The organism is Streptomyces sp. NPDC005408 (assembly GCF_040606445.1).
Taxonomy (GTDB): domain Bacteria; phylum Actinomycetota; class Actinomycetes; order Streptomycetales; family Streptomycetaceae; genus Streptomyces.
This window is the reverse complement of record NZ_JBEXEX010000002.1, coordinates 157806-271225: the sequence shown is the minus strand read 5'-3', so window position 1 is coordinate 271225 and position 113420 is coordinate 157806. Positions and strand designations below refer to the sequence as shown.

Here is a 113420-nt window from a genome sequence, read left to right as displayed (position 1 = left end):
GTTCACCGCGGGCATGGCCGTCTTCGCGCTCGCCTCGCTCGCCTCCGGACTCGCCCCGTCCGCACCCGTGCTCATCGCGGCGCGCGCCGTCCAGGGCGCGGGCGCCGCTCTCCTTGCGCCCGCCGCGCTCGCGCTCGTACTGACCGTCTTCCCGCCGGGACCCGGCCGGGGCAGGGCGCTCGGTGTGTGGGGCGCGGTCTCCGGCGCGGGCGGTGCGGCCGGGGTGCTGCTCAGCGGGGTGCTCACCGAGCTGTACGGCTGGCCCGCGGTGTTCCTCGTCTCCGTGCCGGTCGCCGCCGTCTCGCTCGCCGCGACGCTCGTCCTGGTCCCCGCCGACGAGCCCGCGGGTGGCGGGGTCGACATCCTGGGCGCCGTCACGTCGACCGCCGGCCTGACCGCGCTCGTCTACGCACTCACCGCCAAGAACCCCGTCGCGGCCGCCGCGGGCCTGGCCCTCCTTGCCGTCTTCGCCCTACGGCAGCGGAGTGCCAGGACCCCTCTCGTGCCGCCGCGGCTGCTGCGTACGGGCAAGGTCACCGTCGCCAATGCAGCCATGACACTGCTCGGCGCGGTCTGGGTCGGCTTGTTCTACTTCCTGCCGCTCTACCAGCAACAGGTGCTCGGATACGGGCCGTTGGCGGCGGGCCTCACCCAACTCCCGCTCGCGCTCAGCGTCGTCGCCGGTTCCGTGCTCGCACCCCGGCTGCCCGCCCTCGCCGGGACGCCCGCGGCCCTCGCCGTACTCACCCTCGGACTCGTATGGCTGTCGTGGGCGCCCGACGACGCAGCGTTCGCCCTCGATCTGCTCGGGCCCTCGCTCCTCATCGGCGCGGGACTCGGAGCCGCGTTCGTACGGCTCACATCCCTGTCCACCGACGGCGTGCCGCCCGCCGACTCCGGTCTCGCCGGGGGCCTGATCAACACCACCCGCCAGCTCGGCGGAGCGCTCGGTCTGGCCCTGATGACGGCCATAGCTCCGACGGCGGCCGGCCACAGCGCCGCATTCGTCACCGCGGCGGTCCTCGCCGCGCTCACCACCTGCACCGCCTTCACCTTCACCATCACCAGGAGGAAGCAGTCATGACCACCAAGCCGTACGTCTCCGGGCACTACACGCCCGTCGTGGACGAGATCACAGCACACGAGCTGACCGTCCACGGAACCATCCCGCCCGAGCTCAGCGGCCGCTACTTCCGCAACGGCCACAACCCCAAGCCCGGCCACACGCCCACCCACTGGTTCAAGGGCAGCGGCATGATCCATGGGCTGCGGCTGCGGGACGGCCGCGCCGAGTGGTACCGCAACCGCTGGGTCCACACCCCCGCACTGGACGGCGTCCCCTACATGGGCGCCGACGGCATACCCAACCTGAGGGCCAGCGACGCCGCCACGCATGTCATCGAGCACGCGGGCCGCATCCTGGCGCTCCAGGAGGTGAACCTGCCGTACGAGATGACGCCCGAGCTCGACACCGTCGGCGCGTACGACTTCGGCGGGAAGCTCAAGACCGCGATGACCGCGCACCCCAAGACCGACCCGCTCACCGGCGAGCTGCACTTCTTCGGCTACGGGCCCTTGCCGCCGTATCTGACGTACTACGTCGCCGACGCCAAAGGCGACATCGTGCGCTCGGAGGCCGTCGACGGCGCGGGCCCGTCCCTGATGCACGACTTCGGCATCACGGCACGGCATGTCATCTGGCTGGACCTGCCTGTCGTCTTCAACCCGGCCGAGCAGTCCGGCATCCCGTACCGCTGGAGCGACACCTACACGCCGCGCATCGGTGTCATGCCGCGTTCCGGGCCCGCGAAGGTGCGGTGGTTCGAGGTGGAGCCCGGCGCGCTGCTGCATGTGGCGAACGCGTACGAGGACGAACGCGGCCGGATCGTGCTGAGCGGGCCGCGCTACGACCGCGGGGCCTGGGAGCAGACCTGGAAGTGGTGGATCGGCGCGCCCGGATACGCGCCCCAGCCGATGGTCGGCGCAACCGGACACCGCTGGATCCTCGACCCGGCGACCGGCACCGCGAGCGAGGAGGCGGTGGACGACCTGGTGACCGAATTCCCCACCATCAACGAGGACCTGACCGGCCTCCCGAACCGCTTCAGCTACTCCGTCGCGTTCCCCGGGCCGGATCTGAGCGAGTACGCCATCGCCAAGCACGACCACACCACCGGCGCCCGGGAACTGGTGCCCATGGGCCGCGGACGGATGCCGGGCGAAGCCGTGTTCGTGCCGGCCGAAGGCGGCACCCGTGAGGACGACGGCTATCTGCTCACTGTCGTGAGCGATCGGGACCAGGACGCCTCGCAGCTGCTGATCCTCGACGCGTCCGCGCCCGCGGGACAGCCCGTCGCCACGGTTGAACTGCCGCGTCGGGTGCCGTCCGGGATCCACGGCTCCTGGATCCCCGACACCCGGAGCAGCATCGGAACCGACACCGAGGACGGTGCACTGTGATCACCACGCGTCACGAGATCCGGATCGCGGCGCCCGTCGAGACCGTCTGGCGGCTGCACACCGACGTCGCCGCGTGGCCCGGCTGGAACACCGGCATCGACCTGGCCGCGCTCGAAGGCGAGCTGAAGGTGGGCGCGAGCTTCCGCTGGCTCACCCACGGGCTGGACATCACCTCGACGGTGACGGAGATGGAGCCGGGCCGGTCGATCGCCTGGGGCGGACCTGCCGCGGGAATCGACGGAATCCACCACTGGACGTTCGAGTCGTGCGGCGACGGTGAGACGCTCGTCATCACGGAGGAGTCCTGGGCGGGGGCGCCGGTGGACGCGGACCCGGACGGGATGCTCGCCGCTCTCGAACAGTCCCTGGTCGCCTGGCTGGACGACCTCAAACGCACGGCAGAGCAGGACAGTTAGACACCCGTCGGCCGGCACCGGAGAGATCCGGTGCCGGCCGAAGCGATGCGTCTGCTGCGCCGCCTGACGGCGAACGTGACCAGCGGGGGCTGAGCGGGTTCCCGACACCCCGGCTCGTTGGCAAATACACCGACCTTGACGCCGTGAGTGCGGCGGCATAGCGTCGCGCACGTACTGAGCAAGCGCTTGGAGAGGGTCGACCGTGCCGAACCCCGATTCCCCCGCAGGCCCCGACGCGATCCTCGCCGCCCCCGGCGCGCCCTTCGCCGTCGTACGGGGTGAGGACGGCGGGCTGCTGTACGCCGACGGGCCGCGGACCCTGCGGGAGTTCGTCGAGGCCACATGGTCGTACGGATGCCGGCCGTTTCTCGTGGCGGAGAGCCGGACCCTGACGTACGGGGAGTTCTTCGCCGAGGCGTGCGCGCTCGCGCGGCGGTTCGTCGATGTGTACGGGCTGCGTCGCGGCGACCGGGCCGTCGTCGCCATGCGGAATCACCCCGAGTGGCAAGTCGCCTTCTGGGCCGCCCAGTTGGCGGGCCTCGTGACCGTGCCGCTCAATGCCTGGTGGACCGAGGACGAGTTCACCTACGCACTCGACGACTGCACACCGAAGGTGCTCCTCGTCGACGGCGAGCGGCTGCCGCGGGTGCGGACGTGGGCACTGCGCAACCGCGTGCCCGGGGTGGTCTTCCACGGTGCGGCCGACGGGGGGTCTAAGGCGGCTGAAGAAGGGTTCGAGGCGTACGAGCCGGTCACCGACCCCACTCTCGCGCCGCCCGACATCGAGGTGCGGGCCGAGGACGACGCCACCGTCATCTACACGTCCGGGACCACCGGGCGGCCCAAGGGCGCCGTCGCCACCCAGCTCGCGCAGGCCGGGGCCGCGCTCAATCCGCGCTTCCACGCCGTCTCTTCGAGCCTCGCGCGCGGGCTGATGCCGGGGCAGGGGCCCGCGCCGGTGGCGCTGATGACGTTCCCGTTCTTCCATGTGGCCGCGTTCACCACGCTGTACTCGACGATGGCGGTCGGCGGGACCCTTGTACTGATGAGGAAGTGGGACGCCGAGCAGGCCCTCGCGCTCATCGAGCGGCACCGTGTCACGCACTACTCCGGGGTACCGACCACCGCGCTCCAGCTGCTGGAGGCAGCCGAGCGGGCCGGGTCCGAGCTGGAGACGCTCACGCATCTCAGCACCGGCGGTGCCGCCGCACCGCCCGACCTCGTGGCCCGGCTGACGGCCCGCTACGGGCAGCGGATCGAGCCGCGCAACGGCTACGGGCTCACCGAGACCAGCGGCGGCGTGCTCGCCAACTTCGGTGCCGGATACCGCGAGAACCCGGGAAGCGTGGGGCGGCCGACGCCCGCCACCGAGGTGCGCATCGCCGGGCCCGGCGGCGAGCCGCTGCCCGATGGCGAGGTCGGCGAGCTGTGGCTGCGCGGCCAGTCGCTGGTGCGCGGGTACTGGAACAATGCGGCCGCGACCGCCGCCGCGTTCCAGGGCGGCTGGTTCAGGACCGGCGACCTCGCGACCGTGCGCGACGGGCGGGTCAGCATCGTCGACCGGCTCAAGGACATGGTCATCCGCGGCGGCGAGAACGTGTACTGCGTCGAGGTCGAGGCGGTCCTGCACGACCACCCGGATGTCGCCGACGCCGCGGTGCTCGGCGTCCCGCATCCCGTGCTCGGCGAGGAGGTGGCGGCCGTCGTGCAGCTGCGCCCCCGGGCCGCTGTCACGGTCGACGAGCTGCGGGCCCATGTCGGCAGGACGCTCGCCGCCTTCAAGGTGCCGGCGCATGTCTTCGTACGGGACGAGCCGATGCCCCGGAATCCGACGGGGAAGATCCTCAAGCGCGAGCTGCGGGGGTTCCTGGGAGAGCAGCAGCTCAGGAACGGGTGACGCGCACCCGGTAGGTGCCGCGCTCCTCACCGACCACGGCGATACGGACGCGGTTCTTCCGGTCGACGAAGGTCTGGCCCGGCCGGTACGGCGCGTCCGACAGCTCCGCGTGCACATTGGGGCGACGTGTACAGCCTCCGCTGTTCTGTTTGCTGTCCGCGACCGCCACCGGTCCCTGTCCGGTGTCCACGTCGGACTTCACGCGGTAGATCAGGACGCCCGGCTCGCACACGGCCTCGTCGTTGCCCGCCCGGGTGCGCACCTCCACCGCGTATCCGGAGTCCTCGCTCAGCGGCACGATCGCCATCTTCGCGCCGCCCGATGTGGCCAGCGGCGTCAGCTTGTACTCCGTGGTGCCGGGCGCGGACGCGCAGCCGATCTGGTCGGCGTCCAGCCAGCCCAGCTTCCATTTGTGCCAGCCCAGCAGGTCGTTATTGGCTCCCCAGTCCTCGGACATGATGTCCCAGTGGCCGACCGCGCCCCCGCCCTCGGCGGTGTAGAGGTCGGGCAGGCCGAACACATGGCCGTTCTCATGGGGCAGGACGCGATAGCCCGTCTCGGTGTACGACCCGGAGCCGTCGTCCTGACGGCTGTAGACGAAAGACGTGTTGGCCAGCGGCACGCCGTCCGCCGTCGGTGCGTCGTCGTTGCCGGAGAAGGTCACGGACAGCACGGTGTCCAGCGCGGACGGCCCGGCGTTCGGCGTCATCAGTATGTTGACCAGGTCGTACGCGCTGAAGTCCACCTTCGGGTCGGCGGCGGCCACGATGTCCTGGACGAGCTGGCGGTAGCCCGGCTCATAGGGGGAACCGCGCTCTATCCCGTACGCGGCGAAGGGCATCGGCATCCGCAGCCAGTCGGTGATCGGGGCCTGCGGGCGGTATCTGAGGCGTCCGTACGAACTGGTCCGGAACCAGTCCGAGGTCTGCGGGAAGAACTCCGCCAGCCGGTCCAGCGCCGGCCCGGGCCCCTCCGCGTCCGGGAAGTCGACCATCAGGTTGAGGGCACGGAGCTCGCCGGTCGAGCGCGAATAGCCGGGCGGGGTCGGCATGCCCTCCGACATCTGGACCCCCAGCGTGGAGGCGATGCGGCACGGCCCGAGCCCCGACTCGTCGGCGGCGGCCACCGGTCCCGCGGAGGCGCGGTTGGGGACGGGAAGCGTGGCGCTCGCCGTGGTGAGGGCGGCGAGCGCGAGAGCGGCGAGGGCGCCGAGGGCGCCGAGACGGTGGGATCTGCCTGCTGTGCCTGCTCTGCGTGTCCTGCGTGTTCTCCTTCTGCCGGTCCTGCTGGTCCTGCGTATCCGGTGGCGCGTCGGCTGCATGCAAACGCCCTTCGGGTCCGCGGCAGCAGGCCGGGCCCTGGCTGCGCTCTGTGCGATCAGCCTGTGACGGGCAGTGGCGGGCCGCGCGCCGGGGTGGGCCGATCGTGCGAATTTCGCGCAGAGGGTATGTGTGACGCAGGTCACACCCTGCCTGGGAAATAACCGGGGATCGTTTCCCCGTTTGACCTCGTGTCCCCGCGAAACGGGGAAGCGATCCCCGCTTACGTAGAGATGCGAAGCAGACACGAGAGGAAGTGGAGCCTTGAGCCCCGCCGCCGACACCGAAACGCGCCGCGTCACCCGGCCGCGGGCAGACGCCCTGCGCAACCGGGAGCGGATCGTGACGGCAGCGCGCGAGACCTTCGTGGAGTTCGGACCCGACGTCCCGCTCGACGAGATCGCCCGCCGCGCCGGCGTCGGCAACGCCACGCTCTACCGCCACTTCCCCGACCGCGACACCCTCATCCACGAGGTGGTCCTCTCCGTACTCTCCCGCACGACGCAACGGGCGCAGGAGGCGGCGGCAGAGGAGACGGACGCGTTCGAGGCGCTGCGGCGCTTCACCCACGCGGCCGCCGATGAGCGGATCGGGGCGCTGTGCCCGCTGCTCTCGGGTGCCTTCGACAAGAACCATCCCCATCTGACCAATGAGCGCGTACGTCTGGAAGAGGCGGTCGAGGGCCTCTTCTCGCGCGCCCATGAGCAGGGCCGTCTCCGCGCCGATGTCGCCGTCGGAGATTTGCTCGTCGGTCTCTCCCAGCTCACCCGGCCCTTGCCGGGCACCGCATGCGTGAACCTCGACCGGTTCGTCCACCGCCATCTGCAGCTGTTCCTCGACGGCCTCGAAGCGCCCGCGCGCTCCGAACTGCCGGGCACGGCCGCGACCTTGGAGGACCTGCGCGACGCCGATTAATTCAGTTGGCTTCGCCGGTCCTACCTACAACTCTTTGACCACACACCCGTTTTGACCTCTCCGCACCCTTAGGTGGCTAAAGCCATGTCAAAAACAGCCGGTATCCCGGATATATCGCTTCCGGACCCCAGCCGCTGGAAAGCGCTGGTGTTCATCGCCCTGGCCCAGCTGATGGTGGTGCTCGACGCGACGATCGTGAACATCGCGCTCCCCACCGCCCAGCAGGACCTGGGTATTTCCGACGGCAACCGTCAGTGGGTCATCACCGCCTACGCCCTGGCCTTCGGCGGACTGCTGCTCTTCGGCGGCCGTATTGCCGACCTGTGGGGCCGCAAGCGCACCTTCGTCGTCGGTCTGCTCGGCTTCGCCGCTGCTTCCGCGCTCGGTGGCGCGGCCACCAGTGAGGCCATGCTGCTCGGCTCGCGCGCACTTCAGGGTGCGTTCGGCGCACTGCTCGCGCCCGCCGCGCTCTCTCTGCTCGCGGTGATGTTCACCGACGCCAAGGAGCGTGCCAAGGCCTTCGGTATCTACGGTGCGATCGCCGGTGGTGGTGGCGCCGTCGGCCTGATCCTCGGCGGCTTCCTCACCGAGTACCTGAACTGGCGCTGGACCTTCTTCGTCAACATCCCCTTCGCGATCGTCGCCGCCGTCGGTGCGTACTTCGTGATCCGTGAGCCGGCCGGCACGCGCAACCGTTCCTCGCTCGACATCCCCGGTGTCGTCCTGTCCACCCTGGGCCTGGTGGCGCTGGTGTACGGCTTCACCCGCGCCGAGTCGGCCGGCTGGTCCGACAGCCTGACCGTCGGCATGTTCATCGCGTCCGCGGCGCTGCTTGCCGCGTTCGTCGTCACCGAGGCGAAGGTCAAGTCCCCGCTGCTCCCGCTGCGCGTCCTGACCGAGCGCAACCGCGGTGGTGTCTACCTCTCGCTGGGTCTCGCGATCATCGCGATCTTCGGGCTGTTCCTCTTCCTGACCTTCTACCTCCAGGTCGTGAAGGACTTCTCGCCGGTCAAGACCGGCTTCGCCTTCCTGCCGATGATCTCGGGCATGATCGTGGGCTCGACCCAGATCGGCGCCCGTCTGATGACCAGGGTTCCGCCGCGGCTGCTGATGGGCCCCGGCTTCCTGGTCGCCTCGGTCGGCATGCTGATGCTGACCCAGCTGGAGATCGGCAGTTCGTACGCAGGTCTGATCCTGCCGGCGCAGGTGCTGCTGGGTCTGGGCATGGGTACGGCGTTCATGCCGGCGATGTCGCTGGCCACGCACGGCGTGCGTCCGGAGGACGCCGGTGTGGCGTCCGCGATGGTGAACACCTCGCAGCAGGTCGGTGGCGCCATCGGTACGGCGCTGCTGAACACGATCGCGGCCTCGGCCACGACCGCGTACATCACCTCGCACGCCGCGGGGGCGGCCGACCCGAAGCTCCTCCAGCTCCAGGGCATGGTGCACGGCTACGCGAACGCCATCTGGTGGGCGGTCGGGATCCTGGTGGCCTCGGCCGCCATCGCCTTCACGCTGATCAACACCGGGCGTCCGGGGGCCGGTTCGGTCACCGCGGCCTCGGGTGACGGTGTCGAGGACGAGGTCAAGGTTCCCGTCGTCGCGCACTGACGGGGGCTGAGAGGTCATAGAGCGGACAGGGCCCTGCCCGGGGTGAACCCGGGCAGGGCCCTTCGCGTGCTGTCGGAGGCGGTACGTGTGCGGTCAGCGCAGCCAGGGCAGGTCGGCGCCCGAGTCCTGCGGCTGCAGCCCCTCTGCCAGGATCCGCATGATCTCGCCCAGCTGGTCCACCTGCTCCGGTGTGAGCCGGTCGAACATCGCCTGCCGTACAGCCTCGACATGTCCGGGCGCGGTCTCCTGAAGGATCTTGAAGCCCTCGTCCGTCAGTGCCGCGTTCTGCCCGCGCTTGTCGGAGGGGCAGTCCTCGCGGCGGACCCAGCCGTTCTTCTCCAGGCGCGCTATCGCGTGCGAGAGCCGGGAGCGGGTGATCTTGGCGTCGATGGCCAGCTCGGTCATCCGCTTGCGGCGGTGCGGGGCCCGGGAGAGCTGGACGAGCAGGCCGTAGTAGATGTGCGGCATGCCCGCGTCGCGCTGCAGCTGGCGGTCGAGGTGGTCTTCGAAGAGGGTGGTGGCATGCATATAGGCGCGCCAGACGCGCTGTTCGTCCTCGGTGAGCCAGCGCGGTTCGAGGCCGCCCCCGCCAGTGGATGCCGTGTTCATACATCCCACTCTACGACCCATTCTTGAAAGTTTAACTAAATCGGGTTAAAGTCTGGCTAGCTTGAAAGTTCAAGTAGGCCGGAAGAGGCCGGAAGACATCCGGGAGCCGCTGTCATGAATGCCACCTCAGCCGCGGAGCGCATGCCCGCCCTCTATCTCTCCCACGGCGCCCCGCCGCTCGCCGACGACGCCCTCTGGCCGGGCCAGCTCGCCGCCTGGTCGGCGTCCCTGCCGCGCCCGAGGGCGATCCTGATGGTCTCCGCCCACTGGGAAGAGGCCCCGCTCGCGCTCGGCGCGGTCGAGACCGTGCCGCTGGTGTACGACTTCTGGGGCTTCCCCGAGCACTACTACCAGGTGCGCTACGAAGCGCCCGGCGCGCCGGAACTCGCCGACTCCGTACGGAAGTTGCTGCGTGGCGCCGGTACGCCGGTGCAGGACATCCCGGACCGCGGGCTCGATCACGGTGCGTATGTCCCGCTGGTGGAGATGTTCCCGGACGCCGACATCCCCGTACTTCAGATCTCCATGCCCACGCTCGACCCGCAGAAGCTGATGGAGATCGGCCGCAGGCTGGCGCCGCTGCGGGACGAGGGTGTGCTGATCGTCGGCAGCGGCTTCTTCACCCACAACCTGGCGGCGCTGCGGCACGGCGGGACTCCCGGCTGGTCGGTCGAGTTCGACGACTGGGGGCGGCGGGCACTCGCTGGGGCCGATGTGGACGCGCTGCTGGACTTCGAGAACAAGGCGCCGGCCGGGCGGCTGGCCCATCCGCGGACGGAGCACTTCGCGCCGCTGTTCGTCACGCTGGGAGCGTCCCAGGACGAGCTGGAGAGAGGGCGGAGCGTGATCGACGGCTTCTGGATGGGGCTGGCGAAGCGCTCCGTGCAGTTCGGCTGAGCCGGGTTCAGCTCCCGCTCAGCTCCCGCTCAGCTCCCGCTCAGCTCCCGCTCAGCTCCCGCTCAGCTCCCGCTCAGCTCCCGCTCAGCTCCCGCTCAGCTCCCGCTCAGCTTCTTCTCGTACCAGGCCACATCCCAGTACCGGCCGAACTTCCTGCCGACCTCTTCGTACGTGCCGATGTGCCGGAATCCGAAGCGTGCGTGCAGCCGGGCCGACGCCTCGTTCGGCTGGGCGATCCCGGCGTAGGCGCGATGGATGTCCTCGCCGTCCAGGGCCTCGAACAGCGTCTTGTAGAGGAGCGTGCCAATGCCCCTGCCTGCAGCCTCGGGGGTGCAGTAGACGCTGACCTCCACGGAAGTGGAGTACGCGGGCTTGGGGCGGAAAGGGCTGCTCGTCGCGTATCCAAGAAGTAGGGCAGAACGGACATCCCGAGCAACCAAAAGGCGGTACGGGCCGTCTTCAGGGTGGGAGTGCAGCCACGGGCGGCGCCCCTCGGGGGTGAAGGCGGACGTGTCGAATGTGACGGCCGTCTCACGCACGTAGTGGTTGTAGAGCTCCGTGAGGGCCTCGAGATCGGCCTCGGTGCCTGCCCTGACCTGCACCTCTGCGTGTTCCTGCGGCACACTTCCTCCCTCGTGGCGGGACAGGGTACTGCAAGATCACGAAAATCTATCCATGGTGTGGGAATTCTGTCCGGATTCCAGTCGTTGTTTCCATCGGATGCAGGGCACCCGGAAGGGTGTCGCGACCTACTCAGCAAGGGAGCTCGCATGGCAACCCGTGCCGTCGCCCGTCGTCAGTCCGACTCCAGTGGGACCGGCCGGGCAAGCAGCGTTCGCGCCGTGGGCGGGGAGATCGCCGACCGCGACCTGGTCGGCATGTACCTCGATGAGATCGCGCGTACGCCGCTGCTCGACGCCGCCAAGGAAGTCGAGCTGTCCCAGACCATCGAGGCGGGCGTGTATGCCCAGCAGATCCTCGACGGAGAGGTGGACAGCGATGCGGGCGGAGCCACGCGCGAGGAGCTCGAGGCGCTGGTCGCCGACGGCGAGCGCGCCAAGGACGTCTTCATCCGCTCCAACCTCCGGCTCGTGGTGGCCGTGGCGCGGCGCTATCCGCGCAGCGGGCTGCCCCTCCTCGACCTGATCCAGGAGGGCAATGCGGGCCTGGTGCGCGCGGTCGAGAAGTTCGACTACGCCAAGGGCTTCAAGTTCTCGACGTATGCCACGTGGTGGATCCGCCAGGCGATCACCCGCTCCATAGCCGACCAGTCCCGCACCATCCGGCTCCCCGTCCACCTGGTGGAGGAGCTCGGTCGTATCCGCCGTGTCCAGCGCGAGTTCAACAGGGAGAACGGCCGCGAGCCGGAGGCGGCCGAGGTCGCCAAGGAGCTCGGCTCGACGCCCGAGCGGGTCACGGACGTGCTCGACTGGGCACGTGACCCGGTCAGCCTGAACATGGCGGTGGACGACGCGGGCGAGACGCAGTTCGGCGATCTGCTCGAGGACACCTCGGCGATCTCGCCGGAGCAGTCGGTGCTTACGCTGCTGCGCAGCGAGGAACTCGAGGACCTGATCGGCAAGCTCGACCACCGTACGGCTTCGATCATCCGCATGCGGTACGGCATCGAGGACGGCCGGGAGCGCACGCTGACGGAGGTCGGCAAGCAGCACGGCCTGACGCGCGAGCGGATCCGCCAGATCGAGAAGCACGCGCTGCTCGAGCTGAAGCGGATGGCGCGGGACACGGGCTTCGACGCGGCCGCGTAAGCGCCGCCAGCCCCCAAGAGCGGACCCCGGCACCCTCCCCCCCGGTGCTGGGGTCCTTCCCTGTCCGGACCGACTGCCATCGGGTACCGACTGGCATCGGGTTCCGTCCGGACCGACTGTCACCGGGCGGGAACCGAGCCCCCGGTCGACCGGGTCAGGCGCGCGCCCAGGTCCGTCATGTACTCCACCAGCGGGCGTGGGCCGTGGACCGTGAACTCGCAGTCCACCAGGGCCAGTCGGAGCGCCAGCCACTCCAGCGAGTCCGCCGCCTTCGCCCGCAGCCGGCAGGTCGCCTCGCCCGTGGGGGCGGGCGCGCCCAGCGTGTCCGGGAGGCGCGCGGCGACGAACTCCGCCGGGGCCTCGAAGCTCACATCGAGGTCGAACTCAGGCTGCCGGGACATCGTGTGCCCGAGGAGCTCCGCCGCGCTCCCCGTCGGCAGCTCCCGCGGCACGAAGCGTGCTCCCGTGGCGAAGGGCTCGGAGACCCGGTCGACACGGAACGTACGCCAGTCCTCGCGCCCGATGTCGTACGCGACGAGATACCACCGGCGGCCCGTCGACACGAGGCGGTACGGCTCGGCCTGCCGCTTGGTCTCCGTCCCGTCGCCCGCGCGGTAGCCGAAGCGGAGGCGTTCGCGCCCGGTCGCGGCGCCCGCGATGACCGTCAGCGTGTGCGGGTCGATCGTCGCACCGTCGCCGCGGGTCAACGGGATCGTCGCCGCCTGGAGGGTGGTGACCCGGTGCCGCAGCCGGGACGGCAGCACCTGTTCCAACTTGGCGAGGGCGCGTACGGCGGCCTCCTCGATGCCCTCGATGGCATGGCCCGCGCCCGCGCGCAGACCGACCGCGATCGCGACGGCCTCCTCGTCGTCGAGGAGCAGCGGCGGCATGGCGGCGCCCGCGACCAGGCGGTAGCCGCCGATCGCGCCCTTCGTGGCCTCGACCGGATAGCCGAGGTCCCGCAGCCGGTCGATGTCCCGCCGGATGGTGCGCGGGCTCACGTCGAGGCGCTCGGCGAGCTCGCTGCCCGGCCACTCGCGCGGAGTCTGGAGGAGGGAGAGCAGATTGAGGAGTCGTGCCGGAGTGTCCGTCATGTTTTCCAGGATGCCCGTCATCTAGGACATGGGCTGACCTATATCCGCTCTATGTTCTTCCCATGAGTTCACAGCCCGCCGTAACGGATACGGCTTCCGACCGGCGCCGATGGATCGCACTCGCCATCGTCATGACCGCGGCTTTCATGGATCTGGTCGACGTCACCATCGTCAATATCGCGATCCCGAGCATCGAGCGGGACCTGGGGGCGTCGTTCGGCGCCATCCAGTGGATCACCGCCGGATACGCGCTCGCCTTCGCCGCCGGTCTGATCACGGGCGGACGGCTCGGTGACATCTACGGCCGCAAGAGGCTCTTCCTCATCGGCATCACCGGCTTCACGCTCGCCTCCGCGCTCTGCGGCTTCGCGGCGAACGAGAACATGCTGGTCGCCTCCCGGCTGCTCCAGGGCGCGACCGCAGCGATGATGGTGCCGCAGGTGCTCGCGATCATCCACGTCACCTTCCCGGCGCACGAACGCGGCAAGGTCTTCGGCATGTTCGGCGCGATCATCGGGCTCGGCGCGGTGTCCGGACCGCTGCTCGGCGCCCTGCTGACCCAGTGGAACCTCTTCGGCCTCGAATGGCGGCCGATCTTCCTGATCAACCTGCCCGTCGGCATCGCCGGGCTGATCCTGGGCCGGAAGTTCATCACCGAGTCCCGCGCCCCGAAGGCGCTCAGGCTCGACCTCGTCGGCGTCGCGCTGGTCACGGCGGGCCTGCTGATGCTGATCTACCCGCTGACGCGCGGCCGTGAGCTCGGCTGGCCGCTGTGGGGTCATCTGTGCATGGCCGGCAGCCTGGTCGTCTTCGCCGTCTTCGTGGCGTACGAGAAGAGGAAGACCCGCAAGGACGGTTCGCCGCTGGTGGAGCTGTCGCTGTTCAAGGTGAAGAGCTTCGCCGCGGGCATCGCCGTACAGCTCACGTTCGGCATCGCCTGCGGGATCTTCTTCCTGGTCTGGACGCTGTACATGCAGATAGGCCTTGGCTGGTCGCCGCTGCGGGCGGGGCTGACCGGAGTGCCGTTCTCCATCGCCGTCTCCACGGCGGCGGGGATGTCCGTCCAGAAGCTGGTGCCGCGCTTCGGCCGGAAGGTGCTCCAGGCGGGCGCGCTGACGATGGCCGCGGGCCTGCTCCTCTATATCTGGGAGGCCGGGCGGTACGGCACCGCGATCCACTCCTGGCAGATGGTGCTCCCGCTGGTGGTCATGGGCGTCGGGATGGGGCTGATCGTGGCGCCGCTGACGGACGCGGTGCTCTCCGACGTACCGCGCGAGCACTCGGGCTCGGCGTCCGGGCTGATCAACACGACGCAGCAGATGGGCAATGCGCTCGGACTCGGTCTGGTGTCGGTGGTCTTCTTCGGGTCGATCGACGACCGGATCGCGCCGAGCGCTGTCGGGAAGGCGTTCGGGGACGCGTTCCAGAGCTCGCTGTGGTGGGTGGTGGCGGTGCTGGCCGTGATCTTCGTGGTGATGTTCGCGCTGCCGTCGCGGCCGAAGCAGCATGTGGAAGGGGCGGAGGCAGAGGTTCTGGACGAGCAGGAGCCGGAGCCTGTGCTCGCGCACTGAGGCGGTCGAAGGACTCGGATACGAGGCCCGGCCCGGGATGCGTCCCGGGCCGGGCCTCGTTGTTGTTCCGCGCCCGGCGCTGGTGTTTCGCGCCATGTCCGTTCCATGTCCGCTCTATGCCCGGGTCTGTTTACTTCGCGGAAATCGGAGCGTAGTCTGCTGCCGAAACAACGGGTTCGGGCATGGAACGGATGTAAACCCACATGTACGCACCGGAGCGCCAGCAGGAGATCCTGCGCCTCGCCCGCGACGGCGGCCGTGTCGATGTGCTCTCCCTCGCCGAGGAGTTCCAGGTCACCGCCGAGACCATCCGGCGCGACCTCAAGGCCCTGGACCGGGCCGGGCTCGTCCGGCGCGTGCACGGTGGCGCCATCCCGGCCGGGCGCCTCGACTTCGAGCCCGATCTCGCCGAGCGCGAGTCCACCGCCGCGGACGAGAAGGACCGCATCGCGCACGCCGCGCTCGCCGAACTGCCCATGGACGGCAGCGTGATCCTCGACGCCGGGTCCACCGTGGGCCGCCTCGCCGCCGCCTTCCCGCTGGAGTGCTCGCTCACCGTCGTCACGCACGCCCTGCCCGTCGCGGCCCGCCTCGCCGACCACCCCGGTATCGACCTCCATCTGGTGGGCGGCCGGGTCAGGCACCGCACACGCGCCGCCGTCGACGCGTGGGCGCTTCGGGCGTACGGAGAGATCCACGCGGACGTCGTCTTCCTCGGCGCCAACGGCTTCTCGGCGGCCGGCGGCCTCACCACGCCCGACCTCGCCGAGGCCGCCGTCAAGCGCGCGATCGTCTCGGCGGCGCGGCGCGTGGTGCTGCTCGCCGACTCGGCCAAGCACGGGCAGTCGCACTTCGCCCGCTTCGGCGACCTCGCCGACGTCGACCTGCTCATCACCGACAGCGGGCTCAGCCCCGAGGACGCCGCGGCGATCGAGGCCGCGGGAACGGAAGTCGTACGCGCATGATCCTGACCGTCACCCCGAACCCGTCGCTGGACCGTACGTACGAGGTCCCGGCGCTGGACCGCGGCGAGGTGCTGCGGGCCACGGCCGAGCGGATGGATCCCGGCGGCAAGGGCGTCAACGTCTCGCGGGCCGTAGCGGCCGCGGGACACCGCACAGTCGCCGTCATGCCGCTGGGCGGGGCGCCGGGCGCGCTCGTCGCGGAACTCCTCGCGGGGCAGGGCATCGAGGTCGAGCCGGTCCCCGTGGCGGGCGCGACGCGCTCGAACATCGCGCTGGCGGAGCCGGACGGCACACTGACGAAGATCAACGCGCCAGGTCCCGAACTGAGCGCCGCGGAAGCCGAGTTGCTTTTGTCCGCGGTCAGGGACCACTCTGGGTCCGCCGCGTGGATCGCGTGCTGCGGCAGCCTGCCTCGTGGCCTCGCGCCCGAGTGGTACGCGGAGTTGGTGGTACGGGCGCACGCCGCGGGCGCGCGGGTCGCCCTCGACACCTCGGGCCCGTCCCTGCCGGCGGCCCTCGGCTCGCACCCCGACGTCGTCAAGCCGAACGCCGACGAACTCGCCCAGGCGGTGGGCCGCCCGCTCGCCACGGTCGGCGACGCGGTCAAGGCGGCGGAGGAACTGCGGGAGCTGGGTGCGCGGGCGGTACTGGCGAGCCTGGGCGCGGACGGCCAGCTGCTGGTCTCCGGCGCGGGCGTGTTCTTCGGATCAGCCGTCGTCTCGTCCGTCCGCAGCAATGTCGGGGCGGGCGACGCGTCACTGGCCGGATTCCTGGCCGCGGGCGGCGAGGGTGCGGACGCCCTGGCCGCCGCGGTCGCACACGGTGCGGCGGCGGTGCAGCTGCCGGGCAGCGTGATGCCGACCCCGGCCGACCTCGACCCGTCCGCGGTCACCGTGACCGCAGACATCCCCCTGGACCGAGTACTCACCGAGCAAGGGAGCCCGCGATGAGCGACATGATCACCGCGGACCTGGTCGACCTCGACCTGGCCGCGACGACGAAGGAGGCCGCGGCCCGTTCGCTGGCCGAACGGATGGTGAGGCTGGGCCGGGTCACCGACCTGGACGGCTTCCTGGCGGACGTGGCGGCGCGCGAGGCCCAGATGCCGACGGGCCTGGACGGCGGGATCGGCATCCCGCACTGCCGCAGCGAGCATGTCACTGAACCGACCCTGGCCCTCGGCCGCTCCTCCCGGGGCATCGACTTCGGCGCCCCGGACGGCCCGGCTGATCTGATCTTCCTGATAGCGGCTCCGGCGGGCGCGGACGACGCGCATCTGACGATCCTGTCGAGCCTGGCCCGCCACTTGATGGACGAGGCCTTCACGGGAGCGCTGCGGTCGGCGACCGACGCGGGTGAGGTGGCGGCACTCCTGCGCGGCGACGAGCCCGCGCCGCCCGCCCCGGCCGGTGGCGCGGGGGAGACCCCTGGTTCGGAGGACCGCCGTACCCCGTTCCGTATCGTCGCCGTCACCTCCTGCCCCACCGGCATCGCCCACACCTACATGGCCGCCGAATCCCTCGAAAAGGCCGCCGAGGCCGCCGGTGTCGAACTCACCGTCGAGACCCAGGGCTCCGCCGGGTTCACCCGGATCGCCCCCGAGCTCATCGCAGCCGCCGACGCCGTGATCTTCGCTCACGACGTCCCCGTACGGGACAAGGAGCGCTTCGCCGGGAAGCCCACCGTCGACATCGGCGTCAAGGCAGGGATCAACCGGCCCGCCGAACTCATCGCGGAGGTGCGCGGGAAGGCCGAGCGCGGTGAGGTCACCGCGCAGGCCCGCCGCACCGCGCCGGTCGACGCCGCCGGCGAGCCCGGCGAGGGCTACGGCACAAAGCTCCGCAAGTGGTTGATGTCCGGCGTCAGTTACATGGTTCCGTTCGTCGCCGCCGGAGGCCTTCTCATCGCCCTCGGCTTCGCCCTCGGCGGCTACGAGATCTCCGACGCCAAGTCCGTCGCCGAGCACTTCGTCTGGGCCGACCACACCAGCTGGGCCGCCCTCCTCTTCCAGGTCGGCGGGCTCGCCTTCAGCTTCCTCGTGCCCGTACTCGCCGGGTACATCGCCTACGGAATGGCCGACCGCCCCGGTCTCGTCCCCGGCTTCGTCGGCGGCGCGATCGCGCTGACCATCAACGCCGGATTCCTCGGCGGCCTGATCGCCGGTCTGCTCGCGGGCGCCACCGTCATGGCGATCCAACGCCTCAAAGTTCCCAAGCCGCTTCGCGGCATCATGCCCGTCGTCGTGATCCCGCTGCTCTCGTCGATCGTCGTCGGATTCCTGATGTTCCTGGTGGTCGGCAAGCCCATCGCCGAACTCCAGAAGGCGCTCACCGACTGGCTGTCCAGCCTCTCCGGTGCCAACGCGGTCATCCTGGGCGTCGTACTCGGCCTGATGATGTGCTTCGACCTCGGCGGCCCGCTCAACAAGGTCGCGTACACCTTCGCGGTCGGCGGTCTCGCCAACCCCAACGACGGCTCCCTCAAGGTCATGGCCGCCGTGATGGCCGCAGGCATGGTCCCGCCGCTGGCGATGGCGCTGGCCACCGTCGTACGCGGCAGGCTCTTCACCAGGACCGAGCGTGAGAACGGCAAGGCGGCCTGGGTGCTCGGGGCCTCGTTCATCACCGAGGGCGCGATCCCCTTCGCCGCGGCCGACCCGCTCCGGGTGATCCCGGCGGCGATGGCGGGCGGCGCGGTCACCGGCGGGCTTTCGATGGCCTTCGAGTGCACCCTGCGCGCTCCGCACGGCGGCATCTTCGTGGTGCCGCTGATCGGCAACCCGTTCCTCTACCTCGTCGCGATCGTCGCGGGCACGGTCGTGAGCGCGGGCGTCGTCATCCTCCTCAAGGGGGCACGCAAGCAGCAGCCCGAGCAGGCCCTCGCCACGGCCGACGAGGAGCCTAAGGTGCTGGCGGCCGCCTGAGCCGCCGCGGCAACCTCAGCGCACCCGCGCGCGCAGCTCCATCGCTTCGCGCGCGGTGTGCTCCTCGGCGTACACCTCGCACATGTGGCGGCCGTCCGGAGTCGCCGTGTGCTCCACCTCCCACAGGCTCGTCTCGGTGCCGTCGAGCAGCAGGAACGCGTGCTCGTACAGCGTGAAGCCCGCGTCCTTGCCCTCCACCTGGCACTGGCGGCCGAAGACCTGCGTGATGTGGTGGGCGAACGCCGCCTGCAGCAGGCTCGCGGTCTCCTCGCCCGGCTGGTCGGCGTTCTCGGCGCGGCGCAGCACGCGGCGCGCGTGGTCCGGGGAGTCGTCCGGGACGTACATCCTGGGGAGCGGAGCCGCGGGCGTCGCCATCAGGCTGGACAGGAGCTCCCAGTCGGCCTCCAGATCCGCGTCGAGCCCCGCGTCCGCACCGTCCGGGTCGTCGCCCACGAGCCCGGCGAAGCCCGGGAAACCGGCGGGCAGCCGCGAGGCGGCGAGACGGGCCTCCGACTCCTCGGTGTAGAGCTCGTGCTGCTCGGCGCCGTCGCGCCCGGTGTTGTGCACCAGCTCCCACAGGACGAGGGAGCTTCCGTCGCTGAGGAGGTAGGCGTGCCGGTACGTCGCGCGGTGCAGCGCGGCGCTGTGGTGCGAGGAGTGCAGCGAACTGGCATGGGCCAGCGCCGAATCGAGCCGTTCGATCGTCGAGTCGGGCAGGTCGAACGAGTTGAGCGCCCGCCCCAGGAGTCGCTCGAGGTGCGTCTCGGTTGTCTCGTACGGATCGTTCAAGATGGGTCTCCAGGCCGTCGCCGCAAGTCACTTGGTGATTGCTAAACGTAGCCCCTGGGTCTGACAACGCGTCCGGGGTTCGGGAAAACGAAGGGCGTCCGGGGGAAGTTCCCGTGCTCCGGGGCAACCGGGTTGTCCCGTACGTCAGTCGATGTCGTACAGGTCCCGGTACGAAGGGAAGACCCCGCCCGGACCCTCGACGCCGCGGGCCGCGAGGACCGCGTGGACGATCGCCCGGGTCACCACGTCGGCGCCCGCCGCCAGCACCTCGTTGAGGGCGAGCGGATTGGCCTCGTCGAGCGCTACGGCGCCGGTGGCGAGGGCGAAGACCGTGTCCCCGTCGTTGAGGAGATGCACCGGGCGTACGGCGCGTGCGATGCCGTCGTGCGCCGTGCCCGCGAGCTTCTGCGCCTGCGCACGGGTGAGAACGGCGTCGGTGGCGACGACTGCCAGGGTGGTGTTGAGCGGGGGAGGGCCGTTCTTCTCGCGGGCCTCGGCGAGGCGGAGCTGGGCCGCGGCGTGGACGTCGGGGGAGGGGTGGGCGACGCGGCCCGTGAAGTACGACCCGTACAGCGCACCCGTCCGCGGATCGACTGCCGAGCCAGCGGCGTTGGCCACGACCAGCGCGGCGACGGTGATCCCGGAGTCCAGGACGGCGCTCGCGGTACCGACCCCGCCCTTGAACTGCCCGACGACCGCCCCGGTGCCCGCGCCGACGCCGCCCTCCTCGACCGGCGCGCCCTCGTCCGTACGGGCTGCCGCCTCGACCGCGGCCCGTCCGGTCGCGGCGTCCGGCCTGGCCCGCCAGTCGCCGCCGCGCCCGAGGTCGAAGACACAGGCCGCGGGGACGACCGGCACGACGTGGGACGGGTCGGGGCCGACGCGGACGCCGCGGCCCTGCTCCTCCAGCCACGCCATCACACCGGCCGCTGATTCGAGGCCGTACGCGCTGCCGCCGGTCAGGACGACCGCCTCGACGCGCTGGACGAGATTGCGGGGGTCGAGGGCGTCGGTCTCACGGGTGCCGGGGCCGCCGCCCCGTACATCCACGGCGGCGATCGCGCCGCCCGCGGGGGCGAGGACGACGGTGGTGCCGCTGAGCGCGCGGTCGCCGGGCACGCGCGCGTGGCCGACGCGCAGCCCCGCCACGTCGGTCAGCCCGCCCCGCGCTCCACGCGGCTCCCGGTCCGTCGGTCCGCCCGTCGGTGCGTCATGTGCTGCCATGAGGCCCATGCGTACCACGGGACTTGGCGCAACGCCCGGGGGCGGGACGCGTCTCGGCCGTGGCGTCGGTCACGCCGTGGCCGGCGTCCGGGCGGTGAGCGTGACGCCGACCGCCACCGCTGCCGCCGCCACAAGCCCGGCTGCCAGAACCGCCCAGTCCCCGGCGAACGTGCAGAGCAGGATCGCCACCGCGGTAAGGGGAAGGATCAGCTGCTGGGCGGCGCCCACCTTGAAGTAACGCGAGTGCAGGCCCCACACCAGCAGCATGAAGACGGCCGAGGGGACGGTGACGGCAGCCGATGCGGCGGTGGTGGAGATATGTGCCTTGCCCGCGGCCTGCTCGACGGCCACCTCGATGCCCGCTCCGATCGCCGCGGCCGAGGCGAAGATCCCGTAGTGGCCGTAACCCCACAGGAATCCCTGCCTGTTGGACGCGAGACGGTCGTGGACAGGGACGACGAAGTAGATCCACCAGGCGGCGAAGACGATGAGGAGTCCGCCTGCGGCGATCGGGAGCAGGTCGCCGAGCGCCTCCTTCTCGTCGACGCCGGACTTCACGGCGACGGTGGCCGCGGCGATGGTCTCGCCGAGCACGATGATGGTGAACAGGCCGTAGCGTTCGGCGATGTGGCGCGCGTGCCAGTCGGTGTGGAAGTCCTTCTCGGCGTACACCGGCACGCACATCTCGGCGATCGCCATCACCAGGAAGATCCAGCCACGGGCCGACTCGGGCGCGAACAGCAGGGCGCTCCAGCCGATCTGGCAGAGGATCACGCCGCCCGCGTACCGCAGGGCCATGGTCCGCTCGGGGCCCGACGCGGCCCGCGCGGCTCTCAGCCACTGCGCTGTCAGCGCGACGCGCATCACGAGGTAGCCGAACCAGACGGCCAGGAACTCGTGGTCCTGGAAGGCGCGGGAGACACCGGCGGCGAGGATGAGGACGCCGGCGATCTGGACGAGGGTGACCACACGGTAGAGGGCGTCGTCGTTGTCGTACGCCGACGCGAACCAGGTGAAGTTCATCCACGCCCACCAGATGGCGAAGAACACCATCACGTAATTGAGAACGCCGTCCCCCGCATGGTCCTCGGCCACGGCATGCACCAGCTGAACACCGGCCTGGGCGATCGCGACCACGAAGCAGAGGTCGAAGAAGAGCTCAAGAGGCGTGGCCGCGCGGTGCTCCTCGTCGCGCCGACGGGCGACGAGGGGCCGCAGGGGCCACAACGGACTCGACGAGCTCAACGGCTTCGACGACTTCGGTGGGCGGCCGGCGCTGGGCGTGTGAGTCATGCGCCAAGCACAGCAGAGGGTGAGCGAGCGGACCGCTAGACGCGCGAAGGAGCGATTCGGGCCAGTGGGGCGGCGGGGCCCCGGGCCGGTGCGCCACCGGGGCCGTGGCGTCGTGGGGACACCCCAGCCGCGGGGCCGCGGGGTGGCAGGCGCTGGGCAGGCGACGGTTCTTCTTCCCGGACCGGAGCCTGAACGCCGTCCGACCGACTGCCTGCTGATCGCCGGATCCAACGTGGGCGAATGCTTCCCCGTGATGACGCAGTATCTGTGGGGAGCGCGGGACCGCGGCGCCAGTCTCATCGTCGTCGACCCGCGCGAGACGGCCATCGCCCGCACCGCCGACATCCATGTCGCCCTCAAACCCGGCACCGACGCGGCCTTCTTCAACGCCGTACTGCATGTGATCGTCGAGGAGGGCCTCACCGACGAGGCCTACCTCGCCGCGCACACCACCGGCTGGGACGACGTACGCGCCAAGGCCGCCGAATACCCGCCCTTCCGCGCCGCCGAGATCTGCGGCATCCCCGCCGAACAGGTCGTGCAGGTCGCCCGCACCTTCGCCGCCGCGGACAAGGCCATGGCCTGGCACGCCCGCGGCATCGAGCACCACTCCCAGGGCGTCGAGAACTGCCTCACCGTCATCAACCTCTGTGCAGCCACCGGCAATATCGGCCGGCCGGGCGCCGGCTACGGAACCATCACCGGCCAGGGCAACGGCCAGGGCGGCCGCGAACACGGCCAGAAGTCCGACCTCCTTCCCGGCGGCCGCTCGATCATGAACGAGGAGCACCGCAGACAGATCTGCGAGATCTGGGGCATCGAGGAGTCCGAACTCCCGCCCGCCGGCACCTCGATGATGGAAATGGTCTGGCAGATGCAGCGCGGCGAGATCCGCGGACTGATCGGCATCTGCAACAACCCCTTTGTCTCCCTCCCCAACTACCACGTCGTCAAGGACGGTTACAACGCCATCGAGTTCCACGCCCAATTCGACTTCTTCCTTTCCGAGACCGCGGCCAACGCCCATGTCGTCTTCCCCGTCACCACCTGGGCCGAGGACGAGGGCGTGATGGCCAACGCCGAAGCCCGCGTCGTCAAGCACAACAAGGCCCAGGAGCCCCCGGCCGGTGTACGCACCGACACCTGGGTGATCTGCCAGCTCGCCCAGCGCCTGGGCGCGGGGGCCAAGTTCGCCTTCGCCGGATCGCGCGAGGTCTTCGAGGAGCTGCGCGTCGCCTCCGCCGGAACGGTCAACGACTACTACGGCATCACCTACGAACGCCTGGAGGAGACCGGCGGTATCGCCTGGCCCTGCCCGTCCACCGACCACCCGGGCACCGCCCGGCTCTTCGAGGACGGCAAGACCTACCACCCCGACGGCAAGATCCATATGCAGGTCGTCGACTGGCACCGCCCTATGGACCCGTACAGCGACGAGTACCCCATCTCGCTCACCACCGGCCGCACCGTCGCCCACTTCCTCTCCGGCAACCAGACCCGCAGGCTGGGCGCCCTCGTCGAACAGACCCCGCGCCCCTGGGTCGAGGTCCACCCCTCGCTCGGTTTCCGCTCCGGCGACCCGGTCCGCGTCGTCACCCGCCGCGGCAGCGAGGTCTTCCCCGCCCTGGTCACCGAGGCCATCCGCCCCGACACCGTCTTCGTCCCGTACCACTGGCCGGTTCCCACGGCCGCCAACGCGCTCACCATTGATGCCCTCGACCCCCGTTCCAAGATTCCCGAGTACAAGGTCTGTGCCTGCCGTGTCGAGCCGGCCGAGCGCATCGACGAAGTGCCCGCGCCGCCCGTCGCACCCGGCCAGTTGGCCTACCCGGAGACCCAGGTCTCCCGCACCGACCCCCTGCCGCCCACCTCGCCGCAGGGCCGCGGCACCTCGGAGAGGAGCTGACGCCCGCCATGATGGGCAGAACGATCTTCATCGACCCGGGCCGTTGCATCGGCTGCCAGGCCTGTGTCTCCGCCTGCCGCGAATGCGACTCGCACCGCGGCAAGTCCATGATCCATCTCGACTATCCCGACGAGGGGCACTCGGTCGCCTCCCTTCCCACGGTCTGCATGCACTGCGAGGACCCGGTCGCCCCGTGCGCCGAGGTCTGCCCCGCCGACGCGATCCTGGTCACCTCCGACGGTGTGGTGCAGCAGGCGGACACCACCCGCTGCATCGGCTGCGCCAACTGCGTCAACGCCTGCCCCTTCGGCGTACCGAAGATCGACCTCCAGGCGAAGCTGCAGATGAAGTGCAACCTCTGCTACGACCGCACCGCCTACGGCCTCGCCCCCATGTGCGCCACGGTCTGCCCCACCGGGGCGCTGTTCTACGGAACGCTCGAGGAGCTCCAGGCCGAGCGCCCCGGCGTCCAGGTCGCCGACTCCTTCACCTTCGGCGCGACGACGGTCAGCACCGGCGTGGCGATGGTCGTCCCGGCGGACAAGGTCCAGTGGCCGGTACCCGGCGGCCTCCCGGTCGTCGAGGTGAACGGAAGGGACGTCCGATGAGCGTCACCGAACAGCCCCCGGCCGGCGACCCTTCCCGCGGACCGGCCGGCGACCCCGCCGCGGAGTCCGCCCGGCAAGCACTGAACGACCGGATCGCCGCCGACTCGCTCACCACCCGCCGCGACTACCTCCGTATCGTCGCCACCGTCTCCGGCGGGCTCGCCGTCGGCGGCATCGGTGTGGCCGCCGGCGTGCTTCACCGGCACGGCGACAACGACGGCGTCCCCGAGCCCAAGAAGATCGCCAACGCGCTGGCCCCCGGTGAGTCCCTCGCCTTCCGCTACCCCGGCGACGAGGACCGCGCCGTGGCCGTACGGCTGAGGGACGGCACCCTCGTCGGCTACTCGGCGGTCTGCACCCACCTCGCCTGCGCCGTGCTCTGGCGCGAGGACCGCGGTATGGAGGGCGAGCTGCTCTGCCCCTGCCACGAAGGCGTCTTCGACGTCCGCACCGGCGAGGTGACGGCAGGACCGCCGCCCCGCCCACTGCCCCGGGTCATCCTCAACGAGGACACCGACGGCAGCGTCTGGGCCGTCGCTACCGCCCGCTCGGGCGAGAACGACAAGGACGCCTGGTGCCGCCAGTTCGCCGACGAGGCCCCCGACCGGGCTGCGCTGCTCGAATGTCCCGGTTCGCGTATCCAGGGGAGTCCGGCATGAGCGACCCGCAGCAGCCGCCGCGCCCCGGCTATCACCCGGGCAGTGCGCAGCCCCGGCTGAACAGGCCGGTCCATGAGCGCTATCCGCAGATCCGCTCCACCAGCGGTTACGGCGACCCGCGGATCCGGCACACCGGCCCCGGACCCGGCGCGGGCACCGAGCAGGAGCCCGAGCGCTCCTCGAAACTCACCGCCCGCCTCGCCCTGGCGATCAGCGTGGTCATCGGCCAGCTCTGGGGCCTGACCGTCGTGGTCAATCAGTGGATGCAGGGCGAGACCGGCACGGCCTGGTGGGGTGCGGGCTTCCTCTGCCTGTCGTTCCTGGTGGTCCTGGGCCTGTGGCGGCTCGACCCCAAGGACCGCTGACGCGGGCGCCCCACGGTATGGACGCGGCCACCTGCCCCGGATCCGCTCCAGGGCGACGCCGCCCGGACCGGCCCCGCCCCCTTCGCCGTACCCTGGATGTATGAGCACCGCCCCCGCCCCCGGACCGCGTGATGCGGAGCAGCCGCGGCAGCAGTCCCCAAGACCGCAACTGATCTTCGACGATCCGCTGGACCAGCAATCCTCGGACGATACGGACCGTGGGTGGGGCGAGCGGCCTCTCGCGGCCGGCGAGAGCGCAGCAGACTTGGCGCGCTTCCTCGACGAGAAGCCGCCCCACCACATCTGAGCCTTCGCTACTGCCGGTCGTGCCCCGAGCCCCGCTGGGCCACCACGGCGTCCCGGATCTCCTTCAGGACCTCGAGCTCGGTCAGCTCGATCACTTCCTTCGCGCCTTCCTTTGCCGCGTCCCGGGCGGCCCGCCTGGCCAAGTACTTGGCCATGGGCAGCACCATCAGGAAGTAGACGACAGCCGCTGTGATCACAAAGGTCAGCGTGGCGCTGAGCACCGAGCCCCAAAGGATCTTGATGCCGTCGACCTCGCCGTTCACCACCTTGCAGGTGCCCTTCAGGCAGGAGCTGTAGGAGTCGAGCTCCTTCGTCCCGAACGCTCCGACCACCGGGTTGATGACGCCCTTCACCACGGAGTTCACGATCTGGGTGAACGCCGCGCCGATGACCACGGCGACGGCCAGATCGATCACATTGCCGCGCATCAGGAAGGCCTTGAAGCCCTCCAGGACGCTGACCTTCTTCTCGCTCACCACTGAGCCTCTCTTCGCATGTGCAGGTCATGGAGTCAAACGCTCCGCAACCTACGGCACCGCGTGACCGCGCTGTCCAATCCGCGCATGCGAACAGGTGACTTGACGATACGTCAGTACGAGTCCCGGTTCGGAGAGTCAGCACACCGTCACCGCCAGCTTCGATGTCGCGCCCGCGCCGGCCAGCGCCGCGGCGGTGGCACGCGGAACGGTCAGGACCACCAGCGCGCCGCCGTCCCCGACGGCCTCCGGCGCCCGCGGAACGTCGGTCACCCGGGCCCCCGATGCCACCACCCGTGCCTCGGAGGCTTCCCCCGCAGGGGAGTTGGCGGCAGCGATCACATCCACCCGGTCTCCCGGGCGCAGCAGCCGCACCGTCGCGGCATCCGCGATACGCACCGGAGCGGAGACCATCTCGGCGGCGGGCCGTCGTTCGCGATGCGCGGCCGTCGGCGCACCGGCTCCCGGAGCGACCTGCCCAGGACCGTCCGCCCCACGCGCACCCGAAGCGGCAAGCGCCGCCGCCGTCATGGCGAGACCGGCCGCCAGCGCACGCCGTCGCCGCCGCATCGCCCGCCGCAGCCGGTGCGCCCCGCCGCGCACCCGCAGCGGCGCGAACGGCGGTACGCCGACGGGCCCCGGAGCCGAAGAAGGAGGAAGGAGCGACATGACACACACCGCCTGCCGTGAGAAGGGGAGTTGGACTGACCGCTCCTCACGATCCACCGTCCGCTCGCATCCCGCAGACGCCTGTGGACGACCGCGGCGCTGTGGACAACTCCCTCACCCACGCGGGGCTTACCGAATCCGCGCGATGGCTTACCGAACCCACGCGGGGCTTTTACGGCAGCTGGATCCCCGGGTCGAGGCCGTCCAGCGCCCGCGTGCACAGGCAGTCCCGCTCCCCGTCCACCGGCAGCCCCGCCACCGCGTCGAAGAGCACCGTCCGCAGCCGTTCCACATTGGCGGCGAACACCTTCAGCACCTCCGCGTGGGAGACACCCTCGCCCGACTCGGCCCCCGCGTCCAGGTCCGTCACCAGCGTCATCGACGTGTAGCAGAGCGCCAGTTCACGGGCGAGCACCGCCTCCGGATGCCCGGTCATGCCGATCACCGACCAGCCCATCGACCGGTACCAGAGCGACTCGGCCCGGGTCGAGAACCGCGGCCCCTCGACCACCACCAGCGCCCCGCCGTCCACCGGCTCCCAGTCCCGCCCGCGTGCCGCAGCCAGTGCGGCCTTGCGTCCCTCGGGGCAGTACGGGTCGGCCGTCGACACATGCACCACGTTCGGCACGGATCCGTCCGGCAGCGGGTAGCCGTCGTAGAAGGTCTGCACGCGCGCCTGCGTACGGTCCACGAACTGATCCGGCACGAGCAGCGTCCCCGGCCCGTACTCCGGCCGCAGCCCGCCCACCGCGCACGGCCCGAGCACCTGTCGTACGCCCACCGAGCGCAGCGCCCACAGATTGGCGCGGTAGTTGATGCGGTTCGGCGGCAGATGGTGGCCGCGCCCGTGCCGCGGCAGGAAAGCGACCTTCCGCCCTGCGATCTCGCCGAAGAACAGGGAGTCGCTCGGGCTGCCGTACGGAGTGTCCACCTGGACCTCCGTCACGTCCTCCAGGAAGGAGTAGAACCCCGAGCCGCCGATGACACCGATCTCCGCGGACGGAGTGCTGGAGAGTTCGCTCGCGTTGGTCGCCATGGCGGCCACAGTATCCGGACGCCAAAACGCCGAGGACCCCGCCGTACGCAACGGCGGGGCCCTCGGAAAGCAGACGTTGAAGCAGAGGTCGAGGCAGATGTCAGGCGGCGGAGCTGCCGCTGGTGCTCGACGAAGAGGAGGACGAGCTCGAAGACGACCCGGAGCCGTTCGACGACGTGGAGGCCGCGGGCTTCGAGTCCGACGACTTCGCACCCGTGGACGGCGTGGACGTGGACGACGCGGGCGAGCTGCTCGACGACGAACCACGGCTGTCGTTCCGGTAGAACCCGGAACCCTTGAAGACAATGCCCACGGCCGAGAACACCTTCTTCAGGCGTCCGTCGCAGCTGGGGCACACGGTCAGGGCGTCATCGGTGAACTTCTGCACCGCCTCGAGGCCCTCGCCGCATTCGGTGCACTGGTACTGGTAGGTCGGCACTTGTCTTCCTCCTGGCACTCTCACTCAATGAGTGCTAACGACGGTCCATAGTGACGTATTCCGCTGGATCAGTCCACCGTCACCGGCACTCGGTGACCCATCCCACGCGCCGCGATCCGCCCCGAGGACCTCGGCGAGAGCCGCGAGCGCAGGGCCAGGAGGGTGACCAGGGCCAGTGCGGTGCCCACCAGCGGGACCACGAATCCGGCGCTCGCGCCGTTCTCGTCGGCCAGCCGGCCGGCCACCGTCACGGCCGCCGCCTGACCGAGCGCGACAGCGCCCGTCAGCCAGGTGAAGGCCTCCGTACGGGCCGATGCGGGCACCAGCGACTCGACCAGCGTGTAGCCGCTGATGAGGGCCGGAGCGATGCAGAGGCCGACCAGCAGGCCGAGCCCGGCCAGCAGTGCCACGGAGTGCGTGGCCCAGAGCGCGGAGGCAGTCAGCGTCAGCCCGGCGTAGCCGAGCACCATCAGGCGCCGCGGGCCGCTCTTCCAGGCGATCGCGCCGCACGCGATGCCCGCGAGCATGTTGCCGGCCGCGAAGATCCCGTAGAGCAGACCGTTGACCCCGGGGTTGCCGATCTCCTCGGAGAAGGCGGTCAGCGAGACCTGCATTCCGCCGAATACCGAGCCGATGCCGAGGAAGGCCACGGCCAGGACGCGTACGCCGGGGATGGACAGGGCGGAGGCGTGCTCCACGCGCGCGTGCCCCGCGGCACGGCTCGGCTGGGGCTGGGTACGGCTCTGGGCCGCGAAGAACAGACCGCCGGCGAGCGTCAGCGTCGCCTCCGCGATCAGCCCGGCCGCCGGGTGCACACCCGTGCTGAGCGCGGTCGCGAGCACCGGTCCGACGACGAAGGTGAACTCGTCCGTCACGGATTCGAAGGCGGCCGCCGTCGTCATCAGCGGCGAGCCCTCCAGCTTGGCGGCCCAGCGGGCCCGCACCATCGGGCCGATCTGCGGTACGGAGGCACCCGTTGGGACGGCTGCGACGAACAGCGCCCACAGGGGAGCGCCCGACAGGGCGAGCACGGTGAGCGCGGAGACGGATGCGGCGTGCACCAGGACGCCGGGCAGCAGGACGGCCCGCTGTCCGAAGCGGTCGGCGAGCTTGCCGCTCTGCGGTGCGAACAGCGCCATGGAGACGCCGGTGAAGGCGGCGACCGCGCCGGCGCTGCCGTACGAACCGGTGGTGTGCTGCACCAGAAGGACGATGCCAATGGTGAGCATCGCGAAGGGCTGGCGTGCCAGGAAGCCGGGGAGCAGGAATGTCCAGGCGCCGGGTGTGCGCAGGAGCTGCCCGTATCCAGGACGGTTCTTGACCGTGGATGCCACGGTCCGTGCCTTTCTGCCGCCTGGTAGCGCTCCTCCAGTACGCGTCGTACTTGTGGTACGAGACGCACCTGAGCCGCCGAGAGCTGTCCTCTTGCGCATAACTGCGGTAGATACCGGGGCCTACTGCGAGGGCTCCGCGGCCGCCATACGGTCGCGCCAGCTCTGCGTCAGGCAGAGTTGGTCGATCAGTGTGCCTTCATGGTACAGGGAATCTCGGGGTTGTGCCTGGGAAATGGCACACATACCCAGAGGTACGCCTGTGATTAACCGGATCTTCCTTCGGCGTTTCCACCCGTCCCCAGCCAGTCGGCCAGCTTTCCGCCCTGTCCGACCGCCCGCAGCCGCCGCTCAGCGGCGTCCCGCACCGGATCCGTCGCCACCACCAGCAGCTCGTCACCCCGCCGCAGCACGGTGGACGGCAGCGGTACGAAGCTCTTGCCGTCGCGTACAACAAGAGTGACCGCCGCCCCGGCGGGCAGCCGCAGCTCCGCGACCTCCACGCCGTGCATCCGCGACTCCTCCGGGATCGCGACCGACAGCAGATGCCCGCGCAGCCGCTCAAGGGGCGCCGACTCGATGCCCAGGTCGGCAGCGTCGGCCGAGCGGAGGTGCAGCGCCTTCGCGAGCCAGGGCAGTGTCGGTCCCTGGACCAGGGTGTAGACGACGACCAGGACGAAGACGATGTTGAAGATCCGGTCGCTGCCCTCGATACCGGCGACCGTCGGGATGGTCGCGAGAATAATCGGCACGGCTCCGCGCAGCCCCGCCCAGGACATCAGCACCTGTTCCCGCCATGGAATGGGGACGGGCAGCAGGCTGACGAAGACCGAAAGCGGCCGCGCCACCATGGTCAGCACCAGGCCCACGACCACCGCGGTCCAGAAGTCCTCGGTCAGTTCGTGCGGGGTCACCAGCAGGCCGAGCAGGACGAACATGCCGATCTGCGCGATCCAGCCGAGTCCCTCGGCGAAGCCCCGGTTCGCGGGCGCGTGCGGCAGCCGGGAGTTCCCGAGCACCATCGAGGCGAGATAGACGGCGAGGAAGCCACTGCCGTGCGCCATGGCGCCGGCGGCGTACGCCACCACCGCGATCGCCATCACGGCGATCGGATACAGACCGGACGCGGGCAGTGCCACATGCCGCAGCCCGTAGGCGCCCAGCCAGCCCGCGGCGATTCCGATGCTCGCGCCGATCGCGAGCTCCAGCGCGATCTTCCCCACCAGTACGTACCAGTCGTCGACCGGTCCGGCCGTGGAGAAGGCCACCACCAGGATCACCACAGGGGCGTCATTGAAGCCCGACTCGGCCTCCAGTACACCGGTCACCCGGGACGGCAGCGGCACCTTCCGCAGTACGGAGAAGACCGCAGCAGCGTCCGTCGACGATACGACCGCACCGACGATGAGCGCCTGCCGCCACTCGAGCCCGACCAGATAGTGAGCCCCCGCGGCCGTGATGCCCACGCTCACCGCGACGCCGACGGTCGACAGCACGACCGCAGCGGGCAACGCGGGTTTGATCTCCTTCCACTTGGTGCCCAGGCCACCCTCGGCCAGGATCACCACAAGCGCGGCATAGCCGATCACCTGCGTCAGTCGGGCGTCGTCGAACTTGACGTCGAAGATGCCGTCCTGCCCTATGGCGATCCCTATCCCGAGATACAGGAGCAGGCTGGGGAGCCCGCTGCGGGAGGAGATGCGCACTGCCGCGACGGCGATGAGCAGAACGAGCGAGCAGATGAGCAGGAGTTCGTTGAGCTGGTGGACAGTCAGTGGCCGATCCTTCCCCTCGCGCCTACGCGCCGGATCGTTCCTCCGGCGGGCGACACTTCGTTACCTTACCTAATCTTTAACGTTTCCTTGACGTGGGAGATCATTTGTTCGGGGGCCGGGTAGTGCCTTTCGGATACCGCGTCCGGGCCGGTCGGGCGCTGCGCCTATGGTTGCTCCAGCACTCCAGGACCAGCCTGCGCCTCGAAGGACAGCGATGCCCGCCAACACAACCGCCTCTTCCCCCAAGAAGAAGAAGGGGCGACGCGCCCGCCTGCTCGTGATCGTCCTGGTGCTGGCGCTTGTCGCGGGTGTCGGGTACGGCACGTGGTGGAGCATCAGCACGGTGCGCGCCTCGTTCCCGCAGACCACCGGGACCATCAAGCTCGAAGGCCTCAAGAGCCAGGTCGAGGTCAAGCGCGACGACTACGGGATCCCGCAGATCTACGCGGACAGCGACGAAGACCTGTTCCGCGCCCAGGGGTTCGTCCAGGCGCAGGACCGCTTCTGGGAGATGGACGTACGCCGCCATATGACGGCAGGTCGGCTCTCCGAGATGTTCGGTTCGGGCCAGGTCGAGACGGACTCGTTCCTGCGGACCCTCGGCTGGCGCCGGGTGGCGCAGGAGGAGTACGACAAGAAGCTCTCGCCGGACACCAAGAAGTACCTCCAGGCGTATGCGGACGGCGTCAACGCCTACCTCAAGGGCCGCGAGGGCCGGGACCTTTCCGTCGAGTACGCCGCGCTCGAATTCGAGAACGACTACAAGCCCGAGAAGTGGACGCCCGTCGACTCGGTGGCCTGGCTCAAGGCGATGGCCTGGGACCTGCGCGGCAACATGCAGGAGGAGATCGACCGCTCGCTGCTGACCAGCAGGCTCAGCGAGAAGCAGATCAAGGAGCTGTATCCGGCCTATCCGTACGACCGGAACAAGCCGATCGTCGACAAGGGCGGAATCGACCCCACCACCGGGAAGTTCGACCCTGACGCCAAGTCGTCGGACATTTCCGGCAATGGCGGCACCAGTGCGCAGGGCGCCGCCCAGGGCCTCAACTCCCAGCTCGCGGCTCTGTCCAAGACCCTGGACACGATCCCGGCGCTGCTGGGCCCCAGCGGCAACGGCATCGGCTCCAACTCCTGGGTCGTCTCCGGCCAGTACACGACGACCAACAAGCCGATGCTCGCCAACGACCCGCATCTCGCGCCACAGCTGCCCTCCCTCTGGTACCAGATGGGCCTGCACTGCCGTACGGTCTCGGCCTCCTGCACGTTCGACACCGCGGGCTACACCTTCTCCGGCACTCCAGGCGTGATCATCGGTCACAACCAGGACATGGCCTGGGGCTTCACCAACCTCGGCGCGGACGTCACCGACCTGTACCTCGAGAAGCTCACCGGCGACCGCTACCTGGTGGGCGACGAGGAGAGGCAGCTGACCACGCGCCAGGAGGTCATCAAGGTCGCGGGCGGCCCCGACAGGAAGATCACGGTCCGCTCCACCGGGCATGGCCCGCTGGTCTCCGACCGCAGCGACGAGCTGGAGAAGGTCGGCCAGAAGGCCCCGGTCTCCACGGCCCCGGACCGCGGTGCCGGTTACGCGGTGGCGCTGCAGTGGACCGCTCTGCAGGCCGGCAGGTCCATGGACGCGGTCTTCGAGCTCAACCGCGCCAAGGACTTCAGCACGTTCCGCGCGGCCGCGAAGAACTTCGAGGTCCCCTCGCAGAACCTCGTCTACGCCGACTCCAAGGGCAATATCGGCTACCAGGCACCCGGCAGGATCCCGATCCGCGCGGAGGGCGACGGCACGACGCCCGCGCCCGGCTGGAACCCCAAGTACAAGTGGAAGGGCTACATCCCCTTCGACGAGCTGCCGTACGAACTGAACCCCAAGCGCGGCTACATCGTCACCGCCAACCAGGCCGTGATCGACGCCAAGAAGTACCCGCACCTGATCACCAAGGACTACGGCTACGGCACCCGCAGCCAGCGGATCAGCGACCTCATCGAGTCGAAGATCCAGGGCGGCGGAAGGATCTCGACCGAAGACATGCGCACCATGCAGATGGACAACAGCAGCGAGATCGCCAAGCTGCTGACGCCGTATCTGCTGAAGATCGACATCTCGGACTCGTACGTCCGTGAGGCGCAGAAGCTGCTGGAGGGCTGGGACTACACCCAGGAGCCGGACTCCGGTGCCGCCGCCTACTTCAACGCGGTCTGGCGCAATGTGCTCAAGCTCGCCTTCGGCAACAAGCTGCCCAAGGAGGTGCGGGTCGAGGACGAGTGCCTCAACGTCCGCCCGGCCGACAGCACGGCCCCGGACGACGAGCTGAGCAGGCGGGTGCGCGAGTGCGGCCAGCGCGACACCGATTCGGCGCAGCCGGACGGCGGCGACCGCTGGTTCGAGGTTGTACGCAGGATCCTCAAGGACGAGAAGAACGAGTGGTGGCACTCCCCGGCCAGCCGTACGGACGCCGCCACCACCACCCGTGACCAGCTGCTGGCCCGGGCCATGGAGGACGCCCGCTGGGAGCTGACCGCCAAGCTCGGCAAGGACGCGACCAGCTGGAGCTGGGGCAGGCTGCACCAGCTGACGCTGAAGAACCAGACGCTCGGCACCGAGGGCCCCGGCTTCCTGCAGTTCGTGCTCAACCGCGGCCCGTGGAATCTGGGCGGCGGAGAGGCCGCGGTCGATGCCACCGGCTGGAACGCGGCGGGCGGCTACGGCGTCATCTGGGTGCCGTCGATGCGGATGGTCGTCAACGTCGGCGACTGGGACAAGTCCCGCTGGATCAACCTCACCGGTGCGTCGGGGCACGCGTACAGCGCGCACTACACCGACCAGACCGACAAGTGGGCGAACGGCGAACTCCTCGACTGGGCCTACGGCGAGCAGGCGGTCCAGGCGAAGACCGTCGACACCCTCAAGCTCACTCCGTAGCGCTCACTGCCCGGGCTGTCCGAAGCGGATGACGGCCTCGGGGGTGACCACCGCGTGCACGGGGTGGTCGTGCGGTTCCTCCGGGACCCGTGCGACCACCTCGTTCGCGTACAGCAGCACCACCAGCGCCGGGTCGGCGCCGGCCGCCGAGAGGCGGGCGAGGACCCGGTCGTACGAGCCGCCACCACGGCCGAGCCGCATACCGCGGGCGTCCACGGCCAGTCCGGGAAGGAGCACGGCATCCGCATCGAGAACGGCGTCCACGCCGAGCCGGTCCCCGTCCGGCTCGAGCAGCCCGCGCCCGGCGCGCACCAGATGCTCCGAGCCCTCGTACAAGCCCCAGTCCAGGTCGTTGTCCGCCTTGAGGACCGGGAGCAGGACGCGTACGCCCCGCGCGCGCAGCGCGTCGAGCAGCGCCCGCGTGCCGGGCTCGCGCCCGACGGAGACATATGCGCCGATCGTGTGTGCTGCGGCCAATTCCGGGAGATCCAGGGCCTGTCGCGCGAGAACCGCGGCGGCCCGGTCGACGTCTTCAGTGGACAGAAGGCGCCGGGCGTCGAGGAGTTCACGTCGTACCGCACTCTTTCCGGACAAGTCACTGCTCATTAGGACTTCGCAAACCTCTCGTATGCTCCTCTATGAGGAGGAAGTTAACCGGAGGCTCATCTTCAGCACATACGTACCGGATATGGTGCTCCGCATGACTCAGTCGCACCCCAGGATCAGCAAGGCTGTCATCCCGGCCGCAGGCCTCGGAACCCGGTTCCTGCCTGCCACGAAAGCCACTCCCAAAGAGATGCTGCCTGTCGTCGACAAGCCCGCGATCCAGTACGTCGTCGAAGAGGCGGTCTCGGCCGGTCTTTCCGACGTACTCATGATCACCGGCCGCAACAAGCGTCCCCTCGAGGATCACTTCGACCGCAATTACGAGCTGGAAGAGGCGCTCAAGACGAAGGGCGACGCCGGCCGTCTCGCCAAGGTCCAGGAGCCGAGCGACCTCGCCACCATGCACTATGTGCGTCAGGGCGACCCGCGCGGCCTCGGTCACGCCGTCCTGTGCGCCGCTCCGCACGTCGGCAACCAGCCCTTCGCGGTCCTTCTCGGCGACGACCTGATCGACCCCCGCGACCCGCTGCTCGCCCGCATGGTCGAGATCCAGGAACGCGAGGGCGGCAGCGTCATCGCGCTGATGGAGGTCGACCCCTCGCAGATCCACCTGTACGGCTGCGCGGCCGTCGAGCCGACCGGCGACGGCGACGTCGTCAAGGTCACCAAGCTGGTCGAGAAGCCGGATCCGTCCGAGGCCCCGAGCAATCTCGCCATCATCGGCCGCTATGTCCTCGACCCGGCCGTCTTCGGCATACTGCGGGAGACCGAGCCGGGCCGCGGCAACGAGATCCAGCTCACCGACGCCCTGGAGAAGCTCGCCGAGGACGAGAAGATCGGCGGCCCGGTGTACGGCGTGGTCTTCAAGGGCCGCCGCTATGACACCGGGGACCGCGGGGACTATCTGCGGGCGATTGTCAGACTGGCGTGCGAACGTGAAGACCTGGGCCCGGAGTTCCGGTCCTGGCTTCGCAGTTACGTGACCCAGGAGATGATGTAACACCGTGAGCAGCACGATCTGGTCGGTCGACGACCACCTGGAGGACATCCTCGGCGCGATCCGGCCGCTCGACCCGATCGAGCTGCAGCTGCCGGACGCCCAGGGCTGTGTCCTGGTGGAGGACGTCACCGTGCCGGTCGCGCTGCCGCCCTTCGACAACAGTTCCATGGACGGGTACGCGGTCCGCACGGCCGATGTCTCGGGCGCGAGCGAGGAGTTCCCCGCGGTCCTCACAGTCATCGGCGATGTGGCGGCCGGCAGCGGCATACTGCCCACCGTCGGGCCCGGCGAGGCCGCCAGGATCATGACCGGCGCCCCGCTGCCGCCCGGCGCCGAGGCGGTTGTCCCGGTCGAGTGGACCGACGGCGGTACGGGCGGGGGAGCGGCCACCACGATGCGCCCGGCGGGCGAGGCCCCCGAGGGTGCGAGCGGCGAGGTCCGCGTCCACCGTCCGGCCGAGGCCGGCGCCCATGTCCGCTCGCGCGGCAGTGACGTCCAGGCGGGCGATCTGGCGCTGGAGGCGGGCACGGTCCTGGGGCCGCCGCAGATCGGTCTGCTCGCCGCGATCGGCCGCGGCACCGTGCGCGTACGACCCCGCCCGCGCGTGGTCGTGCTCTCCACCGGCAGCGAACTGGTCCAGCCCGGCGAGGAGTTGGGCGAGGGCCAGATCTACGACTCCAACAGCTTCGCCCTCTGCGCCGCCGCACGCGACGCGGGCGCCCTCTCCTACCGCGTGGGCGCGGTCACCGACGACGCGGAGACCCTGCGCGCCACCATCGAGGACCAGCTGATCCGCGCCGATCTGCTGGTCACCACGGGCGGCGTCAGCGTCGGTGCGTACGACGTGGTGAAGGAGGCCCTGTCCTCGGTGGGCGACGCGGACGTTCCGGGCAGCGGCGTCGACTTCCGCAAGCTCGCCATGCAGCCGGGCAAGCCGCAGGGTTTCGGCTCGATCGGCCCCGAGCACACCCCGCTGCTGGCGCTGCCCGGCAATCCCGTCTCCTCGTACGTCTCCTTCGAGCTGTTCGTGCGACCCGCGATCCGGGCGCTGATGGGCCTGAAGGACGTGGAGCGCCCGAAGGTGCGTGCCGTACTGACGTCCGACAAGGCGCTGAGCTCGCCCGAGGGCAAGCGGCAGTTCCTGCGTGGCCGGTACGACGCCGAGTCGGGCACCGTCGCCCCGGTCGGCGGTTCCGGCTCGCATCTGATCGCGGCGCTCGCCCATGCCGACTGCCTGATCGTCGTCCCGGAGCCGGACACCTCGGTGGGGCCCGGCGCGGATGTGGAAGTGGTCCTCATCGGCTGACCTGCTTACGGTGGCGGTACCGTGTCTGCCCACACAGGCCCCGAAGGGCCCTGACCGGGAGCGCCGCACCAGATGAGTACGCAAGGCAGGCTGACGCACATCGACGAGGCGGGGGCGGCCCGTATGGTCGACGTCTCCGGAAAGGACGTCACCGCACGCACCGCCCGCGCCAGTGGCCGGGTCCTGGTCTCACCGCAGGTCGTGGAGCTGCTGCGCGGTGAGGGCGTGCCCAAGGGCGACGCCCTGGCCACGGCCCGTATCGCGGGCATCATGGGCGCCAAGCGCACCCCGGACCTGATCCCGCTCTGTCACCCGCTGGCCGTCTCCGGCGTCACGCTGGATCTGGCGGTCGCCGACGACGCGGTGGAGATCACCGCCACAGTGAGGACCACCGACCGTACGGGTGTCGAGATGGAGGCGCTGACCGCGGTCTCGGTCGCCGCGCTGACCGTCATCGACATGGTCAAGGCCGTCGACAAGGGCGCCGTGATCACCGACGTCCGGGTCGAGGAGAAGACGGGCGGCAAGTCCGGCGACTGGAGCCGGTCATGAGCCCGCGCGGCGGAGAGGTCTACAGCCACAGCCACGGCCCGGAGGCCGGGGCGGTCCGGCGGGCCCTGGTCGTCACGGCCTCCAACCGTGCCGCTGCCGGTGTGTACGAGGACAAGGGCGGCCCGGTCCTCGCCGAGGGGCTGGCGAAACTGGGCTTCCAGGTCGACGGCCCGAGGGTCGTCCCCGACGGCGACCCGGTCGAGCAGGCCCTGCGGGAGGGGGTGGCCGCCGCGTACGACGTCATCCTCACCACCGGCGGCACCGGTATCTCGCCGACCGACCGGACCCCCGAGGTCACCCGCCGCGTCCTCGACCACGAGATCCCCGGCATCCCCGAGTCGATCCGTGCGTACGGACGCGAGAAGGTGCCCACCGCGGCGCTGTCCCGCGGGCTCGCCGGGGTCGCGGGCCACACCCTGATCGTCAACCTCCCCGGCTCGACCGGCGGGGTGCGCGACGGTATGGCCGTACTGGAGCAGCTGCTGATCCATGCCGTGGACCAGATCCGCGGCGGCGACCACCCCAGACCTGCCGGGAGCTCAAGCTGAACGCCCACTCCTGGCCGGTGATCCTGGCGGACGGCGATGTGGTCCTCCGCCCGATAAAGGTGCGCGACCAGCGGTACTGGCGCGAGGTCAACCGCCGCAACCGCGACTGGCTGCGGCCCTGGGAAGCGACGATTCCGCCGCCCGCCCCCGGTGCCCCGCACGCCCAGCGCCCCACCTACCGGCAGATGGTCCGCCATCTGCGCGCCGAGGCCAACGCGGGCCGGATGCTCCCCTTCGTCATCGAGTACCAGGGGCGTCTGGTGGGCCAGTTGACGGTCGCCGGGATCACCTGGGGCTCGATGTGCTCGGGCCATGTCGGCTACTGGGTGGACCGGGACGTGGCCGGCCGCGGGGTGATGCCGACCGCCGTCGCGCTCGCGGTCGACCACTGTTTCCGTGCGGTCGGACTGCACCGCATGGAAGTCTGCATTCGCCCGGAGAACGGCCCCAGTCGCCGGGTGGTGGAGAAACTCGGATTCCGCGAAGAGGGACTGCGCCCGCGTTATCTCCACATCGACGGTGCGTGGCGGGACCATCTGGTGTTCGCACTCACGGCCGAAGAGGTGCCCGAGGGACTGCTCCGCCGCTGGCACCAGGCACGACCCGGAGCGCCACGGGAAATAAAATAAACGTTCGAAATTGATCGCTGCTGACCATGATGTGATCTGAACAATCACAAAAAAAGTCCGTGATATCAGCCAGATCGTGCGACACACCGGGCCAATTGGCGGATGCCCTTGCGAAAACCCCTCTACGGTGTGATGCGTGAGCAGCAGCGGCCTCATCTATGCAGTCATCGTCGGGGCCTGGGCCGCCTACTTGGTGCCTATGTGGCTCCGCAGGCAGGACGAGCTCAATGAAGCCCGTCCGACGGAACGCTTCTCCACCGCAATCCGGCTGCTGTCCGGACGCGGGGCGATGGAGCGCCGATACGCCAAGGAGCTGCAGGAGCGCGACGCGGAGCAGGCCGTTCCCGACGTGGACCCGGATGGCGCCACGGACCGTTTGAGTTCCGTGGACGTCCGGGCCTTCGCCGCGCCTCCGGCCCGTACCGAAGCCCGGATGGACGTCCCGGCGTCCCGCAAGGCGCCCGAGCCGGCGGCCAAGTCTCAGGCCGCTCCGGCCCAGGCTCAGGCCCCGGCCCAGCGGCGTCCGCGCCCGCGGCCGAGCGGATCAGCGGCCGAGCGCGCCCGCCGCACCAGGGTCCTGGCCCGCCGCAGACGTACGACCGTGGTCCTCTTCCTCGCCTTCACCCTCGGCGCGATCGTCGCGGCGGTCGGCGGGCTCGGCTTCCTGTGGGCCCCTGCGGTCCCGGCCGTCCTTCTCAGTGCATACATCGTGCATCTGCGCACCCAGGAGCGCCGCCGCTTCGCGTTCACCATGGACCGGCGCCGGGCCGAGGCCGCGGCGCAGCGACTGCGGGAGAACCGTCCGCGGCGGCACCAGGCAGCGGCGGCGTCGGCCGCCGAGCCGGACGAGGAGCCCGAGGGACGCCCCGAGCCCGCGTCCGCCGCCACGCTCTCCCCGCAGGAGGCGGGGCGTCGTGCGCTCGTCGAGCAGACCGACCACGCGGAGTGGGTCGACCAGCAGCGCGAGCGCGGCCCGGCCCGCGGTGACAGCTGGGAGCCGGTCCCGGTCCCGCTGCCGACGTATGTCACCGCGCCGGTGGCCCCGAGGGCCACGAGCGGCGTCGACGTCAGCGATCCGGAGACCTGGAGCGCGGCCCGCTCCTCGACGGCCGAGCCGACTCCGGCGCCGCCCGCGCAGGAGGCGGAGCCGCCGCCCGGTCGGCGCACTCCGCAGCCCCGGCGTTCTCGCGACCGCGGCCGCACCCCGCTCTTCGATCAGTACGCGGATGAGGACCGGCCCCGCGCCGCCAACGAGTGAGCCTGCGACCAGGGCGTGACCAGCGCGGGAACGGATTTCCAAGCACCCGGATGAGGATGCTAGAGTTTCACTCGTTGCAAGGGCCTGTGGCGCAGTCTGGTAGCGCACCTCGTTCGCATCGAGGGGGTCTGGGGTTCAAATCCCCACAGGTCCACAACAACTGACGAAGTCCCGTCCGGTCATCACGACCGGGCGGGACTTCGTCGTTTGCGCATGCCGCCCCGACCGAACGGCCTTTTAATGCTGAATATCCGATTCGGCTTCCCGTCGGGAGAGACGCATGTCGATGGCCGAGCCACCCGCGCAGGCCACGAGCGCGTCCGAACCCGCGCACCGCAAGGGGCTGCTGCGCAGGCTCGGTGAATGGTGCGCCCGCCACTGCGTGATCGTCATCGTTCTCTGGCTGGTCGCCCTTGCCGGTCTTCAGGTGCTGCATCGCACATATGGCGGCGAGTACTCCGACAACTTCTCGCTGTCCGACGTGCAGTCGACGGAGGGTCTTGACGTACTGAAGGAGCACCAGCCGTCCGCGGGCGGCTACAGCAGCCAGATCGTGCTGCACGACACCGCAAAGCCGCTCACCGATCTCAGCTCGCAGATGTCAACGGTGGTCGGGAACCTGCAGAAGCTGCCGAATGTGATCTCGGTGCAGAATCCGCTGCCTCCGCCCGGATCCACGCCACCGGCCCAGCCGTCCGGACAGGACGTCGGTCCACTGTCCTCGGACGGCTCGACCGCGTACATCACCATCAGCTTCAACAAGCAGCCCTCCCTCCTGGAGGAGTCGTATCTCGACGGTGTGGACACGGCGGTCCAGCCGCTGCGGTCGGCCGGGGTGGACGTGGAGTACGGCGGTGCGCTGGGTGAGCTGGCCCGTCCCGAGGCGGACGACCGGGTCAGTGAGCTGATCGGGTTCGCAGTGGCGATCGTGGTGCTGCTGATCGGCTTCGGCAGTGTGATCGCCGCCGGCATGCCGCTGCTGACCGCGCTGACCAGCGTGATCTGCGGGCTTGCCGTCCTCGGGCTGATCGCCGCCGCTTCCACCTTCGCCACGGTCTCGCCGACTCTGGCCACCATGATCGGCCTCGGCGTGGGTATCGACTACGCGCTGTTCCTGATCACCCGGCACCGGCAGAACCTCATCGACCGCGCCGATCCGGTGAGCGCGGCAGGCCGGGCGGTGGCCACCAGCGGCCGGGCGGTGCTCGTCTCCGGCTGCACGGTCATCATCGCCCTGTGCGGCCTCTGGGTCTCCGGGATCAGTTTCATCGGCAAACTCGGCGTGGCCGCCGCCGTCACCGTGGTCACGGCGGTCATCGGCGCGCTCACGCTGGTGCCCGCCATGCTGGGGCTGGTCGGCCGGCGGATCGACAAGTACCACGTGCGCAAGCCGATCGCGGAGACGGACGCGGAGCCCGGCGCCGAGGCGCACGGAACCTGGCACCGGTACGCGATGCGCGTCGAGCGGCGGCCATGGCACTTCCTGGTCAGCGGGTTGATCGTCGTAGGCGTGCTCGCCATCCCGCTCTTCTCCATCCAGCTCGGCCACATCGGGGACGGCGCCGACCCGAAGTCCTTCACGGACCGGGTCGCCTTCGACCTGATGTCCGATGCTTTCGGGCCCGGATCCAACGGCCCGTTGACACTCGTCATCGACCAGACCTCGGTGCCGTCGGCCGACCGGGCGGCGCTCTCCTCGCAGGCGCAGAAGGCGCTCACCGATGTGCCGGGTGCCGCGACCATCACGCCGCTGCAGCCGACCCAGGACGGCGACGTCCTGGTCGCGACCGCGTACTCGAAGCAGGCGCCGCAGGACGAGGACACCACGCAGCTCGTCAACCGGATGGTGGACGACGTACTGCCCGAGGCAGTCGCCGGCACCGCGGCGAGGGGCTATGCCACGGGTACGACCGCCGCGCAGGTCGACTTCCTGGACATCGTCTCCAAGCGGCTGCCCGTGATCATCCTGGTCGTGGTCGGCCTCGCCTTCATCATCATCCTGATCGTCTTCCGCGGGCTGCTGGTCGCCGTCAAGGCGGCCGTGCTGAACGTCCTTTCCATCGCGGCCTCGTACGGAGTCGTGGTCGCCGTCTTCCAGTGGGGCTGGGGAGGTCCGGCGCTGGGAGTGTCGGGGGACGTGCCCATCGAGAGCTATGTGCCGATGATGATGTTCGCGATCGTCTTCGGTCTGAGCATGGACTACGAGATCTTCCTGCTCTCCCGCGTCCATGAGGCGTGGCTGCGCACCGGCGACTCCAAGGCGAGCGTCGCGCACGCGCTGGAGATCACCGCGCGGGTCATCACCTGCGCCGCGCTGATCATGGTCAGCGTCTTCGCCGCCTTCATCGTCAGCGACAACATCGTCGTGAAGATGCTGGGTCTGGGCCTCGCCGTGAGCGTGCTGATCGACGCGACCGTGGTGCGACTGCTCCTGGTCCCGGCGGTGATGACTCTGCTCGGGCCGGCGGCGTGGTGGCTGCCACGGTGGCTGGACCGGATCCTGCCGCATGTGGACGCGGAGGGCGAACACGAGGAGTCGACAGCGGGCGGTGGGACCGGCGGGAGCTGAGCGCGCCCCCGCCGGCCGCCCTGCTCAGGACACCTGGGCCTTGTCGTACACGGACTTGGCGTCATTGCCGAAGTACGGACCGAACATCCGGTTCGGCAGGAAGGTGTAGCCGAAGCTGTTCACCGAGGCCTGCAGGCCGGTGCCGGTGGCCTCGCTGAACGAGGTGAACCAGGGGCCGCCGCTGGAGCCGCCCGTCATGTTGCAGCCCAGGCTGTGGTCCTGGGAGAAGAGGAAGTCCTTGGAGGAGTTCCCGCTGCAGTAGATGAGCTTGGTGCCGTCGTACGGAGCGGCCGCGGGGAAGCCGAAGGCGTACATCGGCTTGTTGTAGCCGCCGTTGAAGCTCAGGCCCTGTGCGCCGACCGTCGCGGCGAGCGTCTTGCCGCCCAGCGGGGCGACGACCGCCAGGCCCACGTCGTAGTTGATGTCCTCGCTCGCCACCCACTGGGTGGTCGAGAAGGTCTTGGTGGCGGACCATTGGCCGTACGGTGCCTGGCCGTTGTTGTAGCCGGGCACGAAGACCCAGTTGGTGTGCCAGGCGCCCTGGTACTTCACGCAGTGGCCCGCGGTGATCACGGTGTTGCCGTTCTGGCTGGTGACCGAGTCACCGGAACAGGAAGCCGTACGTCCCTGGAAGGTGAAGAACACCCGGCCGGAGGTTTTGACCACGGCACCGCTGCCCGTCCAGGGGCCGCCTGCCTGCGGAAAGGCCGTCGGCCCTAAGGCAGTTGAGGATGCCGCGGTCGGGGATATGACCGTCTCCCTGCCGCCCGGCCGCGGGGCCTTGACGGCGCCGGGGGAGACCCGGATCACGTCGAGGGGGGTGGCGCTGCGCATCCGTTCGGCGGTCCAGAAGCCCTTCGTCTGCTGCTGCTTGAAGACCGTCGGGGTGGGTGACGGGGCGGGGGCGGCGCCGGCGGCGGTGGCCGACAGGGCGCCGATGAGCAGGGTGCCGACGGCCAACAGGATCCCGGCGGCGGTGCGATGGCGTCTCACGCATGTCTCCTTCTGCCGTGCCCGCGCGTGGTGTCGAGCGGGCAGGGTGGGGGATGAGGCGGTGCGGATCGGCGTGCGCGTGCGTGAGGCAGAGTGCCACGGGAATCTTGGTTATGTCAGGGGCGCGACAAAGACTTGGCGAAGCAGCGGCTGTCCTCGAACTCGCGGTAGTGACCGAATTTCTGCGCGCAGAGCTCGTAACCGCTGGAGATGTAGAGGGCGATCGCCTCGGGCTGCTTGGTGCCGGTCTCCAGAACCATCCGGGTCCGGCCGGCCGCGCGGGCATCGTCCTCAAGGGCGGCGAGGATGCGCCGGGCGAGACCCTGGCCGCGCGCCTCGCGGATCACGTACATGCGCTTGAGCTCGGCGTCTCCGTCGCTGTAGCCCTCGTCGTTCTCCTCATGCGCACGCCAGCCGCCGGAGGCGACGGGGTGGCCCTGGTCGTCGTACACGAGGAGGTAGAGACCGTTCGGCGGCTGGAACATCGAGGCGTCGAGCGGTGTGATGTCGCCGTCGTCTTCGTACCGCTCGGCGTACTCGAGCTGGACCTGGTCATTGAGTTTGACGGCATCGGGGTGGTCGAAGGGCATGGGTCTCACATCCATGCGCACGAGCGTACGTGTAAGGCGCACGGGGCTGTCGGCACGGTGGTCGGTAGGGTGCCGGGATGCTCACCGTGACAAGCGTGAATGTGAATGGGCTCCGTGCCGCAGCCAAGAAGGGCTTCGTGGAGTGGCTGGCCGGTACCTCCGCCGACGCCATCTGCCTCCAGGAGGTGCGGGCCGAGGCGCACCAGCTCCCGGACGAGGTGCGCGAGCCCGATGGCTGGCACACGGTGCACGCCCCGGCCGAGGCGAAGGGCCGCGCGGGCGTCTCCCTCTATACGCGGCGCGAACCGGACCGGGTGCGGATCGGCTTCGGGTCGGGCGAGTTCGACGCGAGCGGGCGGTACATCGAGGCGGACCTGCCGGGTGTCACGGTCGCCAGCCTGTATCTGCCGTCGGGGGAGGTCGGCACGGAGAAGCAGGACGAGAAGATGCGGTTCATGGCCGAGTTCCTGCCGTACTTGCGTGAACTGAAGGCGCGCTCGGCGGCGGACGGGCGCGAGGTGGTGGTGTGCGGCGACTGGAACATCGCGCACCGCGAGGCGGACCTCAAGAACTGGAAGGGCAACAAGAAGAACTCCGGCTTCCTGCCGGAGGAGCGGGAGTGGATGTCCCGCGTCTTCGACGAGGCGGAGTACGTGGATGTGATGCGGTCGCTGCACCCGGACGCGGAGGGACCGTACTCGTGGTGGTCGTACCGCGGACGGGCCTTCGACAACGACGCGGGCTGGCGCATCGACTACCAGGTGGCGACGGCGGGTCTTGCGCGGCGCGCGGTGAAGGCGTGGGTGGAGCGGGCGGCGACGCACGGGGAGCGGTGGAGCGACCATGCGCCGGTGACGGCGGTCTACGAGCTGTAGCGCGTCTCCGCCGGGGGCTCCTTCCGCACGAGTCTGCGGTCGAGCGCCATCGAGAGTTCCGCCTCGACCACGCTCTTGGCCAGCGGGCGCAGCCTCTCCACCTCGCCCTCGGGGGCGTGGGCGCTCAGCACCTCGACGAACAGGTCTGCCAGCGCGTCCGCGTGGGAGCGGACGCGGCGGGCCGCGTCCAGGACTGCCGCGAGCGGGACTCCCTCGCGTACGAGCGCGGCCGAGACATCGAGCAGGCGGCGGCTGATGTGGACGATCTCGTCGCCGTCCGTCGCCAGATAGCCGAGGTCCAGTGCCGCCGCCAGATTCTCGGCGGTGACCTCGCCCTCGAAGTAGTCGGCCAGTTCCTCCGGGCTGAGCCGGACCGGGGTCTCCTCGGTGGGCTCACCGAGGCCCAGCACTTCGCCGACGTCGCGGCCGCTCTCGAACGCCGTGGCCAGGTCCGCGATGCCGTTCAGTGTGTGGCCGCGCTCCAGCAGCGCGGCGATCGTGCGGAGCCTGGCCAGGTGGTGGTCGTCGTACCAGGCGATACGGCCCTCGCGGCGGGGTGGTGGTATCAGCCCGCGTTCGCGGTAGTAGCGCAACGTGCGCAGCGTGATGCCGGCCTCCTTGGCCAGTTCCTCCATGCGGTACTCGCGTACGTCTGCCACAGGGGAAGCCTATGTTGTACCGCCGGTAACTTGTCGGGTCCTACCCCTACCGCGAGATATGCCGCTGCCTTACCCTCCCAACTGTGCCAGTGATTGCTGGCAGGGTTGTGACGTTCAGCGGGAGGCGGCGGCATGGGCCAGCACGAGCACGTACGGGTGGCGTTGATCGGATCCGGATTCGGCGGCCTGGGGGCCGCGGTCCGGCTGCGCCGCGAAGGGATCACCGACTTCGTCGTCCTGGAACGGGCCGGCTCGGTCGGCGGGACCTGGCGCGACAACAGCTATCCCGGGTGCGCCTGCGATGTGCCCTCCCATCTGTACTCCTTCTCCTTCGCGCCCAACCCCGACTGGCCGCGCACCTTCTCCGGGCAGGAGCACATCCGCGCGTATCTGGAGCATGTCGCCGACACCTTCCGGCTGCGCTCCCACATCCGCTTCAACCATGAAGTGCTGAACATGCGCTGGCTGGGCGACCAGCTGCGCTGGGAGATCGAGACCTCCAAGGGGACGATCACCGCCGATGTGGTCGTCTCCGCGACCGGGCCGCTGTCGGATCCGAAGATCCCTGAGATTCCGGGCCTTGCCGACTTCCCCGGCAAGGTCTTCCACTCCTCGCGCTGGGACCACGACTACGACCTGCGCGGCAAGCGCGTCGCGATGATCGGGACCGGGGCGTCCGCGATCCAGATCGTGCCCGCGATCCAGCCGCAGGCCGGGAAGCTGACGCTGTTCCAGCGGACGCCGCCGTGGGTGATGCGGCGGATGGACCGCAGGATCACCGGGGTGGAGCGCTGGCTGCACCGGCAGCTGCCGTTCACCGGGACCGCGCGCCGCGGGCTGCTGTGGGGGATCAGGGAGCTGCAGGTCAGCGCCTTCACCAAGCGGCCGAACGAGCTCGGGCTCATCGAGTCCCTCGCCAAGGCCAATATTGCGAAGTCCATCAAGGACCCTGCGCTGCGGGCCCGGTTGACGCCCTCGTACCGCATCGGCTGCAAGCGGATCCTGCTGTCCAGCGACTACTACCCGGCGCTCGCGAAGTCCAATGTGGACGTCGTCGCCTCGGGGCTGAGCGAGGTGCGCGGGTCGACTCTCGTCGCGGCCGACGGTACGGAGACCGAGGTCGACGCGATCATCTTCGGTACGGGGTTCCATGTGACCGACCTGCCGATCGCCGAGCGGGTGGTCGGTGCCGAGGGGATCACGCTGGCGGAGTCATGGAAGGACGGGATGCAGTCGCTGCGCGGAGCCACCGCGGCAGGATTCCCCAACTGGATGACGATCATCGGCCCCAACACCGGTCTCGGGAACTCCTCGATGATCCTGATGATCGAGTCCCAGCTGAACTACATGGCCGACTACATGCGGCAGCTCAATGTGCTGGGCGGGCGCGCGGCGCTGGCGGTGCGGCCGTCCGCGGTGGGTGCGTGGAACCGGCTGGTGCAGGAGCGCATGGAGCGGACGGTGTGGAAGTCCGGCGGCTGCAACAGCTGGTACCTGGACGCGAACGGGCGTAACACCACGCTGTGGCCGGGGACGACAGGGGAGTTCCGGCGGGAGACGCGCGAGGTGGATCTCGCGGAGTACGAGGTCGTACGGATGCCGGTCGCAACGGCCAAGTCTGCGCCGGCCGAGTCGGCACCGGTTGCCGCCGAGGCCGCGGAGGTCGCGCGATGAGCCGCACACTGACCGCCGTCTCCGCCGACGGATCGCCGATCCATGTCGAGGTGCACGGCCCGGACGACGCACCCGCCGTCGTGCTGGCGCACGGCTGGACCTGCTCCACGGAGTTCTGGGCCGCGCAGATAGCGGACTTGGCGGTCGACCACCGGGTCGTCGCCTACGACCAGCGCGGTCACGGCCGAACGGCGGCTGCCGCCGTCGGTACGGACGCGCTCGCCGACGACCTCGAAGCGGTGCTCCGGGCCGTACTGGCTCCGGGCGAGAAGGCCTTGCTCGCCGGGCACTCCATGGGCGGGATGACGCTGTTGGCCGCGTCCGGGCGGGCCGCCTTCGCGGAGCACGCCGCCGCGGTGCTGCTGTGCAGCACGGGCAGTTCGCGGCTGGTCGACGAATCGCTGGTGCTGCCGATGCGCGCCGGGCGGCTGCGGACCCGGCTCACGCGCTCGGTGCTGGGGGCGCGGGCGCCGCTCGGACCGGTGACGCCGATCTCCAGGCGGATCCTCAAGTACGCGACGATGGGCCCCGGTTCGGCGCCGGAGCGGGTCGCGGAGTGCGCCCGTATCGTGCATGCCTGCCCGAGGGCGTCCCGGGTGGCCTGGGCTCGGGTGCTCGCCGAGCTCGATCTCGACGCGGGTGTACGGGAGTTGAGGGTGCCCACGGTCGTGGTGGCGGGCACGGCGGACCGGCTCACCCCCATGGTGCACGCCCGGCGCCTCGCCGATGCCCTGCCCCAGTGCCAGGAGTTCGTGGAGCTCTCCGGGATGGGCCATATGACACCGGTGGAGGCCCCGGAGGCCGTCACCGCGAAGATCCGTGAACTGGTGGACACGTTCGTCAACGCGAAGGAGGAGGCCGCATGAGCAGGACCAGCCTGGAGGGACAGGTCTCGGTCGTCACCGGCGCGGCGCGGGGTGTGGGCGAGCTGCTGGCCCGCAAGCTCTCGGCGCGCGGCGCGAAGGTGGCGCTCGTCGGCCTGGAGCCGGACGAGCTGAAGAAGGTCTCGGAGCGGCTGCACACCGAGAGTGACCACTGGTACGCGGACGTCACCGACCACGAGGCGATGGCGCGGGTCGCTCAGGAGGTCAAGGAGCGCTTCGGCAAGGTCGACATCGTCGTCGCGAACGCGGGCGTCGCGTCGGGCGGTCCGTTCATGGACTCGGATCCGGTGTCGTGGCGCCGCGTGATCGAGGTCAACCTGATCGGGAGCGCGGTGACCGGGCGGGCGTTCCTGCCGCTGCTGGTGGAGAGCCGCGGGTACTTCCTGCAGATCGCGTCGCTGGCGGCGATCACACCGGCGCCGATGATGACCGCGTACTGCGCGTCGAAGTCGGGGGTCGAGGCCTTCGCGCACAGCCTGCGGGCCGAGGTCGGATACCGGGGTGTGGGGGTCGGTGTCGGCTATCTGTCCTGGACGGACACGGATCTGGTGCGCGGCGCGGACCAGGACGACGTGATGCGCGAGCTGCGGCAGCGGCTGCCGTGGCCGTCGAACAAGACCTATCCGCTCGGCCCGGCGGTGGACCGGATCGTGGCCGGGATCGAGCGGCGGTCCTCGCATGTGTACGGGCAGTGGTGGCTGCGCGGGATGCAGTCGGTGCGCGGGTATCTGCCGTCGCTCATCGGGATCGTGGGACAGCGGGAGATGCGGCGCTTCGAGCCGCGTCTCGAAGGGGTCGCGAAGGGGCTCGTGGGGGCGGGTGGAGCGGCGGACGAGGCCGCGCGAGAGTCGGGTACACAGCGTCGTTGATCGAAATGCGAGGTATGTCGGTGCGTGCCAGGCTGGTCGAGGCCTAGGGGGTGTCTTTTGGATCAGGCCGGATCAGGGAGAGGTGCCGTGCCAGGGCACGCGAGCCCGGCAAGTTCCGAAAGACACCCCCTATACCCCCACACCCCGCTAGGAGTGAACGACATGGGCATGAAGGACCAGTTCAACGACAAGGCGCAGGAGCTCAAGGAGAAGGCGCAGAAGGCCGCGGGCAGCGCGAAGGACGAGTCGTCGGAGCGGGCGTCCGAGGCGCGGAAGCCGGGTCAGGAGCCGCACGAGAAGACCACCGAAGAAGCCATGCAAGAGGCGCAGGACAGGTTCGACCAGGACTACGACGCCTGACGCTGCGCCCTGCGTGGGCGTGAGAGGCGCACCCGGGACGCCGGGTGCGCCTCTCTTCTGTGCCTGCGGGATCGCCCCGCGCCCCGGACAGGTCCTCAGTCGCCGGACGGGCCCGATGTCCGCGGCGGCAGCTTCGGGCGGCGCAGGTCCGGCGCCCCGGAGTAGTCCGGAGGCATCGCCGCCGGGTGGGTTTTCAGCAGGTCCAGGGCCAGTTGGATCGCGTCGTCCAGCTGGACATGCCGGCCCTCCGCCCAGTCCAGGGGCGTGCGCAGGGCGTCCAGGTCCGGGTCCACGCCGTGGTTCTCGACGGACCAGCCGTACGCGTCGAACCAGGCCGCGTTCATCGGGACCGTGATCACCGAGCCGTCGCCGAGCCGGTGACGGCCCGTCATGCCCACCACCCCGCCCCAGGTCCGGCTGCCCACCACCGGGCCCAGGCCCAGCAGTTTGAACGCCGCCGTGATCATGTCGCCGTCCGACGACGTCGCCTCGTCCGCCAGCGCGACCACCGGACCGCGTGGCGCGTTCGATGCGTACGAGACCGGCTGGGCGTTGCGGGTCAGGTCCCAGCCCAGGATCTTCCGGGTCAGCTTCTCCACCACCAGCTCGCTGATGTGGCCGCCCGCATTGCCCCGTACGTCGACGATCAGCGCAGGGCGCGACATCTCCATCCGCAGATCGCGGTTGAACTGTGCCCAGCCCGAGCCGCCCATGTCGGGGATGTGCAGATAGCCGCACTTGCCGCCGCTCAACTCCAGTACCACCTCGCGGCGTTTGGCCACCCAGTCCTGGTACCGCAGCGGCCGCTCGTCCACCAGGGGGACGACCGCCACCCGCCGTGCGCGTCCCTCGCCCTCCGCCGGCTGGAAGGTCAGCTCGACGGTCGTGCCGCCGGCCGCCGAGAGCATCGGGTACGGGCCCGCCACCGGGTCGACCGGGCGGCCGTCCACATGCGTGAGGACCGCGCCCTCGCGGATGCCCGTACCGGCCAGCGGGGAGCGCGCCTTGGAGTCCGACGAGTCGCCGGGCAGGATCCGCTTGACCGTCCAACTGCCGTCCCGGCAGACCAGATTGGCGCCCAGCAGGCCCATCGCCCGCTGATAGTGCGGCGGGCCCTCGTTGCGCCGCGCGGGCGTCACGTACGCATGCGAGGTGCCCAGCTCGCCCAGCACCTCGCGGAGCAGATCCGCGAACTCGTCCGGCGAGGCGACCCGTTCGACCAGCGGGCGGTACTGGTCGAGCACCGCGTCCCAGTCGATGCCGCACATCCCCGGCTCCCAGAAGTACGCGCGGATGAGGCGGCCCGCCTCCCCGTACGCCTGGCGCCATTCGGACGCCGGATCCACCTCGTGCATGATCCGGCGCAGGTCCAGATACACCGTCGAGTCGCTGTCGCCGGACTCGGTCGCCGGTACCGCGCGCAGCTCCCCGTCGTCCACGACCACCAGCCGGCTGCCGTCACCGCTGACCGCGAACCAGTCGAGATGGCCGACGAGTTCGGTCTTGCGGGCCTTGGTGATGTCGAAGTGTTCCAGCGTGGGGCGGCCCGAGGTGTCCGCCGGGTTGGCGAACGTCTCGCCGAGCGCCCCGGAGATCGGCCAGCGCAGCCAGACCAGGCCGCCGCCGCTGACGGGGTGCAGCGCCGAGTACTTGGAGGCCGACACGGGGAACGGCGTCACCCGGCTCTCCAGACCCTCCACCTCGACCGTCACCGTCCCCTCGCCCGGCTGCTCTCCCGGCTCGTCCAGCGGATCGAGCCCGCCCGCCGCTGGCCGCCCGTCCGGAAGCAGCGCGAAGGGCGAGGGCGTCGCGGAGGAGAGCGGTACGAGATAGGGGCGGCAGCCCAGCGGGAAGGACAGGTCCCCGGTGTGCACGTCGTACACCGGGTCGAAGCCCCGCCAGGAGAGGAAGGCGAGATAGCGGCCGTCGCGCGTGAAGACCGGATTCTCGTCCTCGAAGCGGCCGTTGGTGACGTCGACGATCGTACGGTCCTTGATCCGGGCCATTTTGATCTGCCGCAGCGAGCGGCCGATGCCCGGCTGCGACCAGGTCACCCAGTGTCCGTCGGGCGAGAAGGCGAGATCGCGGACCGGCCCGTTGATGGAGCGGATGAGTTCGGTGACTTCGCCGTTGGACTCTTCGGTCGCGTCGATCAGCAGCAGGCGCCCGTCGTGCGAGGCGATGGCGAGCCGCTCGCCGTCAGGATCCGACACCATTTCCTGGACGCGGCCCAGTTCGCCGGCGGCCAGCCGCCGCGGCTCCCGGTCGCCGCTCGCCCTCGGCAGGTACGCGATCTCGACGGCGTCCTCGCCCTCCGCGTCCGTGACATACGCGACCTGGCCGCCGGTGCCGAGCATCTCCGGCATCCGGACCCGTACGCCCGGGGTGTCCGCGATCGTGCGCGCGGGACCGTCGCGGTGCGTGAGCCAGTACAGGCTGCCGCGTACGGAGACGGCGCTCGCCCGTCCCGTCGTGTCCACCGAGATCGAGTCCACGTGGCTGGCGGCCGGGACCTGGTAGGTCCGGCGTCCGGCGCGCGGGCCGCCGAGCCGTACCTCCAGCTTGCGCGGCCGGGCGTCCGGCACCGTCAGATCGTCGACGATCCACAGGTCGCCCGCGCACTGGTAGACGACCCTGCGACCGTCGCTCGAGGCGTGCCTGGCATAGAAGGCGTCATGGTCGGTATGGCGTTGGAGATCCGTCCCGTCGGGGCGGCAGGAGTAGAGATTGCCCACGCCCTCGTGGTCGGAGAGGAACGCGATACGTCCCGAGACGAACATGGGGCAGTCCAGATGCCCCTCCAGATCGGCGAGCAGCCGCTCCCCGTGCAGCCAGAGCCGTCCCGTCGCCCCGCCCCGGTAGCGCTTCCAGGCAGCCGGTTCGTGCGGCGGTTTGCCGGTGAGGAGCAGCGTGCGGTGCTCTCCGTCGAAGTCGGCGACCTGGACGTCGGAGGCCGGGCCCCAGGGCAGCCGTCTGCCGGGGGAGCCGTCGGTTGCCACCTTGTAGCCCCAGGAGAAGTACGAGAAGGGCTGGCCGTGCGAGGAGACGGCGAGGATGTGGCCGTCCGGGTCCCAGCCGCAGACCCGGGTGTCGGTCGAGCCCCAGTAGCTCAGCCGCCGCGCGGGACCGCCCGTGACCGGTGCCAGATGGATCTCCGGGTCGAGGCTGCGCCAGGTCGTGTACGCGATCTGGCTGCCGTCGGGCGAGAAGCGTGGATGGCCGACTCTCGTGCGGTCGACCGTGAGGCGCCAGCCGCGGCCGGGCCGGTGCCCGGCCGGTACCAGGGGCGCGATCCAGAGATCGTCCTCGGCGGCGAAGCACAGCAAGTCGTCGTGCAGATGCGGGAAACGGAGATACGCGACGTCGTCACTCACCCCCCAATGCTTTCCGTGCCCGGGGGGCCCGGCAACTTGTGGAGGGGGGTGGGTCTCGCCGGTGACCCACGACACAAGCGAAACGGTTTCGTTTCGCGGACGGTCTGGGTTACCGTCGTGGTGTACGAAACCGTTTCGTTCGGATGTGACAGGAGGTCGACCATGACGCGCAGCCGGCTCACGCCCCAGCGCGAGGCGGAGCTGTACGAAGCCGTGCTCGACCTCTTGCGCGAGGTCGGCTACGACGCCCTGACGATGGACGCCGTCGCCGCCCGCACTCGATCCAGCAAGGCCACGCTCTACCGTCAGTGGCGGAGCAAGCCGGAGCTGGTCGCCAGGGCTCTCAGGCACAACAAGCCGGTGAGTGTCGCCGACATCGACACCGGCACCCTGCGTGGTGACTTCCACGCAATGCTCGAGCGCACCGACGACTGTCAGATGGAGAAGGACTCCGCGCTGATGCGGGGTCTGGCCCAGGCCGTTCACGGCAACCCCGATCTCCACCAGGCCCTGCGGGAGCTGCTGATCGAGCCCGAGATCACCGGCCTCGACACGCTGCTTCGACGGGCCGTGGAAAGGGGCGAGGTCAGCGTGGACAACCGCGCACTCGACTTCGTCCCCCACATGCTGGTCGGCGCCTTCGTCGCCCGGCAGCTGATCGAGGACCGGACCCCCGACCGGACCTTCCTCACCGACTACCTGGACGCCGTGGTCCTCCCCGCCCTCGGCGTCTGACCCCACAGACCTCCCCGCACCACCCAGCACCTCCTGACGCGCGCCGCTCTCGTCGTCGGGCCGGCTCCCCATGCCCTGTTCACCTCACACACGGGAGTACGCCCTCGTGGCCACGTTCCTCTACAAACTCGGGCGGTCCGCCTTCCGGCGCCGCCGCCTCGTCGCCCTGCTGTGGGTGGCGCTGCTGGCGATCGCCGGGGTCGGCGCGGCCTCCGCGTCCACCGCCACATCGTCGTCCTTCTCGATACCGGGTACGGAGGCGCAGAAGGCCTTCGACCTGCTGGAAGAGCGCTTCCCCGGGGCCAGCCCCGACGGCGCGACCGCCCGGGTCGTCTTCAAGGCGCCCGACGGCCGCAAGATGACCGAACCGGCCAACAAGGCCGAGGTGAACAAGGCGGTCACCGCGCTGAAGGCCGGTTCCGACCAGGTCGCCTCCGTCAACGACCCGTTCACCGCCAACGCCGTCTCCAAGGACGGCGGCACGGCGTACGTATCGGTCACGTACAAGGTCAGCGGGATGGAGCTGACCGACGAGACGCGCGAGGCGCTGAAGAAGACCGGGGACCACGCGCGTGACAGCGGGCTCACCGTCGAGATCGGCGGCGACGCGCTGCAGGCCGTCCCGGAGACCGGGGCGGGCGAGATCATCGGTGTCGCCATCGCGGCGGTCGTCCTCGTCATCACCTTCGGCTCGCTGGTCGCCGCCGGTCTTCCGCTGCTCACGGCGATCATCGGCGTCGGCATCGGTATCTCGACCATCACCGCGCTGGCGAACGTCCTCGACCTGGGCTCCACCACGTCGACGCTCGCGATGATGATCGGCCTCGCGGTCGGCATCGACTACGCGCTCTTCATCGTCTCCCGCTACCGCGCCGAGCTGGCCGAGGGCCGCGAACGCGAGGAGGCCGCAGGACGGGCCGTCGGCACCGCGGGCTCCGCGGTCGTCTTCGCGGGCCTGACGGTGGTCATCGCGCTCGTCGGTCTCGCCGTCGTCAACATCCCGATGCTCACCAAGATGGGCTTCGCCGCCGCCGGCACGGTCGTCATCGCGGTCCTGATCGCGCTCACCCTGATCCCCGCGCTGCTCGGCTTCGCCGGCAAGCGCGTGCTGGGCCGCAAGGTGCGCAAGGGCAAGGAGACGAGCGAGAAGCCGAACATGGGCACCCGCTGGTCCCGCTTCGTACTGCGCCGCCCGGTCACCGTGCTGCTCGCCGGTGTGGTGGGCCTCGGCGCGATCGCGATACCCGCGTCCTCGCTCGAGATGGGTCTGCCGGACGACGGCTCGCAGCCGGTCAGCACCACCCAGCGCAAGGCCTACGACATGCTGTCCGACGGCTTCGGCCCCGGCTTCAACGGCCCGCTGCTCGTGGTCGTCGACGGCGACAAGGGCACGGCCGACCGTACGGTCAAGGACATCAAGGGCCTCGACGGAGTCGTGGCCGTCACCCCGCCGACCCTCAACAAGTCCGGCGACACCGCGATGATCACGGTCATCCCGAAGGACCGGCCATCCTCGGTCGAGACCGAGGACCTCGTCCACTCGATCCGGGCCGACAGCGGCGACGACGTGCTGGTCACCGGCGCGACGGCGATGAACATCGACTTCTCGCAGAAGATGAACGACGCGCTGCTGCCCTATCTCGCGCTCGTCGTCGGACTCGCCTTCCTGCTGCTGATGGTGGTCTTCCGCTCGGTCCTCGTACCGCTGAAGGCGGCTCTCGGCTTCCTGCTCTCGGTCGTCGCGGCGCTCGGCGCTGTCGTCGCCGTCTTCCAATGGGGCTGGCTCGGCTCGCTGTTCGGCGTGGAGCAGACCGGCCCGATCATGTCGATGATGCCGATCTTCATGGTGGGCGTCGTCTTCGGTCTCGCCATGGACTACGAGGTCTTCCTGGTCACGCGGATGCGTGAGGCGTACGTCCACGGTCAGCGGCCCGGCGAGGCGATCGTCACCGGCTTCAAGCACGGGGCCCGTGTGGTCACCGCGGCGGCCGTCATCATGATCGCGGTCTTCTCCGGCTTCATCGGCTCCAGTGAGCAGATGATCAAGATGATCGGCTTCGGTCTCGCGATCGCGGTCTTCTTCGACGCCTTCGTGGTCCGGATGGCGATCGTGCCCGCGGTGCTCGCGCTGCTCGGCCACAAGGCATGGTGGCTGCCGCGCTGGCTGGACCGGGCGCTGCCCAATGTGGACGTCGAGGGCGAGAAGCTGCACAAGGAGCTCGCCGACAGTCCCGAGGACCCGGACGAGGAGCGCAAGCTGGTCCGCGTCTAGTCACATGGCTCCGGGGGCGTCGCTGCGAGCGGCGCGTACGTCCCCGGCAGCGCGACGGCACCGTGGGGACGGGGTCCGTCGCGGCACTCAGTGGCCGTGCTCGTCACCTTCGGGCGGCGGGTGCGGCCACTGCGTATGTGTCCCGCAGGAAGCGGATCAGCACCTTCGTGTCGAACTGCACCACCGCTACGCCGTCCGGGGTATGGAACTCCACCACGGCCTGGACGCGGCCGCACGGCCAGACCTCGACGTCGCCCTTGCGGGCGGGGGCGCGCAGTCCGGTTTCCAGCAGCTCGCGCGGGAAGGTCCAGGCGCGGCCGCTGGGGAACGCGAAGCACACGGCCTGCGGGTCGTCGGGGTCGTAGCTCAGTACGACGCGGACGGAGCGGTACTGCGGAGCGTCGGTGACGATTCTGGCCAATGCATGATCTTTGACGACTGCGGACATCGGCCAGCTCCTCACATTCGCCTGCTTTGTCATCTAATGTCCCATATTTGGGGCGTGAGGCTCGACTCCAATCGTGATGGATACGCTCTTGCAAGTCGTTTGCAACAAGGCTCTATCATTGAACAGTTATTCATCTGTCCGAAGCGGAGCCCGACATGCATGTCCCCGACGGATTCATCAACGCCCCGGTCTCGGTGGGTGCCGCGGCCGTCGCCGCCGGTGCTGTCGCCGTCAGCCTTCGCGGCGCCCGCCGTGAGCTGGACGAACGCACCGCCCCGCTGGCGGGCCTGGTCGCCGCGTTCATCTTTGCCGTGCAGATGCTGAACTTCCCCGTCGCCGCCGGCACCAGCGGACATCTGCTGGGCGGGGCACTGGCCGCCATCCTCGTCGGTCCGTACACCGGCGTGCTCTGCATATCCGTCGTGCTGCTGATGCAGGGCATCCTCTTCGCGGACGGCGGCCTCACCGCGCTCGGCGTGAACATCACGGTCATGGGCGTGGTCACGGTCGTCGTCGCGTACGCGCTCTTCCGCGGCCTGGTGAAGGTGCTGCCGCGCAGGCGCCGCTCGGTCACCGTCGCCTCCTTCGCCGCCGCGCTGATCTCCGTACCGGCCGCGGCCTGCGTCTTCACCGCGATCTACGCGATCGGCGGGACCACCGACGTCCCTGTCAGCAAGGTGCTGACCGCGATGGTCGGCGTCCACGTCCTGATCGGCATCGGCGAGGCCGTGATCACCATGCTGACGGTCGGCGCCGTCGTCGCGGTGCGGCCCGACCTGGTCTACGGCGCGCGTGGCCTGGCCGCCCCGCTCAAGCTGCGCGTCGGCGGTGAGCTGGTCGACGCCCCCGCCGCCCGGCCCGTCCCCGTCGCCGCCCGCTCGACGCGCGCGGTCTGGGCGACCGGCCTGGTCACCGCCCTCGTCCTCGCGGGCTTCGTCTCCTTCTACGCCTCCGCCAGCCCCGACGGCCTGGAGAAGGTCGCCGCCGACAAGGGCATCGACAAGAAGGTCGAGGACCACTCCGCCAAGGACTCGCCGCTCGCCGACTACGGCGTCAAGGACATCGCGAACGCCCGGCTCTCCGGAGGCCTGGCGGGCGTGATCGGCGTCGGCGTCACTGTCGTCGCCGGTACCGGAATCTTCTGGTCGATCCGCCGCCGCCAGACGAAGGACGCCGGGCCCACCCGCGTACCGGAGACCATCTGACATGGGCGCGGGCCATACCCACAAGCTCTACCGGCACGGCCACTCCCCGGTCCACGACCTGCCCCCGCACTGCAAGCTCGCGGCCGTCTTCTGCTTCGTGCTGGTGGTGGTCTCCACGCCGCGCGAGGCGGTCTGGGCCTTCGGCCTGTACGCGGTGCTGCTCGCCGCGGTCGCGGCAGCGGCCCGCATCCCCGCCGGATTTCTGCTGCGACGCCTGCTGATCGAGATCCCGTTCGTGGCCTTCGCGGTCCTCATGCCCTTCGTGGTCCCGGGCGAGCAGGTGCAGGTGCTCGGCCTGTCGGTGAGTGTCCCCGGCCTGTGGGGCGCCTGGAACGTCCTGGCCAAGGGCACGCTCGGTGTCGCCGCCTCCGTGATCCTCGCCTCGACGACCGAGCTGCGCTCCCTGCTGCTCGGACTGCAACGGCTCAAACTGCCGCCGATGCTCGTCCAGATCGCGTCGTTCATGATCCGTTACGGCGATGTCATCACCGACGAGATGCGCCGGATGTCGATCGCCCGCAGGTCCCGCGGCTTCGAGGCACGCGGGATCCGGCACTGGGGGGTCCTCGGCAAGTCCGCGGGCGCGCTCTTCATCCGCTCCTACGAGCGCGGCGAGCGCGTGCATCTGGCGATGGTCAGCCGGGGATACACCGGCACCATGCCGGTCATCGACGAGGTGACCGCGACCCGGGCGCAGTGGACGTACGCCGCCGCACTCCCGCTGACCGCGCTCGCGGTCTGTCTGCTGGGATGGACCCTATGACCACCGCATCTCTGGACGTCAGCGGCCTCGCCTACGCCTACCCCGACGGCCACCAGGCCCTGTTCGGCGTCGACCTGACGGTGGCCCGCGGCGAGCGGGTCGCCCTGCTCGGGCCCAACGGCGCGGGCAAGACCACGCTCGTCCTGCATCTCAACGGCATCCTCACCGGCGGCGTGGGCTCGGTGACGGTCGCGGGCCTGCCGGTCGCCAAGGCGAACCTCGCCGAGATCCGCCGCCGGGTCGGCATCGTCTTCCAGGACCCGGACGACCAGCTGTTCATGCCGACGGTCCGCGAGGACGTGGCTTTCGGCCCTGCGGCATCGGGCATGCGCGGTGCGGAGCTCGAGGCGCGGGTCGTCTCTGCGCTGACCCAGGTCGGCATGGAGCAGTACGCGGACCGGCCCCCGCACCATCTCTCCTTCGGGCAGCGCCGCCGGGTCGCGGTCGCCACGGTGCTCGCGATGGAGCCGGAGATCCTGGTACTGGACGAGCCGTCGTCCAATCTCGACCCGGCGTCGCGGCGCGAACTGGCCGACATTCTGCGGTCGTTGGACGTCACGGTGCTGATGGTCACGCACGACCTTCCGTACGCGCTGGAGCTCTGCCCGCGTGCGGTGATCCTCAGCGAGGGCGTGATCGTGGCGGACGGGCCCACGCAGGAGCTGCTGAGCGACGAGGAGCTGATGCGCGCGCACCGCCTGGAGCTGCCGTTCGGCTTCGATCCGAAGTCCGTGTCCGTTTGACGCCGCCCTCGCACCGCTGAGCTGACCCCGGAGTCACGTGGTCCGGACCACGTTGCACCATGGGGGGATGAGCGGGAGCGGGAAAGCAGGCGCAGTGGACGTCCGGGGCACGGTGGCGGAGGGCTTCGAGCCGGTCAAGGACGCCTTCATGCGCAATTTCGAGCAGCGCGGCGAGCGCGGCGCGGCCCTCGCCGTCTACCGGGACGGGCGCAAGGTCGTCGACCTGTGGGCGGGAACCAGGAACGTCGACGACGCAGCCGGGCAGGAGCCCTGGGCCCTGGACACCGCGCAGATCGTCCGCTCGGCGACCAAGGGCATCGCCGCGGCCGTCGTCCTCCTGCTGCACCAGCGCGGGCAGATCGACCTGGACGCCCCCGTCGGCACGTACTGGCCGGAGTTCAAGGCGGCGGGCAAGGAGCGCGTCGTCGTACGCCAGCTGCTCTCGCACCGCGCCGGGCTGCCCGCCCTGGACCGCCCGCTCACCCCGGCCGAGGCCGCCGACGGCGTGAGCGGTCCGGCCGCCGTCGCCGCGCAGCGCCCCGCCTGGGATCCCGGCACCGACCACGGCTACCACGCCCAGACCTACAGCTGGCTCCTGGCCGAACTGGTCCGCCGCGTCACCGGCCGCACCATCGGCCGCTGGGTCGCCGAAGAGATCGCCCGACCGCTCGGCCTGGACTTCTGGATCGGGCTGCCCCAGGACGAGGCGCACCGTGTGGGCCGGATCGGCCCCGTCGAGGAGCCGGCGGCGGCGGACGGCGGCGGCCTCAAGCTGCGCCCCAAACGCGCCGTCTCCGAGGCTTACAGCGACCCCGATTCCCTCACCCGGCGCGCCTTCGGGGCGATCGACCCGATGCCCGACGAGAACGACCCCGCCTACCGCGCCGCCGAACTCCCCGCCTCCAACGGCATATCCACCGCCCGCGCCCTCGCCCGCTTCTACGCCGCCACGATCGGCGAGGTCGACGGCGGCCCCCGGCTCTTCGCCCCGGCCACCCTCACGCTCGCCCGCACCGAGGAATCGGCGGGACCCGACCGCGTCCTGGTCGTCCCGACCCGCCTCGGCCTCGGCTTCATGCTGCACGGCCCCGCCTGCCCGCTGCTGGGCCCCGGCTCGTTCGGCCACCCCGGCCGCGGCGGCTCGCTCGGCTTCGCCGACCCCGAGTCGGGCATCGCGCTCGGCTACGTAACCAACGGTCTGCGCAAGGGGGTTACGGCCGATCCGCGCGCCCAGGCGCTGATCAGGGCGGTACGTTCAGCGCTATGAGCAGCGCGATGGGACGTTTCGAGGGGTACGGGGTACTGATCACCGGCGCCGGGCGCGGCATCGGCGAGGCGACCGCGCGACGGCTCGCCGCCGAAGGGGCCCGCGTCCTGGTCACCGACGTGGACGCGGAGCGGGCCGCGAAGACGGCGGGGGAGATCGCGGGGGCCGAGTCCACCGGCTGCGACGTGGGCGACCGTACGGCGGTCGAAGCGGCCGTCGCGTACGCCGTCGAACGCTTCGGCACCCTCGACGTACTCGTCAACAACGCCTTCTCGTGCAGCCCCGACACCCCGCTGCTGGAGGACCAGCCCGACGACACCTGGCAGCGGGACCTGGACATCACGCTGACCGGCGCCTTCCGCTGCGCCCGCGCCGCACTGCCGCAGCTGGCGGCGTCCGGCCGCGGCGCGATCGTCAACATCGGCTCGGTCAACGCCGAGCAGGACTTCGGCAACCACGCCTACAGCGCGGCCAAGGCGGGCCTCACCTCACTGACCCGTACGCTGGCGGGCGACGCGGCTGCCCGCGGAGTCCGCGTCAACCAGGTCAACCCGGGCACGATCCGCACCCCCTCCTGGTCGGGCCGCGAGGGGCAACTGGACCGGCTCAGCAAGGTCTACCCCCTGGGCCGGGTCGGCGAGCCGGAGGACATCGCGGCCGCGGTGGCCTTCCTGGCCTCGCGCGACGCGGCCTGGATCACGGGCACGACGCTGCGGGTGGACGGGGGACTGCTCGCGGTGAACACCGGATTCGTCCACGTCGTGGGGGGCGAGTGAGTCCGGACGCTACGAATCTCGCGGAAGCTCATTCTGGAATCAGAATTTCTTCCTTCTGCCGCGCCTCGCGGAGGACTTCCTGTTCGGCTTAGGGACTCTCTTCACAGCTTTGAGGAAGGACTGTTCACCGTTTTGGTCCTTGGGCTCCCCTGCCAGCCAGTCGCGGAGCGTCTGCCAAGTCGCCGCAAATCCGGACGACAGCTCGTGGAAGGTGGTCGCATTAAGTGAAGCTACGCGGTTCGCTGAGGCTTGGCTAAGGATCTGTTGCCATTGCAGGCTGCGTGAGTCGGGAGCCCGCACTCCCTCCGTATCCTTCTTCACGCTCTTAAGCAGTTCATCGATATCCTCGGAGGACGGGCGGCCATCCGGGGCGTCATCGTCAACGAGCACGGACGGCGGAAAGCCTGCAGTGGCGCACACGGTCGGGTGACTATTGGCCTGGACGTAGCGTATGAGCTCCACGCGGTGTCGCCACCTGCCTGTGTGGTCACCGGCCGCAACCTCGTGAATCCGCTTCCAGATGTCACGTTCGACTCGCAGCCACTCCGTCGCTTCACGAGTATCGACGCCCGCCTCATTGCTTCGCCGGAGCCAGACCTCCTGCATGACCTTGGCGGTTTCCTCGAGGAGGCGGTAGTCGTAGTCTCTCATCTGCTCGATGTTGCTCGGAGCGGATTTGTCGGAGACCTCTGCGGACGGGTAGGCGGTCTGCACGAAGCTACGGAAGAGGTCGTCATCCTGAAGGGATTTCAGATCGGGATCCTCATTGACCAGCCATGCCTGTTCCACCGAAGCGAACCTTCCTTTCGAAACCAGAACCGCTTCCTCCAGCGTCTCGACCGCACACTTGGCAAGATCGGTCTTGAGGCGTTCGGTGGCATCCTGTTTCTTCTGCGTGTCGCCCGGACGCTTGGCAAGATCGGTCTTGAGGTGTTCAGCTATCTTCATGGCTACGGCGTACACACACGCACTGTTGTAAAGGGTCAGCCAGTCACGACGCCGCCAAAGAGGGCAATGAGGAAATCGTCTCCGTGCCCCGTGGGTCTGTTTGCCGAGTTTCTCGATGGCGATACGGTCCCGTAGCGGCGAGGGTTCGATATCGAAGTACTCGCTGACGGCCCAGACCAACCGTAGTGGTCCCCACACTCCTTGGTTGACCTGGAATGCTCCCCGGGTCACGGGCTGCATTGGGCCGCGCGCGCTTTGGACGTAGGAGAAGGGCCAGAAGAGCCGTATCCAGCTCCATACCCTGTCGGGCGCATAGAGCCCAGCCACGCGGGCCCACAGGTCATCAGCGGCGAGACGGCGTGTCTCCCGCGCAGAGGCTCTCTGGAAGGCCACGCGGAGCCGGCTCACATTTCGTTCGGTTGTATCCGCGTCTTCGCCCTCGGGCGGCTTCTCCAGCGACAACGCATCCTTGAGCCATTGCCTGGACTTTTCCTCATCGCTGGCGCCTGCCGGATACTTGGACAGCGGATCAATGGTGGCCAAGTCGACGGCCACTGGCCAGTAACGTGCCACAAGGATCGAAATCAGATCCTTGTGCGTACGTTCGCCATTGGTGCCCTTGCGCTCGTACCACTGCTCCGCCGTCATCTCGGAGATTCCCAGGATGATCGTGTTTCTGTAGCGCAGACCGAGCACGTCGCGGTACCGGCGAGGGCGCCCGAGATAGCGGAGTCGGCTCCAGTTCAGCCACAGGCGTTTGTGATAACGGTAGGCGGTCTGCCCGTCGAGGGTGAGGGCCCTTTGGCAGGTATCGAGCGCGTCGATGTGCAGCCCCATCTTCTCCTGAACCTCTGCCAACTCGGCTCGCAGATAGGGATTTGCAGGGTCGAGACCTATCGCTTCGTAGTACCGCACCAAAGCCTCGTGATAGCGCCCTGCCCGGCTGAGCTCGGTCGCCTGCTGATAAGCCTCGTACAGTGCTGGATTCAATTCCCGTCCCCACCACTGGCGCCAAGGAGGCTGCCTCCCCGCGCGAGTCACGGGCAGCAGCGAGCTGATCACACAGCATGCGGCTTTGTGGATGACCTCGTCCCAGTCCTTTCCCCATACGGTCATCGCGCGTGAGCCACCGAAGACGAATGCCATGACGGTGACCGTCATGCCGTATTGATTCGGTTCCTCGTCCCGGTGCCGGAGCACCCCGCCGACCCGATAGGCCAATTTCGGGCGAAGTCTGCTGAGCAGGCGCGGCAGAACGACACCCAGCTTCTTCGGGTCGATCTCGATGTCGCCGAGCAGTTCCAGGAAGCTCATCGGCGGCGCCTCGGCTGGCAGCGTGGTCGGCGCGTACATGCTGCTCTCGGACAGCTGCCGTCGGAACTCGGCGGTCAGGTCTTCGATGGAAGGTGAGTTCTTTCCCAGGACCGGTGTCGAGTCAGTGAGTTGCTGAACGTCGACCGGACCCGGCTTGTACGCCAGCCACGCTCGCGTCGCCCTCCAGTAGAAGTAGAGGAGAAGCAGGACGAATGCGAAGAACCCGAGTCGCTGGCCCAGCGAGAGGCCTCCGTGCGTATCGAAGACACTGCCGAGGCCACCGAAGGTTCGCGCCACCCATCTGGCGAGGTCTTGCATCCATCCCGACCCATTGACATCCCAGGCGGAATGACCTTCGCCGGCCCACTGCAGCAGACCGATCAGCGCGACGGTCCCCAGTCCGCTCCACACCCACCAGGCCACTCTCCGGGGGGCAGGCAATGAAGAGGTCAGGCCGTGTTCGCTGGCTCCTCGGCGGTTGAACATGGCGATCTAATCCTGTGTAGTGAGGCTCTTTTCCTCAAAACCACCGTATCCAGGAACAGCGTCGTAGACAGGGCAACCATCTCGCGCTGCCGAGAGGAAGGAATTGCCCGATGCCGTAGGCCTGACTGCGGTGACGAAATTCAGCTTGCCCGCAGCATCAGGCCGATCCCCACCACCATCAGCCCCGCCGCCGCGATCCTCGGGCCGCCGAAGCGTTCCTTGAAGAACAGCGCACCGATGGCCGCCCCCACGATGATCGACGATTCGCGCAGCGCCGCGACCGGCGCCAGCGGGGCGCGGGTCTGCGCCCACAGGACCAGCCCGTACGCCGCGATCGACAGGGCCGCGCCGAGCAGCCCGCGGGCCGCGTACGGGCGCAACTGTGCGAGCAGCCCGCCCCGGTGGACGTAGAACGTGTACGCGGGGATCAGCGCCCCTCCAGGATCATCAGCCAGGCGATATAGCCGAGCGGCGTGCCCGAGGCGCGTACGCCGACGCCGTCCACGACCGTGTACGCGGCGATGGACAGACCGGTCGCCAGCGCGGCCAGCAGCGCCGGCCAGTGCGGTTGGGCGCCCGAGCCCCTGATGCCCCACAGGGCCACGCCCACCAGGCCCGCCGATGCGATGACAACGCCCGCCAGCTGCCAGGAGTTGAGGCTCTCGCCGACGAACAGCGCCGCGAGCACGGTCACCACCAGCGGCGCCGTACCGCGTGCGATCGGATACATCTGGCCGAAGTCACCCAGGCTGAACGAGCGCATGAGCAGCACCTGATAGCCGATGTGGAGCAGCGCGGAGGCGATGAGGTACGGCCAGGCGCCCGCGTGGGGCAGTGGCGAGAAGCAGGCGAGCGCGGCCCCGATCACCGTGCCGCCGCCGGCGATCAGCGTGAACGCGACCATCTGGTCCTTGATGGTGTGCGCGATGGCGTTCCAACTGGCGTGCGTAACGGCGGCTATGAGGACCGCGACGGCAACGACAAGAGTCACGCCGTGCGCTCGCGGACGTCCACCAGCGAGCCGCCCGCGTGCGCGATCAGCGTCTTGGGGTCGAGCGGGAACACCGTGTGCGGGGTCCCGGCCGCCGCCCACACCACGTCGTGGTCGAGCAGCCCGCGGTCGGCCAGCACCCGGGTCCTGGTGGCATGCCCGAAGGGCGGCACGCCGCCGATCGCGTAGCCGGTCGTCTCCCGGACCAGATCGGCGTTCGCGCGCTTGACGGATCCGGCGCCCAGCTCCTGCCGTACACGCTCGACGTCGACGCGCGAGGAGCCGTCCATCAGGACCAGCACCGGCACCCCGTCCGCCTCGAAGATCAGCGACTTGACGATCTCGCTGACGTCGCAGCCGATCGCGGCGGCGGCCTCGGCGGCGGTGCGGGTGGCGTCGGGGAAACGGCGGACCGGGACCTCGAGCCCCAGTTCGCGCAGCGCCTCGGCGAAACGGGGGTGGGCGTCGGTGTCTTGAGTGCTCATGGCCCGCACGCTAGCGGTAGCTGTACGGGCCATGCGAGCGGCTTTCGGCCCGGCTCAGCGGGCCCGCAGCACCTGGGCGACCACCGGACCCGCCGCGTCGCCGCCGTGCCCGCCGGACTGGACCTCCGCGGCCGCGGCCAGATCGTCGGCGTACCCGGTGAACCAGCTGTTGGACTTGCCCTGACCGTCGACCTCCGCCGAGCCGGTCTTGGCACCCTTGTCGCCGCCGACGGAGGACATGGCGGCCGCGCCCGTGCCGTACTGCGCGGTGGCGCGCATCATCTCGCGCAGGGCCTGGGCGATGGAGCCGGGCAGCGCCTGGGCCTGCGCCAGTTCACGGTCGTCGAGGGACTGCGGGACGATCACCGGCTGGTGGAACGCGCCGCTCTTGGCGGTGGCCGTGATGGAGGCCATGTTGAGCGGGTTCATGGTGACCTTGCCCTGCCCGATGTACGAGGCGGCGGTCTCCGCACCGGACGACTCCGGCACGCTGCCGTCGACGGAGACCACGCCCGTCTGCCAGTCGAGACCGATGCCGAAGTACTTGCGGGCCGTCGCGCCCAGTGCCGTACCGGCGATCCCCTTCTTGTTCAGCGGCTTGACCGCCTTGATGAAAGCGGTGTTGCAGGAACGGCGGAAGCTGTCCTTGAGGGTGCCGTTCTTGATCTCGAACTTCTTGAGATTCTCGAACGTCACGCCCTCCCATTTGACCGTCGGCGGACACTCCACCTTCGTGCCGGGTCCCTGCACGACACCGTTGTCCATCAGCATCGTCGCGCTCACGATCTTCATCGTCGAGCCGGGCGCCTGGGCGCCCATCATCGCCGTGTTGTAGCCGTCGGCGGGGCTGTTGGCGACAGCCCGGATCTCACCCGTACTGGGCTTGACAGCCACGACCGAGGCCTGCCCGTACTGCTTCACGGCCTTCTCCGCCGCAGCCTGCACATCCGCGTCCAGAGTCGTAGGCAGCCGGCCCTCCGTGCCCTTGGTCAGGGTCAGCAGGGTCTGGTCGGGCGTGGACTCGTTGGTGGACGCGACGACCAGCTCGATGCCCGCCGTGCCGCCCGCGGCCTCGCCGTACTTCTTGCGCAGCGAGTCCAGCACGGGCCCGAGCGAGGGGTACTTCTCCTTCGTCAGCTCCCGCCCCTTGCGGTCCACGGCCTTGATCGGCGGGGCCGAGGCCTGGTCCGTCCGGAGCGTGGCGTCCTTCGTCAGCTTGGGGTGCACCACGGTCGGCGCCCAGTCGACCAGCGCCCGCCCGGTGGTCAGCCCGCGCACGACGGTCAGCTCGGAGGCGTACGACCAGGGCTTGCTCTGCCCCTCGTACGTGACCGTCGCCTTGACGGTGAACGGCACCTTCGCGCCGACCGCCGCACCCGGCGTGATCACGGCAGCCGAGACATGCGCCTGGTCGCGATACCCGGCGAGCAGCGGCTGGGCCTCGGCGGCGTTGTTGGTGAGCTGGGCGGCCTCGGGTGCATTGCCGCTCGCCCACGCTGCCAGAAAGTCCTTGGCGGCCTGGTCGATCTCCTCGGCACTGGGCGGCCCGGTCTTCTTGGGCGCGGAGGCCGACTTGGTGTCGGATCCGCCATCGCCATGGCCGGTCAGCCCGTTGTACAGGTTGTAGCCGCCGTAGCCCACGCCACCGGCGACCACGATGAACACGCCGCCGACGGCGGCCACTTTCGCTCCACTGCGCATTGCTGCGGTCCCCTCCCCAGGAGCTCGGGTCCTTGAACGTGTTCAACGACCCGCGTCGGGTGCACTCTACGGGACAGGAGTGACGGGTGAGTCGGTCGTTATCGGACCGCGACGCTCAGACCCAGCTGTCCCGCCACATCCTGTTGCGCCAGTTCTCCACCGGGGTCGGCCTGCCCGTATATAGCGGGTAGAAGAAGGAGCAGCTCTTCGCACGCGTACCCACGACGGATGAGGCGAAGCTCCTTCAGCTGACGCCCGGAGAGTGGGTCGTCGAACTGCACCGCACCACGTTTACTGCTGACGGCATGGTGGTTGGGTGCAGGCCGCAGCGTGATCGCCGCTCGGACTGCACAGCCATCCTTCAAGCACAATTGTCGGATGGTCCGCGGGCCGAGGGCCCGCGGCTTGCCGTGGGTGGTTTCAGGATTTGGTCGTCGTCCATGGGCTGCAGGTGCTGTCGATGACATGCTTGTTGTGCCACTCGCCGGCGCAGACCCGGAGCTCGAGGATGTATCCCTCGTGGAGGTCCTTGTTCTGGTATCGATACGTCTGGAAGCCAGCGGTGTTCCAGATGGTTCCTTGCCGAACGGTCGCCTGGCTCTCGGGGAAGACGCTGCGCCAGGCAACGAGGGTCGCGTGCCCGTCCTTCTTCTCGTCGACGATCTCGAACCAGTCCCCGACCTCGCGGAAGCAGCCCTTCCCCACCGAGTTGTGGGCGCACGCCATGGCGGACGGAACACTCCCGTCATACGGCGTGGCGTCGGCCTCGTCGATCTCGAAGTTGATGGCCGAGGCGTTGCTGATCGTGAGCAAGGTCGCGGCGGCGATACCACCGAGGACAGTGGCTATTCGTGCTTTACGCAAGGTAGTTGCTTCCTTTGACAGTTGTTCAGCTGGGACGCTGTGAGTGTAGAGCTGCCCCCGCACACCAGGTGGCGCCCCGTCCCCGCCAGTCGCACGATTCTCCAGACCACTTGCCACCTACTCGCCGACCCGACCGAGGAGGCCGATGACCCCAGATTGCTCACAAAGGTGAGGGCCCACTACATCGAGCACAGGTCGACTGCGACCGCAGCAGGCGATGCCACCACCTGCCCTACGGGCAGCTCCTGTGCGGGGGTGCTCCAAGGGTCCGCACCGGGAGCGCCCGATCGCCCCGCCCGGCCAGTCCTGCCCCCTTCGGGCGCCGGCCGCGTGCTGGTAGCCCGCACGGTGGTGGAGTCCACGCACACCACAGTCCAGTCCACCGCGCCGACAACTGCACTCGCGTCACGCAAGAACGTCTACCGGTCCAGGCCCCGCCCCGAGGGGGAATCCCGCAGATTGATCACCGCTCGATACGCGCCCTAGTTGGCCATCTCGATCCGTAGTTGGCCATCGCCCCGTTTCGACTGCCCAAGACAGGCCCAAGCGCCTGTCGGAAGCTCAGCCGCTCGTGTCGGTTCGGTGACCCGCGTCACACCCGGCTCCTGTCAGCAATCGGGGCGCCGTCTCGTTCAAGGGGCACGCGAACGAGACAGGAGCAACGCCATGAAGCACCGCATCGTCGTCCTCGGCGCCGGATACGCCGGGGCCTTCGCCGCCGGAAACCTGGCCCGCCGGCTCTCCCCCGCCGACACCGAGATCACCGTCGTCAACGCCGTGCCCGACTTCGTCGAGCGGATGCGGCTCCACCAGCTCGCGATCGGCCAGGACCTTGCGGTCCGCAAGCTCGCCGACGTATTCGCGGGCACCGGGGTGCGGCTGCGCCTGGCGCGCGTCACCGGCGTCGACCCCGAGCGCAGGACCGTCGCCGTGACCGGCGAGGACGGCGACGGCGAGCTCGCGTACGACACGCTTCTCTACGCGCTCGGCAGCTCCGTCGCCCACCATGGCGTCCCCGGCGTGGCCGAGTACGCCTTCGATGTGACCGGCCGGTCCTCGGCGCTGCGACTGCGCGAGTGCCTGGACAACCTGGGCGAGGGCGGCACCGTGCTGGTCGTCGGTGAGGGGCTGACCGGCATCGAGACCGCCACCGAGTTCGCCGAGTCGCGGCCCGACCTCTCGGTCGCACTCGCCGCCCGCGGCGAGCTGGGCGCCTGGCTCTCCCCGAAGGCCCGCCGTCACCTGCGCCAGGCCTTCGACCGGCTCGGCATCACCGTCCACGAGCACACCGGAATCGAAGCCGTCGAGCCGACGCGGGCGATCGCCGCCGACGGTACGTCCATCCCGGCCGACGTGACTGTGTGGTCGGCCGGGTTCGCCGTGCACCTCATCGCGGCCGCCAGCGGCCTGGAGGTCGCCGAGACCGGCCAGATCGTCGTCGACCGCACCATGCGCTCGGTCTCGCACCCGGACGTCTACGCCGCCGGTGACTGCGCCTATGCGATCGGCGAGAACGGCCGGCCGCTGCCGATGTCCTGCGCCTCGGCCGGCTTCACCAACATGCAGGCGACCGCCGCGATCATCGCGCGCCTGACGGGCAGCGAGGTCCCGACCACCGGGCTGAAGTACCACGGCAACCACATCAGCCTCGGGCGGCGGGACGCGATCTTCCAGATGGTGGACGGGGACGTCCGGTCGAAGTCCTGGTACCTGGGCGGCCGGACCGCCGCGCGGCTCAAGTCGGGCGTGCTCAAGGGGGCCGGGTGGGGCATCGCCCACCCGACCTTCGGCATGCCGAAGCGCAAGCGCCGCCTGGCCACCGCGCCTGACCGGTCCGGTGTGAGGGTCGCCGCCTAGGCTGTTCGGCATGGACAGCGCAGCCATCGATCGGTTCGAGGCCAGCCGGGGCCGGCTGGCCTCGCTCGCGTACCGTCTGCTCGGCTCGGCCGCCGACGCCGAGGACGCAGTGCAGGACACGTTCCTGCGCTGGCAGGCGGCAGACCGCGAACGGGTCGAGGTGCCGGAGGCGTGGCTGACCAAGGTCGTCACCAATCTCTGCCTCGACCGGCTCCGCTCGGCGCAGGCGCGCCACGAGCGTGCGGCCGGTGCCTGGCTGCCCGAGCCACTCCTCGAGGGTGACCCGATGCTCGGCCCGGCCGACACCTTCGAGCAGCGCGAATCGGTGTCCTTGGCCGTACTGACCCTCATGGAGCGCCTCTCGCCGGTCGAGCGGGCCGCTTACGTCCTGCGTGAGGCCTTCTCGTACAGCCACGCAGAGATCGCCGGGATCCTCGACATCACCGAGTCCGCGAGCCAGCAGCATGTCCACCGGGCCCGACGTCGGGTTACCGCCGAGCGCCGCGGCGGCGACGAGGTGGACCCCGCGTCCGCGCGCCGGATCGTCGAGGAGTTCCTCGCCGCCGCCACTTCGGGGCGCACCGAACGGCTGGTGGCGCTGCTCACCGACGACGTGACGGCGGTCTCGGACGGCGCCGGACTGGCCAGGCGGCTGCTGCGGTACAAGACGCGCGAGCGCGTCGCCTCCTACGTGCGGGCCGGCTTCAAGCCCACGCCGGCGAAGCGGCGGCTGGCAGGCGGCTCGCCCGCGATCCATATCGCGCGGGTCAACGGCTCCCCCGCCGTCCTCGCCGTGGTCGACGACCGGGTCGTGGGCGCCGTGGCGTTCGAAGTCAGCGACGGCAAGGTCGCGTCCCTGCGCGGCATCGCCGCCGCGGACCGGCTCACGCGCCTCAACGAGGCCTGGCGGCAGCACGAACCCGACGCGCCGGTCATCAACGCATGGTGACCAGAGCCACCGGAATCCAGTGACCTGAGTCGGAACCTCGGACAGGCGCGCAAGGCGCTCGCCCCTGGGCCGTCCGACGGCGGCCCACGATGACCAACGAGGGCCAACAACGACCACGGTGGACACGACACTTGTGGGAGACGTTCCCGCCTCGTTGCTGCTAGACCCAGCTGTCCAGCCACATCCGGTTGCGCCAGTCCTCCACCGGGATCGGCCTGCCCGTGTACAGCGGATAGAAGTAGATGAAGTTCCAGATGATCAGCAGCACCAGCACACCCGCGCCGATCGCCCCGATCGTCCGCCTGCGTTCGTCCGAGCCCGGTGGGCCCAGCATCGCGCCGATCATCATCGCGACCGCCAGGCACAGGAACGGCACGAACACGACCGCGTAGAACAGGAAGATCGTGCGCTCCTGGTAGAAGAACCAGGGCACCCAGCCCGCCGCGATCGCGCAGGCGATCGCGCCCGCGCGCCAGTCGCGGCGGAAGAACCAGCGCCACAGGATGTAGCAGATCGCGAAGCAGGCCGCCCACCACAGCAGCGGTGTGCCGAGCGCCAGGACCTCGCTGGCGCACTTGTCCGCCGCGTCCGCCGGGCAGCCCTGCGTGCCCGCCTTCGGGTCCTCGTAGTAGTACGAGACCGGGCGGCCCAGCACGATCCAGCTCCAGGGATTGGACTGGTAGGTGTGGCCGGAGGTCAGATTGACGTGGAACTCGTAGACCTCGTTCTCGTAGTGCCACAGACTGCGCAGCCAGTCGGGCAGCCAGGTCCAGCTGCCGCCCTTGCCGTCCTTCTGGGCCCAGTCCCTGAAGTAGCCCTTGTCGGTGACGATCCAGCCGGTCCAGGACGCGATGTACGCGGCGATCGCGACCGGCACCGTCGAGACGAAGGCCGGCACGAGGTCCTTCCTGAGCACCGCCCGGTACGGCTGCACCGCGCCCGCGGTCCGGCGTGCGCCCACGTCCCACAGGACCGTCAGCAGGCCGAACGCGACCATCACATACAGGCCGTTCCACTTGGTGCCCGCGGCCAGGCCCAGCATCAGGCCCGCCGTCAGCCGCCAGGGCCGCCAGCCGAGGCGCAGTGTCTCCGCGACCGTGGCGTCGGGCCGCAGCACGCCCTCCTCGTCCGTCGGCAGCGCCGCCGCGAGTTTTCTGCGCGCCCAGTCCCGGTCGATCAGCAGACAGCCGAACGCGGCCAGCACGAAAAACATCAGCACCAGGTCGAGCAGCGCGGTGCGGCTCATCACGAAGTGCAGCCCGTCCACGGCGAGCAGCGTGCCCGCCAGGCAGCCCAGGAACGTCGAGCGGAACAGGCGCCTGCCGATCCGGCAGAGCATCAGCACCGACAGTGTGCCGAGCACGGCGACCATGAACCGCCAGCCGAAGGGCGTGAAGTCGATGATCTTCTCGCCGATGCCGATGACCCACTTGCCGACCGGCGGATGCACCACATAGCCGGGGTCGGTGGGGACCGGGACGCTGGAGGGATCGATCAGGATCCGCTTGTCGACGTCCTTCGGCCAGCTCCCCTCGTACCCCTGGTTGATCAGGGCCCAGGCGTCCTTGGCGTAGTACGTCTCGTCGAATATCACCGCATCGGGCTTGCCGAGATTCCAGAACCGCAGCACGCCCGCGACCAGCGCCACCAGCAGCGGTCCGCCCCAAGCAGCCATCCGCAGCAGCGGGTTCACGACCGCCGGAGGAATCCCGAACACCGGCCACAGCCGCTCGGAGGGGCGCGTGTAGGGCGGCACCAGGCGCTCACGCAGCCCGATCACCGGCCGGGGCGCATAGCCGAATCTGCGCAGCCGCTGCTGCCAGCCGGGGGGCTGCTGATCGGCGTCCTTGCCCTGAAGGGTCTGTGGCGCGGTACTGGTCACCGCGCCATCGTAGGGAACGTGACTGTGCGAGTCGTGCGTCCGGTCCTGCGAGGATGGCGTATGTGACAGGAACGCTGGTACTCGCAGGGACCCCCATCGGTGATGTGGCGGACGCGCCGCCCCGGCTCGCCGCCGAGCTGGAGGGCGCCGACATCGTCGCCGCGGAGGACACCCGGCGGCTGCGCAGACTGACCAAGGCGCTCGGTGTGCACACCCGGGGGCGGGTCGTTTCGTACTTCGAGGGCAATGAGTCCGCGCGTACGCCGGAGCTGGTCGAGGCGCTCGTGGGCGGCGCCCGGGTGCTCCTGGTCACCGACGCCGGGATGCCCTCCGTCTCCGACCCCGGCTACCGGCTGGTGGCCGCCGCTGTCGAGAAGGACATCAAGGTCACGGCCGTGCCGGGACCGTCCGCCGTGCTGACCGCGCTCGCGCTGTCCGGGCTGCCCGTGGACCGTTTCTGCTTCGAGGGCTTTCTGCCGCGCAAGGCGGGCGAACGGCTCGGCAGGCTGCGCGAGGTCGCGGACGAGCGGCGGACCCTGGTCTATTTCGAGGCCCCGCACCGGCTGGACGACACACTCGCCGCAATGGCCGAGGTGTTCGGCGCCGAGCGCCGGGCCGCCGTGTGCCGCGAGCTGACCAAGACGTACGAGGAGGTCAAGCGCGGCGGCCTCGGCGAGCTTGCTGCCTGGGCGGCCGAGGGCGTACGCGGCGAGATCACCGTCGTCGTCGAGGGCGCGCCGGAGGCCGGACCGGGTGAGCTCGACCCCGCTGAGCTGGTGCGCAGGGTGCGCGTGCGCGAGGAGGCGGGGGAGCGGCGCAAGGAGGCCATCGCCGCCGTCGCCGCCGAAGCGGGACTTCCCAAGCGTGAGGTCTTCGATGCCGTCGTCGCGGCAAAGAATGCGGATCGGCCGGTCCCCGCCGACGGTAAAGGACTATCGTAAAAGGCAAAGCGCAGACCGCGTCCTGGGCCTTTCTGCATGGGAATACCAAAGACCACACCATTAATCGACAGGCGCTGATGCGCTCCCGCCCCGATGGGCGTCCACTGGATCAGTGGAGAGGAGCTGGCATGAGTGAGATCACAGGCGCCGCCAAGGTCCACGAGGCATACGCCTTTGCCTGCATGCGCTGCGGGCACGGCTGGGAGCAGGCGTACGAGATAGAGCACCACGTCGACGGCGCGGGCCAGGAATACGTTGTCTACAAGGCCGGCGGTCTGAGGGTGCCGTCCCCACTCTCGAGCCCGACGTGCATGAACTGCGGCGGACATGTCGTACGGATCATGCGGGCGGGACAGGTCTCATCGATGCACAACCTCATCGGGCAGTCCGTTTCGATCGCAGGGCCGCTGCCGAGCGCGCCCCACGGAGAGCCCGTGCCGGCCAAGAAGCCCAAGAAGCCGGAAAAGGCCGAGCCGGTCAACGCCGGGGAGTCCGCAGAACTCGGGCAGCCCGGACAGTCCGAACCGGGCGAGCCCCATCACTGGCACCTTTCCGATCTCCTGCACCCCTTCCACCGCAAGTGAGGTCCCGGGCGCGAGCCTCGTAGGATCGCGCCCATGAGTTCGAAGTCAGCCCCGCCGCCGCTGCCCGACCCCCTCGGGGTGCCGGTCGCCGATTCGCACACCCACCTGGACATGCAGGAGGGCACGGTCGAAGAGGCGCTGGCCAGGGCGGCGGCGGTCGGCGTGACGACCGTTGTGCAGGTGGGCTGCGACATCAAGGGCTCGCGCTGGGCGGCGGAGACGGCCGCGGCGCACGACAGTGTGCACGCCGCGGTCGCGCTGCACCCCAACGAGGCTCCGCGGATCGTGCTCGGCGACCCCGACGGGTGGTCGCGCCAGGGAGCCCGCGAGGGCGGCGGCGACATCGCCCTCGACGACGCGCTCGCCGAGATCGACCGGCTCGCCGCCCTTGACCACGTGAAGGCCGTCGGCGAGACCGGCCTGGACCACTTCCGTACGGGAGCCGACGGCATCGCGGCCCAGGAGCGCTCCTTCCGGGCCCACATCGAGATCGCCAAACGGCACGGCAAAGCCCTCGTCATCCACGATCGCGACGCCCACGCCGATGTGCTGCGGATCCTCGCCGAGGAGGGCGCTCCCGAGCGGACCGTCTTCCACTGCTATTCCGGTGACGCGGAAATGGCCGAAGTGTGCGCGGCCGCGGGCTACTTCATGTCCTTCGCGGGCAATGTGACCTTCAAGAACGCCCAGCCGCTGCGCGACGCGCTCTCCGTCGCCCCGCTCGAACTCGTACTCGTCGAGACCGATGCGCCTTTCCTCACGCCCGCGCCGTACCGCGGACGGCCTAATGCGCCGTATCTCATTCCGGTCACGGTGCGTGCGATGGCGGCGGTGAGGGGGGTCGACGAGGACACGCTGGCCGCGGCGATCTCGGCCAACACGGCTGGCGCCTTTGATTACTGAGGGATAACGGCGCACAGGGTAGCGTCGCGACACTGCGTAGTCGAATCGCTTTGGAGAGTGACCGGACTCCGCTAGTGTCCCGGCCCGCAACGCCAACGAGCGGGACCGGACCGGACCTACGGAGCGTCGTGAGCAATTCGCAGGGCAGTCACCGTGCCGCGCGTGGCGGACGCCGCGCACCCGTGCCCACCGGCCGGGGCTCCGCCCCGGACGCGGCTCCTCAACCGCAATTGGATCTTGCGTACGCCCCCACCGAGCCGACCCTGCCCCGCCAGGCCCTCGCCCCCGAGGAGGAAGGTGCGGTCGGCCGTGCCGAGGCCCGGCGAGCCGCTCGCCGGCGCAGGACCGGCGAGAAGCCCGACGCCCTGCGCCGCCTCGTCCCGCAGGCACTCGTTGTCGCCTTCCTGGCCGGCGGCACGTCCGCCTTCGTCGCCAGCGACAAGGCCGTGCGCCTCACCGTCGACGGCGTGCCGCGCACCATGCACACCTTCGCCGACGACGTGGATGAGCTCCTGGAGGACGAGGGGCTCGACGTCAGCGCCCACGACATCGTCGCCCCCGCTCCCGGCTCCGCGCTCGCCAGCGGCGACGACATCGTCGTCCGCTACGGGCGACCCGTCACGCTCACCCTGGACGGGCAGCGCCACCGCGTGTGGACCACGGCCCGCACGGTCGACGGGGCGCTGCGCCAGCTCGGGGTGCGGGCCGAGGGCGCCTATCTGTCCGCGTCCCGGTCGCAGGTGATCTCCCGCCAGGGGCTTGCCCTGGACGTACGGACCGAGCGGACCGTGACGTTCATGGCCGACGGGCGCGAGCGGACCATGCGTACGAACGCGGCGACCGTACGCGAGGCGCTCGACGAGGCCGGGATCGCGCTGCACGGCCAGGACACCACCTCCGTGCCGCCCTCCAGTTTCCCGCGCGACGGTCAGACCGTGACCGTCATGCGGATCACCGGCACCCGGGAGGTGCGCGAGGAGCCCATCGCGTACGCGACCGAGAAGACCCGCGACTCCTCGCTCTTCGCGGGCACGGAGGTCGTCGAACGGCAGGGCAGGCCGGGCGCACGCCGGGTCACGTACGCGCTGCGGACGGTCAACGGGGTGCGGCAGAAGCCGAAGAAGGTCGCCGAGGAGGTGGTACGGGAGCCGGTCACCCAGGTGGTGAAGGTGGGCACCAAGCCGCTGCCGAACTCCGTGCAGGGCGCGGACGGGATGGACTGGGGCTCGCTCGCGCACTGCGAGTCCGGCGGGCGTCCTGGCGCGGTCGATCCGTCGGGGAACTACGGCGGGCTGTACCAGTTCGACACCGGGACCTGGCACGCGCTGGGCGGCAGCGGGCGGCCGCAGGACGCGTCCGCATCGGAGCAGACGTACCGGGCGAAGAAGCTCTTCGTGCAGCGGGGGGCGAGTCCGTGGCCTCACTGCGGCCGTAGGCTGTATCAGTGAGCACCACTGAGCCCGACGCACTCCTCGGCCCCGCCGACATCCGTGAACTGGCCGCAGCGCTGGGCGTACGCCCCACCAAGCAGCGCGGCCAGAACTTCGTCATCGACGCCAATACGGTCCGCAGGATCGTCCGCACCGCCGAGGTCCGCGAGGACGACGTGGTCGTCGAGGTCGGCCCGGGGCTCGGGTCGCTGACCCTCGCACTGCTCGAGGCGGCCGACCGGGTCGTCGCCGTCGAGATCGACGATGTGCTTGCGGGCGCGCTGCCGTCGACGATCCTGGCGCGGATGCCGGAGCGTGCGACGCGCTTCTCGCTGGTCCACTCCGACGCGATGCTGGTGCAGGAGCTGCCGGGCATGGAGCCCACGGCGCTGGTCGCGAACCTCCCGTACAACGTCGCCGTGCCGGTGCTCCTGCACATGCTGGACCGCTTCCCGACGATCGAGCGGACGCTGGTGATGGTCCAGGCGGAGGTCGCGGACCGGCTCGCGGCGTCACCCGGCAACAAGGTCTACGGCGTCCCCTCCGTGAAGGCGAACTGGTACGCGGAGGTGAAGCGGGCGGGGTCGATCGGCCGGAACGTCTTCTGGCCCGCGCCGAACGTGGACAGCGGACTGGTGTCGCTGGTGCGCCGGTCCAAGCCGGTCGACACCACCGCCACCAAGGCGGAGGTGTTCGCGGTGGTCGATGCGGCGTTCGCGCAGCGGCGCAAGACCCTGCGGGCGGCGCTTGCGGGCTGGGCGGGATCGCCGGCAGCGGCCGAGACGGCCCTGGTGGCCGCCGATGTCTCCCCGCAGGCCCGGGGCGAGTCCCTGACGGTCGAGGAGTTCGCACGGATCGCGGAGGCGAAGGCGTGAGCGTCACGGTACGAGTCCCTGCCAAGGTCAACGTCCAGCTGGCAGTGGGGGGCGCGCGCCCCGACGGCTTCCACGACCTCGCCAATGTCTTCCTCGCCGTCTCGCTGTACGACGAGGTGACGGTGAGCCCGGCGTCGTCGCTGACGATCACCTGCTCGGGTCCTGACGCGGGCCAGGTCCCCCTGGACCGTACGAACCTGGCGGCGCGCGCGGCGGAACTGCTCGCGGCACGGCACGGCCTGTCGCCGGACGTGCACATCCACATCGCGAAGGACATCCCGGTCGCGGGCGGCATGGCGGGCGGCAGCGCGGACGGCGCGGCGGCCCTGCTGGCCTGCGACACTCTGTGGGACGTCGGCTCGTCCCGCTCCGAACTGCTCGCCATCTGCGCCGAGTTGGGCAGCGACGTCCCCTTCAGCCTGGTGGGCGGCGCGGCGCTGGGCACGGGCCGCGGCGAGCAGCTGACGGAGCTGGAGGTCGGCGGAGAGTTCCACTGGGTGTTCGCGGTGGCGGACGGCGGCCTGTCGACTCCGGCGGTGTACGGCGAGTTCGACCGTCTGACCGAGGGCGTCGTGGTCCCGGGCCCGGTCGCCTCCCCGGCCCTGCTCGACGCGCTGCGCACGGGCGACGCGACTGCCTTGGCGGGTGCGCTGGCGAACGACCTCCAGCCCGCGGCGCTTTCGCTGCGGCCTTCGCTGTCGGCGACGCTGGAGGCGGGGACGGCGGCGGGCGCGCTGGCGGCTCTGGTCTCGGGCTCGGGCCCGACGACGGCGTTCCTGACGAAGGACGAGGAGTCGGCGCGCTCGGTGGCGGACGCGCTCCTCGCGTCGGGCACCTGCCGCACGGCGAGGGTTGCTTCGTCGCCGACGGCGGGCGCGACGGTCCTGTAAGTACTCAGATCCCGGTTGAGTACGGGAGCGCTCACGCGACCCCGAAGCCCTGCGGCACCGTACCCCCATGGGATCAAGCGTTCGTGAGCTCGCCGCCGCCACGCCAGGTGCGCGGGACCGGTATGTGGACCTGCTGCGGGTCGCCTCGCTCGGGACCGTCGTCCTCGGGCACTGGCTGATGGCCGTTGTCACCGGGGACGAGGTCGGCAATCTCCTCGCCGTCGTGCCCGGACTGCAACTCCTCACCTGGGTGCTCCAGGTCATGCCGGTGTTCTTCTTCGTCGGCGGCTTCTCGCACGCCCTCTCCTACCGCTCCCTGCGCCGCAGGCAGCCCGACGGATCCGTCTACTCCGTCTTTCTGCGGGCCCGACTCCAGCGGCTGCTGCGGCCCACCGTCGTGTTCATCCTCGTCTGGGGCGCGGCCGCCCTTCTGCTGCAACTGCTCGGCGGAGACGGCGGGTTGCCCGGTGTCGCCCTGCGGCTCGTCGCGCAGCCGCTGTGGTTCATCGGGATCTATCTCGCGATGGTCGCCTTCACCCCGCCGCTGCTGAAGCTCCATGAGCGTTACGGATGGGGCGCATTCGGCGCTCTCGTCGCGGGTGCCGTCCTCGTCGACGTGGCGCGCTTCGCCGGGCACGTGCCCTTCGTGGAGTTCCTGAACTTCGCCTTCGTCTGGCTCGCCGTCCACCAGCTCGGCTTCCTCCGCGCCGACGGCCGCATACGGATGCCCGCGGCCCTCGCCGCCGCCGGTCTGACCGGGGCCGCCGCGCTGGTCGCGCTCGGGCCGTACCCGCTGTCGATGGTCGGGATGCCGGGCGAGAAGGTCTCCAACATGGCCCCGCCCACCCTCGCGCTCCTGTGCCACGGGCTGTGGCTCGTCGGCGCGGTGGAACTGCTCCGTGCGCCCGGCGCACGGCTGGCAGCCCGCCCGAAGGTCTGGCGCGGTGTCGTCGCCGCCAACGGGGTCGCCATGACCGCATTCCTGTGGCACCTCACCGCCATGCTCGGGGTGTACGGCGCGATGCTGGCCCTCGACGTCACGCTGCCCGCGCCCGCCACCGCGGCCTGGTGGGCCCAGGTCCCGGTCCGTATCGCTGCCGCGCTCGTCCTCACGGCGTTTCTGGTCGCCGCGTTCCGCTCCTTCGAACGGCCCGCGTCCGCCAAGCCCGGCCCGGGCTCCGGCGGACCGGTCGCCGCGCTCGGCATCACGCTGTGCCTCTTCGGCGTCCTCGGCCTCTCGATGGTCGGCTTCGGCGGAATGCTGGAGGGCAGGACCGCGATGCTCGTCGCCGTACGCGTCACCGCGCCCGCCGCCGTCGCCATGGCCCTGACCGGCTGGCTCCTCGTCGAACGAGCGGGCCGCCGGACCAGGCGGCCTGCCGTCTCCTAGGCCCTGTCCGGCCGATCTTGCCGGGCTCGCGTGCCCTGGCACGGCACTCCCCCGTAGCCCTTCGGGCACGGGAGGTGCCCCCACGCACGCACCGGAGTGACATCAGCCGCTCCGCGGCGGGCCGCTCCCTGATCCGGCCTGATCGACCGGACAGGACCTAGCGGGCGGCCGGCTTCCCGCAGCCGTGCCACGCCGCCGACCGCTCCGCGAACCGCTTCAGTGCGGCCCGCAGGCCCTTGTGGTCGACAACCGTCGCGGCCCGGCCGCGGTCCCACTCGTCGTGCAGGGATTCCACCGTGAACAGCGCGGTGCCCTGCGCGCCCCGGCACTCGGCGGAGAGTGCGTACGAGCCGTCGGGGGAGTCGGCCTTGTCGTCGTCGCGCGAGTCGTAGCTCCCCTTGGACAGCTCCTCCTCGGCGAAGGGGCCGTAGTACGCCCTGAAGTCGTACAGCCCCGACGCCTTGAACCCGCCGAGCGAGCAGCTCTCGATCGGCGCCGGTGCGGCGGCGATCTCGACCGCCGTCTGCACTCCCCAGCGCCGGGCCTCCGCGGGTGTGACGATCCCCGCACAGCTTCCGGACGCCTTCGCCAGCGGCTTGTAGTCCCACGTCGTAGTGACGACCCCGACGTCCTTCACGGGCTTGCCCATCGGGGCCTTGCAGCCGGTCCGCTTCGCGTACCGCTCAGCAGTCCCGGTGAGCACAGCGGTGAGGCGGGTGCGGGCCGCCGGTTCGTCGAAGTCGCCCCGGCCGAGGCTGGCGTCGACTGTTACGAGCAGCCCGTCCCGCGGCTCCTTGCCGCAGTCGAGCAGCAGGGTTGCCTTGGCCTCGTCATGGTCGTCGGACCGGACATCGGGGTCGTAGTTGAACGAGCCGGTCCAGCCGTGCCCGAGCGGCGCCGAGAAGCGGCCCGCCTCGAAGGACACGGAGGAATCGCTCGTCCGCCAGATGCCCAGAGTGACGGCGGCGCGCCCGTCCTTCTCCTCGTCGGCCGCCCGCAGGTAGCAGTGCCGCACGCCCGACCGCGCGGTGTCCCAGGACTCCAGCTCGACGTCCGGGAACAGTTTCCGCACCTGCTCGGCGGCCACATCGCCGTCGCAGACGGTGTCGAGCGCCCGGTCGTTGCGCCAGGCGTCGTAGCCGCCCGTCAGCCAGAAGAAGAAGCCCGCGATCACGACGGCTGCCGCCGTCCAGCAGGCGGTGAGGCGCACGCTCCGCCGACGCCAGAACCCGCTCACTTCCACACCTTCCCCAGGACCTTGGTGTCGTGGCACTTCGCGGCATCCAGGTACCGGTCCAGCAGACCGTCGATGTGATCCGCGGTGAACCCTCGCGTGACGCTGTCCAGGGTCACGCGGTGCAGTGACGTCCCTTCGGGGCACACTGCCTCCGCCCACACGGCGACCGGATAGCTGCGCCGCTTGCCCTTCGGCGGCAGGGTGTTCCTCTTCGCTGCGGCGAGCTCTTCGCCGTACTCGATCCGGACCTCGGGCAGCGCCGCGCCCCACCAGCTCGCGGACGTGACGGCCGCGAAGCGCTCCTGCTCCGACGGGGCATCCGCCTGTTCGAGGGTGCCGGCGCAGGCTCGGGACCAGGCGGGATCCCCGCCCTGGCGGCTGTTGCTGTGGTTCGCGGTCCAGCCGTCGCCAAGCAGCTCCGGCTTGAACCACGGGCAGTCCGGCGCGTTCACGTCCGGGTCCCCGCTGTCGTCGTCGCTGTTGCTTTCACCTCGCGGCAGTACCCAAGCGGGGTCGACCGCCTCCCCACCGCAGCCGCCCTTCGTACGGACGTGATTGGCAACCGCGGCCACCGCGTCGTTCAGCGCGGAATTGCTGCTCGTCGTTCCGTCGTCGCCGATGCGCAGCGACGCGTGGACGCGGAAACGGGTCACGGACCGCGGATAGCCGGGCAGCCCCTTGGGACACTCGGCCGTCACGTGGGCGTCGGCCTCCTGATAGGCGCCGGCCCAGTAAGGATCACCGTCGTTCGAGTCGAGAAGGTCGCGGAGCCGGACACCCTGGACCGGTGCATCGAGGACCGGCACCGCCGTGATTTCGATGCCCTGCTCCTCGCCCCGGCCGAGCGAGCACTTCATCAGCACGCGTGAGCCGGGACGGCCCACCGTCTCGCGGTCGGTCCGCAGCTGCCACCGCTCGTCGCCGGGAAGGACCTCCCGCAGCGCCTGCTGCGGCAGTACTCCCGCGCAGGCCGTCGCGAGGAGGTCGGCATTGTCGTCCTCGCGCAGTTCGATCCGTACGAGGACGATGCCCGCCACGATCGCGGCCACCACTGCCACTCCGGTCGTCTGCGGCAGCCAGGGATGCCGCACGAACCGGTCCCACAACGTCTCAGCCACCCCGTGCCCCCGCTCCCGATCAACCGCCGCACGCTATCGCACACCCCGCGGCGACTAGGCTGGGACGTCGATCCATCCCCCCGTACAGGAGTGAAATGGCCGTCAACCTGGTCAATGTCGAGGCAGTCAGCAAGGTGTACGGAACACGTGCCCTGCTCGACGGAATCTCCCTCGGCGTCTCCGAAGGGGACCGCATCGGCGTCGTGGGCCGTAACGGCGACGGCAAGACGACCCTCATCCGCATGCTCGCCAAGCTGGAGGAACCCGACACCGGACGCGTCACCCAGAGCGGCGGCCTGCGGCTCGGTGTGCTCACGCAGCACGACTCCCTCGACCCCGAGGCGACCGTCCGGCACGAGGTCATCGGCGACATGGCCGACCACGAGTGGGCGGGCAACGCACGGATCCGGGACATCCTCACCGGGCTCTTCGGCGATCTGCATCTGCCGGGCTTCGAGCAGGGCCTCGACACGGTCATCGCGCCGCTCTCCGGCGGTGAGCGCCGCCGGATCGCGCTCGCCAAGCTGCTGATCGCCGAGCAGGACATGATCGTCCTCGACGAGCCCACCAACCACCTCGACGTGGAGGGCATCGCCTGGCTGGCGAAGCATCTGCAGGCCCGCCGCTCGGCGCTCGTCTGCGTCACCCACGACCGCTGGTTCCTCGACCAGGTCTGCACCCGGATGTGGGACGTCCAGCGCGGCTCTGTCTTCGAGTACGAGGGCGGCTACAGCGACTACGTCTTCGCGCGCGCCGAGCGCGATCGCATCGCGGCCACGGAAGAGGCCAAGCGGCAGAACCTGATGCGCAAGGAGCTGGCCTGGCTGCGGCGCGGTGCCCCCGCCCGTACGTCCAAGCCGCGCTACCGCATCGAGGCCGCGAACGAGCTGATCGCCGATGTGCCGCCGCCGCGCGACACCTCCGAGCTGATGAAGTTCGCCAACGCCCGCCTCGGCAAGACCGTCTTCGACCTGGAGAACGTGACCGTCACGGCCGGACCGAAGGTGCTGCTGACGCATCTGACCTGGCAGCTCGGCCCGGGCGACCGTATCGGCCTGGTCGGTGTGAACGGCGCGGGCAAGACTTCGCTGCTGCGGGCGCTCACCGAGGCCGCGCGTACGCAGGGCGACAAGCAGCCCGCGGCCGGGAAGATCGTCGTCGGCAAGACCGTGAAGCTGGCGTACCTCTCGCAGGAGGTCGCCGAGCTCGACCCGAACCTGCGGGTGCTGGAGGCCGTCCAGCGGGTGCGTGACCGGGTCGACCTCGGCAAGGGCCGGGAGATGACCGCGGGCCAGCTGTGCGAGCAGTTCGGCTTCACCAAGGAGAAGCAGTGGACGCCGGTCGGCGATCTGTCCGGTGGTGAGCGGCGCCGGCTCCAGATCCTGCGGCTGCTGATGGACGAGCCGAACGTCCTCTTCCTCGACGAGCCCACCAACGACCTCGACATCGAGACGCTGACGCAGCTGGAGGACCTGCTCGACGGCTGGCCGGGTTCGATGGTCGTCATCTCCCACGACCGCTTCTTCATCGAGCGGACGACGGACAAGACGTACGCGCTGCTCGGCGACGCGGCCCTGCGGATGCTGCCGCGCGGCATCGACGAGTACCTGGAGCGCAGGCAGCGGATGATCGAGACCGCCGCCCCGGCGCCGACTCCCGCGCCGGCCGCCAAGACATCCGAGAAGTCGGCGGCGGATGTGCGCGCGGCGAAGAAGGAACTGCAGAAGATCGAGCGGCAGCTGAACAAGGTCTCCGACCGGGAGACCAATCTGCATGCCCAAATCGCCGATAACGCCACGGACTTCGAGAAGGTGGCGAAACTGGACGCGGAATTGCGTGAACTGATCGGCGAGCGGGACGACTTGGAGATGCGCTGGCTGGAACTGGCCGAGGACGCGTAGCGAACTCGACCCGGCCGAGGCGTCGTGGGGAAGCCGTGGAGACCGCGTAACAACCCCATCACGGGCCGGTCCTCCCTTGGGAACAGGGGCGGACCGGCCCCTCGTTCGTGCGTCCCCGAATGATAGAAATAAGCCCCGCTCGACCGACGTGAAACAGCGGGGAGAACGGCTCGGGCAGCGGGCCGCACCAAGGGGGAAGTACCGATGACTCAGCCGCCCGGCCAGCAACAGCCGTGGGGTGGCTTTGGCGTTTCTCGGGACGCGCAGGGGTTTCCGCCGAGGCCGGCCCACCCGCCGCAGATGCCGCCGCCCACGCAGCCCGGCTACGGCTATCCGCAGCAGGCTCCCGCTCAACCGGGTCCGTACGACCAGCAGCCCGGACCGTACAACCAGCCGCCCGGACCGTACGGCGGCTACCCGACCCAGCCGCAGCACCCCGGTGGACCGACGCCGCCCGGCGGCGGTGGTGGCCGTGGCTTCTTCAGGGGCAGGCCCGGAGCCCTCATCGGCGCTGCGATCGCGGGCCTGCTGGTGATCGGAGGCGGAACGTGGTTCGCGCTCAGCGGTGACGGCAAGGACGACAAGCCCGCCGTCAGCAAGAGCAGTGCCAAGCCCAAGCCGTCCGGCTCGGACTCCGCCGATCAGGGCACCGTCGGGGTCGAGGACCTCAACGCCCGGCGCAGGCCCGGCGAGGCGAAGGTTCTGTTCCTGGCGCAGAACGACGTCGACGTGCCCGGCAACGGCGCCGAGGTCTTCGGCCCCTGGGTGGTCGGGGACACGATCGTCAAGGCCATGTACCGGGACGTCACCGGCTACTCGGTGGCCGACGGCAGCCAGAAGTGGAGCCTGAAGCTGGGCACTCCTGCGTGCCTTGGCGCCCCCCAGGCTTCGGCCGAGGGAAAGATCGTCATCGGTGTCAGGAACGGCACCACGGAGAAGGCCGACTGCAGCGATCTCCAGATGATCGATGCGAACACCGGCAAGGCGGGTTGGAAGAAGCCCATCCCCAAGCCCAAGGGTGTCGTGGGCTTTACCGACTACATCCTCGCCGTCAGCGGGAACACGCTCAGCATGACGGGCCTGGACATCTCCTACGGCTTCAGCCTGAGCGACGGCAGGCAGCTCTTCGGCAAGCCGTCCTCCCGTTGTGTGCCCTACGGGTTCGCGGGCGGCGCCAGGCTGATCGCCGCCACGAGCTGCCCCACCAGCCAGGCGGAGAACTTCAAGCAGGAGATCCAGGACGTCGACCCCGCCACAGGCAAGGCCAGGTGGACCTACGCGCTCCCCTCCGACTGGGAAGTCGACAAGGTCTACTCGGTCAGCCCGGTGGTCGTCTCCCTCAAGCACCAGCTCGACGAGTCCGGCGAGAAGATCGAATATCGCGTCATCGCCCTGACGGACGGCGGAAGGCTGCGCTCGCAGCTACAGGTCGGCAAGGACAAATTCCGGCCGCGCTGCAGCAGTTCGGCGTACATCGCCTACCGCGGCGATATCCAGGGGTGGTGCACCGGTGTCGCCGCCGACGCGTCCACCCTCTACCTGGCCACGGAGCCGAACGGCACCAACGAGGTTGTCGCCTTCAGCCTGGACACCGGCAAGCCCAAGTGGCGTTCATCGGTGGGAATCGATCGCACGATGATGCCGGTGACCGTGGAGAACGGCAGCGTCGTGGTCTACGTCGCCCCGACGTTCAGCGCGGGTGGTGCGGTGGCGACCATCGCGCGGACGGGCGGCACCCCGAAGGTCGTGCTGAAGCACCCACTGTCGACTGCCGAGATCGAGTCGGGCTTCAACGAGCCGCGGACGGATTACGCGGACGGCCGGTTCTTCCTCACCACTACCCATATCAACGGCCTCAACGACGCGGAGGAGAAGGAGACGAAGACATTGATGGCCTTCGGCAAGTGACCGCGTTCCGAGCCATTCGGACGTTCCGACTCCTTCTCCCATCTCTCCCTTTCCAGAGGTAAGAACCCATGACACAGCCGCCGAACCAGCCGCCGCAGCCCCCGAACCAGCCTCCGCAGGGAGGCTTCGGCGCTCCTCAGCCGCCCGCGCAGCCGCCGCAGATGCCGCCCGCCCCCCAGGGGCCGCCGCCCGCCGCTCCGCCCGGTGCGCCCGGCTACGGCTACCCGCAGCAGCAGCAGCAGCAGCCCGCCCAGCCCGGTTACGGCTACCCGCAGCAGGCCCCCGGCCAGCCGGGTCCGTACAACCAGCAGCCCGGGCCGTACAACCAGCAGCCCGGCCCCTACGGTTACCCGACGCAGCCGCAGTACCCGGGCGCGCCCACTCCGCCCGGTGGCAGCGGTGGCGGCAGCTTCTTCAAGGGCAAGCCCGGCGTTATCATCGGCGCGGCCGTGGCCGGACTGCTGGTCATCGGCGGCGGAACCTACCTCGCCCTCAGCGGCGGTGACGACAAGAAGGACGAGAAGAACGTCAGCAAGAGCGACGCCCCCAAGCCGACCGGCTCGGAGTCCGTCGACGAGGGCGACGGCAGCGGCGACGGCCGCAAGGGCAGCGACGACCTCAACGCCGGGCGCAAGCCGGGCGAGGCGAAGGTTCTCTTCCTCTCGAAGAACGACGTCGACCTGCCGCGCAACGGCGCCGAGGTCTTCGGCCCCTGGGTCGAGGGCGACACCGTCGTCAAGGCCATGTACAAGGAGGTCGTCGGCTACTCGGCGACCGACGGCACGAAGAAGTGGAGCGTCCCGCTCAGCGCCGAGGTGTGCTCCGCACCCGTGCAGACCTCCACCGACGGCAAGATCGTCGTGGGCGTCAAGGACGGCCTGACCGAGAAGGCCAAGTGCCTCGAACTGCAGATGATCGACCTGAAGACCGGCAAGGCGGGCTGGAAGAAGCCGATTCCGAAGAGCACCGGCTTCTTCGCCCTCTCCGACTTCACCCTGTCGATCAGCGGCAACACGCTTGCCGCGGGTGGTTCCGGCGCCTCCTACGGCTTCTCGATGACCGACGGCAAGCAGCTCTTCAAGGGCCCGTCGGAGGGCTGCAAGCCGCAGGCCTTCGCGGGTGGCGCCAAGCTGCTCGCCGCTTCGGAGTGCCCCACGTCCGACTACAACAAGCCCAAGCAGCAGCTGTCGGAGGTCGACCCGGCCACCGGCAAGGCCAAGTGGACGTACAACGCTCCGGTCGGCTGGGAGATCGACAAGGTCTACTCGGTCAGCCCGGTGGTCGTTTCGCTGACCCAGCGTGAGCCGAAGAAGTGGTCGATCGTCGCGCTGACCGACAACGGCAAGCCGCGCTCGCAGATCGAGGGCGGCAAGGACAAGTTCGCGCCGCGCTGCGGCGGTGCGTTTGTGGTCTTCGGCCACAACCTCGAAGGCTGCACCGGCGTGGCCGCCGATGCCTCCACCTTCTACATGTCGACCGAGACCGCCTATGGCACCGCCAACGAGGTCGTCGCGTTCAGCCTCGACACCGGTAAGCAGAAGTGGCGTTCGCCCGCGGGCGGCAAGCACAAGATGACTCCGCTGCGCATGGAGAACGGGAGCGTCCTCGTCTACATGGACGCGTCGTACGACGCGGGTGGCGCGGTCGCCACGATCGCGCCGACGGGTGGCGCGCCGAAGGTGCTGCTCCAGCACCCGGCATCGACCGCCGAGATCGAGAGCTCCTTCTACTCGTCGAAGATGGTGTACGCGGACGGCCGGTTCTTCATCGCCAGCGGCCGCGTCAGCGCCAGCAACGACGCGGAGGAGAAGGAGACGAAGACCATGATGGCCTTCGGCAAGTGACCGCGTCCTGAGCCCTTCCGACCCACGTCCCCCAGCATCCTTCCGAGGTAGTACGCCATGACGCAGCCGCCCCCGCCGCCGCCGAACCAGCCACCGGGTCCGCCACCGGGCCAGCCCCCGCAGGGCGGCTTCGGCGCACCCCAGGATCCGCCGCCCGGAGGCTTCGGAGCCCCGACGCCGCCCCCGCAGGATCCTTCGTACGGCTATCCGCAGACTCCGCCGCCCGCCCAGCCGCCGCCGGGACAGCCCGGTTACGGCTACCCGCAGGCGCCCGGGCAGGCGCCGGGCTACGGATATCCGCAGACTCCGCAGGGACAGCCGCAGGGCCAGCCCGGCTACGGGTACCCGACGCAGCCGATGCAGCCGCAGTACATGCCGCCCCAGCCCGGCGGTAGCGGCGGCGGCAAGAAGCTGAGCACGCAGATGCAGATCATCATCGCGGCGTCCGTCGCCGTCGTGCTGATCGTCGCGGGCGGCATCTGGTTCGCCTCCAAGGACGACGGTGGCGACGGCAAGAAGGACGAGGCCAAGAACAGCGCCAGCGGCGGAACCCAGGGTTCCGGCGGCGGCACCGGCGGTGGCGGAAAGGCCGCCGACGGCCCCGGCAAGGAGAAGGCACCCGCCAACGTGCACTCCAAGGTGGCCTTCCAGCTGCCGGAGCCCGCGCGGACCGACCTCACCAACGTCAAGGGCTCCTGGGTCACCGACAAGGCCTACGTCAAGCCGGGCGTCAACTCCCTCGTCGGCTACGACGCGGCCAAGGGCAGCGCCCTGTGGACCCTCCCGCTCCCCGGCCAGATCTGCGCGGCCTCCCGCCATCTCTCCCAGGACAACAAGGCCGCGATCGTCTTCGAGGCCAAGAAGCGGACGCCGCCGAAGAACTACGAGCAGTGCACCGAGGTCGGCGTCGTCGACCTCAACACCGGCAAGCTGCTGTGGAGCAAGTCCGTCACCGGCACCTCCAGCGGTGACGGCAAGACCAAGTTCACCGAGGTCACCCAGAGCGGCACCACGGTCGCCGCGGGCGGCACCGACGGCGGTGCCGCGTTCGACCTCAACAGCGGCGCCGTCCGCTGGAAGCCCACTGCCAACGCCGAGGGCTGCTACGACATGGGGTACGGCGGCGGCCCGGCGCTCGTCGCCGCCCGCAAGTGCGGTTCGTACGACAACCCGCAGGTCATCATCCAGGGCCTGAACCCGGACAACGGCACCCCGGTCTTCTCGTACAAGCTGCCGCCCGGCGTCGGCTACGCGAGCATCGTCTCCACCAAGCCGCTGGTCGTCGCTGCCGACGTCGGTGACACCGGCTCGGGCGGCATCTCGGACTTCTTCTCGGTCGACGACAAGGGCGCACTGCGCGCCAAGATCTCGGCGACGGGCGACAAGTTCCAGGCCAGGTGCGGTTCCACCGAGGTCGAGGCCTGCCAGAAGGTCGCCGTCGGCAACGGCAAGCTGTATCTGCCGACCGCCGACCACGAGGGCAGCGGGGAGTACGGCGACACCAACGAGATCGTCTCGTACGACCTCGCCAGCGGTAAGCCCACCAGTGACCGTGCAGACGCCGGTGACCGGTTCACGATGTTCCCGATCCGGATGGACGGCGGCAACATCATCGCGTACAAGTGGCCCCCCTACGACAAGGGTGGCCAGATCGTCAGCATCGACGGCGCCACCTTCAAGCAGACGGTCCTGATGGACAATCCGGCCGACAAGGCGGTACGGGAGGCGGAGACCAGCTTCTCCACGGACTACGCCGAGTACCGCTATGCCAACGGCCGGCTGTACGTGGGCGGGGTTCTGATGAGCAAGCCGTCGTCGTCCTCGTCGTCCTTCGGGAAGAAGTACCTGGCTGTCGCCTTCAGCACGGCCGACTGACACCCGTCGCGCGGCGCGACCCGGCCCATGGCCCGGCACATTGGATCACCGATGTGCCGGGCCACGGTCATAAGTAGCCCTGTTTGGCGAAGAATTCGGCACTCTGGGGGGCTTCTGCCGAGTTAGGGGCGCGCGATCTCGAACAAGCGTGTAGCTTGCCGGGTCAGGAGGGCCGGGGGGCCAGCTCCGGCGGGGAGGGTTGCTCGATGGGCGTGCGGCTCGTGGTGGTCGACGATCACCGACTGCTCGCCGAGGCACTCGCCTCGGCCTTGAAACTGCGCGGGCACCGGGTGCTCGCGGCGGCGGCTCCCGCGGCCGGTGCGGCAGAATTGGTGATCAACAGGGCGCCCGACGTGTGTCTGATGGGCACGGCGACCCCGGCGGAACCGGGCGCCTTCGATCCGATCGTCACCATCAAGCGGGAGCGCCCGCAGGTGGCCGTGGTGGTGCTCGGCCCGGTGCCCAACCCTCGCGGGATCGCGGCTGCCTTCGCGGCCGGCGCCTCCGGCTATGTGCGCCACGACGAGCGCATCGAGGGTGTCGAACGCGCCATGGTCAAGGCACGGGCGGGCGAGGCGGTGGTGGCCCCGCAGCTGCTCCAGGGTGCGTTCGCCGAGCTCCTCAACCCGGCCGCCCAGCCGGACGACGAGGGACAGCGGCTGCTCCAGCTGCTCACCCCGCGCGAGGTCGAGGTACTGGTGAGGGTCGCCGAGGGCGAGGACACCCGGCTGATCGCGGCAGGAATGGGGATCGCGCCGAGCACGGCCCGTACCCATGTGCAGCGGGTGCTCATGAAGCTGGGGGTCGGCTCCCGCCTCGAGGCGGCGGCGCTGGCCGCGCGCACGGGGCTCCTGGACCGGGCGGCGATCGTCTCGTCGCCGCCCGGAGACGGCGGAGGGGGAGTGGAGCAGTGACTCAGGCGTCCTCGGACGGGGCCGCCGTCGGGCGGAGCTTCAGCCAGATCAGGAAGAAGAGGCCGAGGGCGAGCATGCCTAGGCCCGTCCTCGCGAGGACGAAGAGACCGGCGATGACGATCGAGACCACCTGCGGCCAGCCGAGCAGCGCCTCGACGACGATCGAGAGGGCGTAGAGGTTGACGCCCGCGATCAGGATCGCGGCGAAGGCGAAGAGCACCGAGCTGAGCAGGTGTGCGGATTTGTCGAAGCGCTGGAGCAGGAACTCGGGGACGCTTCGGACCTTGGAGCCGTAGTGGAACGGCATCATCACCAGGCCGAGGAAGATCATGGCCGGGATGGCGCATCCAGTACCAGTGGACGACGGCGACTCCGTACTGCGCTCCGGTGGCGGCCGTGCCGAGGATCTCGGTGGCGCCGAGGTTGGCCGCGACGAAGCGAGGCCGGTGACCCAGGCGGGCAGTGAGCGTCCGGAGAGAAAGAAGTCCAGGCTGGTTCTGACACTGGCGCGGGCGGCGAAACCGATGCCCAGGACGACGGCGAAGTAGATCGCCAGGATCGTGTAGTCGAGCCCGTTCGTGGGGAGCCGGAGCCCTTCGGCCAGGTATTGCATGGGAACTCGCTTCGTTGCGCGAACTGATCAGACCGGAACTTACGTCGTCATGTTCAAAAACTGAACACTTCTCTTGGTGTTCTTTGTTTGATTGCGATCGAGCTGGTGGATATGTCCCGGGGTAAGCGCGTACTGCGGGCCCATTGACGGCGACTGTTGGCTTGTGATTTGTTATGTGCGGTTCTGTTTGTGTGGGAGGCTGAGGGAGCCCCAGGTGAAGAAGACGTCGACCCGGCTCGCCGACGGTCGTGAGCTGCTCTACTACGACTCCCGCGACGACGCCGTACGCGACGCCGTCGACCGGCGGCCGCTCGATCCCATCTCCACCACCTCCGAGATCCGCCGCGACCCGCTCCTCGGCGACTCGGTCGCCATCGCGTCGCACCGCCAGGGCCGCACCTACCACCCGCCTGCCGACGAGTGCCCGCTCTGCCCGTCCCGGGACGGCCGCCTCAGCGAGATACCCGCCGCCGACTACGACGTCGCCGTCTTCGAGAACCGCTTCCCGTCCCTGGACGGCGACTCGGGGCGCTGCGAGGTCGTCTGCTTCACCTCCGACCACGACGCCTCGTTCGCCGACCTCAGCGAGGAGCAGGCCGCACTGGTCCTCGACGCCTGGACCGATCGCACCGCCGAGCTGGCCGAACTCCCGCAGGTGGAGCAGGTCTTCTGCTTCGAGAACCGGGGCGCGGAGATCGGCGTGACGCTGGGGCACCCGCACGGACAGATCTACGCGTACCCCTTTGTCACCCCGCGGACGTCGCTCATGCTTCGCTCGGCGGCCGAGCACAGGGCCAGAACCGGGCGCAATCTCTTCGACGACGTGATGGAACAGGAGCTGTCCGACGGCGCGCGCGTGGTGCTGGAGGGCGAGCACTGGGTCGCCTTCGTGCCGTACGCGGCCCACTGGCCGTACGAGGTGCATCTCTACCCGCGCCGGCGGGTGCCGGATCTGCGGGCGCTGGACGAGGCTGCGCGCACAGAGTTTCCACAGATCTATCTGGAACTCTTGAGGCGCTTCGACCGGATCTTCGGGGAGGCCGAGCCGCCGACGCCGTACATCGCGGCCTGGCACCAGGCGCCCTTCAACGAGGTCGACCGGAGTGACTTCGGGCTGCATCTCGAGCTTTTCACCATCCGCCGGACTTCCGGCAAGCTGAAGTTCCTCGCGGGTTCCGAGTCCGGTATGAGCGTGTTCATCAATGACGTGCCGCCGGAAACCGCGGCCCAGCGACTGCGAGAGGTAGCGAGTACATGAGTGGGAAGTACCTGGTCACCGGCGGTGCGGGCTATGTCGGCAGCGTGGTCGCGCAGCATCTGCTGGAAGCGGGGCACGAGGTGACCGTCCTCGACAACCTCTCCACCGGCTTCCGCGAGGGCGTCCCCGCGAGCGCGGACTTCATCGAGGGCGACATCCGCGATGCCGCCAAGTGGCTGGACTCCTCGTACGACGCGGTGCTGCACTTCGCCGCCTTCTCGCAGGTCGGCGAGTCCGTCATCAAGCCCGAGCAGTACTGGGCGAACAACGTCGGCGGGACGATGGAGCTGCTCGCCGCGATGCGGTCCGCGGGCGTGCGCAAGCTGGTCTTCTCCTCCACCGCGGCGACGTACGGCGAACCGGTCTCCACGCCCATCACGGAGACCGACCCGACGGCCCCCACCAGCCCCTACGGCGCGTCCAAGCTGGCCGTCGACCACATGATCACGGGCGAGTCGGTGGCGCACGGCCTCGCGGCGGTGTCGCTGCGGTACTTCAACGTGGCGGGTGCGTACGGCAGTTACGGTGAGCGCCACGACCCCGAGTCGCACCTCATCCCGCTGGTCCTCCAGGTCGCGCTCGGCAAGCGCGAGTCGATCTCGGTCTTCGGGGACGACTACCCGACGCCGGACGGCACCTGTGTACGCGACTACATCCATGTCGCGGACCTCGCCGAGGCACATCTGCTCGCGCTGGACGCGGCGAAGCCGGGCGAGCATCTGATCTGCAACCTCGGCAACGGCAACGGCTTCTCGGTCCGTGAGGTCATCGAGACCGTACGGAAGGTCACCGGGCACCCCGTCCCGGAGGTCGTGGCGGCGCGCCGCGGCGGCGACCCGGCGGTGCTGGTCGCCTCGGCGGCCACCGCGCAGGAACGCCTGGGCTGGGAGCCGAGCCGCGCGGACTTGGCGGGAATCGTGTCGGACGCCTGGGACTTTGCCCGGGGGAGGGAGAACGCGTCATGAGCGAAGGTGTGTGGGCAGCGCCGGGACGAGTGAATCTGATCGGTGAACACACCGATTACAACGACGGTTTCGTGATGCCCTTCGCGCTGCCCCACACCACCGTCGCGACGGTTTCGCGGCGCGACGACGGTGTGCTGCGGCTGCACTCGGCGGACGTCGAGGGCGGCGCGGTCGAGCTGCGCGTCGACGACCTGGCGCCCGGGCGGGGCCCGGGCGGCTGGACCGACTATCCGGCGGGCGTGGTCTGGGCGCTGCGGGACGCGGGCCACGCGGTGGGCGGCGCGGACATCCACTACGAGTCCACGGTGCCGACGGGCGCCGGGCTCTCGTCTTCCGCCGCACTCGAAGTCGTCACGGCGCTGGCCCTGAACGACCTGTACGAACTGGGCCTGGAGCGGTGGCGGACGGCCAGGCTGTGCCAGCGCGCCGAGAACGTCTACGTCGGCGCGCCCACCGGGATCATGGACCAGACGGCCTCGGCCTGCTGCACCGCGGGCCACGCCCTGCACCTGGACACGCGGGACCTCTCGCAGCGCCAGATCCCCTTCGACCTGGCGGCGCTGGGACTCGAACTCCTGGTGGTCGACACCCGGGTGAAGCACGCCCACAGCGAGGGCGAGTACGGCAAACGCCGCGCGGGCTGCGAATCGGCAGCGGCGGCGCTGGGCGTCCCCGCGCTGCGGGACGTCGCGTACGCGGACCTCGGCGCGTCCCTGGACCGGCTGCCCGATCCGGAGCTCCGCCCCCTGGTCCGGCACATCGTGACCGAGAACCACCGCGTCGAGCGAGTGATCGCACTCCTGGAGTCCGGCGAGGTCCGCGCGATAGGCCCGGTACTCACCGAGGGCCACGCGTCCTTGCGGGACGACTTCCGCATCTCCTGCCCCGAGCTGGACCTGGTGGTCGACACGGCCCTCGCATCGGGAGCACTGGGCGCCCGTATGACCGGCGGCGGCTTCGGCGGCTCGGCGATCGTCCTGACGGAGACCTCGATGTCCCCTACGGTCCGCAAGTCGCTTCTGGAGTCCTTCGCGACGGAGGGCCACAAGGAACCCCGGATCTTCACTGCGATTCCGTCTCCGGGCGCGAGGCGCATGTCCTGAGGGGCAGGTGTCTGAACCGGGTGAAGCCCCCACGCGGCGGAGCCGCACATGTCACGGCAGGGAAGGGGCGGGGTGGGGAACACGCCCCGCTCAGCCCACGAGCCGCTTCGTCAGCAGGAACTCCGTGGCCCCCGGCGGATACTCCGCCACCCGCCCCACCACCTCGTACCCCTGCTTCCGGTAGAAGTCCGGCGCCTGGAAGTCCCATGTCTCCAGGCGCGCGTACTCGCACTCCCGCTCCACCCGCGCCAGCCGTTCCGCCTCCCCCAGCAGCCGGGAGCCAAGGCCCGCGCCCCGGTGTTCCGTCGAGACCCACAGCAGGTCCACATGGAGCCAGCGCGCCCACGTCAGGGCGGTCAGACCGCCGACGACCGCGCCCCTCGAGTTCAGGGCCCAGACCTCCAGCGGCACTTCGTCCTCGTGCGGCGTCCCCCGCAACCTGCGTATCGCCGGTGACCGTTCCGCGTTGCTCGATTCCAGTCGTTCGCCGAGCAGCCTGCGCCGATCTTTGTCGACTTCTGCCTCAATACGAAACATGAGGCACACCCTAAACAGCCTGGCCAATCAGTTCTGCAAATAACCTTCCGCTCCAGCCACCCAGCCGTACTCTGATGCTCAACACCGGTGGGGGCCGGTGTTGATCAGGGGGCGAGACAGTCGGGTACGACGCCCGGGGCGGGGTATCAGTCACAGCACGGCGGCGGCCGAGCGACCGCTGTAGTACCCCATTTCTCCGGGCGCCGTACCCGCGCCGGTCCGTCCTCCGACACTGGGGGTGTCTGTGGTTCGTATCCGGGTCCTGGTGGTGGACGACCACCGAATCTTCGCCGAGTCACTCGCTGCCGCCCTCGCGGCCGAGCCCGATGTCGACGTCGCCGCGGCCGGCAGCGGCCCCGCCGCGCTGCGATGTCTGGAGCGCGCGGCCGCCGACGGGCGCAGATTCGATGTCATGCTCGTCGACGCCGACCTCGGCACCCAGCCGGTGGTTCCCGGCGCCCGCGCCGTCGTTGCCCGTGCCGTGCCGGACAACGGCGAGGAGGGCCTCGTCGACGGCATCTCCCTGGTCGCCGGTGTCCGTTCCGGCCAGCCCGCCGTCCGTACGGTCGTGCTCGCCGAGAAGGACGACCCGCGCCGCGCCGCCCTCGCGCTCCAGGCCGGTGCCTCCGGCTGGGTCGCCAAGGACTGTTCGCTGCAGCGGCTGCTGGCGGTGATACGAGGGGTGTTGAGGGACGAGACCCACCTGCCCCCGGCCCTGCTCACGGGCGTACTGCGGGAGTTGACCGCCGCCCGCAAGCACCGCACCGAGAGTGAGCGGCTCGTGGAGTCGCTCACCCCGCGCGAGAGGGAGGTACTGCGCTGCATGGTCGCAGGCCTGGGGCGCAAAGCCGTCGCCGAGCGCCTCTTCCTGTCCCCGCACACCGTCCGGACGCATATGCAGAACGTTTTGGGGAAGCTGGGCGTCCACTCCACGCTCGCCGCGGTCGCCCTCGCACGCCGCGCAGGTGTCGGCCCCGTGGACCTAGCCGGGGACGTTGTCGAACGGGGCGGTCAACTGGCGTAGCAACGCAGCCAGTTCCGCCCGCTGCGCCCGCGACAGCTCAGCGAGGATCGCACGCTCCTGCGCAAGCAGCCCGGCCAGCGCCTGGTCGGCGCGGTCCCGCCCTTCGGGGGTGAGGCGCACCAGCACCCCGCGCCGGTCACTGGGGTCCGGCAGCCTCTCCACCAGGTTCTTCTTGGCCAGCCGGTCGATGCGATTGGTCATCGTGCCCGATGTGACCAGGGTCTGGGTCAGCAGCTGGCCGGGTGAGAGCTGATACGGAGCGCCCGCGCGCCGCAGCGAGGTGAGCACGTCGAACTCCCACGGCTCCAGGTTGTGCTCGGAGAAGGCGAGCCTGCGGGCACGGTCGAGATGGCGGGCGAGCCTGGAGACGCGGCTGAGCACCTCGAGCGGTTCCACGTCGAGGTCGGGGCGCTCACGGCGCCATGCTGCGACCAGTCGATCGACCTCGTCCTCCATGTCGATCAGTGTAGAGGGTCTGTCGATGTGAAGTCTCTTGACATCAAGATATATTCAGGCTCAACCTTGGGCATGGTCGGGCCGGAACCTCGTTCCGTTTCGGCACACCGTTCCAGTAAAGGGGGCTCGAACATGCATTCCGCACCAACCTGGGATCCACATCAGTATCTGCGCCACGCCGGACACCGGACCCGGCCGTTCCTTGATCTGCTCGCCCGGATACCGCAGTTGCCGAACCTCGACCGGCCCGCCCGCATCGCGGACATCGGCTGCGGCCCCGGAAATGTCACCGCACTGCTCGCGGACCGATGGCCCGACGCCCACATCACCGGTTTCGACCTCTCACCCGAGATGCTCGCCCTCGCGGAGAAGGAGCACGCGGGCACCACGTCCGGCGGTGGCTGGCTCGACTTCAGGCCCGCCGACGCCGCGCACTGGATGCCCGACGCTCCGTACGACCTGATCGTCTCCAATGCCGCACTGCAATGGGTGCCCAACCATCCCGAGTCTTTTCCCCTGTGGATCGACGGCCTCACTCCCGGCGGCACTCTCGCCTTCCAGGTTCCCGGCAACTTCACCTCTCCCAGCCACGCCCTGCTCGGCGAGCTCTGCGACACCCCGCAGTGGCGCGACCGCCTCGGCGACCACGGGCGCCGCTATGTCCACATTCTGGAGCCCGCCGACTACCTCGGCCGTCTGGTGAACCTCGGTTGCGAGACGGACACCTGGGAGACCACCTATCTCCAACTCCTGACCGGGGAGGACCCGGTGCTCGACTGGGTCAAGGGCACGGCCCTGCGCCCGGTCCTCACCGAACTCGCGGACGATCCCGACGCCGCACACGAATTCCTCGGCCAGTACCGCGATCTGCTGCGCAAGGCTTACCCGCCGGGCCCGCACGGCACGGTGTTCCCGTTCCGCCGCGTCTTCGCCGTCGCACGAAAGGGGGCGTGATGCCGGCCGCTGTGGACCATGTCCAACTCGCCGCGCCGTTAGGGTCGGAGGGCGCCCTGCGCGCGTACTACACCGATGTGCTCGGCATGACGGAGATCCCCAAGCCGCCGGTCCTCGCGGCCCGTGGCGGCTGCTGGTTCGAGGCGGGGTCCGTCCAGCTCCATCTGGGCATCGAAGCCGACTTCAGGCCGTCCAAGAAGGCACACCCGGGCCTGCGGGTCACAGAGATCGAGGCGTACGCCGCGCGGCTGGAGGAGCGCGGCGCAAAGGTGGTGTGGGACGACAACCTCCCCGGCCACCGACGCTTCTACTCCGAGGACCCGGTCGGCAACCGGCTGGAGTTCCTGGAGCCGTCGGGGACGGGGGCGGTCTGAGTGCACGGGAGCGCCCCGCCGGCCGGAGAAACGGTGCGACGGGGCGCTCGGTGCACGGACCCGCGGATCAGTACAGGCCGGGGTAGATGGTCCAGCCGTTGCCGATCTTGGCCCTGGTGTTGAATCCGCCGCGGCCGTTGGCGGTGTACCGGTACAGCTCGCCGCCCGCGTCGGCGCCCAGCAGATCGGCCCGCCCGTCGCCGTCGATGAGATGGCGGATACGCGGTGAGTCCGGTCAGCTCTTGCGGTGCCCTATCAGCCGTGGTTTCTGCTCAAGACCGTCCAGGCCGTGCCACGCCAGATTCACCAGATGCGCCGCGACCTCGGCCTTCTTGGGACGGCGGGCGTCCACCCACCACTGGCCCGTCAGCGCGACCATGCCGACCAGCGCCTGGGCGTACAGCGGAGCCAGCTTCGGGTCGAAGCCGCGGGTCTTGAACTCCAGGCCGAGGATGTCCTCGACCTGGGTCGCGATATCGCTGATCAGCGAGGCGAAGGTGCCTGTCGACTGGGCGACCGGCGAATCACGGACGAGGATGCGGAAGCCGTCCGTGTACGTCTCGATGTAGTCGAGCAGCGCGAACGCGGCCTGCTCGAGGAGCTCGCGTGGATGGCCCGCGGTCAGCGCGCTCGTCACCATGTCGAGCAGCTGGCGCATCTCGCGGTCGACCACGACGGCGTACAGCCCCTCCTTGCCGCCGAAGTGCTCGTACACCACCGGCTTGGAGACGCCTGCCTTCGCGGCGATCTCCTCGACCGATGTGCCCTCGAAGCCCTTCTCGGCGAACAGGGTGCGGCCGATGTCCAGCAGCTGCTCCCGGCGCTCCGCCCCGGTCATCCGGACCCGGCGTGCCCGCCGGCTTCCGGAGGGCCGCTTCTTGTCCGTACTGCTGCTGCCGCCGTCGATCGCCACGTCGTCAATCATGCCGCTTCGGCTGCCTCGCCCTTGCGCCGGGCGTCGATACGGGAGGCATCGGGCCAGCGCACGTCGTCCGCCCAGCCCAGCAGCTCGAACCAGCGGATCAGCCGGGCACTGGAGTCGACCTGGCCGCGCAGCACGCCGTGGCGGGCGCTCGTCGGGTCGGCGTGGTGGAGGTTGTGCCAGGACTCGCCGCAGGACAGCACCGCCAGCCACCAGACATTGCCTGAGCGGTCGCGGGACTTGAAGGGGCGCTTGCCGACCGCGTGGCAGATGGAATTGATCGACCAGGTGACGTGGTGCAACAGGGCGACCCGGACCAGCGAGCCCCAGAAGAAGGCCGTGAAGGCGCCCCACCACGACATCGTGACCAGGCCGCCGACCAGCGGCGGGATCGCGAGGGAGAGCATCGTCCAGTAGATGAAGTCACGGGAGATCCGGCGCAGCGCCGGATCCTTGATCAGATCCGGTGCGTACTTGTGCTGCGGCGTCCGCTCCTCGTCGAACATCCAGCCGATGTGTGCCCACCACAGGCCCTTCATCAGCGCGGGGAGCGTCTCACCGAAGCGCCAGGGCGAGTGCGGGTCGCCCTCGGCGTCGGAGAACTTGTGGTGCTTGCGGTGGTCGGCCACCCAGCGCACCAGCGGGCCCTCGACGGCCAGCGAGCCCATGACCGCGAGTGCGATCTTCAGGGGGCGCTTCGCCTTGAAGGAGCCATGGGTGAAATGGCGGTGGAAGCCGATCGTGATGCCGTGGCAGCCGATGTAGTACATGGCCACGAGCAGGCCCAGATCGAGCCAGCTCACCCCCCAGCCCCAGGCCAGCGGCACGGCCGCGAGCAGGGCGACGAAGGGCACCGTGATGAAGAGCAGCAGGGCGATCTGCTCGCTCGACCGCTTGCTGTCCCCGCTGAGCGTGGCATAGGGGAGGTCGGCCGACGGCGTCTCGGGGACGTCGTCCAGCAGATCGGGGCTTGTCGTCATGGGGGTCCCCTGTGGGGTGAGAGATAGGAACAGAGGCCGCGTTACGGACGCGTAACCTACGGCAACGTAAGTATGGCAGCGCGCAGCCTCGCGGCAAGAGACCTGTGGATAACGGCAGGGAAATGGACACCTATCCTGGGTGTCGTCGGACAGCGCGGTCCGCAGCCTCCAGAACCCTCCAGACGTGCTCAAACACTGCAAGGAGCCGCACCTGTGAGCAGTGCCGACCAGACCCTCACCGCCAGTGCCGAACTGCGCGCCGACATCCGCCGACTGGGCGACCTTCTGGGCGAGACCCTCGTCCGGCAGGAAGGCCCCGGGCTCCTGGAGCTCGTCGAGCGGGTCCGCGCCTTGACGCGCAGCGATGGTGAGGCCGCAGCCGAGCTGCTCGGCGACACCGACCTGGAGACCGCAGCCAAGCTGGTGCGCGCCTTCTCCACGTACTTCCATCTGGCCAATGTCACCGAGCAGGTCCACCGCGGCCACGAGATGCGCGAGCGGCGCGCGGCCGAGGGCGGTCTGCTGGCCCGTACCGCGGACCGGCTCAAGGACGCCGACCCCGAGCATCTGCGCGAGACGGTCAGGAACCTGAACGTCCGGCCCGTGTTCACCGCGCACCCCACCGAGGCCGCCCGGCGCTCCGTACTGAACAAGCTGCGCCGCATCGCCGAGCTCCTCGAAAGCCCGGTCAGCCCCGCCGACCGGCGCCGGCACGATCTGCGGCTCGCCGAGAACATCGACCTCATCTGGCAGACCGACGAGCTGCGCGTGGTACGGCCCGAACCGGCCGACGAGGCGCGCAACGCCATCTACTACCTGGACGAGCTGCACGCCGGCGCCGTCGGCGACGTCCTGGAGGACCTCGCCGCGGAACTGGAGCGGGTCGGCGTCGAACTGCCCGCGGGCACCCGGCCGTTGACCTTCGGCACCTGGATCGGCGGCGACCGCGACGGCAACCCCAATGTCACCCCCGCGGTGACCTGGGAGGTGCTGATCCTCCAGCACGAGCACGGCATCACCGACGCGCTCGATGCCATCGACAGCCTGCGCGGACTGCTCTCCAACTCCATCCGCTACGCCGGTGCGACCGAGGAGCTGCTGAGCTCGCTCCGGACGGACCTGGAGCTGCTGCCGGAGATCAGCCCCCGCTACAAGCGGCTGAACGCCGAGGAGCCGTACCGCCTCAAGGCCACCTGCATCCGGCAGAAGCTCGTCAACACCCGCGAGCGCCTCGCCAAGGGCACGCCGCATGCGGAGGGCCGCGACTACCTCGGCACGGGCGAGCTGCTGCACGATCTGACCCTGATCCAGACGTCGCTGCGCGCCCACCGCGGCGGGCTGTTCGCCGACGGCCGCATGGACCGTACGATCCGCACACTCGCGGCCTTCGGACTGCAGCTGGCGACGATGGACGTACGAGAGCACGCCGACGCTCACCACCACGCCCTCGGGCAGCTCTTCGACCGTCTCGGCGAGGAGTCCTGGCGGTACGCCGACATGCCGCGCGACTACCGGCAGAAGCTGCTCGCCAAGGAGCTGCGCTCGCGGCGGCCGCTGGCGCCCACGCCCGCGCCGCTGGACGCGGCGGGCGAGAAGACGCTCGGGGTCTTCCACACCGTCAAGGAGGCCTTCGAGCGCTTCGGGCCCGAGGTCATCGAGTCGTACATCATCTCGATGTGCCAGGGCGCGGACGACGTCTTCGCGGCCGCCGTGCTGGCGCGCGAGGCCGGACTGATCGATCTGCATGCGGGCTGGGCGAAGATCGGCATCGTGCCGCTGCTCGAGACGACGGACGAGCTGAAGGCCGCGGACGTCATCCTCGACGGGATGCTGGCGGACCCGTCGTACCGGCGTCTGGTCTCCCTGCGCGGAGACGTCCAGGAGGTCATGCTCGGGTACTCGGACTCGTCGAAGTTCGGCGGCATCACCACCTCGCAGTGGGAGATCCACCGTGCCCAGCGCAGGCTCCGTGACGTCGCGCACCGCTACGGCGTACGGCTGCGGCTCTTCCACGGCCGCGGTGGAACCGTCGGCCGCGGCGGCGGCCCCTCGCACGACGCGATCCTCGCGCAGCCCTGGGGCACGCTGGAGGGCGAGATCAAGGTGACCGAGCAGGGCGAGGTCATCTCCGACAAGTATCTGATCCCGTCGCTGGCCAGGGAGAACCTGGAACTGACGGTCGCGGCGACGCTCCAGGCCTCGGCGCTGCACACCTCGCCGCGCCAGTCGGACGAGGCGCTGGCCCGCTGGGACGCGGCGATGGACACGGTCTCGGACGCGGCCCACGACGCGTACCGGAAGCTGGTCGAGGACCCGGATCTGCCCGCGTACTTCTTCGCATCCACGCCCGTGGACCAGCTGGCGGACCTCCATCTGGGCTCGCGCCCGTCGCGCCGCCCGGACAGCGGGGCCGGTCTCGACGGTCTGCGGGCCATCCCGTGGGTCTTCGGCTGGACGCAGTCGCGGCAGATCGTGCCGGGCTGGTTCGGTGTCGGCTCGGGCCTGAAGGCGCTGCGCCAGGCGGGCCTGGACACGGTCCTGGACGAGATGCGCGAGCAGTGGCACTTCTTCCAGAACTTCATCGCGAACGTCGAGATGACGCTGGCCAAGACGGACCTGCGGATCGCCCGCCACTACGTCGACACGCTCGTGCCCGAGGACCTGAAGCATGTCTTCGGTGCGATCGAGGCGGAGCACGAGCTGACGGTGCGGGAGGTGCTGCGGATCACGGGCGGCGAGCGGCTGCTCGACTCCAACCAGGCGCTTCAGCAGACGTTCGCGATCCGCGACGCCTATCTGGACCCGATCTCCTACCTCCAGGTCTCGCTGCTGGCGCGCCAGCGCACGGCGGCGGAGAAGGGCGAGGAGCCGGACCCGCTGCTGTCGCGTGCGCTGCTGCTGACGGTCAACGGAGTGGCGGCGGGCCTGCGCAACACGGGCTGACGGCACGCACTGCGGCCCCCTCCCGGCACTGGGAGGGGGCCGCAGTGTGCTCGCTCGTCAGTGCTGGTGGGCCTTGCGGCGGCGGGCGGCCAGGTAGCCGCCGGCGCCGACCAGGGCCGCGGCGAGCGCCGAGATCGCGCCGAGCGGTGCGCTCGAACCGGTCTCCGCGAGGTCACCGCCGCCGTTGGCGGACGGGGACGGTGCGGCCGTCGGGGCCGTGGAGGCGGGCGCCGATGAGGTGGGCTCCGCCGTCGGCTTCTCGGAGGGCTTGTCGGACGGCTTGCCGGTCGGCTCCTCGCCCGGCTTGTCGTCGCCCTCGCAGTCGGTCCAGAAGACCTTGTGCTTGCCCGCGCCGTGCTCACTGTCGAAGTTCCAGGTGAGCTTGTAGTGCCCGTCGGGCAGGTTCTTGTCGTCCGTACGGCCGTGACCCTCGCCGTCCAGGGTCAGCGAACCGCTGTCCGCGAGCTTGTCCTTGGTGCCGGTGGGCGGCATCTCGACGATCTTCCAGTCGACTTTCTGGCCGCTGTCGAAGCCGAAGGCGTCGAGGTAGAACGAGCAGACGTGCGGCTCGTTCCTGCGGAGTTCTTCGCCGGTCTTGGCGTCGTGGATTTTCACGGTGCCGTTGTCGCCGGGAGAGGTGGCGTGCGCGGCGGGAGCGGTCAGCAGCGAGAGCGCCGCTGCCGCCACCAGGGCGCCGGTGGACCTGAGGGTGCGCATGGGCAATCCAACGGGGGAGAAGGGACGGATGCCGTGGGGGGCGGCTCAGCGTCCTGTGAACCCGTGCGCCGGTCAATACACGTGCTGACTCATCCGCACCAAGAGTCATCGATTGCCCCAATAGTCCTGGATAACGATCAGGTGAATGTGGCGTTCCGGTAAGGCGGTTGGGGGCTGAGGGCCGTGACTCGGGGCCGTGACTCGGTCTGTGCCCCGGGTCCGGGCTCAGAGCGCGAGGAACGCTCCCACCAGCAGTGCCCCGCCCGCCGCCGCGGTCGCCCAGGCGATCCGGTTCAGCCGCAGCCCGCCGCCGATGACCAGAGCCGCAAGCAGCAGGGCGCCTCCCATCGGGAGCCAGGCGTGCAGTACGCCCGCCGTGCCGGTGCGGACCAGCTCGTCGGTGCCCGGCTTCACGACGACCGGAAGCTTCGCGCCCTTCGTCACGGCGACCGACTTCTCGATCGTCATGCCCTTGCGGGGTGCCGCCGTGCCCTCCGGGTCGTACGGGCCGGTGCAGGTCTTCTCGCCGCAGTCGGCGACCGTGAGCGTGCCGTGTTCGCGGCCCTTCGCGAGCAGTACGTGCTGTGCGTCGCCCCACGACGACCAGAAGCCCGCGACGATGAGCAGCGCGGCAACACAGGCCATCGCGGCACGACGGCCGTAGAGGAGCATGCGGGTCCGGTTCGAGCTCATGGGGCGCGATCCTTGGCCATAGGTGCGCGCTCGGTCAACCTCGGGCCCGGGCTTATCAGGAGTTGTACGTACTTTGCGCCCGCTCAAGGCCCTCGATCACCAGGCACTCCACGGCGTCCGCCGCGCGGTCCACGAAGTAGCCGAGCTCCTTGCGCTCGGTCGCGGAGAAGTCCTTCAGCACGAAGTCCGCGACCTGCATCCGGCCCGGCGGACGGCCGATCCCGAACCGTACGCGGTGATAGTCCGCGCCCATCGCCTTGGTCATCGACTTCAGGCCGTTGTGCCCGTTGTCGCCGCCGCCCAGCTTCAGCCGCAGCATGCCGTAGTCGATGTCCAACTCGTCATGGATCGCCACGATGTTGGCGACCGGCACCTTGTAGAAGTCCCGCAGAGCGGTGACCGGGCCGCCGGAGAGATTCATGTACGACATCGGCTTGGCGAGGATCACCCGGCGGTTCGCGGCTCCCGGCGGGCCGATCCGGCCCTCGACGACCTGCGCCTGCGTCTTCTGCGCACGCTTGAACTTGCCGCCGATGCGCTCCGCGAGCAGGTCGGCGACCATGAACCCGACGTTGTGCCGGTTCGCGGCGTAGTCGGGCCCGGGATTGCCGAGGCCCACGACGAGCCAAGGGGCGTTCGCGTCGGACATCTGCGCTGCGTCTCCTCGCGTGCGGTTGCGTACGGACAGGAACAGACAGGGAAACGGGGTGGCGGGCCGCAGCCCGCCACCCCGTCAAGCCAAGCTCAGGCAGAGCTTAGGCGGTGTCTTTCGGCTCAGGCCTCGACGGCCTCTACGCCCTCACCCTCGGCCTCGGCGGCCGGCTCCTCGGCCTGTGCGGCCAGGACCTGCAGGACGACGGTGTCGTCCTCGACGGCCAGGGTCGTGCCGGACGGCAGCGTGATGTCCTTGGCGAGGATGGAGTCACCGGCCGCGAGGCCCGCGATGGAGACCGTGACGGACTCGGGGATGTGCGTGGCCTCGGCCTCGACCGGCAGGGCGTTCAGCACGTGCTCGACCAGGTACGCACCCGGGGCGAGCTCGCCCTCGGTGTGCACGGGGATCTCGACGTTGACCTTCTCGCCGCGCTTCACGATGAGCAGGTCGACGTGCTCCAGGTAGCCCCTCAGCGGGTCGCGCACGACGGCCTTCGGGATGGCCAGCTCGGTCTTGCCCTCGATCTCCACGGCGAGCAGCACGTTGGAGGTACGCAGGGCGAGCAGCAGCTCGTGGCCCGGCAGCGAGATGTGGATCGGGTCGGAACCGTGGCCGTACAGAACACCGGGAACCTTGTTCTCACGGCGGACGCGACGGGCCGCACCCTTGCCGAACTCGGAACGGATCTCGGCGGCGAGCTTCACCTCGGACATGTGCACTCCTCGTATTGCAGAAAGATCTGGTGGCGGTCACCCGGCCACGACAGGCCTGCTACGAAGAGCGCGTCGATAACGGACCGCCGTACCTACAGGTACGGCCTCCCTCGCCGAGCAACTCGGACAGTCTACGCGGAGTCCGCCGAGCGACCGAATCGATCAACGAGAAGGGCCGCACCCACCGGGTGCGGCCCTTCACTCGCACACGACTGTGGCGGTTACGCCTGCTCCTCGAAGAGGCTCGTCACAGAACCGTCCTCGAACACCTCACGCACCGCGCGCGCGATCGTCGGCGCGATCGACAGCACCGTGATCTTGTCGAGCTCGAGGTCGCCCGGGTCGGGCAGCGTGTTCGTGAACACGAACTCGCTCACCTTGGAGTTCTTCAGACGGTCCGCGGCCGGGCCGGACAGGATGCCGTGCGTCGCCGTCACGATCACGTCCTCCGCGCCGTGCGCGAACAGGGCGTCCGCAGCGGCGCAGATGGTGCCACCGGTGTCGATCATGTCGTCGACGAGGACACAGACACGGCCCTCGACCTCACCCACGACCTCGTGGACGGTCACCTGGTTGGCGACGTCCTTGTCACGGCGCTTGTGGACGATCGCCAGCGGGGCGTCCAGACGGTCGCACCAGCGGTCGGCGACGCGCACGCGGCCGGCGTCGGGGGAGACGACGGTGAGCTTGTTGCGGTCGACCTTCGCGCCCACGTAGTCCGCGAGGACCGGCAGCGCCGACAGATGATCGACGGGGCCGTCGAAGAAGCCCTGGATCTGGTCGGTGTGCAGATCGACCGTGAGGATGCGGTCGGCACCCGCGGTCTTGAGCAGATCGGCGACGAGCCGGGCCGAGATCGGCTCGCGGCCGCGGTGCTTCTTGTCCTGCCGGGCGTAGCCGTACGACGGGATGATCACGGTGATGCTCCGGGCGGAGGCCCGCTTCAGAGCGTCGATCATGATCAGCTGCTCCATGATCCACTTATTGATCGGAGCCGTGTGGCTCTGCATCAGGAAGCAGTCCGCGCCGCGGGCCGACTCCTGGAAGCGGACGTAGATCTCGCCGTTCGCGAAGTCGAAAGCCTTCGTCGGCACCAGGCCGACACCCAGCTGGTGCGCGACCTCCTCGGCCAGCTCGGGGTGGGCGCGGCCGGAGAAGAGCATCAGCTTCTTCTCGCCGGTCGTCTTGATCCCGGTCACAGCACTGTCTCCTCAGACGTGTTCTCTGGCCGCGGGTGTACTGAGCGCGAGCCAGCCGAATTTGTGTGCACGTATCACGGTACGCCGAGATCGGCGCCCCCGTTTCCGGTCAGTTCTCGTCGGCGACTTCTTCCGTTGCCACCTGGGCCGCCTGGGCGGCAGCGCTTCCGGGGCGCTTGCGAGCCACCCAGCCCTCGATATTCCGCTGCTGGCCGCGGGCGACCGCCAGCGAACCGGCGGGCACATCCTTCGTGATGACCGAGCCGGCCGCGGTGTACGCGCCGTCCCCGACCGTGACGGGAGCCACAAACATGTTGTCCGAGCCCGTCTTGCAGTGTGAGCCGATCGTCGTGTGGTGCTTCGCCTCGCCGTCGTAGTTCACGAACACGCTCGCGGCGCCGATGTTCGTGTACTCGCCGATCGTCGCGTCGCCGACGTAGGAGAGATGCGGCACCTTGGTGCCCTCGCCGATCGTGGCGTTCTTCATCTCCACGTACGTACCGGCCTTGGCCTTGAGGCCGAGCTTCGTGCCGGGGCGCAGATACGCGTACGGACCGACCGAGGCCGATTCGCCGACGACCGCGGAGTCCGCCACCGTGTTGTCCACGCGGGCGCCCGCGCCCACGACGGTGTCCTTGAGGCGCGAGTTGGGGCCGACCTCGGCACCCTCGGCCAGATGCGTCGCGCCCAGCAGCTGGGTGCCCGGGTGCACGATCGAGTCCCGCTCGAAGGTCACCGTCACATCGAGGAGCACCGATGCCGGGTCGACGACCGTGACTCCGGCCATCATCGCCCGCTCCAGGAGGCGCTCGTTGAGCAGCTTGCGCGCCTCGGCGAGCTGGACGCGGTTGTTGATGCCGAGGATCTCGCGGTGGTCGCCCGTGACCGAGGCGCCGACGCGGTGGCCGGCCTCGCGCAGGATGCCGAGGACGTCGGTGAGGTACTCCTCGCCCTGGCTGTTGTCCGTACGCACCTTGCCGAGCGCGTCCGCGAGGAGCTGCCCGTCGAAGGCGAAGACGCCGGAGTTGATCTCCCGGATGGCGCGCTGCTCCTCGGTGGCGTCCTTGTGCTCGACGATCGTGGTGACGGCGCCGGTGACGCCGTCGCGCACGATCCGGCCGTAGCCGGTGGAGTCCGGCACCTCGGCGGTCAGCACGGTCACGGCATTGCCGTCGGCGGTGTGTGTCGCGGCGAGCGCGGTGAGCGTCTCGCCGGAGAGGAGGGGGGTGTCGCCGCACACGACGACAACGGTGCCCTCGGGGGTCCGGCCGAGTTCTTCGAGCGCCATCCGGACAGCGTGCCCGGTGCCGTTCTGCTCGGCCTGGAAGGCGGTGCGGGTGCCGGCGTACTGCTCGGCGAGATGCCCCTTGACCTGCTCACTCGCGTGACCGACGACGACGACGAGGTGCTCGGGGTCGAGCTCGCGTGCCGCGGAGACGACATGTCCGACGAGCGAGCGCCCGCAGATTTCGTGCAGGACCTTGGGGGTCTTCGACTTCATGCGGGTGCCCTCACCCGCTGCGAGGACGACGACGGCTGCCGGGCGGTTGGCGCTCACGGGAATGCCCTTCGGCTTCGGGTGGTGGACATCCGAAGGATACCGGGGGGTTTCAGGGGCCAATTAAGGGCGGGTCCTGACCCTGTGAGTCAGAACCCGAAGTGAGAGGCTCCCCCGCCAGGACTCGAACCCGGACTAATGGCACCAAAAGCCACTGTGCTGCCAATTACACCACGGGGGATAGCGGAGGCGAGCAATCCGGACGTATCTCCGGGCTGTCGACTCGGCACCCCACACTATGCCGTACCACCCGCCCTCGGTGCGACGGGACTTGTCGCCGGGGCTGCTCGTACTCCCAGGAAAATGAGTCGCGCCCGCCCGTAGGCTGGAAGACATGACCGTAACGGGGGCACACCAGGACGGCACGGGCGGGACCGCCCGCAGCTGGTTGTGGTGGGGACGGCGGCGCAGTGTCGCACTGGATGTGGGGCTCGGGCTCGTCTCCGCCTTTGAGTGCGCTCTGGAGGGTGTGGGGTTCGCGGACAAGGCCGCGATTCCCGTGCCCGTCGGAGTGCTGTTCGGGCTGGTCGTCGGATCCGTACTGGTGCTGCGGCGGCGATGGCCGATCGCCGTGGTGCTGGTGTCGATCGCGACCACTCCGGCCGAGATGGGCTATCTCATGGGCGTCGTCGGGCTCTACACGCTCGCCGCGTCCGACATACCGCGCCGGATCACCGCGACGCTCGCCGGGATGTCGCTGGCCGCGACGCTGATCGTGACGTTCGTACGGGTACGCCAGGACGTGTCGTCCGCGGACTTCGATCCGGAGCCCGGCGCCTGGTACGTACCGACCATGGCGGGCTTCATGTCGCTCGGCCTGACCGCGCCGCCGGTGCTCTTCGGCCTGTATATAGGGGCAAGACGCCGGCTCATGGAGAGCCTGCGGGAGCGCGCGGACTCGCTGGAACAGGAGCTGTCGCTGCTGGCCGACCGGGCCGAGCAACGGGCCCAGTGGGCGCGTACGGAGGAGCGGACCCGGATCGCGCGGGATATGCACGACGTCGTGGCACACCGCGTCTCCCTGATGGTCGTGCACGCCGCCGCGCTGCAGGCGGTCGCGCTGAAGGATCCGCAGAAGGCCGTGAAGAACGCCGCGCTGGTGGGGGACATGGGCCGGCAGGCGCTGACCGAGCTGCGGGAGATGCTCGGGGTGCTGCGGGCGGGGGAGAACGAGCACCGCGGGGTGAAGCCGGTGCCGCTGGCCGCCGTGGGGGTCGCCGCGGCCGCCGCCGCGGCTGCCGCAGCCGACGACGGGCCCGGCCTGGCCGACCTGGAGGGCCTGGTGGGCCAGTCCCGGCAGGCAGGGATGGTGGTCGAGCTCGCGGTCCACGGCGAGGTGCGGGAGTACGCGCCGGAAGTCGAGCAGACCGCGTACCGCGTGGTCCAGGAAGCCCTGACGAACGTCCACAAGCACGCGGCCGGAGCGAAGGTGCTGGTGCGGCTCGCGCACCGCGACGCCGAGGTCGCCATGCAAGTGGAGAACGGCGCCCCGGACGCCAGTGGCACGGCCGCGGCCGCGGGGCTGCCGAGCGGCGGCAACGGCCTGGTGGGGATGAGGGAGCGGGTGCTGGCGCTGGGCGGGGTGTTCGTGTCCGGGCCGACGGACGCGGGCGGCTTCCGGGTGTCGGCGGTACTGCCGGACGGGGACGGGTGCCCGGAACCGGCCTGACGGTCCGCGTGGTCCCTCAGCCCAGGGTCAGGCGGGACGGCTGGATGCCCGTGACCATGGTGGTGAGCGCCTGGTCGATGTCCGGGCCGAGGTACCAGTCGCCCGTGTGGTCGAGGCTGTAGACCCGGCCCTCGATGTCGATGGCCAGCACGGCCTGGCTGTCGCCCTCCTCCCCGAGCGGGGCGACCTCGGTGTCCAGCGCCCGCCCCAGATCCGCGAGCGTGCGCGCGAGATGCAGCCCGGCCAGCGGGTCGAAGTGAACGGGCGTCGGCGCTGTCTGCCGCCCCGGACCCGGTGCCGTCACGCGCAGTCCCCCGAACTCCGCCCAGGCCTCGACGGCCGCCGGAAAGACCGTGTGCCGGTGCCCGCCCGGCGAGACATACGCGCGCAGCGTGTCCGCCCAGTGCTCGGCCAGCTTGATGTCCCAGCGGCCGGGCTGCCAGCCGGCCTCGCGCAGGGCTGCGTCCACGGCGACCGGGAACCGGGTGGTGCTCAGGTGGTCGGGCATGGGTGCGGGATCAGCCGTTCTCGGGTGCGGTCGGATCGACGGGGCGTACCCCGAAGTGGTCGAGCATCGCCGTACAGGACCGGCAGGGTGGTGCGTAACTTCCGTGCAGCGGGTCGCCGTCCTCGCGGATCCTACGCGCCGTCAACTTCGCCTGTTTCAGCGCCCGTTTGGCCTCGCTGTGGGTCAGCGGCCTGCGCTGCGCCCGCTTCGAGCGCTGCGACTCCGCCGCTGTGAGCTGACGCGAGAGCAGGATCGCCTCGGGACATCGCCCGGTGAAGCGTTCGCGCTGTCCGCTGGTGAGGGTGTCGAGGAAATCCTGTACGAGTGCGTGAAGTGCGGGCGGCTGGTCGGCCTTTCCGGCAGTGCAGGTGAGGGTCTCGCCGCGTACGGAAAGTGCGGCCGCGACGGCGGGCAGGATGCCGTCGCGGCGGTGACCCAGCGCGGGCGGCTGGTGAGCCTCGGTGCTGCTCCAGCTGAGGCGTGGATCACCTGAAGTATTCGGTTGCGCTGTGTGCATGGTGTGCTCGTCCCCTCCCTGCACTCCCCCGAGTTGCTGGGACAGCCTGCCAAATGGGACGGGTGGTGTGGAAGCGGGGGCACTGAAACGTGTCGACCCGTCGGCATTCGGTCACACGATTGTGACTGTTGGTGATGGAAGTGGAGCGTCGGACCTCCCTGTTGCACCACCGCATAGGCTGTCCTGAACCAGCCGGAACGCAGCAGGGGGCAACCGCCATGACGACAGGTCGGCTCGGGCACAAGGCCGCGCCACCGAACGCCGCCTACGCCGGGCAGGTCGTGAACTTCCCGGACCCGGTCCGGGCCTCCCGCCACCCCAGAGGTGTGCGTGTGGACGAGAACGGCTATCCGGACTTTTCAGCCTACGCGCGTGCCGCCGCGGAGATCGCGGAGCCCCCGGAGGGCTTCGGCGTCGACGAACTGCGGCTCACCGACTACGTATCGGCGAACGCGGCGCTGCACGCCGACGGCCATGCGCTGTGGGACACGATCCCCGCGGTCGCCACGCCGCACGGCTGGACGTGGCACCACGTCCCGGGCACACGCCGGCTCGAACTGGTTCCCGTCGAGGTGAAGGCGCTGCTGCGGCACCACGGCGGTCTGGCGACGACGCCCGTGGACCAGAGCAAGCGCGGCACCCGGCCGCTTCAGGAGACCCGGCCCGCGCACTTCGGGCTGCCCAAGGGCGTGGTCTCGGTGACCGAGCAGCAGCTGCTCGGCGTCGAGGAGGATCTGGGATACCGGCTTCCCGGCGCGTACCGCACCTTCCTGAAGGCGGCGGGCGGCTGCGCCCCGGTCGGTGCGGCGCTCGACGCCGAGCTGGGGCTGCTGGTCGACCAGCCGTTCTTCACGGTGCGGGACGAGGCCGCGGTCAATGATCTGGTGTACGTCAACAAGTGCCTGCGGGACCATCTGACGAAGGACTATCTGGGCGTCGCGTTCGTCCAGGGCGGGATCCTGGCCGTGAAGGTCAGGGGCTCGGCGATCGGCTCGGTGTGGTTCTGCGCGTACGACGACGCACGCGACCAGGACGGCTTGGACGTGCAGCAGCGTGTGGAGCGGCTGCTGCTGCCGTGCGGCGACGACTTCGACGGTTTTCTGCGTCGTCTGGCGGGTAACCCGCCGGAGCTGGAGACCGTGGCGAACCTGATGGTGGACGGCGGCTTCGCGCGCGCCGTCCCGATCTCGGACGAGGGGTGACGGTCCGATGGTGACCTTCGCGCAGGCGCAGGAGCGCGCGGAAGAGTGGGTCAACGGCGATGTGCCCGCGTACCAGCACCGTGAGGTGCGGGTGCGGGAGTTCGAGCTGGGCTTCGTGGTGTGGGCGGAGGACCGCGAGGGCGGGGCGCGCTCGGGCGGCGGGGAGCAGCGTCTGGTGATCGCCCGGGACAGCGGTGAGGCGACGCTGTGGCCCGGACTGCCGGTGGGTGAGGTGATCCGCCGGTACGAGGAGGAGTACGGGATACAGGACGAGGCCGCGGCCGCTGCTGCGGCGGAGCCGCCGCAGCGGATCGACCTGAACCAGACGTCGTTCCTGTTGAGCCCGCCGGAATGGCTCCAGGAGGCGGCGGACAAGATCGGAATCCCGGACCGGCGGTCGCCGGAACCGGGTGCGGGTGCGGGGGCCGCGGCCGCGGCCGCGGCTTCGGCTTCAGGTCCTGGGCCGGCTTCGGGTACGCCTTCGGGTGCGGCTTCGGGGGCGTCGCCTGTGGGTCCGCCTGCGGGTGAGCCCGTGGTTACGGCTTCAGGTGCGGCCGAGCCGGCGGGCGCGGGTGCGCCGTCGTCGGGGGCCGACTGGTCGGCGCCCGCTGCGGCTTCGGCTGCCGCGGGGCCCAACGCGTCGCAGGCGGGCGGGAGTTCCTCGTCCGCGTCCGGTTCTGCATGGCCCGAGGCCGGGTCGTCGGCCGGATCCCCGGCCGCGTCATCAGGAGCCAACGCCTCGCAGGACGGGGCCGGTTGGCCCAGCGCTGGTGGCGGTAACCACGAGCCCACCGCCTCCGAGGGTGTGCCCGCCACGCCGTCCGGGGCCACCCCGTGGACGGACACCAGCGCGGCCGGTTCGGACGACGCGTCCGTACCGCTGCCCGCCACCGTCTTCGCGCCGCCGATCTCCGGGGCGGACGACGACACCCCGCCGCCGGCTTCCGGCGCGGACGCGCCGACCGCGCTGATGTCGGGCGGCAGCCGGCTTCCGCGGACCACGGTCGCCCCGGCGCTGAACCAGCCGGGCGCCGGTGCGCCCGCGGGACCGGGCGGGCAGGGCGCCGCCGACATCGCGGACGCGGCCACGAGCAAGGCGGTCGTGCCGCCGCGTGCCGCGCGCGGTGCCTCCCGCGGCGGCGGCTCGACGCCTCCGCCGCCGCCCGGCGCCCCCGGCACTCCGGGCGCGCGGCCCGGGGCGACGCCGCCGCCGTCTGGGCCGGGTGCTCCCGGTGCTCCGGCAGGTGGCTATCTGCCGACCCAGCTTGTCTCGCAGCTAGGCCCGGAGGGCCCGCAGCCGCCGAGCGCGCCCGGCGCTCCGGGTGCGCCCGGTGCTCCCCAGCCTCCTGGCCCGCCCG

General features: G+C 70.0%; 97 protein-coding genes, 2 tRNA genes and 6 pseudogenes (1 of these 105 only partly in view). 63 read left to right on the top strand and 42 right to left on the bottom strand.

Annotated features, from left to right (window positions below):
* From ABZS64_RS03260 to ABZS64_RS03245, 4 genes are all read left to right on the top strand, one after another.
* On the top strand, positions 1-1084 hold the 3' portion of the coding sequence (locus ABZS64_RS03260; protein WP_355822524.1) for an MFS transporter. The gene continues 245 nt to the left of window position 1, outside the view; only the last 1084 of its 1329 coding nucleotides appear in the window; the start codon falls outside the window, past its left edge; it ends in the stop codon at positions 1082-1084.
* Positions 1081-2460 (top strand): carotenoid oxygenase family protein, encoded by a 1380-nt coding sequence (locus tag ABZS64_RS03255; RefSeq protein ID WP_355822522.1) that lies wholly within the window; start codon positions 1081-1083, stop codon positions 2458-2460. The genes ABZS64_RS03260 and ABZS64_RS03255 overlap by 4 nt, the downstream gene beginning before the upstream one ends.
* Complete coding sequence (locus ABZS64_RS03250; protein ID WP_355822520.1) at positions 2457-2876, top strand: SRPBCC family protein; 420 nt, start codon at positions 2457-2459, stop codon at positions 2874-2876. The genes ABZS64_RS03255 and ABZS64_RS03250 overlap by 4 nt, the downstream gene beginning before the upstream one ends.
* A gap of 202 nt (positions 2877-3078) precedes the next feature.
* On the top strand, positions 3079-4773 hold the full coding sequence (locus ABZS64_RS03245) for a class I adenylate-forming enzyme family protein (RefSeq protein ID WP_355822518.1): 1695 nt from the start codon (positions 3079-3081) through the stop codon (positions 4771-4773).
* Here ABZS64_RS03245 and ABZS64_RS03240 read toward each other — a convergent pair.
* Entirely contained in the window at positions 4760-6094 is a 1335-nt protein-coding gene (locus ABZS64_RS03240; RefSeq protein ID WP_355822516.1) for a M6 family metalloprotease domain-containing protein, read from the bottom strand. The genes ABZS64_RS03245 and ABZS64_RS03240 overlap by 14 nt on opposite strands.
* Before the next feature lie 262 nt (positions 6095-6356).
* Here ABZS64_RS03240 and ABZS64_RS03235 point away from each other — a divergent pair, with 262 nt between their 5' ends.
* Positions 6357-7007 carry a TetR/AcrR family transcriptional regulator gene (locus ABZS64_RS03235; RefSeq protein ID WP_355822514.1) on the top strand — a complete coding sequence of 217 codons (651 nt, stop codon included), beginning with the start codon at positions 6357-6359 and terminating at the stop codon, positions 7005-7007.
* Positions 7008-7091: 84 nt separating this feature from the next.
* Positions 7092-8618, top strand: coding sequence for an MFS transporter (locus tag ABZS64_RS03230; RefSeq protein WP_355822512.1), 1527 nt, complete (start codon positions 7092-7094; stop codon positions 8616-8618).
* 93 nt (positions 8619-8711) lie between these two features.
* On the opposite strand, the gene ABZS64_RS03225 is transcribed toward ABZS64_RS03230, so the two are convergent.
* Positions 8712-9227 (bottom strand): MarR family transcriptional regulator, encoded by a 516-nt coding sequence (locus ABZS64_RS03225; protein ID WP_355822510.1) that lies wholly within the window; start codon positions 9225-9227, stop codon positions 8712-8714.
* A gap of 114 nt (positions 9228-9341) precedes the next feature.
* On the opposite strand from ABZS64_RS03225, the gene ABZS64_RS03220 reads away from it, so the two are divergent.
* On the top strand, positions 9342-10124 hold the full coding sequence (locus tag ABZS64_RS03220) for a class III extradiol ring-cleavage dioxygenase (protein WP_355822508.1): 783 nt from the start codon (positions 9342-9344) through the stop codon (positions 10122-10124).
* 95 nt (positions 10125-10219) lie between these two features.
* Here the strand turns inward: ABZS64_RS03220 and ABZS64_RS03215 are convergent, their stop codons facing one another.
* On the bottom strand, positions 10220-10747 hold the full coding sequence (locus ABZS64_RS03215; protein ID WP_355822506.1) for an N-acetyltransferase family protein: 528 nt from the start codon (positions 10745-10747) through the stop codon (positions 10220-10222).
* A gap of 147 nt (positions 10748-10894) precedes the next feature.
* Here ABZS64_RS03215 and ABZS64_RS03210 point away from each other — a divergent pair, with 147 nt between their 5' ends.
* Positions 10895-11893, top strand: a complete 999-nt coding sequence (locus ABZS64_RS03210) for a sigma-70 family RNA polymerase sigma factor (RefSeq protein ID WP_355822504.1) — start codon at positions 10895-10897, stop codon at positions 11891-11893.
* Positions 11894-12012: 119 nt separating this feature from the next.
* Here ABZS64_RS03210 and ABZS64_RS03205 read toward each other — a convergent pair whose 3' ends face one another.
* Positions 12013-12987 (bottom strand): transcriptional regulator, encoded by a 975-nt coding sequence (locus tag ABZS64_RS03205; protein ID WP_355822502.1) that lies wholly within the window; start codon positions 12985-12987, stop codon positions 12013-12015.
* Positions 12988-13049: 62 nt separating this feature from the next.
* On the opposite strand from ABZS64_RS03205, the gene ABZS64_RS03200 reads away from it, so the two are divergent.
* The 4 genes from ABZS64_RS03200 (at position 13050) to ABZS64_RS03185 (ending at position 18446) form a co-directional block, all read left to right on the top strand.
* Positions 13050-14558 (top strand): MFS transporter, encoded by a 1509-nt coding sequence (locus ABZS64_RS03200; protein ID WP_355822500.1) that lies wholly within the window; start codon positions 13050-13052, stop codon positions 14556-14558.
* Positions 14559-14761: 203 nt separating this feature from the next.
* Complete coding sequence (locus tag ABZS64_RS03195; protein ID WP_355822498.1) at positions 14762-15523, top strand: DeoR/GlpR family DNA-binding transcription regulator; 762 nt, start codon at positions 14762-14764, stop codon at positions 15521-15523.
* A complete protein-coding gene (pfkB, locus tag ABZS64_RS03190) occupies positions 15520-16473 on the top strand; it encodes a 1-phosphofructokinase (RefSeq protein ID WP_355822496.1) in 954 nt (317 codons plus the stop codon). The genes ABZS64_RS03195 and pfkB overlap by 4 nt, the downstream gene beginning before the upstream one ends.
* Complete coding sequence (locus ABZS64_RS03185; RefSeq protein WP_355822495.1) at positions 16470-18446, top strand: fructose-specific PTS transporter subunit EIIC; 1977 nt, start codon at positions 16470-16472, stop codon at positions 18444-18446. The genes pfkB and ABZS64_RS03185 overlap by 4 nt, the downstream gene beginning before the upstream one ends.
* Positions 18447-18461: 15 nt before the next feature.
* Here the strand turns inward: ABZS64_RS03185 and ABZS64_RS03180 are convergent, their stop codons facing one another.
* From ABZS64_RS03180 to ABZS64_RS03170, 3 genes are all read right to left on the bottom strand, one after another.
* Positions 18462-19235 carry a DUF6227 family protein gene (locus ABZS64_RS03180; protein WP_355822494.1) on the bottom strand — a complete coding sequence of 258 codons (774 nt, stop codon included), beginning with the start codon at positions 19233-19235 and terminating at the stop codon, positions 18462-18464.
* Between the two features lie 144 nt (positions 19236-19379).
* The gene (locus ABZS64_RS03175; RefSeq protein ID WP_355822493.1) at positions 19380-20459 is read right to left on the bottom strand and encodes a P1 family peptidase; all 1080 of its coding nucleotides are present in this window, start codon (positions 20457-20459) and stop codon (positions 19380-19382) included.
* A 69-nt stretch (positions 20460-20528) separates the two neighbouring features.
* Positions 20529-21752, bottom strand: coding sequence for a low temperature requirement protein A (locus tag ABZS64_RS03170; RefSeq protein WP_355822491.1), 1224 nt, complete (start codon positions 21750-21752; stop codon positions 20529-20531).
* A gap of 202 nt (positions 21753-21954) precedes the next feature.
* Here ABZS64_RS03170 and ABZS64_RS03165 point away from each other — a divergent pair.
* The 5 genes and pseudogenes from ABZS64_RS03165 to ABZS64_RS03145 all read left to right on the top strand — a co-directional run.
* Positions 21955-23658, top strand: a pseudogene (locus ABZS64_RS03165) (molybdopterin oxidoreductase family protein); the annotation flags it as partial.
* 8 nt (positions 23659-23666) lie between these two features.
* Positions 23667-24266, top strand: a complete 600-nt coding sequence (locus tag ABZS64_RS03160; protein ID WP_355822489.1) for a 4Fe-4S dicluster domain-containing protein — start codon at positions 23667-23669, stop codon at positions 24264-24266.
* Complete coding sequence (locus ABZS64_RS03155) at positions 24263-24925, top strand: Rieske (2Fe-2S) protein (protein ID WP_355822487.1); 663 nt, start codon at positions 24263-24265, stop codon at positions 24923-24925. Before ABZS64_RS03160 ends, ABZS64_RS03155 begins: the two co-directional genes overlap by 4 nt.
* Positions 24922-25290 carry a hypothetical protein gene (locus tag ABZS64_RS03150; RefSeq protein ID WP_355822485.1) on the top strand — a complete coding sequence of 123 codons (369 nt, stop codon included), beginning with the start codon at positions 24922-24924 and terminating at the stop codon, positions 25288-25290. The genes ABZS64_RS03155 and ABZS64_RS03150 overlap by 4 nt, the downstream gene beginning before the upstream one ends.
* A gap of 100 nt (positions 25291-25390) precedes the next feature.
* A complete protein-coding gene (locus ABZS64_RS03145) occupies positions 25391-25597 on the top strand; it encodes a hypothetical protein (RefSeq protein WP_355822483.1) in 207 nt (68 codons plus the stop codon).
* 7 nt (positions 25598-25604) lie between these two features.
* On the opposite strand, the gene ABZS64_RS03140 is transcribed toward ABZS64_RS03145, so the two are convergent.
* The 6 genes from ABZS64_RS03140 to ABZS64_RS03115 all read right to left on the bottom strand — a co-directional run bounded on the left by ABZS64_RS03140 (position 25605) and on the right by ABZS64_RS03115 (position 31322).
* Positions 25605-26072 carry an MscL family protein gene (locus ABZS64_RS03140; RefSeq protein WP_355822481.1) on the bottom strand — a complete coding sequence of 156 codons (468 nt, stop codon included), beginning with the start codon at positions 26070-26072 and terminating at the stop codon, positions 25605-25607.
* Positions 26073-26210: 138 nt separating this feature from the next.
* Positions 26211-26741: a hypothetical protein gene (locus tag ABZS64_RS03135; protein WP_355822479.1), complete on the bottom strand. Its 531-nt coding sequence runs from the start codon at positions 26739-26741 to the stop codon at positions 26211-26213.
* A gap of 172 nt (positions 26742-26913) precedes the next feature.
* A complete protein-coding gene (locus ABZS64_RS03130; protein WP_355822477.1) occupies positions 26914-27777 on the bottom strand; it encodes an S-methyl-5'-thioadenosine phosphorylase in 864 nt (287 codons plus the stop codon).
* A gap of 100 nt (positions 27778-27877) precedes the next feature.
* Positions 27878-28216, bottom strand: a complete 339-nt coding sequence (locus ABZS64_RS03125; RefSeq protein WP_355822475.1) for an FmdB family zinc ribbon protein — start codon at positions 28214-28216, stop codon at positions 27878-27880.
* Positions 28217-28284: 68 nt separating this feature from the next.
* A complete protein-coding gene (locus ABZS64_RS03120; RefSeq protein ID WP_355822473.1) occupies positions 28285-29550 on the bottom strand; it encodes an MFS transporter in 1266 nt (421 codons plus the stop codon).
* 263 nt (positions 29551-29813) lie between these two features.
* A complete protein-coding gene (locus ABZS64_RS03115) occupies positions 29814-31322 on the bottom strand; it encodes a potassium/proton antiporter (RefSeq protein WP_355822789.1) in 1509 nt (502 codons plus the stop codon).
* A gap of 214 nt (positions 31323-31536) precedes the next feature.
* Between ABZS64_RS03115 and ABZS64_RS03110 the strand changes: the two genes are divergently transcribed.
* Entirely contained in the window at positions 31537-34260 is a 2724-nt protein-coding gene (locus ABZS64_RS03110; RefSeq protein ID WP_355822471.1) for a penicillin acylase family protein, read from the top strand.
* 3 nt (positions 34261-34263) lie between these two features.
* On the opposite strand, the gene ABZS64_RS03105 is transcribed toward ABZS64_RS03110, so the two are convergent.
* The gene (locus ABZS64_RS03105) at positions 34264-34866 is read right to left on the bottom strand and encodes a 5-formyltetrahydrofolate cyclo-ligase (protein WP_355822469.1); all 603 of its coding nucleotides are present in this window, start codon (positions 34864-34866) and stop codon (positions 34264-34266) included.
* 94 nt (positions 34867-34960) lie between these two features.
* Here ABZS64_RS03105 and galU point away from each other — a divergent pair, with 94 nt between their 5' ends.
* The 8 genes from galU (at position 34961) to ABZS64_RS03065 (ending at position 42728) form a co-directional block, all read left to right on the top strand.
* Positions 34961-35866: a UTP--glucose-1-phosphate uridylyltransferase GalU gene (gene galU / locus ABZS64_RS03100; protein WP_355822467.1), complete on the top strand. Its 906-nt coding sequence runs from the start codon at positions 34961-34963 to the stop codon at positions 35864-35866.
* 4 nt (positions 35867-35870) lie between these two features.
* Positions 35871-37172, top strand: coding sequence for a gephyrin-like molybdotransferase Glp (gene glp / locus ABZS64_RS03095; RefSeq protein ID WP_355822465.1), 1302 nt, complete (start codon positions 35871-35873; stop codon positions 37170-37172).
* Positions 37173-37244: 72 nt separating this feature from the next.
* Positions 37245-37724 carry a cyclic pyranopterin monophosphate synthase MoaC gene (gene moaC / locus ABZS64_RS03090; RefSeq protein ID WP_355822463.1) on the top strand — a complete coding sequence of 160 codons (480 nt, stop codon included), beginning with the start codon at positions 37245-37247 and terminating at the stop codon, positions 37722-37724.
* Positions 37721-38272, top strand: coding sequence for a MogA/MoaB family molybdenum cofactor biosynthesis protein (locus ABZS64_RS03085; RefSeq protein ID WP_355822461.1), 552 nt, complete (start codon positions 37721-37723; stop codon positions 38270-38272). The genes moaC and ABZS64_RS03085 overlap by 4 nt, the downstream gene beginning before the upstream one ends.
* Positions 38273-38289: 17 nt before the next feature.
* A complete protein-coding gene (locus ABZS64_RS03080) occupies positions 38290-38901 on the top strand; it encodes a GNAT family protein (protein WP_355822459.1) in 612 nt (203 codons plus the stop codon).
* Between the two features lie 136 nt (positions 38902-39037).
* Positions 39038-40159, top strand: coding sequence for a gephyrin-like molybdotransferase receptor GlpR (glpR, locus tag ABZS64_RS03075; protein ID WP_355822457.1), 1122 nt, complete (start codon positions 39038-39040; stop codon positions 40157-40159).
* A gap of 80 nt (positions 40160-40239) precedes the next feature.
* Positions 40240-40313, top strand: a tRNA-Ala gene (locus ABZS64_RS03070).
* Between the two features lie 126 nt (positions 40314-40439).
* On the top strand, positions 40440-42728 hold the full coding sequence (locus ABZS64_RS03065; protein ID WP_355822455.1) for an MMPL family transporter: 2289 nt from the start codon (positions 40440-40442) through the stop codon (positions 42726-42728).
* A gap of 24 nt (positions 42729-42752) precedes the next feature.
* Here ABZS64_RS03065 and ABZS64_RS03060 read toward each other — a convergent pair whose 3' ends face one another.
* Both ABZS64_RS03060 and ABZS64_RS03055 read right to left on the bottom strand, forming a co-directional pair.
* Positions 42753-43721 (bottom strand): peptidase, encoded by a 969-nt coding sequence (locus ABZS64_RS03060; protein WP_355822453.1) that lies wholly within the window; start codon positions 43719-43721, stop codon positions 42753-42755.
* Between the two features lie 116 nt (positions 43722-43837).
* Positions 43838-44326 (bottom strand): GNAT family N-acetyltransferase, encoded by a 489-nt coding sequence (locus tag ABZS64_RS03055; RefSeq protein WP_355822451.1) that lies wholly within the window; start codon positions 44324-44326, stop codon positions 43838-43840.
* Positions 44327-44388: 62 nt separating this feature from the next.
* On the opposite strand from ABZS64_RS03055, the gene ABZS64_RS03050 reads away from it, so the two are divergent.
* On the top strand, positions 44389-45186 hold the full coding sequence (locus ABZS64_RS03050) for an exodeoxyribonuclease III (protein WP_355822449.1): 798 nt from the start codon (positions 44389-44391) through the stop codon (positions 45184-45186).
* Here ABZS64_RS03050 and ABZS64_RS03045 read toward each other — a convergent pair.
* A complete protein-coding gene (locus ABZS64_RS03045) occupies positions 45174-45821 on the bottom strand; it encodes a MerR family transcriptional regulator (RefSeq protein WP_355822787.1) in 648 nt (215 codons plus the stop codon). The two genes, ABZS64_RS03050 and ABZS64_RS03045, sit on opposite strands and share 13 nt — an antisense overlap.
* A 156-nt stretch (positions 45822-45977) precedes the next feature.
* On the opposite strand from ABZS64_RS03045, the gene ABZS64_RS03040 reads away from it, so the two are divergent.
* The 4 genes from ABZS64_RS03040 (at position 45978) to ABZS64_RS03025 (ending at position 49632) form a co-directional block, all read left to right on the top strand.
* Positions 45978-47519 carry an NAD(P)/FAD-dependent oxidoreductase gene (locus ABZS64_RS03040; protein ID WP_355822448.1) on the top strand — a complete coding sequence of 514 codons (1542 nt, stop codon included), beginning with the start codon at positions 45978-45980 and terminating at the stop codon, positions 47517-47519.
* Positions 47516-48385 carry an alpha/beta hydrolase gene (locus tag ABZS64_RS03035; RefSeq protein WP_355822446.1) on the top strand — a complete coding sequence of 290 codons (870 nt, stop codon included), beginning with the start codon at positions 47516-47518 and terminating at the stop codon, positions 48383-48385. The genes ABZS64_RS03040 and ABZS64_RS03035 overlap by 4 nt, the downstream gene beginning before the upstream one ends.
* Entirely contained in the window at positions 48382-49272 is an 891-nt protein-coding gene (locus ABZS64_RS03030; protein ID WP_355822444.1) for an SDR family oxidoreductase, read from the top strand. Before ABZS64_RS03035 ends, ABZS64_RS03030 begins: the two co-directional genes overlap by 4 nt.
* Before the next feature lie 162 nt (positions 49273-49434).
* Positions 49435-49632, top strand: a complete 198-nt coding sequence (locus ABZS64_RS03025) for a hypothetical protein (protein WP_355822442.1) — start codon at positions 49435-49437, stop codon at positions 49630-49632.
* Positions 49633-49727: 95 nt separating this feature from the next.
* Here ABZS64_RS03025 and ABZS64_RS03020 read toward each other — a convergent pair whose 3' ends face one another.
* Positions 49728-53006, bottom strand: coding sequence for a S41 family peptidase (locus ABZS64_RS03020; RefSeq protein WP_355822440.1), 3279 nt, complete (start codon positions 53004-53006; stop codon positions 49728-49730).
* 162 nt (positions 53007-53168) lie between these two features.
* Here ABZS64_RS03020 and ABZS64_RS03015 point away from each other — a divergent pair, with 162 nt between their 5' ends.
* Both ABZS64_RS03015 and ABZS64_RS03010 read left to right on the top strand, forming a co-directional pair.
* Positions 53169-53741, top strand: a complete 573-nt coding sequence (locus ABZS64_RS03015; protein ID WP_355822438.1) for a TetR/AcrR family transcriptional regulator — start codon at positions 53169-53171, stop codon at positions 53739-53741.
* A gap of 106 nt (positions 53742-53847) precedes the next feature.
* On the top strand, positions 53848-56013 hold the full coding sequence (locus tag ABZS64_RS03010) for an MMPL family transporter (protein ID WP_355822436.1): 2166 nt from the start codon (positions 53848-53850) through the stop codon (positions 56011-56013).
* A 103-nt stretch (positions 56014-56116) separates the two neighbouring features.
* Here ABZS64_RS03010 and ABZS64_RS03005 read toward each other — a convergent pair whose 3' ends face one another.
* Positions 56117-56461, bottom strand: coding sequence for an SsgA family sporulation/cell division regulator (locus ABZS64_RS03005; protein ID WP_355822434.1), 345 nt, complete (start codon positions 56459-56461; stop codon positions 56117-56119).
* Positions 56462-56616: 155 nt separating this feature from the next.
* Between ABZS64_RS03005 and ABZS64_RS03000 the strand changes: the two genes are divergently transcribed.
* The 5 genes from ABZS64_RS03000 (at position 56617) to ABZS64_RS02980 (ending at position 61215) form a co-directional block, all read left to right on the top strand.
* On the top strand, positions 56617-57666 hold the full coding sequence (locus ABZS64_RS03000; protein ID WP_355822432.1) for an energy-coupling factor ABC transporter permease: 1050 nt from the start codon (positions 56617-56619) through the stop codon (positions 57664-57666).
* A gap of 1 nt (position 57667) precedes the next feature.
* Positions 57668-58429, top strand: a complete 762-nt coding sequence (cbiQ, locus tag ABZS64_RS02995; protein WP_355822430.1) for a cobalt ECF transporter T component CbiQ — start codon at positions 57668-57670, stop codon at positions 58427-58429.
* Positions 58417-59172 (top strand): energy-coupling factor ABC transporter ATP-binding protein, encoded by a 756-nt coding sequence (locus tag ABZS64_RS02990; RefSeq protein ID WP_355822428.1) that lies wholly within the window; start codon positions 58417-58419, stop codon positions 59170-59172. Before cbiQ ends, ABZS64_RS02990 begins: the two co-directional genes overlap by 13 nt.
* Before the next feature lie 94 nt (positions 59173-59266).
* Positions 59267-60439 (top strand): serine hydrolase domain-containing protein, encoded by a 1173-nt coding sequence (locus tag ABZS64_RS02985; protein WP_355822785.1) that lies wholly within the window; start codon positions 59267-59269, stop codon positions 60437-60439.
* An 8-nt stretch (positions 60440-60447) separates the two neighbouring features.
* The gene (locus ABZS64_RS02980; RefSeq protein ID WP_355822783.1) at positions 60448-61215 is read left to right on the top strand and encodes an SDR family NAD(P)-dependent oxidoreductase; all 768 of its coding nucleotides are present in this window, start codon (positions 60448-60450) and stop codon (positions 61213-61215) included.
* Between the two features lie 39 nt (positions 61216-61254).
* Here the strand turns inward: ABZS64_RS02980 and ABZS64_RS02975 are convergent, their stop codons facing one another.
* The 4 genes and pseudogenes from ABZS64_RS02975 to ABZS64_RS02960 all read right to left on the bottom strand — a co-directional run bounded on the left by ABZS64_RS02975 (position 61255) and on the right by ABZS64_RS02960 (position 67140).
* Positions 61255-63963 (bottom strand): tetratricopeptide repeat protein, encoded by a 2709-nt coding sequence (locus tag ABZS64_RS02975; RefSeq protein WP_355822427.1) that lies wholly within the window; start codon positions 63961-63963, stop codon positions 61255-61257.
* A gap of 140 nt (positions 63964-64103) precedes the next feature.
* Positions 64104-64954, bottom strand: a pseudogene (locus tag ABZS64_RS02970) (DMT family transporter).
* Entirely contained in the window at positions 64951-65439 is a 489-nt protein-coding gene (locus tag ABZS64_RS02965; RefSeq protein WP_355822425.1) for a YbaK/EbsC family protein, read from the bottom strand. Before ABZS64_RS02965 ends, ABZS64_RS02970 begins: the two are co-directional and overlap by 4 nt.
* A 54-nt stretch (positions 65440-65493) precedes the next feature.
* Entirely contained in the window at positions 65494-67140 is a 1647-nt protein-coding gene (locus ABZS64_RS02960) for a penicillin-binding transpeptidase domain-containing protein (RefSeq protein WP_355822423.1), read from the bottom strand.
* A gap of 194 nt (positions 67141-67334) precedes the next feature.
* Here ABZS64_RS02960 and ABZS64_RS02955 point away from each other — a divergent pair.
* A pseudogene (locus ABZS64_RS02955) lies at positions 67335-67454 on the top strand (UTRA domain-containing protein); the annotation flags it as partial.
* A gap of 106 nt (positions 67455-67560) precedes the next feature.
* On the opposite strand, the gene ABZS64_RS02950 reads toward ABZS64_RS02955, so the two are convergent.
* Together ABZS64_RS02950 and ABZS64_RS02945 are read right to left on the bottom strand one after the other, a co-directional pair.
* Complete coding sequence (locus ABZS64_RS02950) at positions 67561-68004, bottom strand: hypothetical protein (RefSeq protein WP_355822421.1); 444 nt, start codon at positions 68002-68004, stop codon at positions 67561-67563.
* 267 nt (positions 68005-68271) lie between these two features.
* Positions 68272-68393, bottom strand: a pseudogene (locus ABZS64_RS02945) (IS5/IS1182 family transposase); the annotation flags it as partial.
* Positions 68394-68670: 277 nt separating this feature from the next.
* On the opposite strand from ABZS64_RS02945, the gene ABZS64_RS02940 reads away from it, so the two are divergent.
* Both ABZS64_RS02940 and ABZS64_RS02935 read left to right on the top strand, forming a co-directional pair.
* Complete coding sequence (locus ABZS64_RS02940) at positions 68671-69861, top strand: FAD-dependent oxidoreductase (RefSeq protein WP_355822419.1); 1191 nt, start codon at positions 68671-68673, stop codon at positions 69859-69861.
* 10 nt (positions 69862-69871) lie between these two features.
* Positions 69872-70810 (top strand): sigma-70 family RNA polymerase sigma factor, encoded by a 939-nt coding sequence (locus tag ABZS64_RS02935; RefSeq protein WP_355822417.1) that lies wholly within the window; start codon positions 69872-69874, stop codon positions 70808-70810.
* A 160-nt stretch (positions 70811-70970) separates the two neighbouring features.
* On the opposite strand, the gene ABZS64_RS02930 is transcribed toward ABZS64_RS02935, so the two are convergent.
* Positions 70971-72692 (bottom strand): phospholipid carrier-dependent glycosyltransferase, encoded by a 1722-nt coding sequence (locus ABZS64_RS02930; RefSeq protein ID WP_355822415.1) that lies wholly within the window; start codon positions 72690-72692, stop codon positions 70971-70973.
* A gap of 53 nt (positions 72693-72745) precedes the next feature.
* Here ABZS64_RS02930 and rsmI point away from each other — a divergent pair, with 53 nt between their 5' ends.
* From rsmI to ABZS64_RS02895, 7 genes are all read left to right on the top strand, one after another.
* Positions 72746-73633, top strand: coding sequence for a 16S rRNA (cytidine(1402)-2'-O)-methyltransferase (gene rsmI, locus ABZS64_RS02925; RefSeq protein WP_355822413.1), 888 nt, complete (start codon positions 72746-72748; stop codon positions 73631-73633).
* A gap of 128 nt (positions 73634-73761) precedes the next feature.
* The gene (locus tag ABZS64_RS02920; protein ID WP_355822411.1) at positions 73762-74217 is read left to right on the top strand and encodes a hypothetical protein; all 456 of its coding nucleotides are present in this window, start codon (positions 73762-73764) and stop codon (positions 74215-74217) included.
* 33 nt (positions 74218-74250) lie between these two features.
* Positions 74251-75120: a TatD family hydrolase gene (locus tag ABZS64_RS02915; protein WP_355822409.1), complete on the top strand. Its 870-nt coding sequence runs from the start codon at positions 74251-74253 to the stop codon at positions 75118-75120.
* 263 nt (positions 75121-75383) lie between these two features.
* On the top strand, positions 75384-76568 hold the full coding sequence (locus tag ABZS64_RS02910) for a ubiquitin-like domain-containing protein (protein ID WP_355822781.1): 1185 nt from the start codon (positions 75384-75386) through the stop codon (positions 76566-76568).
* Positions 76565-77425 (top strand): 16S rRNA (adenine(1518)-N(6)/adenine(1519)-N(6))-dimethyltransferase RsmA, encoded by an 861-nt coding sequence (rsmA, locus tag ABZS64_RS02905; protein WP_355822407.1) that lies wholly within the window; start codon positions 76565-76567, stop codon positions 77423-77425. Before ABZS64_RS02910 ends, rsmA begins: the two co-directional genes overlap by 4 nt.
* Positions 77422-78315 carry a 4-(cytidine 5'-diphospho)-2-C-methyl-D-erythritol kinase gene (locus tag ABZS64_RS02900; RefSeq protein ID WP_355822405.1) on the top strand — a complete coding sequence of 298 codons (894 nt, stop codon included), beginning with the start codon at positions 77422-77424 and terminating at the stop codon, positions 78313-78315. The genes rsmA and ABZS64_RS02900 overlap by 4 nt, the downstream gene beginning before the upstream one ends.
* Positions 78316-78382: 67 nt before the next feature.
* Positions 78383-79705: an acyltransferase gene (locus ABZS64_RS02895; protein WP_355822403.1), complete on the top strand. Its 1323-nt coding sequence runs from the start codon at positions 78383-78385 to the stop codon at positions 79703-79705.
* 157 nt (positions 79706-79862) lie between these two features.
* Here the strand turns inward: ABZS64_RS02895 and ABZS64_RS02890 are convergent, their stop codons facing one another.
* Both ABZS64_RS02890 and ABZS64_RS02885 read right to left on the bottom strand, forming a co-directional pair.
* On the bottom strand, positions 79863-80942 hold the full coding sequence (locus tag ABZS64_RS02890) for a hypothetical protein (protein ID WP_355822401.1): 1080 nt from the start codon (positions 80940-80942) through the stop codon (positions 79863-79865).
* Positions 80939-82060, bottom strand: coding sequence for a hypothetical protein (locus ABZS64_RS02885; protein WP_355822399.1), 1122 nt, complete (start codon positions 82058-82060; stop codon positions 80939-80941). The genes ABZS64_RS02890 and ABZS64_RS02885 overlap by 4 nt, the downstream gene beginning before the upstream one ends.
* Positions 82061-82155: 95 nt before the next feature.
* Between ABZS64_RS02885 and ABZS64_RS02880 the strand changes: the two genes are divergently transcribed.
* The 5 genes from ABZS64_RS02880 to ABZS64_RS02860 all read left to right on the top strand — a co-directional run bounded on the left by ABZS64_RS02880 (position 82156) and on the right by ABZS64_RS02860 (position 90502).
* Positions 82156-83961 (top strand): ABC-F family ATP-binding cassette domain-containing protein, encoded by a 1806-nt coding sequence (locus ABZS64_RS02880; RefSeq protein ID WP_355822397.1) that lies wholly within the window; start codon positions 82156-82158, stop codon positions 83959-83961.
* Between the two features lie 300 nt (positions 83962-84261).
* Positions 84262-85869 (top strand): PQQ-binding-like beta-propeller repeat protein, encoded by a 1608-nt coding sequence (locus ABZS64_RS02875; RefSeq protein WP_355822395.1) that lies wholly within the window; start codon positions 84262-84264, stop codon positions 85867-85869.
* Between the two features lie 68 nt (positions 85870-85937).
* The gene (locus ABZS64_RS02870) at positions 85938-87713 is read left to right on the top strand and encodes a PQQ-binding-like beta-propeller repeat protein (RefSeq protein ID WP_355822393.1); all 1776 of its coding nucleotides are present in this window, start codon (positions 85938-85940) and stop codon (positions 87711-87713) included.
* Between the two features lie 57 nt (positions 87714-87770).
* Positions 87771-89588, top strand: a complete 1818-nt coding sequence (locus ABZS64_RS02865; RefSeq protein WP_355822391.1) for a PQQ-binding-like beta-propeller repeat protein — start codon at positions 87771-87773, stop codon at positions 89586-89588.
* A 206-nt stretch (positions 89589-89794) separates the two neighbouring features.
* A complete protein-coding gene (locus ABZS64_RS02860) occupies positions 89795-90502 on the top strand; it encodes a response regulator transcription factor (protein ID WP_355822389.1) in 708 nt (235 codons plus the stop codon).
* Positions 90503-90596: 94 nt separating this feature from the next.
* On the opposite strand, the pseudogene ABZS64_RS02855 reads toward ABZS64_RS02860, so the two are convergent.
* A pseudogene (locus ABZS64_RS02855) lies at positions 90597-91115 on the bottom strand (Na+/galactose cotransporter); the annotation flags it as partial.
* 214 nt (positions 91116-91329) lie between these two features.
* Between ABZS64_RS02855 and galT the strand changes: the two are divergent.
* From galT to galK, 3 genes are read left to right on the top strand one after another with little or no spacing between them, the layout of a single operon-like run.
* A complete protein-coding gene (gene galT, locus ABZS64_RS02850) occupies positions 91330-92373 on the top strand; it encodes a galactose-1-phosphate uridylyltransferase (protein ID WP_355822387.1) in 1044 nt (347 codons plus the stop codon).
* Positions 92370-93338, top strand: a complete 969-nt coding sequence (gene galE, locus ABZS64_RS02845; RefSeq protein WP_355822385.1) for a UDP-glucose 4-epimerase GalE — start codon at positions 92370-92372, stop codon at positions 93336-93338. Before galT ends, galE begins: the two co-directional genes overlap by 4 nt.
* Positions 93335-94441 (top strand): galactokinase, encoded by a 1107-nt coding sequence (gene galK / locus ABZS64_RS02840; RefSeq protein ID WP_355822383.1) that lies wholly within the window; start codon positions 93335-93337, stop codon positions 94439-94441. The genes galE and galK overlap by 4 nt, the downstream gene beginning before the upstream one ends.
* A 90-nt stretch (positions 94442-94531) precedes the next feature.
* On the opposite strand, the gene ABZS64_RS02835 is transcribed toward galK, so the two are convergent.
* The gene (locus tag ABZS64_RS02835) at positions 94532-94978 is read right to left on the bottom strand and encodes an N-acetyltransferase (RefSeq protein WP_355822381.1); all 447 of its coding nucleotides are present in this window, start codon (positions 94976-94978) and stop codon (positions 94532-94534) included.
* A gap of 244 nt (positions 94979-95222) precedes the next feature.
* Here ABZS64_RS02835 and ABZS64_RS02830 point away from each other — a divergent pair, with 244 nt between their 5' ends.
* Positions 95223-96002 carry a response regulator transcription factor gene (locus tag ABZS64_RS02830; RefSeq protein ID WP_355822779.1) on the top strand — a complete coding sequence of 260 codons (780 nt, stop codon included), beginning with the start codon at positions 95223-95225 and terminating at the stop codon, positions 96000-96002.
* Here ABZS64_RS02830 and tamR read toward each other — a convergent pair.
* Positions 95961-96458 (bottom strand): MarR family transcriptional regulator TamR, encoded by a 498-nt coding sequence (gene tamR, locus ABZS64_RS02825; protein WP_355822380.1) that lies wholly within the window; start codon positions 96456-96458, stop codon positions 95961-95963. The two genes, ABZS64_RS02830 and tamR, sit on opposite strands and share 42 nt — an antisense overlap.
* 132 nt (positions 96459-96590) lie before the next feature.
* Here tamR and ABZS64_RS02820 point away from each other — a divergent pair, with 132 nt between their 5' ends.
* Positions 96591-97412, top strand: coding sequence for a trans-aconitate 2-methyltransferase (locus ABZS64_RS02820; protein ID WP_355822378.1), 822 nt, complete (start codon positions 96591-96593; stop codon positions 97410-97412).
* Positions 97412-97786 (top strand): VOC family protein, encoded by a 375-nt coding sequence (locus tag ABZS64_RS02815; protein WP_355822376.1) that lies wholly within the window; start codon positions 97412-97414, stop codon positions 97784-97786. The genes ABZS64_RS02820 and ABZS64_RS02815 overlap by 1 nt, the downstream gene beginning before the upstream one ends.
* Before the next feature lie 235 nt (positions 97787-98021).
* Here the strand turns inward: ABZS64_RS02815 and ABZS64_RS02810 are convergent, their stop codons facing one another.
* Entirely contained in the window at positions 98022-98711 is a 690-nt protein-coding gene (locus ABZS64_RS02810; protein WP_355822374.1) for a TetR/AcrR family transcriptional regulator, read from the bottom strand.
* Positions 98708-99688 (bottom strand): fatty acid desaturase, encoded by a 981-nt coding sequence (locus ABZS64_RS02805; protein ID WP_355822372.1) that lies wholly within the window; start codon positions 99686-99688, stop codon positions 98708-98710. The genes ABZS64_RS02810 and ABZS64_RS02805 overlap by 4 nt, the downstream gene beginning before the upstream one ends.
* Positions 99689-99901: 213 nt before the next feature.
* Between ABZS64_RS02805 and ppc the strand changes: the two genes are divergently transcribed.
* Positions 99902-102631: a phosphoenolpyruvate carboxylase gene (gene ppc / locus ABZS64_RS02800; protein WP_355822370.1), complete on the top strand. Its 2730-nt coding sequence runs from the start codon at positions 99902-99904 to the stop codon at positions 102629-102631.
* Positions 102632-102688: 57 nt separating this feature from the next.
* On the opposite strand, the gene ABZS64_RS02795 is transcribed toward ppc, so the two are convergent.
* The 7 genes from ABZS64_RS02795 to ABZS64_RS02765 all read right to left on the bottom strand — a co-directional run bounded on the left by ABZS64_RS02795 (position 102689) and on the right by ABZS64_RS02765 (position 108347).
* A complete protein-coding gene (locus tag ABZS64_RS02795; protein WP_355822368.1) occupies positions 102689-103348 on the bottom strand; it encodes an LPXTG cell wall anchor domain-containing protein in 660 nt (219 codons plus the stop codon).
* 225 nt (positions 103349-103573) lie between these two features.
* Positions 103574-104041 carry a hypothetical protein gene (locus ABZS64_RS02790; RefSeq protein WP_355822366.1) on the bottom strand — a complete coding sequence of 156 codons (468 nt, stop codon included), beginning with the start codon at positions 104039-104041 and terminating at the stop codon, positions 103574-103576.
* Positions 104042-104096: 55 nt separating this feature from the next.
* On the bottom strand, positions 104097-104690 hold the full coding sequence (pth, locus tag ABZS64_RS02785; protein ID WP_355822364.1) for an aminoacyl-tRNA hydrolase: 594 nt from the start codon (positions 104688-104690) through the stop codon (positions 104097-104099).
* A gap of 125 nt (positions 104691-104815) precedes the next feature.
* The gene (locus ABZS64_RS02780; RefSeq protein WP_355822362.1) at positions 104816-105409 is read right to left on the bottom strand and encodes a 50S ribosomal protein L25/general stress protein Ctc; all 594 of its coding nucleotides are present in this window, start codon (positions 105407-105409) and stop codon (positions 104816-104818) included.
* A gap of 221 nt (positions 105410-105630) precedes the next feature.
* Positions 105631-106608 carry a ribose-phosphate diphosphokinase gene (locus ABZS64_RS02775; protein ID WP_355822360.1) on the bottom strand — a complete coding sequence of 326 codons (978 nt, stop codon included), beginning with the start codon at positions 106606-106608 and terminating at the stop codon, positions 105631-105633.
* 109 nt (positions 106609-106717) lie between these two features.
* The gene (gene glmU / locus ABZS64_RS02770) at positions 106718-108166 is read right to left on the bottom strand and encodes a bifunctional UDP-N-acetylglucosamine diphosphorylase/glucosamine-1-phosphate N-acetyltransferase GlmU (protein ID WP_355822359.1); all 1449 of its coding nucleotides are present in this window, start codon (positions 108164-108166) and stop codon (positions 106718-106720) included.
* A gap of 109 nt (positions 108167-108275) precedes the next feature.
* Positions 108276-108347, bottom strand: a tRNA-Gln gene (locus ABZS64_RS02765).
* A 153-nt stretch (positions 108348-108500) separates the two neighbouring features.
* Here ABZS64_RS02765 and ABZS64_RS02760 point away from each other — a divergent pair.
* Positions 108501-109835, top strand: a complete 1335-nt coding sequence (locus tag ABZS64_RS02760; RefSeq protein WP_355822357.1) for a histidine kinase — start codon at positions 108501-108503, stop codon at positions 109833-109835.
* Between the two features lie 16 nt (positions 109836-109851).
* Here ABZS64_RS02760 and ABZS64_RS02755 read toward each other — a convergent pair whose 3' ends face one another.
* Positions 109852-110343 carry an SUKH-3 domain-containing protein gene (locus tag ABZS64_RS02755; protein WP_355822355.1) on the bottom strand — a complete coding sequence of 164 codons (492 nt, stop codon included), beginning with the start codon at positions 110341-110343 and terminating at the stop codon, positions 109852-109854.
* A 10-nt stretch (positions 110344-110353) separates the two neighbouring features.
* Positions 110354-110860: a YwqJ-related putative deaminase gene (locus ABZS64_RS02750; RefSeq protein ID WP_355822353.1), complete on the bottom strand. Its 507-nt coding sequence runs from the start codon at positions 110858-110860 to the stop codon at positions 110354-110356.
* A 218-nt stretch (positions 110861-111078) separates the two neighbouring features.
* On the opposite strand from ABZS64_RS02750, the gene ABZS64_RS02745 reads away from it, so the two are divergent.
* A complete protein-coding gene (locus tag ABZS64_RS02745; protein WP_355822351.1) occupies positions 111079-112062 on the top strand; it encodes an SMI1/KNR4 family protein in 984 nt (327 codons plus the stop codon).
* 7 nt (positions 112063-112069) lie between these two features.
* A pseudogene (locus tag ABZS64_RS02740) lies at positions 112070-113420 on the top strand (hypothetical protein); the annotation flags it as partial.

Bases quoted from the DNA above. Each gene is read 5' to 3' on its own strand.
- ABZS64_RS02935 (WP_355822417.1), top strand. From the start codon at position 69,872: ATGGACAGCGCAGCCATCGATCGGTTCGAGGCCAGCCGGGGCCGGCTG.
- ABZS64_RS02920 (WP_355822411.1), top strand. From the start codon at position 73,762: ATGAGTGAGATCACAGGCGCCGCCAAGGTCCACGAGGCATACGCCTTT.
- ABZS64_RS02815 (WP_355822376.1), top strand. From the start codon at position 97,412: ATGCCGGCCGCTGTGGACCATGTCCAACTCGCCGCGCCGTTAGGGTCG.
- ABZS64_RS02750 (WP_355822353.1), bottom strand. From the start codon at position 110,860: ATGCACACAGCGCAACCGAATACTTCAGGTGATCCACGCCTCAGCTGG.
- ABZS64_RS03160 (WP_355822489.1), top strand. From the start codon at position 23,667: ATGATGGGCAGAACGATCTTCATCGACCCGGGCCGTTGCATCGGCTGC.
- ABZS64_RS03055 (WP_355822451.1), bottom strand. From the start codon at position 44,326: ATGGATGTGAGACCCATGCCCTTCGACCACCCCGATGCCGTCAAACTC.
- ABZS64_RS03150 (WP_355822485.1), top strand. From the start codon at position 24,922: ATGAGCGACCCGCAGCAGCCGCCGCGCCCCGGCTATCACCCGGGCAGT.
- ABZS64_RS03200 (WP_355822500.1), top strand. From the start codon at position 13,050: ATGAGTTCACAGCCCGCCGTAACGGATACGGCTTCCGACCGGCGCCGA.
- ABZS64_RS03085 (WP_355822461.1), top strand. From the start codon at position 37,721: ATGAGCCCGCGCGGCGGAGAGGTCTACAGCCACAGCCACGGCCCGGAG.
- galE (WP_355822385.1), top strand. From the start codon at position 92,370: ATGAGTGGGAAGTACCTGGTCACCGGCGGTGCGGGCTATGTCGGCAGC.
- ABZS64_RS03050 (WP_355822449.1), top strand. From the start codon at position 44,389: ATGCTCACCGTGACAAGCGTGAATGTGAATGGGCTCCGTGCCGCAGCC.
- ABZS64_RS03000 (WP_355822432.1), top strand. From the start codon at position 56,617: ATGCATGTCCCCGACGGATTCATCAACGCCCCGGTCTCGGTGGGTGCC.
- ABZS64_RS02835 (WP_355822381.1), bottom strand. From the start codon at position 94,978: ATGTTTCGTATTGAGGCAGAAGTCGACAAAGATCGGCGCAGGCTGCTC.
- ABZS64_RS02755 (WP_355822355.1), bottom strand. From the start codon at position 110,343: ATGCCCGACCACCTGAGCACCACCCGGTTCCCGGTCGCCGTGGACGCA.
- ABZS64_RS02990 (WP_355822428.1), top strand. From the start codon at position 58,417: ATGGACCCTATGACCACCGCATCTCTGGACGTCAGCGGCCTCGCCTAC.
- ABZS64_RS03015 (WP_355822438.1), top strand. From the start codon at position 53,169: ATGACGCGCAGCCGGCTCACGCCCCAGCGCGAGGCGGAGCTGTACGAA.
- ABZS64_RS02940 (WP_355822419.1), top strand. From the start codon at position 68,671: ATGAAGCACCGCATCGTCGTCCTCGGCGCCGGATACGCCGGGGCCTTC.
- ABZS64_RS03005 (WP_355822434.1), bottom strand. From the start codon at position 56,461: ATGTCCGCAGTCGTCAAAGATCATGCATTGGCCAGAATCGTCACCGAC.
- ABZS64_RS02980 (WP_355822783.1), top strand. From the start codon at position 60,448: ATGGGACGTTTCGAGGGGTACGGGGTACTGATCACCGGCGCCGGGCGC.
- ABZS64_RS03130 (WP_355822477.1), bottom strand. From the start codon at position 27,777: ATGGCGACCAACGCGAGCGAACTCTCCAGCACTCCGTCCGCGGAGATC.
- ABZS64_RS03030 (WP_355822444.1), top strand. From the start codon at position 48,382: ATGAGCAGGACCAGCCTGGAGGGACAGGTCTCGGTCGTCACCGGCGCG.
- tamR (WP_355822380.1), bottom strand. From the start codon at position 96,458: ATGGAGGACGAGGTCGATCGACTGGTCGCAGCATGGCGCCGTGAGCGC.
- pth (WP_355822364.1), bottom strand. From the start codon at position 104,690: ATGTCCGACGCGAACGCCCCTTGGCTCGTCGTGGGCCTCGGCAATCCC.
- ABZS64_RS03185 (WP_355822495.1), top strand. From the start codon at position 16,470: ATGAGCGACATGATCACCGCGGACCTGGTCGACCTCGACCTGGCCGCG.
- galK (WP_355822383.1), top strand. From the start codon at position 93,335: ATGAGCGAAGGTGTGTGGGCAGCGCCGGGACGAGTGAATCTGATCGGT.
- ABZS64_RS03175 (WP_355822493.1), bottom strand. From the start codon at position 20,459: ATGGCAGCACATGACGCACCGACGGGCGGACCGACGGACCGGGAGCCG.
- galU (WP_355822467.1), top strand. From the start codon at position 34,961: ATGACTCAGTCGCACCCCAGGATCAGCAAGGCTGTCATCCCGGCCGCA.
- ABZS64_RS03025 (WP_355822442.1), top strand. From the start codon at position 49,435: ATGGGCATGAAGGACCAGTTCAACGACAAGGCGCAGGAGCTCAAGGAG.
- ABZS64_RS03210 (WP_355822504.1), top strand. From the start codon at position 10,895: ATGGCAACCCGTGCCGTCGCCCGTCGTCAGTCCGACTCCAGTGGGACC.
- ABZS64_RS02780 (WP_355822362.1), bottom strand. From the start codon at position 105,409: ATGTCCGAGGTGAAGCTCGCCGCCGAGATCCGTTCCGAGTTCGGCAAG.
- ABZS64_RS02880 (WP_355822397.1), top strand. From the start codon at position 82,156: ATGGCCGTCAACCTGGTCAATGTCGAGGCAGTCAGCAAGGTGTACGGA.
- ABZS64_RS02795 (WP_355822368.1), bottom strand. From the start codon at position 103,348: ATGCGCACCCTCAGGTCCACCGGCGCCCTGGTGGCGGCAGCGGCGCTC.
- ABZS64_RS02965 (WP_355822425.1), bottom strand. From the start codon at position 65,439: ATGAGCACTCAAGACACCGACGCCCACCCCCGTTTCGCCGAGGCGCTG.
- ABZS64_RS02805 (WP_355822372.1), bottom strand. From the start codon at position 99,688: ATGACGACAAGCCCCGATCTGCTGGACGACGTCCCCGAGACGCCGTCG.
- ABZS64_RS02810 (WP_355822374.1), bottom strand. From the start codon at position 98,711: ATGATTGACGACGTGGCGATCGACGGCGGCAGCAGCAGTACGGACAAG.
- ABZS64_RS02875 (WP_355822395.1), top strand. From the start codon at position 84,262: ATGCCGCCGCCCACGCAGCCCGGCTACGGCTATCCGCAGCAGGCTCCC.
- ABZS64_RS03205 (WP_355822502.1), bottom strand. From the start codon at position 12,987: ATGACGGACACTCCGGCACGACTCCTCAATCTGCTCTCCCTCCTCCAG.
- pfkB (WP_355822496.1), top strand. From the start codon at position 15,520: ATGATCCTGACCGTCACCCCGAACCCGTCGCTGGACCGTACGTACGAG.
- ABZS64_RS02960 (WP_355822423.1), bottom strand. From the start codon at position 67,140: ATGCGCAGTGGAGCGAAAGTGGCCGCCGTCGGCGGCGTGTTCATCGTG.
- ABZS64_RS03135 (WP_355822479.1), bottom strand. From the start codon at position 26,741: ATGTCGCTCCTTCCTCCTTCTTCGGCTCCGGGGCCCGTCGGCGTACCG.
- rsmI (WP_355822413.1), top strand. From the start codon at position 72,746: ATGGCGTATGTGACAGGAACGCTGGTACTCGCAGGGACCCCCATCGGT.
- ABZS64_RS03145 (WP_355822483.1), top strand. From the start codon at position 25,391: ATGAGCACCGCCCCCGCCCCCGGACCGCGTGATGCGGAGCAGCCGCGG.
- ABZS64_RS02820 (WP_355822378.1), top strand. From the start codon at position 96,591: ATGCATTCCGCACCAACCTGGGATCCACATCAGTATCTGCGCCACGCC.
- ABZS64_RS03225 (WP_355822510.1), bottom strand. From the start codon at position 9,227: ATGAACACGGCATCCACTGGCGGGGGCGGCCTCGAACCGCGCTGGCTC.
- ABZS64_RS02865 (WP_355822391.1), top strand. From the start codon at position 87,771: ATGACGCAGCCGCCCCCGCCGCCGCCGAACCAGCCACCGGGTCCGCCA.
- ABZS64_RS02870 (WP_355822393.1), top strand. From the start codon at position 85,938: ATGACACAGCCGCCGAACCAGCCGCCGCAGCCCCCGAACCAGCCTCCG.
- ABZS64_RS03105 (WP_355822469.1), bottom strand. From the start codon at position 34,866: ATGAGCAGTGACTTGTCCGGAAAGAGTGCGGTACGACGTGAACTCCTC.
- ABZS64_RS03170 (WP_355822491.1), bottom strand. From the start codon at position 21,752: ATGACTCACACGCCCAGCGCCGGCCGCCCACCGAAGTCGTCGAAGCCG.
- moaC (WP_355822463.1), top strand. From the start codon at position 37,245: ATGAGTACGCAAGGCAGGCTGACGCACATCGACGAGGCGGGGGCGGCC.
- ABZS64_RS02860 (WP_355822389.1), top strand. From the start codon at position 89,795: ATGGGCGTGCGGCTCGTGGTGGTCGACGATCACCGACTGCTCGCCGAG.
- ABZS64_RS03155 (WP_355822487.1), top strand. From the start codon at position 24,263: ATGAGCGTCACCGAACAGCCCCCGGCCGGCGACCCTTCCCGCGGACCG.
- ABZS64_RS02895 (WP_355822403.1), top strand. From the start codon at position 78,383: ATGGGATCAAGCGTTCGTGAGCTCGCCGCCGCCACGCCAGGTGCGCGG.
- ABZS64_RS03195 (WP_355822498.1), top strand. From the start codon at position 14,762: ATGTACGCACCGGAGCGCCAGCAGGAGATCCTGCGCCTCGCCCGCGAC.
- ABZS64_RS03040 (WP_355822448.1), top strand. From the start codon at position 45,978: ATGGGCCAGCACGAGCACGTACGGGTGGCGTTGATCGGATCCGGATTC.
- ABZS64_RS03035 (WP_355822446.1), top strand. From the start codon at position 47,516: ATGAGCCGCACACTGACCGCCGTCTCCGCCGACGGATCGCCGATCCAT.
- cbiQ (WP_355822430.1), top strand. From the start codon at position 57,668: ATGGGCGCGGGCCATACCCACAAGCTCTACCGGCACGGCCACTCCCCG.
- ABZS64_RS02790 (WP_355822366.1), bottom strand. From the start codon at position 104,041: ATGAGCTCGAACCGGACCCGCATGCTCCTCTACGGCCGTCGTGCCGCG.
- ABZS64_RS03230 (WP_355822512.1), top strand. From the start codon at position 7,092: ATGTCAAAAACAGCCGGTATCCCGGATATATCGCTTCCGGACCCCAGC.
- ABZS64_RS02745 (WP_355822351.1), top strand. From the start codon at position 111,079: ATGACGACAGGTCGGCTCGGGCACAAGGCCGCGCCACCGAACGCCGCC.
- ABZS64_RS03065 (WP_355822455.1), top strand. From the start codon at position 40,440: ATGTCGATGGCCGAGCCACCCGCGCAGGCCACGAGCGCGTCCGAACCC.
- ABZS64_RS03255 (WP_355822522.1), top strand. From the start codon at position 1,081: ATGACCACCAAGCCGTACGTCTCCGGGCACTACACGCCCGTCGTGGAC.
- ABZS64_RS03110 (WP_355822471.1), top strand. From the start codon at position 31,537: ATGCCCGCCAACACAACCGCCTCTTCCCCCAAGAAGAAGAAGGGGCGA.
- ABZS64_RS03240 (WP_355822516.1), bottom strand. From the start codon at position 6,094: ATGCAGCCGACGCGCCACCGGATACGCAGGACCAGCAGGACCGGCAGA.
- ABZS64_RS02975 (WP_355822427.1), bottom strand. From the start codon at position 63,963: ATGTTCAACCGCCGAGGAGCCAGCGAACACGGCCTGACCTCTTCATTG.
- ABZS64_RS02915 (WP_355822409.1), top strand. From the start codon at position 74,251: ATGAGTTCGAAGTCAGCCCCGCCGCCGCTGCCCGACCCCCTCGGGGTG.
- ABZS64_RS03045 (WP_355822787.1), bottom strand. From the start codon at position 45,821: ATGGAGGAACTGGCCAAGGAGGCCGGCATCACGCTGCGCACGTTGCGC.
- ABZS64_RS02760 (WP_355822357.1), top strand. From the start codon at position 108,501: ATGACCGTAACGGGGGCACACCAGGACGGCACGGGCGGGACCGCCCGC.
- ABZS64_RS03220 (WP_355822508.1), top strand. From the start codon at position 9,342: ATGAATGCCACCTCAGCCGCGGAGCGCATGCCCGCCCTCTATCTCTCC.